General features: G+C 44.2%; 100 protein-coding genes, 4 tRNA genes and 1 pseudogene (1 of these 105 only partly in view). 64 read left to right on the forward strand and 41 right to left on the reverse strand.

The window, feature by feature from the left end:
- The 11 genes from ACVBDY_RS12535 to ACVBDY_RS12585 all read left to right on the forward strand — a co-directional run.
- Positions 1–726, forward strand: partial view of a LamG domain-containing protein gene (locus ACVBDY_RS12535; RefSeq protein WP_447175814.1) — the 3' portion only. 1,572 nt of this gene lie to the left of the window's left edge; 726 of the gene's 2,298 nt are visible here — the last part of the coding sequence; the start codon falls outside the window, past its left edge; it ends in the stop codon at positions 724–726.
- A 296-nt stretch (positions 727–1,022) separates the two neighbouring features.
- The gene (locus tag ACVBDY_RS12540) at positions 1,023–2,384 is read left to right on the forward strand and encodes a Gfo/Idh/MocA family protein (protein WP_447175815.1); all 1,362 of its coding nucleotides are present in this window, start codon (positions 1,023–1,025) and stop codon (positions 2,382–2,384) included.
- A 57-nt stretch (positions 2,385–2,441) separates the two neighbouring features.
- Positions 2,442–3,209: a 3-keto-disaccharide hydrolase gene (locus ACVBDY_RS12545; RefSeq protein ID WP_447175816.1), complete on the forward strand. Its 768-nt coding sequence runs from the start codon at positions 2,442–2,444 to the stop codon at positions 3,207–3,209.
- The gene (locus ACVBDY_RS12550; protein ID WP_447175817.1) at positions 3,206–3,826 is read left to right on the forward strand and encodes a 3-keto-disaccharide hydrolase; all 621 of its coding nucleotides are present in this window, start codon (positions 3,206–3,208) and stop codon (positions 3,824–3,826) included. Before ACVBDY_RS12545 ends, ACVBDY_RS12550 begins: the two co-directional genes overlap by 4 nt.
- A 144-nt stretch (positions 3,827–3,970) precedes the next feature.
- Positions 3,971–4,525, forward strand: a complete 555-nt coding sequence (locus ACVBDY_RS12555) for a glutathione peroxidase (protein ID WP_447175818.1) — start codon at positions 3,971–3,973, stop codon at positions 4,523–4,525.
- Between the two features lie 10 nt (positions 4,526–4,535).
- Positions 4,536–5,411: a carbon-nitrogen hydrolase gene (locus tag ACVBDY_RS12560; RefSeq protein ID WP_447175819.1), complete on the forward strand. Its 876-nt coding sequence runs from the start codon at positions 4,536–4,538 to the stop codon at positions 5,409–5,411.
- A complete protein-coding gene (locus tag ACVBDY_RS12565; protein ID WP_447175820.1) occupies positions 5,401–6,453 on the forward strand; it encodes an agmatine deiminase family protein in 1,053 nt (350 codons plus the stop codon). The genes ACVBDY_RS12560 and ACVBDY_RS12565 overlap by 11 nt, the downstream gene beginning before the upstream one ends.
- 11 nt (positions 6,454–6,464) lie before the next feature.
- Positions 6,465–7,628, forward strand: coding sequence for a trans-sulfuration enzyme family protein (locus tag ACVBDY_RS12570; RefSeq protein WP_447175821.1), 1,164 nt, complete (start codon positions 6,465–6,467; stop codon positions 7,626–7,628).
- 113 nt (positions 7,629–7,741) lie between these two features.
- The gene (bshB1, locus tag ACVBDY_RS12575; RefSeq protein ID WP_447175822.1) at positions 7,742–8,443 is read left to right on the forward strand and encodes a bacillithiol biosynthesis deacetylase BshB1; all 702 of its coding nucleotides are present in this window, start codon (positions 7,742–7,744) and stop codon (positions 8,441–8,443) included.
- A 62-nt stretch (positions 8,444–8,505) separates the two neighbouring features.
- Positions 8,506–8,581, forward strand: a tRNA-His gene (locus ACVBDY_RS12580).
- 244 nt (positions 8,582–8,825) lie between these two features.
- Entirely contained in the window at positions 8,826–9,893 is a 1,068-nt protein-coding gene (locus ACVBDY_RS12585; protein ID WP_447175823.1) for an ArsO family NAD(P)H-dependent flavin-containing monooxygenase, read from the forward strand.
- Positions 9,894–9,960: 67 nt separating this feature from the next.
- Here the strand turns inward: ACVBDY_RS12585 and ACVBDY_RS12590 are convergent, their stop codons facing one another.
- Both ACVBDY_RS12590 and recQ read right to left on the reverse strand, forming a co-directional pair.
- The gene (locus ACVBDY_RS12590; RefSeq protein WP_447175824.1) at positions 9,961–11,529 is read right to left on the reverse strand and encodes a M28 family peptidase; all 1,569 of its coding nucleotides are present in this window, start codon (positions 11,527–11,529) and stop codon (positions 9,961–9,963) included.
- 191 nt (positions 11,530–11,720) lie between these two features.
- Positions 11,721–13,922 carry a DNA helicase RecQ gene (gene recQ / locus ACVBDY_RS12595; protein ID WP_447175825.1) on the reverse strand — a complete coding sequence of 734 codons (2,202 nt, stop codon included), beginning with the start codon at positions 13,920–13,922 and terminating at the stop codon, positions 11,721–11,723.
- Between the two features lie 88 nt (positions 13,923–14,010).
- Here recQ and ACVBDY_RS12600 point away from each other — a divergent pair, with 88 nt between their 5' ends.
- The 4 genes from ACVBDY_RS12600 (at position 14,011) to lptB (ending at position 17,075) form a co-directional block, all read left to right on the forward strand.
- The gene (locus tag ACVBDY_RS12600; RefSeq protein WP_447175826.1) at positions 14,011–14,976 is read left to right on the forward strand and encodes a KpsF/GutQ family sugar-phosphate isomerase; all 966 of its coding nucleotides are present in this window, start codon (positions 14,011–14,013) and stop codon (positions 14,974–14,976) included.
- On the forward strand, positions 14,976–15,806 hold the full coding sequence (gene tatC, locus ACVBDY_RS12605) for a twin-arginine translocase subunit TatC (RefSeq protein ID WP_447175827.1): 831 nt from the start codon (positions 14,976–14,978) through the stop codon (positions 15,804–15,806). The genes ACVBDY_RS12600 and tatC overlap by 1 nt, the downstream gene beginning before the upstream one ends.
- 29 nt (positions 15,807–15,835) lie before the next feature.
- Positions 15,836–16,195 carry a carboxymuconolactone decarboxylase family protein gene (locus ACVBDY_RS12610; protein ID WP_447175828.1) on the forward strand — a complete coding sequence of 120 codons (360 nt, stop codon included), beginning with the start codon at positions 15,836–15,838 and terminating at the stop codon, positions 16,193–16,195.
- 133 nt (positions 16,196–16,328) lie between these two features.
- Positions 16,329–17,075: an LPS export ABC transporter ATP-binding protein gene (gene lptB, locus ACVBDY_RS12615; RefSeq protein ID WP_447175829.1), complete on the forward strand. Its 747-nt coding sequence runs from the start codon at positions 16,329–16,331 to the stop codon at positions 17,073–17,075.
- A gap of 67 nt (positions 17,076–17,142) precedes the next feature.
- Here lptB and ACVBDY_RS12620 read toward each other — a convergent pair whose 3' ends face one another.
- Both ACVBDY_RS12620 and ACVBDY_RS12625 read right to left on the reverse strand, forming a co-directional pair.
- The gene (locus ACVBDY_RS12620; protein WP_447175830.1) at positions 17,143–17,601 is read right to left on the reverse strand and encodes a MarR family winged helix-turn-helix transcriptional regulator; all 459 of its coding nucleotides are present in this window, start codon (positions 17,599–17,601) and stop codon (positions 17,143–17,145) included.
- Between the two features lie 21 nt (positions 17,602–17,622).
- The gene (locus ACVBDY_RS12625; RefSeq protein WP_447175831.1) at positions 17,623–18,192 is read right to left on the reverse strand and encodes an NADPH-dependent FMN reductase; all 570 of its coding nucleotides are present in this window, start codon (positions 18,190–18,192) and stop codon (positions 17,623–17,625) included.
- 396 nt (positions 18,193–18,588) lie between these two features.
- On the opposite strand from ACVBDY_RS12625, the gene dnaN reads away from it, so the two are divergent.
- Both dnaN and ACVBDY_RS12635 read left to right on the forward strand, forming a co-directional pair.
- On the forward strand, positions 18,589–19,707 hold the full coding sequence (dnaN, locus tag ACVBDY_RS12630) for a DNA polymerase III subunit beta (RefSeq protein ID WP_447175832.1): 1,119 nt from the start codon (positions 18,589–18,591) through the stop codon (positions 19,705–19,707).
- A gap of 168 nt (positions 19,708–19,875) precedes the next feature.
- Positions 19,876–20,856, forward strand: a complete 981-nt coding sequence (locus ACVBDY_RS12635) for a TIGR00341 family protein (RefSeq protein WP_447175833.1) — start codon at positions 19,876–19,878, stop codon at positions 20,854–20,856.
- 152 nt (positions 20,857–21,008) lie between these two features.
- On the opposite strand, the gene ACVBDY_RS12640 is transcribed toward ACVBDY_RS12635, so the two are convergent.
- On the reverse strand, positions 21,009–21,740 hold the full coding sequence (locus ACVBDY_RS12640; RefSeq protein WP_447175834.1) for a DUF4369 domain-containing protein: 732 nt from the start codon (positions 21,738–21,740) through the stop codon (positions 21,009–21,011).
- 57 nt (positions 21,741–21,797) lie between these two features.
- Positions 21,798–23,063 (reverse strand): DUF819 family protein, encoded by a 1,266-nt coding sequence (locus ACVBDY_RS12645; RefSeq protein WP_447175835.1) that lies wholly within the window; start codon positions 23,061–23,063, stop codon positions 21,798–21,800.
- A 185-nt stretch (positions 23,064–23,248) separates the two neighbouring features.
- Here ACVBDY_RS12645 and ACVBDY_RS12650 point away from each other — a divergent pair, with 185 nt between their 5' ends.
- Positions 23,249–24,070 (forward strand): siderophore-interacting protein, encoded by an 822-nt coding sequence (locus ACVBDY_RS12650; protein WP_447175836.1) that lies wholly within the window; start codon positions 23,249–23,251, stop codon positions 24,068–24,070.
- A gap of 30 nt (positions 24,071–24,100) precedes the next feature.
- On the opposite strand, the gene ACVBDY_RS12655 is transcribed toward ACVBDY_RS12650, so the two are convergent.
- Both ACVBDY_RS12655 and ACVBDY_RS12660 read right to left on the reverse strand, forming a co-directional pair.
- On the reverse strand, positions 24,101–24,910 hold the full coding sequence (locus ACVBDY_RS12655; RefSeq protein WP_447175837.1) for an HAD family hydrolase: 810 nt from the start codon (positions 24,908–24,910) through the stop codon (positions 24,101–24,103).
- A gap of 105 nt (positions 24,911–25,015) precedes the next feature.
- Positions 25,016–26,365 (reverse strand): serine hydrolase, encoded by a 1,350-nt coding sequence (locus tag ACVBDY_RS12660; protein WP_447175838.1) that lies wholly within the window; start codon positions 26,363–26,365, stop codon positions 25,016–25,018.
- Positions 26,366–26,672: 307 nt separating this feature from the next.
- On the opposite strand from ACVBDY_RS12660, the gene ACVBDY_RS12665 reads away from it, so the two are divergent.
- A complete protein-coding gene (locus tag ACVBDY_RS12665) occupies positions 26,673–27,449 on the forward strand; it encodes a S1/P1 nuclease (protein WP_447175839.1) in 777 nt (258 codons plus the stop codon).
- 203 nt (positions 27,450–27,652) lie between these two features.
- On the opposite strand, the gene ACVBDY_RS12670 is transcribed toward ACVBDY_RS12665, so the two are convergent.
- Complete coding sequence (locus tag ACVBDY_RS12670) at positions 27,653–28,258, reverse strand: alpha-ketoglutarate-dependent dioxygenase AlkB family protein (RefSeq protein WP_447175840.1); 606 nt, start codon at positions 28,256–28,258, stop codon at positions 27,653–27,655.
- A 38-nt stretch (positions 28,259–28,296) separates the two neighbouring features.
- Positions 28,297–29,181 carry an AraC family transcriptional regulator gene (locus ACVBDY_RS12675; RefSeq protein ID WP_447175841.1) on the reverse strand — a complete coding sequence of 295 codons (885 nt, stop codon included), beginning with the start codon at positions 29,179–29,181 and terminating at the stop codon, positions 28,297–28,299.
- A 232-nt stretch (positions 29,182–29,413) separates the two neighbouring features.
- On the opposite strand from ACVBDY_RS12675, the gene ACVBDY_RS12680 reads away from it, so the two are divergent.
- Positions 29,414–30,022: a T9SS type A sorting domain-containing protein gene (locus tag ACVBDY_RS12680; RefSeq protein WP_447175842.1), complete on the forward strand. Its 609-nt coding sequence runs from the start codon at positions 29,414–29,416 to the stop codon at positions 30,020–30,022.
- Positions 30,023–30,198: 176 nt separating this feature from the next.
- On the opposite strand, the gene ACVBDY_RS12685 is transcribed toward ACVBDY_RS12680, so the two are convergent.
- From ACVBDY_RS12685 to htpG, 3 genes are all read right to left on the reverse strand, one after another.
- Positions 30,199–30,666, reverse strand: a complete 468-nt coding sequence (locus tag ACVBDY_RS12685; protein WP_447175843.1) for a hypothetical protein — start codon at positions 30,664–30,666, stop codon at positions 30,199–30,201.
- A 113-nt stretch (positions 30,667–30,779) separates the two neighbouring features.
- Positions 30,780–31,418: an MOSC domain-containing protein gene (locus ACVBDY_RS12690; RefSeq protein WP_447175844.1), complete on the reverse strand. Its 639-nt coding sequence runs from the start codon at positions 31,416–31,418 to the stop codon at positions 30,780–30,782.
- Positions 31,419–31,606: 188 nt separating this feature from the next.
- Complete coding sequence (htpG, locus tag ACVBDY_RS12695; protein ID WP_447175845.1) at positions 31,607–33,487, reverse strand: molecular chaperone HtpG; 1,881 nt, start codon at positions 33,485–33,487, stop codon at positions 31,607–31,609.
- 242 nt (positions 33,488–33,729) lie between these two features.
- Between htpG and ACVBDY_RS12700 the strand changes: the two genes are divergently transcribed.
- Positions 33,730–34,215: a hypothetical protein gene (locus ACVBDY_RS12700; RefSeq protein WP_447175846.1), complete on the forward strand. Its 486-nt coding sequence runs from the start codon at positions 33,730–33,732 to the stop codon at positions 34,213–34,215.
- Positions 34,216–34,320: 105 nt separating this feature from the next.
- Here ACVBDY_RS12700 and ACVBDY_RS12705 read toward each other — a convergent pair whose 3' ends face one another.
- Complete coding sequence (locus ACVBDY_RS12705) at positions 34,321–35,076, reverse strand: DeoR/GlpR family DNA-binding transcription regulator (RefSeq protein WP_447175847.1); 756 nt, start codon at positions 35,074–35,076, stop codon at positions 34,321–34,323.
- A gap of 304 nt (positions 35,077–35,380) precedes the next feature.
- On the opposite strand from ACVBDY_RS12705, the gene ACVBDY_RS12710 reads away from it, so the two are divergent.
- The 3 genes from ACVBDY_RS12710 to ACVBDY_RS12720 all read left to right on the forward strand — a co-directional run bounded on the left by ACVBDY_RS12710 (position 35,381) and on the right by ACVBDY_RS12720 (position 39,683).
- Positions 35,381–36,961 carry a glycerol-3-phosphate dehydrogenase/oxidase gene (locus ACVBDY_RS12710; protein ID WP_447175848.1) on the forward strand — a complete coding sequence of 527 codons (1,581 nt, stop codon included), beginning with the start codon at positions 35,381–35,383 and terminating at the stop codon, positions 36,959–36,961.
- 288 nt (positions 36,962–37,249) lie between these two features.
- Complete coding sequence (gene glpK / locus ACVBDY_RS12715; RefSeq protein WP_447175849.1) at positions 37,250–38,737, forward strand: glycerol kinase GlpK; 1,488 nt, start codon at positions 37,250–37,252, stop codon at positions 38,735–38,737.
- 217 nt (positions 38,738–38,954) lie between these two features.
- Positions 38,955–39,683: an MIP/aquaporin family protein gene (locus ACVBDY_RS12720; RefSeq protein WP_447175850.1), complete on the forward strand. Its 729-nt coding sequence runs from the start codon at positions 38,955–38,957 to the stop codon at positions 39,681–39,683.
- A 78-nt stretch (positions 39,684–39,761) separates the two neighbouring features.
- Here the strand turns inward: ACVBDY_RS12720 and ACVBDY_RS12725 are convergent, their stop codons facing one another.
- Positions 39,762–42,185: an alpha/beta hydrolase family protein gene (locus tag ACVBDY_RS12725; protein ID WP_447175851.1), complete on the reverse strand. Its 2,424-nt coding sequence runs from the start codon at positions 42,183–42,185 to the stop codon at positions 39,762–39,764.
- A gap of 141 nt (positions 42,186–42,326) precedes the next feature.
- On the reverse strand, positions 42,327–43,532 hold the full coding sequence (locus ACVBDY_RS12730; RefSeq protein WP_447175852.1) for a heparan-alpha-glucosaminide N-acetyltransferase domain-containing protein: 1,206 nt from the start codon (positions 43,530–43,532) through the stop codon (positions 42,327–42,329).
- Positions 43,533–43,723: 191 nt separating this feature from the next.
- Between ACVBDY_RS12730 and ACVBDY_RS12735 the strand changes: the two genes are divergently transcribed.
- The gene (locus ACVBDY_RS12735; protein WP_447175853.1) at positions 43,724–44,734 is read left to right on the forward strand and encodes a 3-oxoacyl-ACP synthase III family protein; all 1,011 of its coding nucleotides are present in this window, start codon (positions 43,724–43,726) and stop codon (positions 44,732–44,734) included.
- A gap of 142 nt (positions 44,735–44,876) precedes the next feature.
- Here the strand turns inward: ACVBDY_RS12735 and ACVBDY_RS12740 are convergent, their stop codons facing one another.
- The gene (locus tag ACVBDY_RS12740; protein WP_447175854.1) at positions 44,877–45,836 is read right to left on the reverse strand and encodes a hypothetical protein; all 960 of its coding nucleotides are present in this window, start codon (positions 45,834–45,836) and stop codon (positions 44,877–44,879) included.
- Between the two features lie 172 nt (positions 45,837–46,008).
- On the opposite strand from ACVBDY_RS12740, the gene ACVBDY_RS12745 reads away from it, so the two are divergent.
- The gene (locus ACVBDY_RS12745; protein ID WP_447175855.1) at positions 46,009–47,157 is read left to right on the forward strand and encodes a cysteine desulfurase family protein; all 1,149 of its coding nucleotides are present in this window, start codon (positions 46,009–46,011) and stop codon (positions 47,155–47,157) included.
- A gap of 197 nt (positions 47,158–47,354) precedes the next feature.
- On the opposite strand, the gene ACVBDY_RS12750 is transcribed toward ACVBDY_RS12745, so the two are convergent.
- Both ACVBDY_RS12750 and ACVBDY_RS12755 read right to left on the reverse strand, forming a co-directional pair.
- On the reverse strand, positions 47,355–47,984 hold the full coding sequence (locus ACVBDY_RS12750; RefSeq protein ID WP_447175856.1) for an LSm family protein: 630 nt from the start codon (positions 47,982–47,984) through the stop codon (positions 47,355–47,357).
- A 143-nt stretch (positions 47,985–48,127) separates the two neighbouring features.
- The gene (locus ACVBDY_RS12755) at positions 48,128–49,828 is read right to left on the reverse strand and encodes a M23 family metallopeptidase (protein ID WP_447175857.1); all 1,701 of its coding nucleotides are present in this window, start codon (positions 49,826–49,828) and stop codon (positions 48,128–48,130) included.
- A gap of 255 nt (positions 49,829–50,083) precedes the next feature.
- On the opposite strand from ACVBDY_RS12755, the gene bshC reads away from it, so the two are divergent.
- Positions 50,084–51,685: a bacillithiol biosynthesis cysteine-adding enzyme BshC gene (gene bshC, locus ACVBDY_RS12760; RefSeq protein WP_447175858.1), complete on the forward strand. Its 1,602-nt coding sequence runs from the start codon at positions 50,084–50,086 to the stop codon at positions 51,683–51,685.
- Positions 51,686–51,689: 4 nt separating this feature from the next.
- Here bshC and ACVBDY_RS12765 read toward each other — a convergent pair whose 3' ends face one another.
- Complete coding sequence (locus ACVBDY_RS12765) at positions 51,690–52,229, reverse strand: pyridoxamine 5'-phosphate oxidase family protein (protein ID WP_447175859.1); 540 nt, start codon at positions 52,227–52,229, stop codon at positions 51,690–51,692.
- A gap of 136 nt (positions 52,230–52,365) precedes the next feature.
- On the opposite strand from ACVBDY_RS12765, the gene ACVBDY_RS12770 reads away from it, so the two are divergent.
- The 7 genes from ACVBDY_RS12770 to ACVBDY_RS12800 all read left to right on the forward strand — a co-directional run bounded on the left by ACVBDY_RS12770 (position 52,366) and on the right by ACVBDY_RS12800 (position 61,729).
- Positions 52,366–53,739, forward strand: a complete 1,374-nt coding sequence (locus tag ACVBDY_RS12770; RefSeq protein WP_447175860.1) for a pyridoxal phosphate-dependent decarboxylase family protein — start codon at positions 52,366–52,368, stop codon at positions 53,737–53,739.
- A gap of 95 nt (positions 53,740–53,834) precedes the next feature.
- The gene (gene guaA / locus ACVBDY_RS12775) at positions 53,835–55,364 is read left to right on the forward strand and encodes a glutamine-hydrolyzing GMP synthase (protein ID WP_447175861.1); all 1,530 of its coding nucleotides are present in this window, start codon (positions 53,835–53,837) and stop codon (positions 55,362–55,364) included.
- Positions 55,365–55,498: 134 nt separating this feature from the next.
- Complete coding sequence (locus tag ACVBDY_RS12780) at positions 55,499–57,391, forward strand: PBP1 and LysM peptidoglycan-binding domain-containing protein (protein ID WP_447175862.1); 1,893 nt, start codon at positions 55,499–55,501, stop codon at positions 57,389–57,391.
- Positions 57,388–57,789 carry an OsmC family protein gene (locus ACVBDY_RS12785; RefSeq protein WP_447175863.1) on the forward strand — a complete coding sequence of 134 codons (402 nt, stop codon included), beginning with the start codon at positions 57,388–57,390 and terminating at the stop codon, positions 57,787–57,789. The genes ACVBDY_RS12780 and ACVBDY_RS12785 overlap by 4 nt, the downstream gene beginning before the upstream one ends.
- Before the next feature lie 397 nt (positions 57,790–58,186).
- On the forward strand, positions 58,187–60,451 hold the full coding sequence (locus ACVBDY_RS12790) for an aconitate hydratase (protein WP_447175864.1): 2,265 nt from the start codon (positions 58,187–58,189) through the stop codon (positions 60,449–60,451).
- 124 nt (positions 60,452–60,575) lie between these two features.
- Positions 60,576–61,127 (forward strand): TlpA family protein disulfide reductase, encoded by a 552-nt coding sequence (locus ACVBDY_RS12795; RefSeq protein WP_447175865.1) that lies wholly within the window; start codon positions 60,576–60,578, stop codon positions 61,125–61,127.
- 47 nt (positions 61,128–61,174) lie between these two features.
- Positions 61,175–61,729, forward strand: coding sequence for a TlpA family protein disulfide reductase (locus ACVBDY_RS12800; RefSeq protein WP_447175910.1), 555 nt, complete (start codon positions 61,175–61,177; stop codon positions 61,727–61,729).
- A 133-nt stretch (positions 61,730–61,862) separates the two neighbouring features.
- On the opposite strand, the gene ACVBDY_RS12805 is transcribed toward ACVBDY_RS12800, so the two are convergent.
- The 3 genes from ACVBDY_RS12805 to ACVBDY_RS12815 all read right to left on the reverse strand — a co-directional run bounded on the left by ACVBDY_RS12805 (position 61,863) and on the right by ACVBDY_RS12815 (position 62,283).
- Positions 61,863–61,946 (reverse strand) — tRNA-Leu (locus tag ACVBDY_RS12805).
- A gap of 10 nt (positions 61,947–61,956) precedes the next feature.
- Positions 61,957–62,032 (reverse strand) — tRNA-Lys (locus ACVBDY_RS12810).
- A gap of 178 nt (positions 62,033–62,210) precedes the next feature.
- Positions 62,211–62,283 (reverse strand) — tRNA-Lys (locus tag ACVBDY_RS12815).
- A gap of 178 nt (positions 62,284–62,461) precedes the next feature.
- Between ACVBDY_RS12815 and ACVBDY_RS12820 the strand changes: the two genes are divergently transcribed.
- The gene (locus ACVBDY_RS12820) at positions 62,462–62,977 is read left to right on the forward strand and encodes a shikimate kinase (protein WP_447175866.1); all 516 of its coding nucleotides are present in this window, start codon (positions 62,462–62,464) and stop codon (positions 62,975–62,977) included.
- Between the two features lie 4 nt (positions 62,978–62,981).
- Here ACVBDY_RS12820 and ACVBDY_RS12825 read toward each other — a convergent pair whose 3' ends face one another.
- The 3 genes from ACVBDY_RS12825 to hslR form a co-directional block, all read right to left on the reverse strand.
- The gene (locus ACVBDY_RS12825) at positions 62,982–63,479 is read right to left on the reverse strand and encodes a phosphoribosyltransferase family protein (protein ID WP_447175911.1); all 498 of its coding nucleotides are present in this window, start codon (positions 63,477–63,479) and stop codon (positions 62,982–62,984) included.
- Between the two features lie 81 nt (positions 63,480–63,560).
- Entirely contained in the window at positions 63,561–64,169 is a 609-nt protein-coding gene (locus ACVBDY_RS12830; RefSeq protein WP_447175867.1) for a methyltransferase domain-containing protein, read from the reverse strand.
- 8 nt (positions 64,170–64,177) lie between these two features.
- Complete coding sequence (gene hslR, locus ACVBDY_RS12835; protein WP_447175868.1) at positions 64,178–64,567, reverse strand: Hsp15 family ribosome-associated heat shock protein; 390 nt, start codon at positions 64,565–64,567, stop codon at positions 64,178–64,180.
- A 79-nt stretch (positions 64,568–64,646) separates the two neighbouring features.
- On the opposite strand from hslR, the gene ACVBDY_RS12840 reads away from it, so the two are divergent.
- Entirely contained in the window at positions 64,647–65,366 is a 720-nt protein-coding gene (locus tag ACVBDY_RS12840) for an FKBP-type peptidyl-prolyl cis-trans isomerase (RefSeq protein WP_447175869.1), read from the forward strand.
- A gap of 96 nt (positions 65,367–65,462) precedes the next feature.
- Here the strand turns inward: ACVBDY_RS12840 and ACVBDY_RS12845 are convergent, their stop codons facing one another.
- From ACVBDY_RS12845 to ACVBDY_RS12855, 3 genes are all read right to left on the reverse strand, one after another.
- Positions 65,463–66,059 carry an outer membrane beta-barrel protein gene (locus tag ACVBDY_RS12845; protein ID WP_447175870.1) on the reverse strand — a complete coding sequence of 199 codons (597 nt, stop codon included), beginning with the start codon at positions 66,057–66,059 and terminating at the stop codon, positions 65,463–65,465.
- Between the two features lie 98 nt (positions 66,060–66,157).
- Entirely contained in the window at positions 66,158–67,111 is a 954-nt protein-coding gene (locus ACVBDY_RS12850) for a transketolase family protein (RefSeq protein ID WP_447175871.1), read from the reverse strand.
- 101 nt (positions 67,112–67,212) lie between these two features.
- Complete coding sequence (locus ACVBDY_RS12855) at positions 67,213–68,058, reverse strand: transketolase (RefSeq protein WP_447175872.1); 846 nt, start codon at positions 68,056–68,058, stop codon at positions 67,213–67,215.
- Positions 68,059–68,299: 241 nt separating this feature from the next.
- On the opposite strand from ACVBDY_RS12855, the gene tgt reads away from it, so the two are divergent.
- The 7 genes from tgt to ACVBDY_RS12890 all read left to right on the forward strand — a co-directional run bounded on the left by tgt (position 68,300) and on the right by ACVBDY_RS12890 (position 76,156).
- A complete protein-coding gene (gene tgt, locus ACVBDY_RS12860) occupies positions 68,300–69,430 on the forward strand; it encodes a tRNA guanosine(34) transglycosylase Tgt (RefSeq protein WP_447175873.1) in 1,131 nt (376 codons plus the stop codon).
- A gap of 28 nt (positions 69,431–69,458) precedes the next feature.
- Positions 69,459–70,535 (forward strand): LptF/LptG family permease, encoded by a 1,077-nt coding sequence (locus ACVBDY_RS12865; RefSeq protein ID WP_447175874.1) that lies wholly within the window; start codon positions 69,459–69,461, stop codon positions 70,533–70,535.
- Positions 70,522–71,460 (forward strand): DMT family transporter, encoded by a 939-nt coding sequence (locus ACVBDY_RS12870; protein WP_447175875.1) that lies wholly within the window; start codon positions 70,522–70,524, stop codon positions 71,458–71,460. Before ACVBDY_RS12865 ends, ACVBDY_RS12870 begins: the two co-directional genes overlap by 14 nt.
- Positions 71,461–71,546: 86 nt before the next feature.
- The gene (locus ACVBDY_RS12875) at positions 71,547–72,500 is read left to right on the forward strand and encodes an acetyl-CoA carboxylase carboxyltransferase subunit alpha (RefSeq protein WP_447175876.1); all 954 of its coding nucleotides are present in this window, start codon (positions 71,547–71,549) and stop codon (positions 72,498–72,500) included.
- A gap of 193 nt (positions 72,501–72,693) precedes the next feature.
- The gene (gene dnaB / locus ACVBDY_RS12880; protein ID WP_447175877.1) at positions 72,694–74,265 is read left to right on the forward strand and encodes a replicative DNA helicase; all 1,572 of its coding nucleotides are present in this window, start codon (positions 72,694–72,696) and stop codon (positions 74,263–74,265) included.
- A 237-nt stretch (positions 74,266–74,502) separates the two neighbouring features.
- On the forward strand, positions 74,503–75,687 hold the full coding sequence (locus tag ACVBDY_RS12885; RefSeq protein ID WP_447175912.1) for an asparagine synthetase B: 1,185 nt from the start codon (positions 74,503–74,505) through the stop codon (positions 75,685–75,687).
- Between the two features lie 46 nt (positions 75,688–75,733).
- Complete coding sequence (locus ACVBDY_RS12890) at positions 75,734–76,156, forward strand: secondary thiamine-phosphate synthase enzyme YjbQ (protein WP_447175878.1); 423 nt, start codon at positions 75,734–75,736, stop codon at positions 76,154–76,156.
- A 9-nt stretch (positions 76,157–76,165) separates the two neighbouring features.
- Here ACVBDY_RS12890 and ACVBDY_RS12895 read toward each other — a convergent pair whose 3' ends face one another.
- From ACVBDY_RS12895 to ACVBDY_RS12920, 6 genes are all read right to left on the reverse strand, one after another.
- Positions 76,166–76,990 (reverse strand): HAD family hydrolase, encoded by an 825-nt coding sequence (locus ACVBDY_RS12895; protein ID WP_447175879.1) that lies wholly within the window; start codon positions 76,988–76,990, stop codon positions 76,166–76,168.
- Positions 76,991–77,300: 310 nt separating this feature from the next.
- Positions 77,301–77,645, reverse strand: a complete 345-nt coding sequence (gene rplT / locus ACVBDY_RS12900; protein ID WP_447175880.1) for a 50S ribosomal protein L20 — start codon at positions 77,643–77,645, stop codon at positions 77,301–77,303.
- A 137-nt stretch (positions 77,646–77,782) separates the two neighbouring features.
- Entirely contained in the window at positions 77,783–77,980 is a 198-nt protein-coding gene (gene rpmI / locus ACVBDY_RS12905; protein WP_447175881.1) for a 50S ribosomal protein L35, read from the reverse strand.
- Between the two features lie 28 nt (positions 77,981–78,008).
- Positions 78,009–78,566, reverse strand: coding sequence for a translation initiation factor IF-3 (gene infC, locus ACVBDY_RS12910; protein ID WP_447175913.1), 558 nt, complete (start codon positions 78,564–78,566; stop codon positions 78,009–78,011).
- Between the two features lie 35 nt (positions 78,567–78,601).
- On the reverse strand, positions 78,602–80,542 hold the full coding sequence (gene thrS, locus ACVBDY_RS12915; protein WP_447175882.1) for a threonine--tRNA ligase: 1,941 nt from the start codon (positions 80,540–80,542) through the stop codon (positions 78,602–78,604).
- A gap of 407 nt (positions 80,543–80,949) precedes the next feature.
- The gene (locus ACVBDY_RS12920) at positions 80,950–82,416 is read right to left on the reverse strand and encodes a sodium:solute symporter (protein ID WP_447175883.1); all 1,467 of its coding nucleotides are present in this window, start codon (positions 82,414–82,416) and stop codon (positions 80,950–80,952) included.
- Positions 82,417–82,679: 263 nt separating this feature from the next.
- Between ACVBDY_RS12920 and recR the strand changes: the two genes are divergently transcribed.
- The 13 genes from recR to rimO all read left to right on the forward strand — a co-directional run bounded on the left by recR (position 82,680) and on the right by rimO (position 96,195).
- Complete coding sequence (recR, locus tag ACVBDY_RS12925; RefSeq protein ID WP_447175884.1) at positions 82,680–83,297, forward strand: recombination mediator RecR; 618 nt, start codon at positions 82,680–82,682, stop codon at positions 83,295–83,297.
- Between the two features lie 125 nt (positions 83,298–83,422).
- On the forward strand, positions 83,423–84,751 hold the full coding sequence (locus ACVBDY_RS12930) for a dihydrolipoamide acetyltransferase family protein (RefSeq protein WP_447175885.1): 1,329 nt from the start codon (positions 83,423–83,425) through the stop codon (positions 84,749–84,751).
- A 351-nt stretch (positions 84,752–85,102) separates the two neighbouring features.
- Entirely contained in the window at positions 85,103–85,879 is a 777-nt protein-coding gene (locus tag ACVBDY_RS12935) for an exonuclease domain-containing protein (protein ID WP_447175886.1), read from the forward strand.
- A 7-nt stretch (positions 85,880–85,886) separates the two neighbouring features.
- The gene (locus ACVBDY_RS12940; protein WP_447175887.1) at positions 85,887–86,831 is read left to right on the forward strand and encodes a carboxypeptidase-like regulatory domain-containing protein; all 945 of its coding nucleotides are present in this window, start codon (positions 85,887–85,889) and stop codon (positions 86,829–86,831) included.
- 183 nt (positions 86,832–87,014) lie between these two features.
- Positions 87,015–87,623 carry a fumarylacetoacetate hydrolase family protein gene (locus ACVBDY_RS12945; protein ID WP_447175888.1) on the forward strand — a complete coding sequence of 203 codons (609 nt, stop codon included), beginning with the start codon at positions 87,015–87,017 and terminating at the stop codon, positions 87,621–87,623.
- Positions 87,624–87,670: 47 nt separating this feature from the next.
- Positions 87,671–88,009, forward strand: coding sequence for an Hpt domain-containing protein (locus tag ACVBDY_RS12950; RefSeq protein WP_447175889.1), 339 nt, complete (start codon positions 87,671–87,673; stop codon positions 88,007–88,009).
- Positions 88,009–89,256: a competence/damage-inducible protein A gene (locus ACVBDY_RS12955; protein ID WP_447175890.1), complete on the forward strand. Its 1,248-nt coding sequence runs from the start codon at positions 88,009–88,011 to the stop codon at positions 89,254–89,256. The genes ACVBDY_RS12950 and ACVBDY_RS12955 overlap by 1 nt, the downstream gene beginning before the upstream one ends.
- A gap of 75 nt (positions 89,257–89,331) precedes the next feature.
- On the forward strand, positions 89,332–89,568 hold the full coding sequence (rpmB, locus tag ACVBDY_RS12960) for a 50S ribosomal protein L28 (protein ID WP_447175891.1): 237 nt from the start codon (positions 89,332–89,334) through the stop codon (positions 89,566–89,568).
- A 27-nt stretch (positions 89,569–89,595) separates the two neighbouring features.
- Positions 89,596–89,778 carry a 50S ribosomal protein L33 gene (rpmG, locus tag ACVBDY_RS12965; protein ID WP_447175892.1) on the forward strand — a complete coding sequence of 61 codons (183 nt, stop codon included), beginning with the start codon at positions 89,596–89,598 and terminating at the stop codon, positions 89,776–89,778.
- Positions 89,779–89,818: 40 nt separating this feature from the next.
- Positions 89,819–89,971: a DUF4295 domain-containing protein gene (locus tag ACVBDY_RS12970; RefSeq protein WP_447175893.1), complete on the forward strand. Its 153-nt coding sequence runs from the start codon at positions 89,819–89,821 to the stop codon at positions 89,969–89,971.
- Between the two features lie 218 nt (positions 89,972–90,189).
- Positions 90,190–91,143 carry a signal recognition particle-docking protein FtsY gene (ftsY, locus tag ACVBDY_RS12975; RefSeq protein WP_447175894.1) on the forward strand — a complete coding sequence of 318 codons (954 nt, stop codon included), beginning with the start codon at positions 90,190–90,192 and terminating at the stop codon, positions 91,141–91,143.
- 395 nt (positions 91,144–91,538) lie between these two features.
- Positions 91,539–94,778 carry a S41 family peptidase gene (locus tag ACVBDY_RS12980; RefSeq protein ID WP_447175895.1) on the forward strand — a complete coding sequence of 1,080 codons (3,240 nt, stop codon included), beginning with the start codon at positions 91,539–91,541 and terminating at the stop codon, positions 94,776–94,778.
- A 103-nt stretch (positions 94,779–94,881) separates the two neighbouring features.
- The gene (gene rimO, locus ACVBDY_RS12985; RefSeq protein WP_447175896.1) at positions 94,882–96,195 is read left to right on the forward strand and encodes a 30S ribosomal protein S12 methylthiotransferase RimO; all 1,314 of its coding nucleotides are present in this window, start codon (positions 94,882–94,884) and stop codon (positions 96,193–96,195) included.
- A 300-nt stretch (positions 96,196–96,495) separates the two neighbouring features.
- On the opposite strand, the gene ACVBDY_RS12990 is transcribed toward rimO, so the two are convergent.
- On the reverse strand, positions 96,496–98,415 hold the full coding sequence (locus tag ACVBDY_RS12990; protein ID WP_447175897.1) for a redoxin domain-containing protein: 1,920 nt from the start codon (positions 98,413–98,415) through the stop codon (positions 96,496–96,498).
- A gap of 155 nt (positions 98,416–98,570) precedes the next feature.
- Positions 98,571–99,503 (reverse strand): glycerophosphodiester phosphodiesterase family protein, encoded by a 933-nt coding sequence (locus tag ACVBDY_RS12995; protein WP_447175898.1) that lies wholly within the window; start codon positions 99,501–99,503, stop codon positions 98,571–98,573.
- A 196-nt stretch (positions 99,504–99,699) separates the two neighbouring features.
- Here ACVBDY_RS12995 and ACVBDY_RS13000 point away from each other — a divergent pair, with 196 nt between their 5' ends.
- Together ACVBDY_RS13000 and trxB are read left to right on the forward strand one after the other, a co-directional pair.
- A complete protein-coding gene (locus ACVBDY_RS13000; RefSeq protein WP_447175899.1) occupies positions 99,700–100,758 on the forward strand; it encodes a WD40/YVTN/BNR-like repeat-containing protein in 1,059 nt (352 codons plus the stop codon).
- Positions 100,759–100,900: 142 nt separating this feature from the next.
- Positions 100,901–101,866 (forward strand): thioredoxin-disulfide reductase, encoded by a 966-nt coding sequence (gene trxB / locus ACVBDY_RS13005; RefSeq protein ID WP_447175900.1) that lies wholly within the window; start codon positions 100,901–100,903, stop codon positions 101,864–101,866.
- A gap of 97 nt (positions 101,867–101,963) precedes the next feature.
- Here trxB and ACVBDY_RS13010 read toward each other — a convergent pair whose 3' ends face one another.
- A complete protein-coding gene (locus ACVBDY_RS13010) occupies positions 101,964–102,833 on the reverse strand; it encodes a 3-keto-disaccharide hydrolase (protein ID WP_447175901.1) in 870 nt (289 codons plus the stop codon).
- 259 nt (positions 102,834–103,092) lie between these two features.
- Between ACVBDY_RS13010 and ACVBDY_RS13015 the strand changes: the two genes are divergently transcribed.
- The gene (locus tag ACVBDY_RS13015) at positions 103,093–103,275 is read left to right on the forward strand and encodes a hypothetical protein (RefSeq protein WP_447175902.1); all 183 of its coding nucleotides are present in this window, start codon (positions 103,093–103,095) and stop codon (positions 103,273–103,275) included.
- Positions 103,276–104,279: 1,004 nt separating this feature from the next.
- Here ACVBDY_RS13015 and ACVBDY_RS13020 read toward each other — a convergent pair.
- From ACVBDY_RS13020 to ACVBDY_RS13030, 3 genes are read right to left on the reverse strand one after another with little or no spacing between them, the layout of a single operon-like run.
- On the reverse strand, positions 104,280–105,329 hold the full coding sequence (locus ACVBDY_RS13020) for an aminotransferase class I/II-fold pyridoxal phosphate-dependent enzyme (RefSeq protein WP_447175903.1): 1,050 nt from the start codon (positions 105,327–105,329) through the stop codon (positions 104,280–104,282).
- Positions 105,329–106,342: a dipeptide epimerase gene (locus ACVBDY_RS13025; RefSeq protein WP_447175904.1), complete on the reverse strand. Its 1,014-nt coding sequence runs from the start codon at positions 106,340–106,342 to the stop codon at positions 105,329–105,331. Before ACVBDY_RS13025 ends, ACVBDY_RS13020 begins: the two co-directional genes overlap by 1 nt.
- Positions 106,343–106,363: 21 nt before the next feature.
- Positions 106,364–107,830 carry a TonB-dependent receptor gene (locus ACVBDY_RS13030; RefSeq protein WP_447175905.1) on the reverse strand — a complete coding sequence of 489 codons (1,467 nt, stop codon included), beginning with the start codon at positions 107,828–107,830 and terminating at the stop codon, positions 106,364–106,366.
- A 211-nt stretch (positions 107,831–108,041) separates the two neighbouring features.
- Between ACVBDY_RS13030 and ACVBDY_RS13035 the strand changes: the two genes are divergently transcribed.
- The 5 genes and pseudogenes from ACVBDY_RS13035 to ACVBDY_RS13055 all read left to right on the forward strand — a co-directional run.
- The gene (locus tag ACVBDY_RS13035) at positions 108,042–108,809 is read left to right on the forward strand and encodes an MBL fold metallo-hydrolase (RefSeq protein WP_447175906.1); all 768 of its coding nucleotides are present in this window, start codon (positions 108,042–108,044) and stop codon (positions 108,807–108,809) included.
- An 82-nt stretch (positions 108,810–108,891) separates the two neighbouring features.
- On the forward strand, positions 108,892–109,743 hold the full coding sequence (locus tag ACVBDY_RS13040; RefSeq protein WP_447175907.1) for an alpha/beta hydrolase family protein: 852 nt from the start codon (positions 108,892–108,894) through the stop codon (positions 109,741–109,743).
- A gap of 87 nt (positions 109,744–109,830) precedes the next feature.
- Positions 109,831–110,343: a hydrolase gene (locus tag ACVBDY_RS13045; protein ID WP_447175908.1), complete on the forward strand. Its 513-nt coding sequence runs from the start codon at positions 109,831–109,833 to the stop codon at positions 110,341–110,343.
- 1,656 nt (positions 110,344–111,999) lie between these two features.
- The gene (locus ACVBDY_RS13050; RefSeq protein WP_447175909.1) at positions 112,000–112,356 is read left to right on the forward strand and encodes a transposase; all 357 of its coding nucleotides are present in this window, start codon (positions 112,000–112,002) and stop codon (positions 112,354–112,356) included.
- Positions 112,357–112,385: 29 nt separating this feature from the next.
- Positions 112,386–113,177: pseudogene (locus ACVBDY_RS13055) on the forward strand (IS3 family transposase); the annotation flags it as partial.

The following is a 113,177-nucleotide window of genomic DNA, read 5'->3' on the forward strand; positions in this document are numbered from 1 at the left end:
AGAAAAGGCAGAATACAGCTGCTGGATGAATTTAAGCTCATCGGTAGCAGTGGAGAAGACATTACCTTTCGTTTGTCACCAAAAAGAAAAGAACTCCTTCTCCTGCTAATTCTGTATACGCTCAAAGAAGGAGGGGTGTCGTCCCGAAAAATGGGGAATTTACTCTGGCCGGGTTTTTCTTCGGAGAGTGTGAAAAACAACCGCAGCACGCATATCAAGGAGATCCGCAATATTTTTGAAAATGAATTGGATGTACACATTGTTTATGCCAATAAAATGTGGCGACTGGAAACAGGAAATAATGTAGAGATAGATATTTGGAAAATAGACCGGAGAATCCCGGTATTTTCAGAACATAAAGAAATAATGCCTGGTAAAGAAGATATACTAAAATGGGCCGATATGGTAAGTCGTGGCCCCATACTACCTCAAACCGAACTGGAGTGGATAGACGCTTTTAAGTCCGATTATGCCAACACGGTCCTGGATGTGCTTGTGCCCTGTATGGAGAACCCGGATCGGTTCACGGATGAAGAAGAACTTCGTATTATCCGTGCCATTCTAACTACCGATCCTCTCTATGAACCCGCAGTACGGCAAAAGGTATCTATTCTGGTCAGGGGAGGAAAACACACTCTTGCCAAAAAGGTGATAGATAATTACAGGAAACTATACGAGAATTTTTATGGAGAAATGTATAAACCGGATTTCCCGGTTCAATTGTAATAAAAACGATTTTAGTACATGACAAAATTCCATTCCGAGGGATTTTCCTCTCCCGAAAGCTTTCGGAATTTTGACCCCGCCCCTAAAGGGAGATCCCGATAAATATCGGGACGAGGAAAATCGGATTCCCTTTAGGGCTAGGGTAAAACTGATTTTCCGACAAATAGTGCCAAAATCTAATTTTGTCATGTACTAATTAAAATGATATAATTTTAATCGTTACCCCGAATATTACCCCGGTTAATATCCCGTGTGTCAGTAAGTTTACGACAGTTAAACTTTAAAATCAACCGAGTATGGAGAACAACAGAAGGTCGTTCTTGAAAAACCTTGGATTAGCGGGAGCGGCAACTGCAGTAACCCCGGCAATCCTTGCTAAGGACACCATTGGTAAGCAGGGCCGTGCGGTCACTTATTTGAACAGATCGGCAGCCAATCCCTCCGAAGAAAAGACACTGAAACTTGCCCTTATAGGTGCGGGGGGAATGGGGACAGAAGACATGAATACTGCTCTCAAACATGACAACGTAGAAATGATAGCTGTTTGTGATCTTTATGACGGACGCCTGGACCAGGCAGGTGAGAAATGGGGAAACCATTTATTCAAAACAAAAGATTATAAAGAAATACTAAAGCGGAAGGATATTGATGCCGTTATTATAGGTACCCCCGACCATTGGCATAAACAAATCAGTATCGACGCCCTGAACGCCGGGAAGCATGCGTATTGCGAAAAACCGATGGTCCATTCCGTAGATGAGGGGCATGAGTTGATCAACGCCTGGAAAAAATCCGGAAAAATATATATGGTCGGGAGTCAGGGGCTTTCTTCTCTCGGTAACGAAAAGGCAAAACAACTTTTGGCTGAAGGAGCCATAGGAGACATCAACTACGCAGAAGGTTTCTGGGCAAGGCACTCCCCCCTGGGAGCCTGGCAATACGCAGTGCCGGAAGATGCTTCGGAAAAAACAGTAGATTGGGCCCGGTATATTTCCAACATAAAAAAACATCCTTTCGATCCGCTACGTTTTTTCCGTTGGAGAAATTACCTGGATTACGGTACCGGAATGTCCGGAGACCTTTTTGTACACCTGTTTTCCAGTTTACACTTTGTAACCGGTTCGTACGGACCGGATAAAATATCGGCCATGGGTGGACTACGCTATTGGGAAGACGGCCGTGAAGTGCCGGATGTTTTAATGGGAATGTTCAACTATCCCGAAACCAAACAACATCCCGGTTTTAACCTGTCCCTGCGTTGTAATTTTGTAGACGGTACCAGTGGGTCCACATACCTCAAAATTGTGGGAAGCAAAGGTTCGATGGATATTACCTGGGACGATGTTGTATTGAAACGGAACAACCACGTGGATGCAGATCCTTTTCTCCAGGAAAAAGCAAAAGAAGCAGGCGGATATGCGGGCAGAAAGAAAATTCTTCCGCCTACAGAGATCGTGTATCAGGCGGAAAAAGGATACAAAGGAGCCCATTACGACCATTTTGCCAACTTTTTCCATGCCATTCGTCATGGAGGGACAGTAGCGGAAGATCCCGTATTTGGTTTCCGTGCCGCAGCTCCGGCATTGTTGTGCAATGATAGTTATTTTCAGAATAAATATATCCAGTGGGACCCGGTACAAATGAAAGTAGTGGGATAAAAAGAAAGATAGTCCATCACTGATCCGGAGATATTTCATTTAAAAAAACGTATAAACATGAAGAAAATACTGATTACTCTTGGCGTAGCAACCCTGCTTTTCGGAGCCTGCAAGACCGAGAAAAAAGAACAGCAAAAGGAAGCGGAAACACCGAATGCCATGGAGACGTCCCGTAAAGACAATACCTTGACCGATAAGGAAAAATCCGAAAACTGGATATTGCTTTTCGACGGGAATACCGCAGACGGATGGCGTGGCTATAACCAGGAAACCCTGCCCGATGGCTGGGTGGTTGAAGACGGCACGCTGAAATCCCTTGGCAGGGGAAGCGACATAGGAGGTGATATTGTATACGGAAAAGAACCTTTCGGGAATTTCGAACTTTCCATGGAGTGGAAAATAGCCGAAGGAGGTAACAGCGGGGTTTTCTACCACGTACTGGAAGGAGAACAATACGATGCTCCTTACTACAACGCTCCCGAATACCAGGTTATAGACCAGGTAGGCTTTCCGGAAAAACTGGAAGACTGGCAGTCTATAGGAGCCGACTACGGTATGTATACTCCCGATTATGAAGGGGCGGTAAAACCCGCGGGAGAATGGAACTCGACACTTATCGTATTTACCCCGGAAAAAGTCACCTATTGGCTCAATGGTAAAAAGACGGTAGCGTTTGAGCCGTGGTCCGATGACTGGAAAAAGCGAAAGACCGAAGGTAAGTGGAAAGACTTTCCCGACTATGGCAAGGCCAAATCCGGACTTATCGGTCTGCAGGATCACGGAAGTTTTATATGGTTTAAAAATATTAAAATTAGAAAATTATGAGAATTTACACTATGAAAAACGGATTACTGGCCTGCCTGATGGCTTTGGCCCTGAGCGGATGTAATTCAGGAAAAACAGAACTCTTTAACGGAAAAGACCTTACCGGATGGGAAATATACGGTACGGAAAAATGGTATGTGGAAGATGGTCTCCTTATTGCCGAAAGCGGCCCGGACAAAGAATACGGGTACCTGGCCACGGACAAAAGCTACAGGAATTTTGAACTGGATGTGGAATTTTTGCAGGAAGCCGACGGTAACAGCGGTGTTTTCTTCCGCTCTGAAATAGAAGGTACTAAAATTTCCGGATGGCAGGTAGAAGTTGCCCCACCCGATCTTTATACCGGGGGAGTTTACGAATCCTATGGCCGGGGATGGCTGATAAAACCAGAGCCCGAAAAGGAAAAAATACTCAAATACGGTGAGTGGAACCATATGAAAATAAAAGTACAGGACGATCATGTTACTACCTGGCTCAACGGGGAACAGATGATCGATTTCACAGATGATAAAATAGGAGAGGCCAACGGTAAAATAGCGCTGCAGATCCACGACGGAGGAGGAATAAAAGTGTACTGGAGGAACCTTGTATTAAAAGAGATTCCCGGAGCAGAATAAATTGTAAATTCTCACCAGGAATAAACTCCCGGATAGAGTCAGTATCCTCTAAAGGAACTGTCGGTATCCGGGAGTTTTTATTTCTTATTTTGTCTTTTGTATTACCCTTAAATATAATTACCTTAGATGTAAATATTCGGAGTTATGAAAAAACTGTTAATCCCCGCATTTATACTGTTGTTTGTGACAGGATATGCGCAAAAACAAAATATTATGAATAAAGAAACCATTTACCAGTTTGAAGTGGAAGACCTGTATGGAAATAAATTTGATTTCAGTGATTTAAAAGGGAAGAAGATCATGGTGGTAAATACGGCAAGTGAATGCGGGCTTACCCCACAATACGAAGGCCTGCAGGAACTTTACGACATGTATAAGAACAATGATTTTGTGATCGTCGGTTTTCCTGCTAACAATTTCGGAGGTCAGGAGCCCGGAAGTGATGAACAGATTGCTGCTTTTTGTAAACAGAATTACGGGGTGACTTTTCCTATGATGAGCAAAATTTCCGTGAAAGGTAAAGACATGCATCCGGTGTATGAGTTCCTTACCCAAAAAGCGAAGAATGGCAAGGAAGATTCGGAAGTAGAATGGAATTTCCAGAAATACCTGATCGATGAGTCCGGTCACTTGGTAAAAGTTATTGCCCCGAGAACCTTACCAAACGATCCTGCCATTACCGATTGGATTAAAAGTTGAGAAAATACGAATGACAAAAGTTAAAATAGGACTTGTTCAGACCACGTGTGTTGCCGACAAACAGAAGAACCTGGAAAAAGCTATTGAGAGAATAAAAAAAGCGGCTTCAGAAGGAGCGCAGATCGTATGCCTTCAGGAATTGTTTACCTCTCTTTATTTTTGCGATACGGAAGACTACGATAACTTTACACTGGCCGAAGCTATTCCCGGACCTTCTACCGAGGCACTTGCGATTGTGGCGAAGGAACAAGGAGTTGTTGTAATTGCCTCCCTTTTTGAAAAACGTGCACAGGGGCTGTACCACAATACAACGGCTGTGATCGATGCGGATGGTACCTATCTGGGAAAATACAGGAAAATGCATATCCCGGATGATCCCGCATATTACGAGAAATTTTATTTTACCCCCGGAGACCTGGGATATAAAGTATTCCGCACCCGTTATGCGACTATAGGAGTGCTTATCTGCTGGGATCAATGGTATCCTGAAGCAGCCCGGATAACCTCGCTCATGGGAGCTGAAATACTGTTCTATCCCACAGCCATCGGATGGGCCTCTTCGCAGGATGAAGAGACGAATGCCGAACAATATAATGCATGGCAGACCATACAACGAAGTCATGCCATAGCTAATGGAGTGCATGTAGTGAGTGTAAACCGGGTAGGCCCGGAGCAGGACGGCGCCATGAAGTTCTGGGGAGGGTCGTTTATTTCAAATCCTTTCGGAACCGTTCTTTATCAGGCATCCCATGAAAATGAAGAAATTGCTGTTCGGGAAATAAACACGGAAAAATCCGATACTTACAGGACGCACTGGCCGTTTTTACGGGACAGAAGAATTGATTCTTATCAACCTATTACCAGGCGTTTTATTGATGAAGAATAACTTTTCAACCCCTAAGGAATTTGGATATTACTTCCCTGCGGAATTTTATCCCCATACAGCTACCTGGCTTAGCTGGCCTCATAAAGAAGCGTCCTGGCCGGGAAAAATACATACTATTTACCCTGGTTATGTAAGTTTTATCAAAGAACTGACCAGGGGTGAGCAGGTGTGTATCAATGTCTGTGACGAAGCCATGAAACGTTTTGCCATCGAAGAATTGCGTAAGCAGGAGGTAGACCTGAGTAGAGTGTCGTTCTTTATACATCCGACCAATGATGCCTGGTGCCGGGATCACGGCCCCGCATTCCTGATTAATCCGGATGCGAATATTAAAAAAGTGATCGTGGATTGGGGGTATAATGCCTGGGGTGATAAGTACCCTCCTTACGACCTGGATGATGTCATTCCTACGAAAATCGCTTCCCATTACGGTATTCCGGTATATCATCCCGGGATTGTTATGGAAGGCGGATCAGTGGATTTTAACGGAAAAGGAACTGTGCTTACCTCCGGTTGCTGTTTGCTTAACAAAAATCGGAATCCTCATTTGAATAAAGCGCAGATAGAGGAATACCTGGTAAATTTCTACGGGGTGGACCATATCTTGTGGGTAGATGAAGGTATTGTGGGGGATGATACGGACGGACATATAGACGATACCGTTCGTTTTATCAACGAAAATACAGTGGTTACGGTAGTAGAGGAAGATAAAAATGATGAAAATTACGAGTTGCTCCGTCAAAATTTAAAACAACTGAAGGGAATGCGCCTTCAGGACGGAAAACAATTGAATGTTATAGAATTGCCAATGCCGGATAAACTGGTCTATGAAGACATGCGTTTGCCCTGCTCTTATGCGAATTTTTATATAGCCAACAAATCCGTCATAGTGCCTACCTATAATTGTGAGCAGGATGACAAAGCCCTTTCCATTCTTCAGGACTGTTTTAAAGACAGGGAAGTAGTGGGGATAGATTCGACGGAGATTATCTGGGGATTGGGGAGTTTTCACTGTTTGAGTCAGCAAGAACCTGAAATATAAACGTAACCCTTATGAAAGACAAAAAAACAGAATTTAACACTTTGTGTGTGCATGAAGGAGAACTTCGGGATGAGAAATACCAGGGGGCAATATCTCCTTTGTACATGGCAACTTCCTATGCTTTCGAAAATGTGGAGGCCAAACGCTATCCCCGTTATTTCAATACACCGAACCAGGAGGCCCTTTCCCGTAAGATTGCAGCGCTGGAGCACGCGGAGAAAGCGTTGCTGTTTGGTAGCGGCATGGCCGCGATCAGCACAGCCTTGATGGCGTTCCTGCGCCAGGGCGACCATGTGGTGCTGCAAAAGACCCTGTATGGTGGGACTTTTAACCTGGTAACAGAAGAATTTCAGAAATTCGGGATCGAATATACTTTTACCGAAGGATGCACGCCTGAAGATTTTGAAGCCTGTATCCGGAAAAACACAAAGGTTATTTATATAGAAACCCCCTCCAACCCGTTGCTTACGATTACCAATATAAAAGCCGTAGCCGGAATAGCTTCAAAGCATGGTCTGGTATCTATGCTCGATAATACTTTTGCCAGCCCGGTGAACCAAAACCCCATTGATTTTGGTATAGATCTGGTGATACACAGTGCCACCAAATACCTCGGTGGGCACAGTGATATACTGGCTGGGGCTGTCGCAGGTTCCGAAGAACACATGGAGAAAGTTTTGAAGTTCGGTAAGAATTTCGGGGGAAATCTGGGCGATTATACGGTATGGCTGTTGGAACGAAGTATAAAAACACTCGGGTTACGCGTAAAAGCGCAGAACCGTAATGCGAGGAAACTGGCGAGGTTCCTGCAAAAGCATCCCGATGTATCTGCCGTGTATTATCCCGGCCTAAAAAGTCATCCGGACTATGCCCTGGCAAAACAGCAAATGAAAGGTTTCGGAGGAATGTTATCTTTTGAACTCCGTGACGGATTGGATGCCCGGCAGTTTATGCAGGAACTCCAATTAATAAAACCGTCCATGAGCCTGGCCGGGGTGGAAAGCACCATAAGTTCTCCCATGCTTACTTCCCATGCCCTGTTGAGTGCCGAAGAAAGGCAAAAGCAAGGTATATCCGACGGATTACTTCGTTTTTCCGTAGGAATCGAAGATAAAAAAGATCTTATAAAAGATATAGAAGAGGCCCTGGCCAAAGTGACGGAGCTTGTAGGATAAAAGAAATCATAAAAACCGAAAGAAAAGAGTGAAGGAGTCTTTTCTTTCGGTTTGGAATAATAATTTTGCAGAGAGAATTTTTTAATAATCATTTAAGGGAAAGGAAGTCACAGGTGAAATTGGATATATTAGCTATCGGGGCACATCCCGACGATGTGGAACTGGGATGCGGGGCAACAATAGCCAAGGAAGTAGCACAAGGTAAAAAAGCGGGGATACTCGACCTCACCCGGGGTGAATTAGGGACCAGGGGATCTGCGGAGTTACGCGATAAAGAATCGGTCCGTGCCGCTGAAATACTGGGGGTGACCGTAAGGGAAAACCTGGCGTTTGCTGACGGTTTCTTTGTGAATGACAAAGAACACCAACTGGAGATAATAAAGATTATACGCAAGTATCGCCCGGAAGTAGTGCTTTGCAATGCTGTTGATGACAGGCATATCGATCACGGAAAAGGAAGTAAATTAGCCAGTGACGCTTGTTTTTTAAGCGGGCTGGTAAAGATAGACACCGGTCAGGAGGCGTGGCGGCCGAAACATGTTTATCACTACATTCAGTGGAAAAACCTGGAGCCGGATGTGGTTGTAGATGTGACCGGTTTTATACATTTGAAAGCAGAGGCCGTTTCGGCCTATACATCACAGTTTTTTGACCCGGATAGTAAGGAGCCGGAGACACCGATCAGCAGCAGGAATTTTTTGGATAGTATTACCTACAGGGCCAGGGATTTAGGTCGTATAGTCGGAGTGGATTACGCAGAAGGATTTACGGCGGAACGCTATGTGGCCGTACATTCCCTGAATGATTTGATATAAAAAATTGCATTTTTTCTTTGCGAATGAGGGATAAAAAATTACCTTTGCATCCGCAATTAAATGGTGGTTGTAGCTCAGTTGGTTAGAGCGCTAGATTGTGGTTCTAGAGGTCGCCGGTTCGAGACCGGTCTTCCACCCTGAAAGGGCATTCTTGATAGGATGCTCTTTTTTTATGCTTTAAAGTTAAATCCCATGTAATCGAATTTTATAAATTTTCTATCGTAAAGCTTCCGTAATCAAGTTTTTTTAATCATCACATAATTATAAAAAATAAAATGACCTTTTAGAGATAAATATATTATCGTAATATTACGATATAATAATTAATGTTTTGTTTTTGGATATTTGCATAAAGTTCTAACTTGAAAATAAGGATTAGACTATGAGTACTGTTTATGATGTTATCGTGATCGGCGGAGGGCAAAGCGGTCTCGCATGCGGATATTATCTAAGAAGGGCAAAACTGAATTACCTGATCCTGGACGATCGGGAGGAAAGTGGCGGGGCCTGGCAAAGTACCTGGAATAGTCTTACTTTGTTTTCTCCTGCAGAATACAGCTCATTGCCCGGCTGGCTGATGCCGAAGTCCGAAGGGAGGTTTCCGGCAAGAGAGGAAGTCATAAACTACCTTGGTAAGTATGAAGAACGCTACGGTTTTCCTGTAGAGCGGCCGTTCTGCGTGGATGATGTGGAACAGCATGACGGGGTATTCAGGCTCATAACCACTAAGGGGGATTTTTATGCAAGAACGGTAATCGGTGCAACGGGAACATGTGCTAACCCGATCATTCCCGAAGTGGAAGGAAGGAAAAAGTATAAAGGTATACAGCTGCATTCGGTAGATTATCGTAAACCGGAGCCGTTTGCGGGGCAAAAGGTATTGGTAGTGGGAGAAGGGAATTCCGGAGCGCAGATCACGGCAGAAATATCTTTGTACTGTCGTGAAATAAAATGGGCGACGAAGAAGGAACCGGAATTCCTGACGGATGATGTGGACGGATATTATCTTTTTAATGTAGCTACGGCAAAGTACAAAGCGGAACAGGAGGGAAAACCATTCGATAGGTCGGGTTATAACCTGGGTAATATAGTAATGGTCCCTTCTGTAAAAGACGCCCGTAAACGAGGAGTATTAATATCCGAAGGGGCCTTTACAGGCATGTCTGAGGAAGGCGTAATATGGGAAAACGGGACTGAAGAAGCTTTTGATGCGATTATCTGGTGCACAGGTTTCGGATATGCCACGGCCTTTCTGAAGAACCTGATTACGCCGGGTGAGAATGGGATTATTCGTACAAAAGGGACCGGGTCCATGGAAGTTCCCGGTTTATGGTTGGTTGGATACGGAAGCTGGACCGGGTACGCTACGGCAACTATAATAGGCGTCAACAGATCAGCCAGACAGACGGTAAGAGAGATAGAAGAATATCTGGAAAACGTAAAGTCATGAAAGGGACCAATAAAAAATCCCGGAGAGAATATTCTTCCAGGATTTTTTATCTGAGAGCTGTTGTTTCTTACTCTTCTACTGCCTTATCCACTACCGGCCGGTTTTCGCGGTTGGCAATCTCCCAGGCGGTGTAAAATACCAGCCGGGTACGATTTTCCAACAGGTCATAGTTTATTTTATCCGGTGTATCCCCCGGTCTGTGATAATCTTCGTGCGTACCGTTAAAATAGAAAATAACGGGAATATTGTTTTTTGCAAAGTTATAATGGTCACTGCGATAATAGAACCTGTTAGGGTCGTTATCGTCGTTGTAGGTGTAATCCAGTTCGATATTACAGTATTTTTTGTTTACTTCCTCAGAGAGGTTATGCAGTTCTGTACTTAGTTTATCCGAACCGATGAGGTAGACATAATTTCTGTTTCCTTCTCTTTTCGGATCTATACGGCCAATCATATCAATGTTAAGGTCGGCCACAGTATTTTCCAGGGGAAAAATAGGGTTCCTGGTATAATAATCGGAACCTAAAAGCCCTTTTTCTTCTCCGGTCACATGAAGGAATACTACCGAACGTTTAGGAGTATTTCCGGCATCTGCGGCTTTTTTGAATGCTTTGGCAATTTCCAGCAGTGCTACGGAACCGGAACCGTCATCGTCAGCGCCGTTGTTTATCTGTCCGTCTTCGGTTACACCGATATGGTCCAGGTGAGAGGATATAACCAGGTATTCGTTCGGTTTTTCGGAGCCTTTAATAAAAGCCACTACGTTTTCCGAACTGATCTCTTTGGATTCTCCTGTGAACTCTAGCTGGAAATTAACGGGAATAGCTGCACCCTTATCCAGTTTTTTAAGATCAGCGCTGATTTGCCCGGCTACGTTTTCATTAATAAAAGTAAAGAAGAAATCATCTTCTTCCCCGCTTTTCAGTTGCATTCTGCCGTCTCCGGCCCTTTCTTTCATAAACTGGAATTGCTGGGCGATCATTTCGTAGTTGTTCTGGTCCAGCATCAACATGCCTTTTGCCCCTTTTTTCATAGCAGCGTCCAGCCTGTCGGGCATGGATATTTTAATGTCGGACCATTTGGATGGGGAAGTGGTTCCGGAAATCACGTAGGTGCCATCCGTGTTTTTAGGCTCACTTACTATAGTTACGATTACCTTACCTTCTACATCCAGGTCTTTGTAGTCGGAATAAGCAGCGTCTTCTATACCATAGCCGGCAAAGATGATCTCGTTTGCAGTATATTCGTTGTGGGCGGGAGATTGGAAAGTGACAAAGTCTTCTCCCATTTCAAATTTTTTATCGTTTATGCTCAGGGAACCGTCGGGCATACCACTGATTTCCAGAGGAACTTCCTGGAAATAATCGCCATTACCCTGTGCGGCCGGGATGCCTAGTTCGACATAGTGGTTTTTAAGGTATTCTACAGCCTTTTTTTGTCCGGGTTTTCCGGTTTCCCTTCCTTCGAATTCATCAGAAGCATAGGTGTAGAGATGATCTTTAAGATCCTGTTCGGTAATGATTTTAGCATAAGGCTCCGGATCATACGAAGGAGCCTCTTTAGAAGGTGCCGTTGTTTTTTGGGAGCTATTGCATGCGAAAACCATGGATAGCGCCAAATAAAGTATTTTTCTCATTGTAAACTATATAAATTTGTCAAATATATATAAAAAGGGAAATATAGGAATTAATGTTTTCCTAAAGTTTTGGGAATGAGGTTTGGTATGGTAAGAAGGGGGGCAAAAAACCGGAAAAGTATTGTTATGAACACCGTTTTCCGTTCGGTGAATATTGGGGGTAGAAGAGGTACTCTGCCGGTAATAGGCTGCTAATTGGCCACTTCGCTTATAAATTTAATACGGTACAGGCGGATCTCTTCATCTTCATAGTCACCGTCGAACTCGTCCATAGCAACGGAGATTTTGTCCGATTCGGCGTCCAGAAAATAATCGTATAACTCTTCCTGTTGGTCTTCGTCAAGTATGTCGTCTATCCAGTAATCTATATTCAGTTTGGTGCCGCTATATACGATCTGTTCCATTTCTTTGATAAAATCATTCATGGTCAGACCTTTGGCATTAGCAATATCATCCAGAGGCAGTTTGCGGTCCACATTTTGAATGATGTAGAGTTTTAAGGCGGAATTGGCACCGGTACTTTTTACGACAAGATCATCCGGACGAATAATATCATTGTCTTCAACGTACCTGGTAATGAGGTCCGTAAATGGTTTGCCGTATTTCTTGGCTTTACCTTCGCCTACTCCGTGAACATTGAGCAGCTCTTTGAAGTCTATCGGATATTTGAGGGCCATATCTTCGAGAGAGGGGTCCTGGAAAACAACGAATGGCGGAACACCCATTTTCTGGGCTTCTTTTTTCCGTAGTTCTTTCAGCATTCGCAAAAGAGTTTCGTCGGTTACTGCTGCTCCGCCCTTTTTGGCGGTAACTATAGCATCATCCTCTACCATTTCATAGGTGTGGTCCTCTGTCATCATAAAGGAATGAGGGGATTCGAGGAAGTCTTTACCTTCTTTCGTAAGGAAAAGTACTCCGTAAGTTTCGATCTCCTTTTTCAGCATTCCGGCTACCAATACCTGCCGGATAAGGGCCATCCAGTGTTTTCCTTCTTTTTCCTTACCTGTTCCGAAGAATGGTTTTTCATCCGTTTTATGAGATTTTATAAGGGCGTTGACTTTGCCTACCAGGACGTTTACTACTTCTTTGGCCTTGAATTTCTGATTGGTGCTTTTCACTACGGAAAGCAATTTAACCACATCGTCTTTGGCTTCGTGTTTTTTCTTGGGGTTCCGGATGTTGTCATCCATATCCGCACCCTCGCCGTTTACTTCGTCAAATTCTTCACCGAAGTAGTGCAGAATGAACTTTCGGCGAGACATAGAGGTTTCGGCATAGGCTACCATTTCCTGTAGGAGAGCATGACCTATTTCCTGTTCGGCCACGGGTTTCCCGGCCATGAATTTCTCCAGTTTTTCAATGTCCTTATAGGCGTAGAAAGCGAGACAATGGCCTTCACCGCCGTCCCTTCCGGCTCTCCCGGTTTCCTGGTAATAACTCTCAATACTTTTGGGGATGTCGTGGTGAATGACAAATCGTACATCGGGTTTATCGATCCCCATGCCAAAAGCGATAGTAGCCACCACAACGTCTACATCTTCCATAAGGAACATGTCCTGGTGCTTGGCCCTGGTTTTGGCGTCAAGCCCTGCATGATACGGCACGGCACTAATGCCGTTTACCTGGAGTGTCTGTGCCAGTTCTTCAACACGTTTTCTGCTCAGACAGTAGATTATACCTGACTTTCCGGAATTTTGTTTTACAAAGCGTATGATGTCGGCATCTACATTTTTGGTCTTCGGACGTACCTCGTAAAAGAGGTTAGGGCGGTTGAAGGAGGCTTTAAAAGTATTGGCATCCGTAATTGCGAGATTTTTAAGGATGTCTTCCTGTACTTTCGGCGTAGCTGTGGCGGTTAATGCAATGATGGGAACGTCATCTCCCAGCCGTTTAATAATAGTCCGGAGGTTTCGGTATTCCGGTCGGAAATCGTGCCCCCATTCCGAGATACAGTGTGCTTCGTCAATAGCTACAAAAGAGACCTTTACGGATCTCAGAAAATCGATGTATTCTTCTTTTGTAAGGGATTCGGGCGCTACGTAAAGCAACTTGGTCGTTCCTTCCCGGATGTCCTGCATCACGGTTTTTACCTCATTTTTGGTGAGGGAAGAATTAAGTACGTGGGCAATACCGTTATTGGAAGATATGCCCCGAAGGACATCCACCTGATTTTTCATTAGTGCGATCAAGGGAGAAACCACAATTGCCGTACCTTCTTCGACCAATGCCGGCAACTGATAGCAGAGCGATTTTCCACCGCCCGTAGGCATGATCACAAATGTGTTGTGATTATCAACTATACTTCTTACTACACCTTCCTGTAATCCTTTGAATTGGTTAAAACCGAAATATTGCTTTAACTTTTTATGCAAGTCAATTTCAACTGAACTCATTCTATCGTTTTACTATTTTACATACATTTGCACAACTAAAGATATAACATTCTATAATTATTACAAACAATAAATCTTTAAAAAAATTTTGAGTAATAACGAGGCTATAAAAGCGGTTGCAAAAGAAGTAATTGAAATTGAAAGTAGCGCTATAAGTCACCTGAAATCTTTGATAGATGATGAATTTTCCGGTGCAGTAGAGTATATATTCAATAGTAAAGGGAGAGTAATCATAACAGGGATCGGAAAAAGTGCGATTATAGCTACAAAAATAGTAGCTACCCTGAACTCTACCGGAACGCCTGCCATATTCATGCATGCCGCTGATGCTATTCATGGGGATCTGGGGACCATCCAGGAAGATGATATTGTGATATGTATCTCTAAAAGTGGCAATACTCCCGAAATAAAAGTTTTGGTACCATTGCTCAAGAACGGTACCAATAAACTCATAGCCATCACCTCCAACCGGGACTCGCTGTTGGGCCAACAGGCAGATTTTATTCTCAATGCTTATGTGGAAAAAGAGGCCTGCCCGAACAACCTGGCGCCTACTACCAGCACTACGGCACAATTGGTTATAGGAGATGCCCTGGCCATCTGTCTTTTAAACCTGAGAGGATTTACCAGCAGGGATTTTGCCAAATACCATCCGGGGGGATCGCTGGGTAAAAAATTGTACCTTCGGGTGCGCGATATTTCATCGGTTAACATGAAACCTCAGGTAAGTCCGGATATGGACGTAAGGAAGGTGATTGTGGAAATATCGGAAAAAATGCTCGGGGCTACGGCTGTAATTGAGGGCGGAAAGATCTTAGGAGTCGTTACCGATGGGGACATAAGACGAATGCTCAATAAGTACGATAATATAAATGGTCTTACGGCCAGGGATATTATGAGTGAGAATCCGAAGAGTATCGAGGCCGACGCTATGGCTGTGGATGCCATGGAAATTATGGAAAAAAACAGTATATCACAACTCCTGGTCGAAGAAGATGGCGAGTATGCCGGAGTTATCCATTTGCATAACCTAATTAAAGAAGGAATCATATAATGGCAAAAAAGAAACAGGAGGAGATGTCTTTCCTCGACCATTTGGAAGAGCTCCGCTGGCATCTTATACGGGCAACATTAGCTGTGGTAATTGTAGGGTTTATGGCATTTCTGGCTAAGGACTTTATTTTTGACACGATTATTTTCGGACCCAAAAAGGCCGATTTCGTAACTTACGAATTCTTTTGTAAAATATCACAGAGCCTGGGGATGGACGATAGTTTCTGTACGGAAGAGCTGCCGTTTCAGATTCAGAGCCGAACCATGGCCGGCCAGTTCTCCGCGCATATCTGGACCGCCATCTGGGCAGGGTTTATATTGGCCTTCCCTTATGTATTGTACGAATTCTGGCGTTTTATAAGCCCGGGATTATATGATAATGAGAAAAATAATGCCAGAGGTTTTATCGTCATTGCTTCCCTGTTGTTTTTTATGGGGGTGGCATTCGGTTATTATGTCATATCACCACTGTCCATAAACTTCCTGACTTCATATCAGGTAAGCCCGGAAGTGCATAATGATATAGACCTTAGTTCCTATATAGCTACGGTACGTACTTCGGTGATTTCCTGCGGACTCGTCTTCGAATTGCCGATTCTTATATATTTTCTGACCAAAATAGGACTGGTAACCCCGGAATTCCTGAAGAAGTACCGAAAGGTGGCCCTGGTTATAGTACTGATACTTTCGGCCGTGATTACGCCTCCGGATATTACCAGCCAGATTATTGTATCCATCCCTATTATCATCCTGTATGAAGTGAGTATCGTCATATCCAGATTTGTGCTTCGTAGGCAGGAAAAGGAGGAAAAAGCGCTGAGGAAACCGTAAGAGGACAATAAATTTAAAGAACGGAAAAAATGGCTGATATAGTAGAGGAATTCAACGACTACCGTTCCAGGATGAACGATCGTATTCTGGCGGATAACAATAAGATCATAAAGCGTATATTCAACCTGGATACCAATGCTTATATGCCCGGTACCCTGGATGTACGTACCAAAGAACTTCTCGGTTTGGTGGCTTCTGCAGTACTTCGTTGTGACGACTGTGTGAAGTATCATTTGGAAAGTTGCCATAAAGAAGGGCTTAGCGGGGAAGAGGTTATGGAAGCCCTCGGGATAGCTACCCTCATAGGGGGAACTATAGTGATTCCACACCTGCGAAGGGCCTATGAATTTTGGGATGCGTTGGAAGCCAAAGCAGGAGAATCCAGCTAGCCGTCCGGTACAAGATGTTGATATTTTGCAAAAAAATAAGGTCTTCCGGATAGTTAAAGGAAACCTAAACCGGCAAGAGGTAACCGGGCAGCCGGATGTTTTTTGTATTTTTACTTTCTAAGCGAAGTCGCAAATGAAGCTGAGAGCTGAAAATATAATGAAGTCCTATAAGGGACGGCAAGTAGTGAAAGGGATTTCCCTGGAGGTGAACCGGGGGGAGATCGTAGGTCTTCTCGGTCCTAACGGAGCAGGAAAGACCACCTCTTTTTATATGATCGTAGGCCTTATTAAGCCTAATGGAGGGAATATTTATCTGGATAGTCTGGACATTACTAAATATCCTATGTATAAAAGGGCGCAAAACGGTATCGGTTACCTGGCGCAAGAGGCTTCCGTATTCCGGAAACTCAGTATCGAAGAGAATATCCTGAGTGTTCTACAGCTTACCAAGCTCTCTAAAAAAGAGCAGCATATGAAGGTGGAGGCACTTATTGAAGAGTTTGGTTTGGGACATATCCGTAAGAGCAGGGGCGACCTGCTTTCCGGGGGGGAACGAAGACGGACCGAAATAGCCAGGGCATTGGCCACAGATCCGAACTTTATTTTACTGGATGAGCCTTTCGCCGGGGTTGATCCCGTTGCCGTGGAAGATATACAACGTATTGTAGCCCAGCTTAAGAATAAAAATATCGGTATCCTGATTACCGACCACAATGTTCAGGAAACGTTGGCCATTACGGAGCGGTCTTACCTGATGTTCGAAGGAAGTATTCTGAAAGCGGGAGAGCCGGAAGAACTGGCCGCAGATGAAATGGTCAGAAAAGTATATCTCGGGAAGAATTTTGAGCTTCGGCGGAAAAAACTGGATTTCCACAAATAAAAAACTGTCCGAACAAACCTTTTCAAGCCGTTTCCGGACAGTTCCGGTTGGGGTAGTAATGCTAATGTTACTGGGTGTACGGACGGAGATTTTTTAATATGATCTGCAGGGTTTCTATACAGTTTGTGTAAGCTTCCGGAGATATGTTTTCCAGTGCCCTAACTATAATCTGCTCTTGTATCTGTAATACTTCTTCATACACCTGTTTTCCTTTTTCGGTTATAAAAATATGATGGCGATTGACGCGTATGAGGTTTTGAGCTTCAAAGCGTTTTATCAGTTTTTCCATCCCGGTTTCATCCGTAAAGAAGTCCAGTAATTTCAATACTTCACCCGAAGGAAGATCCCCTTTTTCATTGATCGTGTTCAGGAATTGCCATTCCAGACGGTTAAAGTTTCCGTGTGAAGTAGTCTTTCGTACAACATTCGAAAATGTATCATTGGCCTTTTTTACCCAGTACCCTACAGGCCCCTTTTTACGAAATACCTGCATTACTTCTGCTGTTCGATCTTCTCTTTCTCCCATATACACTGTATTTGTATTTATTTAATCTATGGAAACCACATTGTAGGACTCCCTGACTTTTTTGTGATAAATAGCATCCGTATACCAGAGAAATTCATTGAGAAACTTTTCCGTATTACCGGTGACGGATTCCTGAACAGGAGAATTAGTGTCGTCAAAAGCATGGTGTATTTCCGGAACAAGTAGTTTCAGGGGCAGGGCATAAGCTCCCAGGCTCAGGATAACGTGTTGCAATTGTGAAGAAGCGTTAATACCTCCCATTTTTCCGGAAGATGCCGTTGCCACACCTATGGGTTTTTTCTGAAATTCGGCCCAATAATAATCGAGCATGTTTTTCAGAGCCCCGGAAAAACTGCCATGATATTCCGGTGTAACCAGGATGAGGGCATCACTTTGTTCCAGTTTCCTCCCTATTGGGGCTATATGAACCGCCTCCGGTCCGTTTACACCATAAACGGGAAGGGGCGTTATACTCAGATCTATAATATCGGTTTCGGCTCCTTTTGCGGAAAGTTGTTGTCCTATAAAGTGTGCCAGGCGATGGGAGTGTCTTTCACTTCGTACACTTCCTATAACAATGGTTATTTTCATAATAGCGTTTTTTGTTTGAGATTACTTTTTTTTACAATCTAAAATTAATCGATTATAACAATGACTTTACAGGTGTTTGATAGAATATATCTATTATTTTATTTATCCGGTCAATGATGATTGATATTAAGCCGGAAAACAGTAAGGACGTAAAGCCTTTGTTTTAGGCAGGTAATCAGAAGGATGCTGGTTTTGTATATCCGGATAAGGAGAGTGCAATGAAAAAAATCCCCTTATCCGGATATGGTCCGGAATGCCAAAATAGATCGGGAAAATTTTCATAACCTGTTAATAAATATCTTTCTGTAAAATTTATAATTAAGATATATTTGTAGTTGAACATAAGAAATCTCCTTTTGCGCATTCTTTGGAGGAAGGAGCCTTAAAAACTAACAGATGAAGTTTATTGTATCCAGTTCGTATTTATTGAAACAACTACAGGTTTTGGGTGGGGTTATCAACAACAGTAATACCCTTCCTATCTTAGATAATTTTTTATTTGAATTAAGCGGGGAAAAGCTTACGGTTTCTGCTTCGGACCTGGAAACGACCATGAGTTCGGTGCTGGACGTGGAGTCCGAAGCTGAAGGGAGTATTGCGGTACCGGCCAGATTATTGCTGGATATACTGAAAACGTTCCCGGAACAGCCGCTTACTTTCGTCATGGAAGACAACAATACAATAGAGATCAGTTCTAATCACGGTAAATATGCCTTGGCTTATGCGGATGCCTCTGAGTTCCCGAAAACAGTAGAGCTTACCGATCCCAGCTCTACTTCCATTGTGGGAGATGTACTGGCGACAGCAATAGCAAAAACCATTTTTGCGGCAGGTAACGATGATCTTCGCCCTGTAATGAGCGGGGTGTTTTTCCAGTTTTCTCCGGAAAACCTCACTTTTGTGGCTACAGATGCCCATAAGTTGGTTAAGTACCAGCGTACCGATCTTTCCGCAAGTGAAGTGGCAGAGTTTATCATGCCCAAGAAGCCGCTGAACCTCCTGAAAGGTATCCTCGGAGGAAGTGAAACAGAAGTTACCGTAGAATACAACGAAAGCAACGCTAAGTTTACTTTCGACAATGTAGAACTGGTATGCCGCCTTATCGACGGTAAATACCCGAACTATGAAGCGGTAATTCCGAAAGAAAATCCCAACAAACTGAATATCGACAGAATGCAGTTCCTTAACTCCGCAAGAAGGGTTAGCATTTTCTCGAACAAGACAACTCACCAGATTCGTTTAAAAATTGCAGGGGCAGAACTTAATATATCTGCCGAAGATATTGATTACAGTAACAAAGCGGAAGAAAGGCTTACCTGCGAATACCAGGGCGACGATATGCAAATAGGCTTTAACTCCAGGTTCCTTATCGAAATGCTGAACAACCTGACTTCCGATGATGTGTCTCTGGAAATGTCACTGCCTAACAGGGCCGGAATCCTGACCCCGGCAGACGGGCTGGATGAAGGAGAGTACATCACTATGCTGGTAATGCCTGTAATGCTTAATAATTAGATAGATTAAATCACTCACAGTATATATTATGCCGGCCGTTCCGTTTAGGAACGGCTTTTTTATTGGTTAAGGGCCAGCGTATATGGCATATTTATCCGGGAAAATCAGAATTTTAGTATCTTTAGGCTTAAGAATAACAGTATTCGAACTTAATCCGCAGACCAATCATTGAGACTTTTAGAGATTATTATCGCAAAAGAAGATAAAGAAGCTATAGAAGGACTTCTGGAAATAGAAGAGATTATAGAAAAATGGATTTCCGAAACGCTGGATGGCCATCTTGTAATTAAGGCCCTGCTTCGGGACGAACATACCAAGGAACTACTGAGCAATCTTGAAAACAGGTCGAATTGCAGGGTGATCATACATCCTGTAGAGGGAATTTTGCCAAAACCGGAAACGCCGGATAAGGAAGAAGAAAAAAAGATAGGTTTTGGTAAATTTATAACCATTAGTAAGGAAGAACTTTATAGTGATATAGACGAACCGGTGAGTCTTTCCACAAACTTTATATTAATGGTGATCCTCTCATCTTTTGTTGCGGGGATAGGCATACTGAAAGATAATGTGGCCATCATTATCGGGGCTATGGTTATTGCCCCTTTCCTCGGGCCGAATATGTCCATGGCTTTCGGAACCACACTTGGTGACTGGAATATTATTAAAAAGTCGATGATCACGGGGGTTGTCTCTACGGTTATCGCCTTGCTTATCTCTTTTTTCTGGGGTATGCTGGCAGGCGATGTGGGTAATATTACGATGGACCCGAAATTGAGTGCGGAAGATGTGGTCCTGGCTTTGGTCTGCGGATTTGCAGGGGTGATCTCAGCTCTTAGCGGACAGGGAGGATCATTGGTGGGGGTGATGGTTGCGGCTGCACTCGTGCCTCCGCTTGTCAGGGCAGGACTTTTGCTCGGAGGAGCTTATTACGGTAATGCACTGAATTCATTTCTTATTTTCTCTACGAATATTATCTGCCTGAACATTGCAGGTATCATTACCTTCTACCTGGCGGGGATACAGCCGGGGAAATGGTGGGAAAAAGAAAACGCAAAGAAGAAAATCCGCAATGCCTTTCTGATATGGTCCCTGGCTTTGGCACTTATTATTATCGCCGTTCTGCTAATACGGAAAATAGGGACAGAATGAAATAATTTCGAAGAGATGGAGCAGTGGCAGCCGAAGCTGAACCCATAAATTAATCGTTAGAAGGTGTGTGAGATTTATTTAATGAGCGACGGTTATAAAGATGAGGTGCTCGTTATACCAACGAGCACCATGTTCCGCATGTATTCCAGATGCTATTCGGACGCGATAGTGTCTTTTTTCTCCAGTTTTTTGATTTCCTGCACATATTCGTTCAGTGCCATGCCATATTTGGAAGCAGCAACTTCGGAAGATAAAGAGTTGTTTATGGTATCCAGGTATTTTAACCTGGCATTAGGGGCATCCGCAAGAGCGATATAAGGCGCTACATAGGAATCCCGGTTACCCAGGGCAAAATTGAGAGTGTACAGATAACTCCTGGTAGTATTTTTGCTGGCCAGTCTTGCCAGGGAATCCCTTTGAATAGAATCGTTTCCGGCCCTTAATTGTGCGGCTACCAGTTCCAGGTTTTTCTGACGGAAACGGCGCATCATTTTTTCGTACTCTTCCAGTTTCTCATGTGTTTCAGAACCTTCCACCCTGGCTTCGGCAGAAAAATAATCCCAGCTTGTCTGGATATTGATCTCCCCCTTTTCTCCGAAAAATAACAGGCTGGTATCTTTATTGATACTGTTATGGCGGTTAACAGAGAGGTAAAATACTTCGGGTTCCCCTATTTCCGTAGTGAAATCAAAATTACTGTTACCGTCGATAATAAGAGAGTCGAGGGTAACCAGGGTGGAATCCTGTATTTTCTGCAGGTATATTTTTCCTTTTTTCAATCCTTTTACCTGTCCGGTCAGGTGCATGACATTTTCGTTTCGATCACAGGAAAAAAACAGCAGAAAGCCTGCTGCAACAGCTATGGTCTTGTTTACGGATATCATAATTTTTTTACAAGATTAAATTAGAGGTGCAAATATCTTTATTCTGATCCACATACACTATACTGCGGAGGCAAATTCCATCAGCCATGCGCACAACATAGCCCCATAAGTTCCTACCGCATATCCGAATACGGCCAGAAGCACTCCTACTGTAGTCAGTGAGGGATGAAATGCGGCTGCTACCACAGGGGCAGATGCAGCCCCTCCTACATTGGCCTGGCTACCTACAGCAAGGAAGAAGTACGGAGCTTTGATCCATTTGGCCACAAGAATAAGAAGCCCGGCATGTATGGCCATCCATACCAACCCTATGGCCAGTAAGCCGGGATTATCAAAAACGGTACGCAGGTCCATTTTCATACCTATGGTGGCCACAAGGATGTAAATACATATACTTCCCAGTTTACCTGCGCCTGCGCCTTCATAATTTTTGGCCCTGGTGAAAGACAAACATATACCTATAGCAGTTGCTATGGTGATCATCCAGAAAAACTGGGAGCCGAAAGAAGACAAGGCACTTTGTTTATCCCGGACTGCTTCGAAGGTAGAAGTGAGAAAAGCGGATATTTCCGAAGCACCCCAATGCGCTATACCCACTGCAGTAAAAGCAATGGCAAGTATAATCATCAGGTCGGTAAGTGAAGGAGTTCTGGATATCTTTTCCGCAAAGGCGGAAACCTTATGTTTTAATTCTTCTATGGCAGAATCGTCTGCTTTCAGCCACCGGTCTATTTGTTTGTTTTTTCCGATACCTAAAAGTATCACGGCCATCCAGAGATTGGCAACGACGATATCTACAAGTACCATGGCCCCGTATTTTTCGGAGTTGTAGTGGAAGATTTCCAGCATGGCCGCCTGGTTAGCCCCGCCACCGATCCAGCTTCCCGCAATAGTTGCGAGTCCTCTCCATATGGCATCAAACCCTGCACCGCCTACCGTATCCGGAGACACCAGTGAAATAAGCAGGATAGCCAGGGGGCCGCCTATGACAATTCCCAATGTTCCGGTGAAAAACATGATAAGAGCCTTTGGTCCCAGGTTAAAAACCGCTTTCAGGTCTATACTCAATGTCATTAACACCAAAGCAGCAGGAAGTAAATATCTGCTGGACACGTAGTATAAACCGGAGATCCGGTAATCAATCAGCCCGACGGAATTAAATATGGCAGGAATAAGGTAGCACATTAAAAGGGAAGGGACGATCTTATAGAATTTATTCCAGAATCCTGTAGTTCTGGAAGAAGTATAAAAAACGAAACCAAGAGCCAGCATCAACAAGGCAAATACTATAGTGTCGTCTGTAAAGACAGCAGTCTTTTCCATATAAGGTGTGGTTATTTCGCGGCAAAATACAAAAATACAACAGAACAGGACGGAAGATTTATTTTTTTTCCGGTTCTGTATGTCTGCGGTGCTGGTCTGTCTGAAAAACCATGAACCCTTTTTAACTTTTTTATTTAGAATAATTATAAGTAATATCGTAATTTAGCTTGAAACCTTTTGAAAATATGGCGAGTAATAAAAATGAAGCTTTGAGAGGCGTGTTATCTGTAAAGAGAAAGGAATTTATAACACCACATTATATCCGGGTAGTACTTGAAGGAGAAGATGTCCCTCAATTTGCAGATACGACGATAGGGGTCAATAACAAAATACTGATCCCGCCGGAGGGGGTTGGCGAAATCCACTTTCCGAAATACGATAACGAGGAAAACCGATGGATACACCCGGAGGAGCATTTGCGTCCTGTTGTACGCACCTATACACACCGGGGAATTGACCCGGAGAAACAGGAAATGATCATAGACTTTGCATATCACGGGGATTCCGGTCCTGCATCCCGATGGGCGGGAAATGCAAAAGAAGGGGATAAACTGGGGGTATTGATGAAACCCGGTAAAAAAGAATTATTTCCCATAGCCGACTGGTACCTGCTTGCGGGAGACATAACGGCCATTTCCGTGCTAGGCGCTATCCTGGAGCGTTTACCCGCTACTGCCAGGGTAACGGCACTGCTGGAAGTTCCCGGTAAGGAAGATGAGCAGGAATTATACACCCGGGCCCGGCTGGAAATTCGATGGCTGTACAATTCGTCTCCGGAAAACGGAGGCATGCTGGCCGACGCGGTTAAGCAGGTAGAAGTACCGGAAACCGGTACGAAGTTTGGCTATGTGGCTGCGGAATTTTCGAGTGTAAAGGAGATACGGCGTTTTTTGCGTAAGGACGTGGGATGGAATACGAACGAACTTTACGCGTATTCCTACTGGAAAGCAGGAATGGCGGAGGACCAGTCCGCTACGGACCGGAAACGGGAAAAGAGCAGCGTATAACCGTATTTTAAAGTTCCGGCCTGTATAACCTTAAAACATCTTCCGGATATATTGAGCTACCCCGTCTTCTTTGTGGTGGGCCGTTATTGCTTTTGCAATGGCTTTTACTTCATCCCGCGCGTTGGCTACGGCCACACCATGACCGACTGCGGCAATCATTTCCGTATCGTTGTAATTGTCGCCAAACGCAATGGCTTCTTCCAGGAGAATGTTGTAATGTGTCAGCAGCTTTTGTATTCCGGTTAGTTTGGAGACTTGCTTGCTGGCGATCTCAATATAGGTGTCTTTGGAACGATAGAGGTGCAGGTCTTCCCCAAGGTGCTCTTTAAAATGTTGATAGGCCTTTTCTATCAATGCCGCATCTCCCATACACGTTATTTTGTGTGCGCCTTTTTGCACGGATTCCCATTCCTTTACTACCTGTCTGTTCGGTCTTATTTCCGGGCTTATCTTTGTGTTGTTTTCTTCGCGTTGAGCCCAGTAGTCATATTCTTCCACATACCACGAGTTGGTATTGAAAAGGCTGATGTGAAATTTTCCGTCCGGGTTATTGTCATTAAAGTCCACAATCTGTTTTATGGCATTCAGGGGGATTTCTGTGGAATGAATAGGATTGTCATCAACCAACACCAAGGCGCCGTTATAAGAGATCAATGGTGTATGGCGTATCCCCAGTTTGTCCTGCAGGTGGTACATTTGTTTAGGCATCCTTGCCGAAACGAGGATTACGGGTATTTGTTCGCGAATCCTGCCGATCTCACTAACGGTGAGTTTGGATAAATTCCTTTCGGCATTCAGTAAAGTGCCGTCTATGTCTGAAAAGAGTATTTTGTAGGCCATAAAAGTACTTGCAGTTTTTGCGGCGCAATAAAGCGAATATATCCCGGATATCAAACTTCCGGGATATGATTTTATGATGCTTTTAATCGCGGATCATGGGTGTTTCTAATTTTTGATAAGCAATATTTCCTGTCCGTTTTGTTGCAGGTTGAGTCCAACGACAGTACCGTTTTCATCCGCTTCGAAAAAAAGCCTTGCAAGGACATTTTTATAAAAGAAATGATGATCTCCGTAGTAATATACCGGAAGTTCAGGTTGTCCGGGGATGCGGGCATATAAGGTGTCATTCTTTATGGTGATTTCCATGTGCAGCCCCACGCCGTTATTTTGATAGCTTCCGGCATAGTTCTGCAACATTTTGGGATCTATGTCTTTGGCTTTCGGGGTAGCCGGAAGTTTTTGTTTTTCCGGAGCGGCCAGGTACATACCCATATCGTCTACGGAATTGCTGCCGGTGTTGGTTATCATCACTACAACTTTTTTTCTTTCGGGATTCAGGGCAATAAAGGAGCGAAAGCCCCCGGTACCCCCATTGTGATAAGCAATCCCTCCCGAGTAATGCCAGGTGAGGCCGTATTTTTTGTGATTTCTGTCCGTGTAATGTGTTTGCAGGGTAAGGTTGGCCGCTTTTTTCAGGGGATTTTCCGGGTCCAGATAAGATTTGCCGTAATGTAACAGGTCGGTAACATTGGTTTTTAGTGCTCCCGCACCTGCCATTGTCTTAAAATCCCATTGACTTACCGGACGATTACCCAGATAACCAGTAGCACTGTTAGGAGTCTGCTCCTCAGGGATTTTAATGTACGTGTGTTCCAGTTTTAAAGGAGAGAGTATGCTTTTCCGGAGAAGGGAAGCGTAGTCGGTTTTACCTTGCATAGCCAGGATTTCCCCAAGCAGGGCCATACCCAGGTTGGAATATCCGTACCGCGCTCCTATATGCGTGGCCTGGTATTGTTTTAAAAATGCCAGAAGATCTTCCCTGGTATAATCCCGGTAAGGATTATTCATGGATTCCGGAGCCATATTTCCCGGAAGGCGTGGTAATCCGGATGTATGTGTAGCCAGTTGTTTCAGCAGTATCGGATTACCTTTGCGATCTCTCAGTCGTATGCTGTCCGGAAGAAGTGTGTCGGCTGGAAAATCAAGAGCCAGTTTCCCTTCCGTTACAAATTTTGCGAGGAGCAGCCCCGTATAGGTCTTGGTAATAGAACCTATTTCGTATAAGGTGTTCCGGTCTGCTTTTTCTTTTCGCTCCGCATTTTTAAATCCGTAGGTAAAGTAAGCTTCTTTCCCTTCTTCCCATACGCCGACAACTACGGAAGGGTAGATGCCGTTATCCACCCTTGTTTTTATTTCATTCTTTATAGGTTCCGGTATCTGGGCAAGGCACCATTGCCCGGTGAGAGCCAATAGTGCAAAGGTGGACAGATGCCTCATCTTTTTTGTCCGTATCATGAATCATTATTGTTGGTAGTAATCAGGTTTGCGCGACAAAGTTAAGAATGTTAAAGTTGTGTTGGAAATTCCGGCAACTTTTTTATAAGGACTACAGTGAAATTTTGTTTAATTTACTGTAATTCCTGTGTTCCAATGATAAAGACCTCGATTTTTTCTGTTTTATGAATATTTTCGAGATTACTGGGAGGAGTGTAAATCCGGAAGAACGACACATAATTTTAACTTTCTCCTGTTCCCTCCCTTTGATAAAGATATCTTACTTTTGAAGTCTTTCGAAACAAAATAAACCAAACAGCAAAACATTATGAAGGGAGCCGTTATTTTACTCTTATTGTTTATAGGGCATGTGGCCTGGGCAAATAGTGTAGTCTGGGGACCTACGGGACACCGGGTAGTCGGTGAGATCGCAGAACAATATCTGAGTGGTCGCACCAAAAGGAAGATAAGTAAATTGCTGCATGGGGAGAGCCTGGCTGTTGTGGCCAATCATGCGGACGATATAAAATCGGATAGCCGTTTCCGGAAATACAGCGCCTGGCACTATGTAAACATTACCCCGGGAAAACAATACGGGGAAGAACCTGCAAGTGAATACGGGGACCTGGTTACCGCAATAGAAAAATGTATTACCGTAATTAAAGACGATAATGCCGATGATAAGGACAAAGTCTTTCACCTGAAACTCTTGATCCATTTTATAGGCGATCTGCATCAGCCGCTACACGCGGGCAGGGCGGAAGACAAAGGGGGGAATGATATACAGGTACGCTGGTTTAACAACGGGACTAATCTCCATAGTGTATGGGATTCTAAAATGATAGATCAGTATAAAATGAGTTATACCGAAATTGCAAACAGTTATCCGGATATCTCAAAACAGGAAGTAAGGCACATGCAGCAGGGAACTGTTCTGGATTGGATGGAAGAATCGCGTAACCTTGCCGATGAGGTGTATGCCTCGGCTGAAATAGGGGAAAAACTTGGATACAGATATATGTACGATCATTTTAACACAGTGAAAGAGCAACTGCAAAAAGGGGGACTTCGCCTGGCAAGGGTGCTTAATGATATATTGGGTTAATATTCGGAAAAATCGGTGGTTTTATTTGAAAAACAAGCATTTTCCAATTTTGGCATGATGATTGTGTTCATATAGATGAAGGCTAAAAGCAAGGAAATTAATACCGATATCCCGGTCGTATTAAAGGCAGTGATTAGTTTTCTTTTCAGGGAATAAAACATACAACGTCCGCTCCTGGCGGACGGTTTTTTTTATCTGTATTCTTATTTTCCGGGTATCAGGATGTTTCTGAAAGTGAGGTTTATCCTGGGACCTATTTTCTTCGCGGTTTTGGGTATCTGGTGTAACCAATGATGTTGCGTACTCCCTTTCATAAGCAACAGGCTTCCGTTTTCCAGTAAAATTTTGTGCCGGAGTTCTTTTTCCTTTTTGTGTTTAAAGTGAAAATAGCGTTCTCCTCCCAGGCTTACGGAGGCTATTACGGGGTTGGGGCCAAGCTCGCGCTCATCGTCCGCATGCCATCCGTTGCTGTCCTTCCCGCTGCGATAAAGGTTCAATAGGCAGGAAGTGAAACTTTCCCCGCATACGGATTCTACTTTTTCTTTGATCTCTGCCAGTTCCGGGAAAAAAGGATGTGGGTGCATGGTAATGCCCGAATAAGAATAAGGGGCAAGGTTATCCGCATACAGGGCAGTGAGCCTGGGTTGCGGATGGGTTTTTCCGAAAAGTGTTATTTCGTCCTGCTGCCAAAGGGCTTTTTCCATCAGGGATTGATAGTAGAAAAGAGATCTCTCCATAGAGAAGATTCCCGGATAGTACAACACTTCGGCATCTTTGAGCGGAAGTCGGTATGTGGAATTTTTATACAAGGTAACAGGTATTGGTGTGTATATTTTCTCATAATGTCCTACCAGCTGAAAACAGCCTGGAGCTCATGTCTGTATTCGGACGGGCTCTTACCGGTAAACTCCTTGAAGGACTTATTAAAATGCGAAAAATTGTTAAAACCGCTCTCCAAACATATTTCGGTGATGCTCATGGGTTTTTCCGCCAGGAGTTTTGAGGCGTGCACCAGCCGGTATTCATTGACAAACTTGGTAAATGTCTTATTGTTTATCTTTTTAAAATAACGGCAAAAGGAAGGTACGGTCATGCTTACCAATTCCGCGACTTCGTCCAGGGGTATTTGTCTTTGATAGTTGTCTTTGACAAAGTTGAATACCCGGTTTATCCTTTCATTATCCTGAACTTCGGTTTCCATGGAAAAACTTTCCGCTGCATTAAGGATCTTATATTCCTTGGAATCCTGCAGATCGTGCAGTACGCTAAGGATAGTGAGCAGTCTGTTGAATTGCGATTGCATGGACATCCCCTCTATTTTTTTGCCGATCTCCTTTTTAGTATCTCCGTAAAAGGCTATCCCTCCTTTGGCACGATCAAAAATACTCTGTACATTTTTCATCTCCGGTCTTTCCAGGAAATCATTGCCCAGAAAATTGGGTTTCATCTGTATCACGGTCTCACTTTTGTTACCGGTAAGTTTATCTGTAAAACCGCAATGGGGGAGATTACTTCCTATAAGTATAAGGTCTCCTTCCGTATAATAGGATATATGGCTACCTATCTGTCTTTTTCCGGCACCACCATTTACATATACGAGTTCGATCTCCGGGTGGTAATGCCATATCCTGGCCTTGTTATTTTTTTTCTGGCTGTACCTCGTATAGGAAAAGGAATTACCAAAAGACGGGTGTATAACCTCGAACGATGGCTTTAAATTCTTTAGTTCCATAGTGATGCCTTTTTAGAGTGAAAATATACTAAAAATAAATCAGTGATTTTGTTGATTTATATGCAAAGTTAACAATAATATATGAAATATTAACCTTAACATTCACTTAACATAGGTATGGGGTTAAAATAGCATATATATTGGAAAATTTAAGAGTAGTGAGATTGTGGTACCCGTAGTACTTTTACATCGTCAACAAAACCTAATCTGTTTAATTAAAAAAATTGCTGTTATGAAAAAGTTAACCAAGATCAGTATCGTTGCCGCTTTAATGTTTATGGTGGTGACAGCCGGAGCTAAGACAGGAGAACTGGACTTCTCTTTGGAAGTAAAAGGATATGAGGGGAAAACTGTGAGTTTTGTTGTTAACAACGTGCAGAAATCCGTAGGACTCTCCCTTATCGACAAAAACAACAGGGTGTTGTATGCAGAGAACATCGAAATTGACGGAGAATACAAAAGAACCTATAACTTCGACAGATTGCCCGAAGGACAATATTTTCTCGAAGTGGAAAGCGCTACTAAAGTGAAAAGGTATCCTATAATAGTAGATGCACACTCCGCTAAATTGTACTACAACGAAAACAACGAAATGTACAAGCCTATTGTGTCCGTAAGGAACAAAATGGTTTATGTAAACCTTTTGAGTCTTGACAAATCCCCGCTTCATGTAGAGGTTTATGACGCTAATAGTAACCTCCTTTACCAGGAAACATTAAAAGGTAGCTACGAACTGGGCAAAATGTACGATTTCTCTAATGTAAACAACGGTACATACACCCTGGTAATGACCCACAAAAACAAAACCTTTGTAGAAAAAGTAAAACCTGCAAAGTCCTAAATAAACGGGAAAAGAAAAAGATTAATAATATTGGGTTTTTTAATAGATTGATTGATTTTAAAGCGAAAGGGGCTGCAAGTTATTGCGGCCTCTTTTCGTTTGATATTTCAATATACGATAGTTGATCAGTTAATGTACCCCGGAAAAAGCATCCGGACATTGCACCACACTATTGTTTATGAAGTAGCTGAAGTATCCGGCCGGATATCTTTGCCTTCCATTTTATCGGAATGGTGATTGTTGCGGCCTGAACGAATATATTCCAGTTTTCTGAAGCGCAGCGCTTCCCAGTCTTTATTGATAGTCAGACTGTCCACACTGTCATAAGAATTTCTGGTCAGGGGAGCCCAGTCATAGGCATTGGTGATATCGGTGGTGTAATTTTGTGAAATTGTCCTGGGATGCGCTACCCACAGTACAACATCGTCTTTGAGTTTGGGCCCCAGGGTAAGCATCTGCTGTTCAAATTGTTTGATGGTAGTCACAAAAACCAGGGCAAACTCCACCTTGTTGACCTGTACCAGGGATTCGTATACTTCGATACCCACCAGTTCAGCCAGTTGTTTTGCAAATCCTTTAGGTTCGTTCAGGACCAGGATCTCCTTTTGATTTTCCAGTTTTAATTTTTTAAACAGGTTTTTCATCTCTTTTGAAATTGCAGAAGTTTTCAGGTAAAAGGCCGTGCCTTATAAAGATACAAAAAAATACCATTCATACAAGGCTGTAAGTAATCCCTTTCCGGCCAGGGGAAGATATATTAGGAGATCCTGGAAAATATACGGTCCAGGTCTTTTTTACAGCTTTCTGCCAGTAAAGGATGTGATGTGATCTGTGGGATATGGTCAGGAACAGGTTTGTAGAGCAGGGAAAATACTTCCTGCAGGCTAAATCGCTGTGGGTCCTGTTCTATAATTTTCACAAGGTCTCCCGCTTTAACGGTACCCGGCGTAAGGATACGCAGATAAGCCCCGGGACGTTCGTAAGCGATAAAGTCTTTAAGCACTTTCTGGCTGTCGAATTTTATGCCCAGCTTAAAGCAGGGTTGCCTGGGTTGCGTTACCTGTACGGTAGCATTCCCGATTTTAAGGATGTCGCCGATGTGTAAACGGGATTCGTCCAGTCCTTCGATGGTAAGATTTTCTCCGAACATACCCCAGCTCCATTCCAGGTCGGGGTAGCGCTGTTTCCAGTATGGATAATGATCTGAAGAAAAAGCATAACAGGCTTTGTCCGTGCCGCCGTGATATTTCCGGTCAACTACCGCATCGCCCCGAACATCTTTCTTTTCCAGTAATATGGATGAAGACACCGGGTATTTATAGATACCGGTAAGCACTTCTTTCCCTTTCCATTGAATGGTTGTGGGTTTGGCGATATTAACGGCAATGACTTTCATATCGTAAAATTACGGTGAAAAAACGAAAAAAAACCGGAAATCTTCCGGGAATTTATATACGAAATCTTACCCCGGATAAACAAAAAACCGCCCAGGGGAATCCCGAGGCGGTTTTTCAAATGTATAGCAGAAGGACGAACCGGAAGCTATGAAAAATTAAAGACAGTCCTGTCCTGATTGCTTTGTGTCTATTTTATCATGTCAAAACTTCTCCTGATAAAATTAGTGAGCTCTTCGCCCTTCAGAAGTCCTTGTGACAGCCGTGCCAGGTCCAGGGATTGCCTGATAAGTCTTTCCTGTTTAGGCTTGGTTTTGGTGTTTAATATCTGCGAAACCAGTTCGTTGTTGGTATTCACCACAAGGTTGTACATTTCAGGCATATGGCTCATACCGAACATGCCACCACCGGTTGCGCTCATTTCTTTCATCCTTCGCATAAACTCCGGCTGGGTGATGAGGAAAGGAGCGGCGTTACTGTCCATGGCCTCTATCTGTACCGTATATTTTTCTTTCGGAACAGCCTCGGTGATAATCTCTTTCAGTTTATCTTTTTCCTCATCCGAAAGTTTGGATATCTTTTCTTCGTCCTTCTTAATGATATTGTCAATAGGTTCGGAATCTACCCTTACAAAAGAGATGTTCTCTTTCTCTGTTTCCAGTTTTTGGATGAGGTGGGCTACGATAGGAGAATCCAGGAGCAATACTTCATAACCTTTCGCTTTGGCTTCTTCTACATAACCGTGCTGTTCCTCCTTATTGTTGGTGTACAGTATAACCAGTTTGTCATCTTTGTCCGTCTGGTTGTCCTTGACCTTCTCACGCAGTTCTTCAAAAGTATAGAAGGTGTTATCTACCGTTGGATACAGCGCAAACTTATCGGCTTTCTCAAAGAATTTTTCTTCGGAGAGCATACCGTATTCAATAACGATCTTGATGTCGTTCCATTTTTTCTCAAAGTCTTCCCGGTTGTCCTTGAACAGGGAACTGAGTTTATCCGCAACTTTCCTGGTGATGTAGTTCGATATTTTCTTAACATTACCGTCTGCCTGAAGATAACTCCTTGACACGTTCAGCGGAATGTCCGGAGAATCGATAACCCCTTTGAGCATGGTGAGGAATTCCGGAACAATACCTTCTACGTTATCCGTAACAAAAACCTGGTTCTGGTAAAGTTGTATCTTATCCTTTTGAATGCTGAGGTCGTTTGTCAGTTTCGGGAAAAAGAGGATACCTGTCAGGTTAAACGGGTAATCTACATTCAGGTGGATATGAAAAAGCGGTTCTTCGAACTGCATCGGGTACAACTCGCGGTAGAAATTTTTATAATCTTCATCCTTGAGATCGGCCGGTTGCTTTGTCCACGCCGGTTCCGTATTGTTTATAATATTGTCTACTTCTTCGGTAGGTGCCGGATCTTCTTCTTTGGCGTCTTCCGGTTTCGGCAGGGTTTCCGTCCTGGTGCCGAACTTGATCGGAACAGGCATGAACTTATTGTATTTAACCAATAGTTCACGTATTTTGCTCTCTTCGAGGAATTCGGTGGAATCGTCCGCTATGTGCAGTATAATTTCGGTTCCCCTGTCTTTCTTGTCCGATTCTTCCAGGGTGAATTGCGGGCTGCCGTCACATGTCCAGTGTGCAGCAGGGGCATCAGTAAAAGATTTGGTAATGATCTCTACCTTTTTGGCTACCATAAAAGCAGAGTAAAACCCGAGGCCGAAATGGCCGATGATCCCGGTATCTTTGGAATCCTTGTATTTTTCCAGGAATTCTTCAGCTCCGGAAAAAGCGACTTCGTTGATGTACTTTTGTACTTCATCGGCTGTCATACCGATACCCTGGTCCAGGATATGAAGTTTTTTACCTTCCTTGTCTATTTTAACTTCAATAACGGGATTTCCATATTCTACCTTGGCCTCGCCGATACTTGTAAGGTGTTTTAACTTTAAGGTAGCATCCGTGGCATTGGAAATAAGTTCCCTCAAAAAGATCTCATGGTCGCTGTACAAGAATTTCTTGATCAGCGGAAAAATGTTCTCTACAGATACATTGATATTTCCGGTTGTCATTTTATTAGAATTTTAATAGTGATTTTCTTCTCAAGGGCAGTTTCAAAAAAAGTACCAATGCAGGAGGAGGTGACAAAGTGGCATTTTAATGGAATAGGAGTTAATGATTGTTCATATGATCTTGTTAAGTAATCTTTGTGTTATTTATCAATCTTTTCAGGACCGATGAGAAAAATGAATACTAATTTTCTTTCCCGAGGAAAGAAGATTATTTTTATGTTTGTGTCTAAATCCAACTTTATATGATGAGAACATTACTTAATGGAATTAAAGCTTTTGCCTTACTCGGATTATTGTCCGCGTGTAGTAACGATGATGACGAAGGTTTTAAAATGTCCGAAAGCCCTATTATAGGTAAGTGGCAATTTATTGATGAATTTGCTGTTTTGGAAGATCAACCCCCGCTTTCGCCGATAATAGAAATGTGTGAACTGGAATTAAGAATGAGATTTTCTGAAGAAGGCATATATACATATGAAAGGTTTGATCTGGATTATGAGACGGTTGAATGTCTCAGTGAAGGAGAAAAAGAAGGGACATGGGAAATAGTTTCAGATAGTATATATAGATTCTATGCGGATGAAAAAGATGGGGGAAGAGGACCTTTAAATGGTAGTTTTAAGATCTGGTTTACTGAAAATAATTCTCAATTGATAATCGAAAGCAGAGAGCCGGATTGGGGATTCGAGTATCCGGTTACCGTTAGAAAGGTGTATGAAAAAGAATGATTAATATTCATACGAGACTTGACAGTATATGGTTAAATTGCTTGTTGCTGTTTTTCAGGAGTATTACTCGTATAAGGGATCTGCATTTACCTGAAATCTGCTAGATTAAACAACAGTAACCATAATCCCCTGGTCCCGTAATTTCTTGACTAAAGCGGGCGAGATGCTTTTATCCGTGATGATATGGTCTACCTGGTCCAGTTCGCATATTTTCCCGAAACCTTTCTTTCCGAATTTCGTGGCATCAGCAAGAACAATAACTTCCTGTGCGGAGCGTATCATCTTCTGGTTGAGGTGAGCCTCGGTAATATCGGTAGTTGTAAGCCCGAAGTCCAGGTCTATGCCATCTACACCTATAAAGAGTTTGTTACAGGAAGTTTCTTCCAGTATCATTTCCGCGTAATGCCCGGTTACCGAAGAGGAACTGTGCCGGGTATAGCCGCCGAGCTGTAACACTTCGATATTGGGATGCCTCAGCAACTCCATGGCAACATTGAGAGCAGAGGTAATAACGATAAGTTTTTCTTTAGGCTGAATTGCCCTTGCAAAAGCAAGTACGGTAGTGCCCGATGCAATGATAATGGATTCGGCAGTATCCACCAGTCTGGCCGCTGCTGCGGCTATGGCTTTCTTCTCTTCGGTCTGTACTTTCTCTTTTTCGTGGACATGCCTGTCATTCACATACGGATTTTCGAGTGAAGCCCCGCCGTGGGTACGGAACAATAGTCCTTTTTCTTCCAGCAGGCGCAGATCCTTACGTATGGTAACGGCAGATGTTTGAAGCTCCTTGCTGAGTTCCAGAACTTCCACATGCTTTTCTTTAGCCAGTTTATCCAGTATCTGTTTGTGTCTGTTCATCATAAAAAGCCCGTTTTCAGTGGTAAAAATACATAAAAGTTTGATAAAACCGTAAAATGAATAATAAATCGAAATGCAAAATGAATTTAAATGAAATAAAAAGAAATAATGTCGGGGCATGTTATTTGAGAGGTGTATGATGTGTTTTATTGAAGAATAAAGTTGATAATGGCCGGAAATATTTAGATGAATAAAAAATAAAGGATTTTTTTGGGGAATTAGCAAATATCATTTACTTTTGAAAAGTTTCGTTATTAATGTATTTATTAGTAAATGAAACTTTTTTGTAAAAAATGAAAAGAAAAGGATGAGTAATGAAACTATACTGTTCCGGAGGGAAGAATTGCTCAGGGAACTGGAAAAAAATGAGAAATGGGATGTTATTGTTATCGGTGGTGGAGCAACAGGGCTTGGGGTCGCCCTGGACAGTGTAAGCCGCGGGTACAAAACCCTGATATTGGAGCAGGCCGACTTTGCCAAGGGAACATCCAGCCGTAGTACCAAACTGGTTCACGGAGGTGTCCGCTACCTGGCACAGGGAAATATAGGATTGGTAAGGGAAGCCCTGCGCGAAAGAGGGCTGTTGCTTAAAAATGCGCCGCACCTGGTGAAGAACCAGTCGTTTGTCATTCCCAATTACCGTTGGTGGGGAGGTGCTTTTTATACCGTCGGTTTGAAAGTGTACGACCTTCTTGCTGGAAGCCTTAGTCTTGGCTCTTCGGTATATATCCGAAAAGATGAAGCGTTGCGGAGGGTGCCGACAATCAAACAGAAAGGATTGCGAGGTGGTGTGCTGTATCACGACGGACAGTTCGATGATTCCCGCCTGGCGGTAAACCTTGCCCAAACCTGTGTAGAGCATGGGGCAGTAGTACTTAATTATACGGAAGTTAGCGGATTGCTGAAAAAAAATGATAGTATAGACGGCGTTATAGCTACCGATAAGGAAACAGGGAAGGTATATGATCTCCGGGGAAGTGTGGTGGTGAATGCCACAGGTATATTTGTGGATAACATTCTGCGCATGGAGACACCCGGGAGTAAAGACCTCGTGCGTCCCAGTCAGGGGGTACATCTTGTACTCGATAAATCCTTTCTCCCCGGGGAAGATGCGGTTATGATACCGAAAACAGATGATGGCAGGGTGCTTTTTGCCGTGCCGTGGCACAATAAAGTAGTGGTGGGGACTACGGATACCCCCCTGGATGAACACAGCCTGGAACCTCAAGCCCTGGAAGAAGAAATAGTGTTTATACTGAGGACGGCCGAACGATACCTTACCAAAAAACCGGTCCGGGAGGATGTTCTGTCCGTATTTGCAGGATTGAGGCCGCTTGCTGCTACCGAGGGAGATTCAGGGAAAACGAAGGAAATTTCCAGGAGTCATAAAATATTGGTATCGGAAGCAGGACTCCTTACCATAACCGGGGGAAAATGGACGACTTTTCGGAGGATGGGAGAAGATACCATAGATAAAGCCGTGACATTGGGGAAATTACCGAAACAAGACAGCAAAAGTGCTGCAATGGCCATTCATGGAGCAAAACCATCGCCGGACTTTAACGATCCTTTGTATGTTTACGGAAGCGACCGGGAACACGTTTTGGCACTGACCGAAGAAAATCCCGCATTAGGAGAAAAGCTGGATGATGCTCTTCCTTACAGGAAAGCCGAGGTAGTATGGGCTGCCCGCTACGAAATGGCCAGAACAGTAGAAGATGTACTGGCAAGGCGGACCAGGGCACTCTTCCTGGATGCCAGGGCTGCAGTGCGAATGGCAGGGAAAACAGCAGAATTACTGGCTATAGAGCTGGGTAAGGATGAGCAATGGCAAAAAGAACAGGTACACGCCTTTGAAAAAGTAGCCCGGAATTATATTATTGAGTGAAGGGACATGACAACGCAGACCATTGGATAAACACAAACACCCGAGTATACACGCTAAAGTTCGGACTGGCGAAAGTGCCGTGGTTTACAAAACAAAAAAAGATAAATGCTTAACTAAATGACATTGCCTAAAGGGAGCTGTTTTTTCTCGTCCCGATATTCATCGGGACTTTCGGGAGAGGGGTTATGGAAATTAAATTTTTGTCATGTACTAAACATTTTAGCTTAAAAAAATAAACAGAAAAGTCAAGATGAGTTCAATACAGTCTATCCTAAATAACCCGATACTATGAAACAATATATTTTAGCTTTAGACCAGGGTACTACCAGTTCCAGGGCGATCCTCTTTGATGAAAAGGGACAGATCGTTTCCGTAGCGCAGAAAGAATTTACCCAGATATTCCCCAAACCGGGCTGGGTGGAGCACAACGCGTTGGAAATATGGTCTACCCAGGCAGGAGTAGCGGCAGAGGTGGTAACCAAGATAGGCCTGAACGGTAAGAGCATTGCCGCAATGGGAATTACCAATCAGCGGGAAACGGTTATTGTTTGGGACCGGAACACCGGTACTCCCGTATACAATGCCATTGTCTGGCAGGACCGCCGTACCGCCGGGTATTGTGCGGAACTGAAAAAGCAGGGGAAAGAGGAACTCATACGCCAAAAAACCGGATTGATCATAGACTCGTATTTCTCTGCGACTAAGGTGAAATGGATACTGGATAATGTTCCCGGGGCCAGGGAAAAAGCAGAAGCAGGCGACCTGGTTTGTGGCACGGTGGATAGCTGGATCATCTGGAACTTTACCAAGGGAGAACTGCACATAACCGATGTGACCAATGCATCCCGGACCTTACTTTTCAATATCAACAGTATGGAATGGGACGACGAATTACTGGAACTGTTTACCATTCCGCGAAGCATGTTACCGGAAGTAAAACAATCCAGTGAAGTATACGGGCATTCCAAGACCACGGTATTTGCTACGCCTATTCCCATTGCCGGTATAGGAGGAGATCAACAGGCGGCACTTTTCGGGCAGATGTGTATTACCCCGGGGATGGTAAAGAATACTTACGGTACAGGATGTTTCATGTTGATGAACATCGGGGACAAACCTAAACTTTCTGAAAATAATCTGCTTACTACCGTGGCATGGAAGATCGACGGTAAAACGCAATACGCCCTGGAAGGCAGTATTTTTATAGCCGGTGCCGTTGTACAATGGCTCCGGGACGGCCTGAAGTTTATCCGGTCGTCCGATGAAATAGAACAACTGGCCACACAAGTGAAAGACACCGACGGCGTATATTTTGTTCCCGCCTTTGCCGGGCTGGGAGCCCCCCACTGGGATCCGGATGCCCGGGGCACTATGGTGGGGTTGAGCCGGGGTACGACATCCGCCCATATAGCCCGCGCGGCACTGGAATCCATAGCATACCAGACAGCCGATGTGCTGAATGCCATGCAGGCCGATGCCGGGCTGAAGATCAAAGAACTTCGCGTAGACGGCGGTGCAGCCGTAAACAATTTGTTGATGCAGTTTCAATCCGATCTCCTGCAATGCGATGTCATAAGGCCCAATGTTGTAGAGACAACAGCCCTGGGAGCGGCTTACCTCGCCGGACTGGCAACCGGGTACTGGAAAAATATCGATGAAATACAACAGTTGTGGCAGATGGAGAAAACCTTTACTCCCGATCCGGACAAAGATATGAAAGAAGGAATTGCCGGTTGGAAAAAGGCTATCAAGGCCACACGAAGCTGGAGCGAATAAAATTTTAGGAACTGGGATCGTTCTCGTTCGTGATATTTTAGTACATGACAAAAATCGTTTTTTTGAATAATTTGACCGGAAAACAATTTGCCCCCTTTAGGGTCGGGGTAACAATCCCGAAAGCTTTCGGGAGAGGAGTTATCGAAATTAAATTTTTGTCATTTACTAACCGTGATATGTAAAAAAATGTTTAACCCGAAATATATTCATAATATACATGACACCATTTGTGGCTGAATTTTTAGGGACTATGCTCCTCATTCTTTTGGGGGACGGAGTTGTTGCCAATGTTGTACTGAAGGATACGAAAGGAAATAGCGGGGGGTGGATTGTCATTTCCACCGCCTGGGCCCTGGCCGTTTTTGTGGGCGTAACCGTGGCAGCACCATATAGCGGTGCCCATATAAACCCTGCGGTAACTATTGCATTAGCTGTCACGGGGCAATTTGCCTGGGGGAGTGTGGTATCTTACATTGTAGCCCAGGTGTTGGGAGCTATGGCAGGGGCTTTCCTGGTATGGCTTATGTACCGGGACCATTTTAACCGCACAGAAGATAAAGGAGCAATACTGGCTGTTTTTTGTACGGGGCCGGCAATCAGAAGATATTCTTCTAACTTTATCAGTGAAGTGGTTGGTACCTTTGTTTTGCTTTTTACTATTTTTTATATCACCGGGGCGGAAATAACGTCTTCTGCAGAACCTATAGGGCTTGGGTCTGTAGGCGCGATCCCTGTTGCTTTTCTGGTATGGGCCATTGGTTTGTCACTCGGGGGTACTACCGGGTATGCCATTAACCCGGCCAGGGATCTCGGACCGAGGATTATGCATGCCATATTGCCTATAAAAACAAAAGGAGGAAATGACTGGTCTTATGCCTGGGTCCCCGTGATCGGTCCTGTTGTGGGGTGTGTTCTGGCGGCGGTTCTTTTTATGGCGCTTCAATAAAAGCTGAGCCCGGAAAGATGCCGTTTGTCTTTGGTACTTTCCCGGGCTCAGGCCGGAATTACAGATATGTACTCCTGTCTATTCTTTATTCTTCACATATTTTTCCAGCCATTGATCCTGTTCCCACAAAATGTGTAAAATAGATTCCATGGCGGCATAACCGTGACTTTCTTTAGGTAACATGACCAGTCGGGCAGGGGCGCCGAAACCTTTCAGGGCATTGAAATAACGTTCGCTCTGCATAGGGTAGGTTCCGGAATTGTTGTCTGCATTCCCGTGAATGAGCAGTAAGGGAGTTTTCATTTTATCCGCATGCATAAAAGGCGACATGCCGTTATAGATTTCCGGGGCTTCCCAGTAATTTCGTTCCTCGCTTTGAAAGCCGAAAGGAGTAAGGGTACGGTTATAAGCCCCGCTACGTGCTATTCCCGCTGCGAACAGATCGGAATGTGTAAGCAGGTTGGCGGTCATGAAGGCACCGTAAGAATGTCCGCCTACAGCTACTCTTTCCCGGTCCACATATCCCAGGGCGTCTACCGCATCTATGGCTGCTTTGGCATTGGCCACGAGTTGTTCACGGAAGGTGTCATTCGGTTCCTTGTCCCCTTCTCCTATGATGGGGAAGGCGGCACCATCGAGAACAACATATCCCCGGGTTACCCAGTACACGGGAGAACCGTAAGAAGGGAAAGTAAAGGAGTTGGGATTGGACGTTGTTTGCGCGGCACTGCTTTTGTCTTTGTATTCCCTGGGGTAAGCCCAGAGGATCATCGGCAGCTTTTCTTTTTTATCCGTATCATAACCTTCGGGCAGGTACAGGGTGCCGCTCAGTTCCAGTCCGTCGTCCCTTTTGTAGGTGATGACCTCTTTGTGTACATTTTCAATACTTTGGAAAGGATTTTTAAAATTGGTTACGGCAACCGGCGCTATACGTTTTTTCAGGTTGCGGAGGTAATAGTTAGGGTATTCGTTTTTAGATTCGATACGCACCAGTATTTCTCCTTTTCCGGCATCGATTACGGAGTGGATGTTTTCCAGTTTGTCCGTGAATTGCGATTGATACAGGCGGTTCTTTTTAAGACTGGTCAGGCTAATTTCATCAAGAAACGGAAACTGACCTTTATCCGAATACCCGTCTCCGATAAGAAAGGCGCTGTTACCATCCAGTTTCAGGGCATACTGGCCGTATTCGTTTTTCTCCGTTTCAAAGTTTCCGGGGTCACTGTATTTATCCTGATAATTCCGGTCAAATACTACTTTAGCTTCTTTTCCCGCTTGAGAAGGATTGAATATATAGGTTTTCGTATTCCGGTCGTTCCACCACCTGTCTGTCAGAACCGCAACCCGGTCATTTCCCCAGGTGATTCCGGAGAACCTGTTGATGGTCTTTACCAGGGATTCCGGATTTCCTTTAAACGGGGCTTCCAGGGTAAATACTTCATCCCGGAAAGGAACTTCTTTTTCCGGATCACCACCATCGAGGGCTTCCACCCATACTATGGTAGCAGGTTTGTCCGCACGCCACGAAATACTTCTCTTTCCTTGTTTTGTTGCCATAAAACCTTTGGGGAGGTCTTCTATAAGAGGAGTTTCTTCCACGGTTTTTACCAGGTTCCCGTCCAGGTCATATATATTGGTTGTTGAAGGGAAACGGTAGAATGGAACTATGTAGGAAAACGGGCGGTGCAGGGCTGTTATCATTACATATTTTCCGTCAGGGGAGAAGCGTTCGCCTGAGTACATGGCCTTTTCTTTCCAGAGGGACTGATTGCCTTCCAGGTCTACTCTGTATAGTTCCGAAGTAGTAAGGGTTTCAAAATTGAATTCGTCGGCTTTACTTTTCAGCAGGTCCTGGTAGGTCCGGTTTTGGGCGAGAATGCCACTGCTCACTGTTACAGTTGGCCCGGTAGGTACAGCTTCTTCTATGTCTATAAGAGCCGGTCTGTTTGCCGGGAGCATCCGTACAAGGAGAGATTTTCCGTCCTTAAACCAGCTAAGTGGATTGCCCATATTGGCATTGGCGCGGGCATCGGTCAGTTTTTTTGCTGTTCCGCTTGCCATGTCCAGTACCCAAATTTCTACCCCGGTATCGGTGGTGTTGGTGAAGGCTATTTTCTTTTCGTCCGGGGAAGGGGTAAAGTAGGATAACCTGGGATTTTCCGGAAGCCCGGTAACCTGTTTGGGTTCCGGGTCCTTTAATTTCTTGTATTTTATATTGTTGATAAATACGGCCCTGCTGGAGATATTGGTTTTAGGATTGATACGAAGACCGGCAAGACGAAGTTCATCTTCGGACAGTTCCGCTATGGTTTTGTAACTGTTGCGGTATAGCAATAGCATATTTTCCTTGTTATTGTCTATGAGCACGGAAGGAGGTCGTTGAATGTCCACCAGTTCCAGGATTTCTTTCGGTGGTTTTTGATACGTCAGGTTCTCTTGTGCCGGGGAAAAAAGGGAGAAACCGGCACAGACAAGCGAGGAGAAGAATAGTTTTAGTTTCATTAGTGGAATTTTAGAATTCTGGTAAAGTTGCTAAAAAAAGCTATAAATAAACTTAAATATTTCTTAAAATGAAATAAATGTGCAGGTCAGGGAAAATGAAAAGAGGATTATTGAAACACCGATATATAACTGCTTTACTTCTTATAATTTCAAACGGATTCCACCCCTGGATAACAACCGGGCGAGGCCAATCATGGCCAGGGCCCATGCTACGGAACCAATAACGGCCAGGAGCGGGGAATGTTCCTGTTTGTAAAAGAAGAAAGGGAGGTGGAATCCCCAAAGAATAAAATATAAAATATCCGGAGCCAGATAGGTGGTCAGGGAGTTCTGCCCTACCGGCAAAAATATGCCGCACCACGAAGTGACTTTCCGGAAGTCTATGATGTAAAATAATATACAAAACACGAGAATACTAATGCCGTTACAAACCATTGCCCATGAAGGTGTACCCGAAATTTTGGAAAGGATAAACCAGTTTCTCAATACAAATCCTGTGAAAAGGATTAGAATACCAAAAGGGATCAGGATACGGAGCAGCTTTGTGAAATGGTCCTTATTTCTCTTTAAAATAACTCCGGTCAGGAGGCCGCAAAGTACAATGGAGGGTGTGGTGCCGCTAAGTAATACCCCGAAATAGGGTTGAATGGGGTTTAAAAAGATTAACAAATCGAGTTGGGAGAAGATGTTCAATGCGATAAAACCTATCCAGATCGCAAAAATACTTTTCAGGTTCTCCCCGGTTAGTAAAAATGTAACGGCCGCTGCAAAATATCCCCATCCGATGAGTCCCAGTATACCCCACCACTGCGGGGAAATCCATTCCGGGTCTTCCGCTGTTCCTGCCCGGAAGAGAAAGGCCAACAGTATTAGCCCTGCAATACCCGTTAAACGGAGACTTCGATATAATTTTTGTTTCCCCGTCTTTTCCGGATATTTATTCCAGATAAGGAAGATACATAGGTATACCAGGATAGCCCAGGTGTAAGTGCCTATACCCGTAAGTTGTGGGTTCAGCGTGGAAACATTCACCATAAAAACCCCGATAATAAGCAAACTCATTGTCCTTCCTATAATATGAAGGAATATCTTTCTTTTGTTTTCACCTCTTTTTTTTCTTGATAAAAAGGCGAACGGAATAGAAAGGCCAACCATAAACAGAAAGCCGGGAAATACCCAGTCGGCCAAACCCATTCCGTCTTCTGTTGCCTGTGTATGTACCAGCCATTTGGGGACGCCCGGTACAAACAGGTCATTGACAAACAACATGAGAAAGAGGGTAAGTCCCCTCATTATATCTATGGAAGCTATTCGTGTCTTGGTTGGTACCTGAGGTGTGGTCTGCATAGTTTTTAAAAAAATTAAATATAGCGGTTTTTAACGGATTAATTCATGTTCTTAAAGACCCTGCCATAAAATATACGAGTTTAAGTAAGGATTTTTTATAAGTTGTAAGTCGTACATTTTCACTAAATTTAAGTTAAATTGCATCCCTGATTTCGATTTTAATAAAAAAAGATATCTTAAAACAGAAAAAAATGTATAACTCTAAAATTTCCGGTCTGGGGTATTATGTCCCTGGGAATGTGGTAACAAATGACGATCTCTCCAAAATAATGGATACTAATGACGAGTGGATACAGGAGCGTACCGGAATAAAGGAAAGGCGCCATGTAGTCCGGGGTGACGGTGATACTACGGCTACTATGGGAGTGAAGGCTGCGAAAGTGGCTATAGAAAGGGCCGGAATAGATAAAGAGGATATAGATTTTATTGTATTTGCAACCCTAAGTCCGGATTATTATTTTCCCGGGCCGGGGGTAATGGTACAGAAGGAACTTGGCATAAAAACCATTGGCGCCCTGGATGTAAGAAACCAGTGCTCGGGTTTTGTCTATGCACTTTCCGTGGCCGATCAGTTCATAAAAACCGGAATGTATAGAAATATCCTGGTTATAGGTTCCGAACTACATTCCACCGGATTGGATATGACCAGTCGTGGTAGAGCAGTGTCCGTGATCTTCGGTGACGGGGCAGGGGCTGCTGTAATCACAAGGGAAGAAGATAATACCAGGGGAATTTTGTCCACACATCTCCACTCCGAAGGTGAGCACGCGGAAGAGCTGGCGCTTACCGCTCCGGGAATGGGAGGGCGTTGGGTGAAGGATATCCTCGAAGAAAACGATCCGGAAGATATTTCGTATTATCCGCATATGAACGGCCAGTTTGTCTTTAAGAATGCCGTTGTGAGGTTCAGTGAAGTGATTATGGAAGGATTGAAACAAAATAACCTGAAACCCGGGGATATAAACATGTTGATCCCACACCAGGCCAACCTGCGGATCTCGCAGTTCATTCAGCAGAAATTCGGATTATCTGATGACCAGGTTTATAACAATATCCAGAAATACGGAAATACTACCGCTGCCTCTATTCCGATTGCCCTTACCGAAGCATGGGAAGAGGGAAAAATAAAAGAAGGAGACATTGTGGTACTCGCTGCCTTTGGTAGTGGATTTACCTGGGGAAGCGCCATTATCAGATGGTAGTGTCCGATCAGGCTAAACAAGTATTCTGAAAGTTTAAATTCCCGGAACGGGATAAAACCGGGGAAATTCAATTCCTGCCGATACAGGATTTTGCCATATATTAAGCATTCTCCGCCAACTTTCGGTTCGGAGTATTTACTTGTTAAGGAGTATCCTCTTCTTCGGTAGTCACCGTATATGTTCCGAAAGCGGCATTTTGTGCCACGAGCCTTTCTTCATCGGCATTTAACAAGATCATTTTCTGGAAGTTGATCTGGTGAATAAAACCGGTTCTGTCGCTCGTTTCTGTCGTGGTGATGGTTATTTCACCCTGAATTGCTTCATATCGCGCTAATTGTACAGGGGTTTCCGGTTTTTCCTCCAGGCAGAAATAATTGTCGGGCACTTCACCGTCGTATATATAAAAGAGTACTCGTGAACCTTCTTCACCGATGGTACTGACAATGGGACTGTCCTCTTCCGTTTCTTCGTTGAGAAATAAACCTTCTTCCAGGTCCAGTACCAGGGCTATCCCCCTGTCCGTATTATCCGTACCTGCTTTGTATAGAAGTGTGTCGTTACAGTGTACGATATCGTTATATGTAGCACCGATGGCTGCATTGGGTATAGAGGTTGTATATGTGCCCAGGGCGAACCTGTTTTCTATAACCCGTTCCCCGGCATCGTTCACCAGTACCGCCCCGTGTATTACGATACCGTGATTAAACCCGGTTCCGTCCGATTTAGGGGTGGAGAGGGCACGTATAATACCGCCTGTAGCTACGACCTCCTGCTGTACTGTTGGAGTGGAAGGAGGAACAGTGTTGCAGAAATAATCATTGGTTACGGCATCGTCAAAAAAACGATAATATAGTTGAGAGCTTCCGGGAATGTCACTTTCAATACTATCCGCAGTGATCCTGTTCCTTAGAAAATCTGATTCCAGTTGCAGCAGGAGGGCTTCATTTTCCGCAATTTTAAACAAAAGCCCCGTGTCTTCGAAGTTATCGCAACCTGTAATACTGCTTTCGGAAAAATCCACACGTTCTATTTCCAGGTCGCCATCATTGCAGCCGGCGAGGAATACAATAGCAGGCAGTATTCCAAAGAAAGTACTTTTCATAAAAATATGTTTCATAGTAATAGTATCGCTTTCTGACAGGCCGGTATTTTTTAAATAAATAAGCATCCTGTCTTTTCCGGGCAAAACCCTTAAATTTGCACCGGCATTTCCGAAACAAAAGTAGTGGAAATGTATGTATAACGGATAATATTCCATATAATTTTAACAGCCAATGGATAAGATATACCTGGATAATGCTGCTACGACAAGGACACGGGACGAGGTGCTGGACGTGCTTGGTACATCGCTCAGGGAAAACTACGGTAACCCTTCTTCTACACATAGTTTCGGACGTTCGGCCCGGACATTGATCGAAAAGGCGCGTAAAACCATAGCCGGATATCTCAATGCCTCTCCCTCCGAGATTATTTTTACCTCCGGCGGTACAGAAGCTGATAATATGGTCCTCCGAAGCGCTGTTCGGGATCTTGGAATACAAACTGTCATTACTTCTAAAACAGAACATCATGCCGTGTTGCATACGGTAGAGCAACTGCAAAAGGAATACGCTATTACTGTAAAGTATGTGGTGCCGGACCCGGATGGTACGCCAAACAACGAACACCTGGAATGGTTGCTTCGGAACGACGACAGCAAAAAACTGGTGAGCCTGATGCATGTGAATAACGAGATCGGAAATAAAATAGATATTGATGAGGTTGCACGGATATGTAAGGAAAATGAGGCCTTGTTCCATTCGGATGCCGTGCAGTCCATAGGACATTGGGAATGGGATACTCAAAAGACCCGGGTAGATTTCCTCGCCGCTGCGGCGCATAAATTTCATGGCCCGAAAGGAGTGGGTTTTGCGTATATCCGCAAAAAATCCGGGCTGAATCCCCTTATTTTCGGAGGTGAACAGGAAAGAGGATACCGTGCCGGAACGGAAAGTGTACACAATATCGTGGGAATGGAAGAAGCCCTGAGATTGGCATACCATCACCTGGAAGAGGAAAGAACCTATATAAGAGACCTTAAAAATTATTTTATAGCAAAACTGGGAGAGAAAATCCCCGGTGTGGAATTTAACGGAGGATGTGCTGACGATAACAGGAGTACCTATACCCTAGTGAACGTTCGTTTGCCGTTTAGTAAGGAAAAAGCGCAAATGCTGCTGTTTCATCTCGACCTAAAAGGTATAGCCTGTTCCGAAGGCAGTGCCTGCCAGAGCGGTAGTCTTACCGGATCGCATGTGCTCAGTGCCATACTCACTGAAGAGCAATTACAAAAACCTTCTCTGAGATTTTCATTTTCTACCTTTAATACAAAAGAAGAGTTGGATTACGTGGTGAACACCCTGAAAGAATTCCGGGAAAGTTAATTTTCTTCCGAAGATCTAAAAATGGCATATATATCGAAATCCGGTATTATGCCATTTTATTATTTATGCACTAAGTGAGATTTATGCTCCGGCTTGCATCGGAAATGAGTTAATGGTTTGTTTCCCTTGAATGCCCCTTACCTCGAAGTAGCTGACTTAAACTATTAATCCAATATCTAATATCTCAAATCTAACATCTATTTATCATACGGAAACTTCCTGGAAGCTTTTTTCATAATAGATTCGATGATATCCTGTGTGTTTTTCCCGGATTTCCGCGTTATGGTTTTTTCGAATTTCCAGAGTAATTTTCCGGTTTTCCCGTCACTGAGTTTTATAGCAATTCTGCCATAATCGCTTTTACCACTGATAATGTCAAAAAGGTTCGGGCTTTCCACCCCTTTGGATATTAATTTACGAAGGGTGAGGTTACCGCTGATGACGCCATCAACATCCAGTATTTCGGAGAGTTCTTCCGAAGTGTGAATATCCAGGTTTTCAATGGAGATCTCATTTTTATTGAGAATGGCGTTGGTGTTTTTGATATTCTGTAAGTTAACCCGGAACCCTTTTCGGCTTTTCTTTTTGGAAAAATAGCTTTCCAATGCATTCTGTACCGCATAGCCTTCTTTGGCCTCCAGTTTTTCCAATTCCTCTTTTGAGAGGTTTTCCATATGTTCCAGTTCCAGTGTGGCCAGGAAAGGCAGTATGGCCAGGGTCTTATGATCTTTGGTCAGTTCCTCGAATTTCTGGCTTTCGTAAATTGTTTTTTGTGCAAAAACCGGGGCTGTGCAAATGACAAAGAATAAAAACAATGCTTTTTTCACTAGTAATGTATTTAAGCTATATAACTTATAATTCCATAATTGTATACCGGGAGACTACGGGAACTGAGCAGGTGCCAGGTTTTTTCCGTGTATTTGCTCCGTTATTTCCGGAATGAGGTAATGGTGATGCAAAGGTACTGTTTTTACTTTGTCGCCCTATAAAATGTAGCGTTAAATGTGCTGCTGTTCCCTACGTTATCCGTGACCGAAAGTTCCATTTGATGTTTGCCGTTATCAAAACTGACATCGTTAAAATCATAGGTCAGGGTGTTGTTTTTAGGTTCGTATTCCATTAATATCCATCTGCCGTTTATTGTTGCCTGATAGGAAGCTATACCACTAAGATCGTCTGAGATTTTTATTTTCAGATAATGATAATTGGAAAGCCACTGGCCTTCTTTAAAATTAACCGGAACTATCCGGGGGGCTGTAGTGTCTTTTTCCAGCGTAAAGGTGCCGAGATTTCGGGTGTGAGTGGAAAACGTATCACCCCTTTTATATGTGGTCTCATAGGAAGGCCGTTTCCGGCGATCCAGGTGTGCGATAAAAAGCTGCTTCCGTTCTTTCTGCGGATAGTCGGAAACGTCAAACGACAAGGTGAAATTTCTTTGAAGCGGAACTTCATCATTGTGAATTTCATAAGTCCCGTCCCCGTTATCTCTGAGATCGAAATAAAGGTCGTTATAAAACGTATGTGACGGAAAAAATACGGTAATGTTCCCTGTAGCGTATATATTGTCCCTGTTGGTACGCAGGTAGTTCGGGGTGATCTTTTTTTCTTTTTTATGTACGATCTCCAGCTTTTTGCCTGTTACCGGGATCGTCAGGACGCTTTTATTCCCATTAAAGTCGTTCACTTCTATAATCACATTATAGTCTGACCCGTCCACTACATCAATAACTCCTTCATTTAGTCTTTTACCATAAATCCCCAGGCTGTTCCCGGGAGAAATAAAACATTTTTGTATTCGCTGTCTTTCCCGGACATAATGGCCGTAGTCGATCAGGGTGTTTATATGTCTGCTTTCCGCAAAAGAAAAGGTTTCGAAGTGATAGTATACCTGTGTAGTTCCGTTAACGGACATCTGCACGGCATATGCGCCGTTTTTATTGTATGCCAGGTCTTGCCTGTCATAAGCACGAATCCCAAAACCGATAGGGCCATGGGCATCAACTTTATCAGCCAAAAGTGTGCCGTCGGGCTGCCTGCTGAAATGTATAGGAAGCGGTTCCCCGGAATGGTTTACCTGTGAACTGTCACTTAGCGGATAAGCGTATAGTTCCTGTATCACGGGAGGCTGGGCGTCTTCTACCCGGAGCCCGAAAAATAAGGGATTGATAGGTTTTTCCGTTTTCGTATCCCGTATTTCGAAATGGAGGTGCGGACCACCACTGCCCCCGGTATTTCCGGTATAAGCGACAACATCTCCTTTTTCTACCGGTAGTTCTGCAGATGCCGGGAAAAGTTCTATTTCAAAGGATTCCTTGCGGTACTGCCTTTCCCTGACATAAGCCTCTATTTCCGGGGCAAATTTCTGTAAGTGGGCATATACCGAAGTATAACCGTTGGGGTGTGTAATGTAAAGTGCCTTTCCGTATCCCCAGGGAGAAATTTTTATCCGGGATATATATCCCCCGGCTGCGGCATAAGCTCTTAGTCCTTCCCGTTGCTGTGTTTTTATATCAGTACCGGAATGAAAGTGATTGGAGCGCAGTTCGCCAAAAGTACCGGAAAGCAGGAGCGGAATGTCCAGCGGGGCGCGAAAATAGTCTTTAGGGTAAGTTTCCTGTCCGGAAACGGTGATAAAAGTCAGGAAGGCAAAAAATATATGGTATAGACGCATGAATCATTTCAGTTATGAGGCGCTAAAATAGAAAATAAGTGCTTACTAGACAAAATGCCTGTTGCACGAAGTTTTGGTGTATCGTCGGACGATCTTCATTTCACACAGGTTTCCGTTAAGGGGTGTGGTTGATTTTGTGCTTCATATCCGGTATCTTAGCGGGGCAAGGCGGAAGGGTGACATCTTAACGTAATTTTTAGAATCCGTACCGCAAAGAATTTTATCTTTACCCATTCAAAAATTCGTATTAAAATTATGCCTGCAGAGTGTCTTTCATTCAGGAAAACCGGATATTTTTCGAAGCTGATATGCGATTATACAGAAAAAGAGCAGGCCCTGAAGCCTTTTTATAACCGTTTTCCGGAAATCGAAGCATTCCGGGACCAGATCAAAGAGAAGCACGTTTCCTTTTCCGCCGAAACCCGACGTGTATTGGTCGAAGCATTGGAAAGGCAGTATGAAGGGGTCAATTCGTCCAGGGAAACCCTGTTTAACCTGCAGGCCCTGTCTTCTGACAATACCTTTACCATAACCACCGGGCACCAGTTAAACCTTTTTACCGGCCCGGTCTATTTTTTGTATAAGATAATCACCACTATAAAACTGGCTGACGAATTGAAATCCGTATATCCGGACTATCATTTCGTGCCGGTGTACTGGATGGCGACGGAAGACCATGACTTTGAAGAGATCAATCATTTTAATTTACACGGCAAAAACTTTCGTTGGAACAGGTCTTCCGGAGGAGCTGTAGGTGAGTTTTCCACGGACGGGCTGGAAGAAGTATTCCGGCTGTTTGCTTGCGAATTCGGTCCGGGAGAACATGCGGAATACCTGAAAAACCTGTTTCGGCAAACTTATCTGGAACACACCAGCCTTGCAGAAGCAACCAGGTTTCTCGTAAACGAATTGTTTAGTGAGTACGGGCTTGTAATTATAGATGGCAATGACCCGGGCCTGAAAAAAATGTTTGTTCCGCATGCGGAAAACGACTTACTTCGGAATACAGCCTATAACAGTGTCTCCGAAACTTCCGAAGCTCTCAAAAAGACGGACGGTGAATACGGATTACAGGTGAACCCCCGGGAAATTAATCTTTTTTATCTGGAGGAAGGTCTGAGAGAACGTATTGAGAAAAACGGGGATAGTTATTTTGTTCACGGTACCGATATAAAATGGAAGGAAGATGAATTGTTGAAGCACCTGCACGAAATGCCTCAGAAGTTCTCACCGAATGTTCTGCTCCGACCGTTGTACCAGGAAGTCATATTACCTAACCTTTGCTACATAGGTGGTGGCGGAGAAATAGCTTACTGGTTACAGTTGAAAGGATTTTTCGAAAAGGAAAAAATACCATTTCCCGTATTGCTGGTGCGCAATTCTGTGCTGTTAATAGATAGTATACAACAGGAAAAACTGGTGAAACTTAATATTACCCCTGCCACACTGTTTTTGAAACGGGATGCTTTTATCAATAAAAAAGTGCGGGAGATTAGTGATATCGATATTGATTTTTCTCCGCAAAAAAAACACCTTCAGGAGCAGTTCAAAGGAATGTATGAACTTGCCGAAAAGACCGATAAAACTTTTCTAAATGCCGTTAAAGCCCAGGAAGAAAAGCAACTCAAAGGTTTGGAAAAACTGGAAAAGCGCCTTTTAAAGGCACAAAAACGTAAATTATCGGACCAGGTAGTCCGGATGACCGATATACAGAACGAATTGTTCCCCGGACAGTCCCTGCAGGAAAGGACAACGAATTTTTCACAGTTTTACCTGGAGTACGGCAAGGAACTTATTCCCGGGCTCATCCGGGAGTTAAAGCCCCTGGAAGGAGATTTTTGTCTTCTGACTTTCTAAAGGGTCACGGTACAAGATAGCTGCTGTTCCACGAATCGCCGTTCCGGGAGAACAATACCCGGAGATGGTTTATCTTTTGCAGTTTTACGTATTCTATCTTTTCCGGTACCAGTTTCAATACGGTGAAGTAATGAATGTTGTCCTGGTGTTCCACATCTGAAGGGTCTTGTATCATGGTTCCCGGTGGTAATTCCGTAATATAATCTTTTCGCGATCTCGGTTTTATGCGGTCCCAGAGCCCCTTTACGGTCTGTTCGTCCTTTTCAACCCATACATTGGCGGTCATGGTGATCTGGATGAATTTGGAAGAGTTGAAAAACAGTAGACTTACTTCACTGTTTTCGCGTATATGCGTCATTTTCTTGGAACGGCTGTCCGTATATGCGGTGAGGGTAAAATCGTCTGCTACATCACGAAGGACCAGCATCCGTTGCCGTACATGCCCATGGATGCCGCAGGTGGCCATAGAAAAATAGCGAAAACGGTGCTTCGGCTTGCCGATGGCCTTCCTGAGGTCATTTTTTATGGAATCAAGAATATTCATAAGGTTGGAGTATCTTTAGAGTATTAATTTACGATATCTTTTTCATTTTTCATAATAACATGTGTTTTTCATATGCATATTTTACAATTCAGTACTTAAGGGTCAATATGTATCTTTGTGCAAAAAGAAACCGGATATGCACAATATAGATATGGATGTGGTGGAAATGACACTGGATGTCATGAAGTATGCCATAAACAGGATTACCCAGACTTCCCCGGAACTGGGACATCCGAAAAAAGAGGAAGAACTTCGCAAACTGGTAGGAGAAACCATAACCCTCGAAGGGATAGGAGGAGAGAAGGCCTTCCAGTTGTTCCGGGATGTGTTGGTAAAAGCAACGGTGCCTATTGACCACCCGAGGCATCTCGCTTTTGTGCCTGCATCACCTACACGTGCAGCGGTGATGTTCGACCTGGTTACCTCGGCTTCCAGTATTCACGGTGCTTACTGGATGGAGGGAGCGGGAGGTATTTATTGTGAAAACGAAGCGATGAAATGGCTGGTGTCCCTTGCCGGGCTCCCGGAAGGGGCTTTTGGCGTATTTACCAGTGGCGGGACCGCTGCCAACCTGTCGGCTATGGTCACTGCGCGGGAAGCCTGGCGGTCAGCTTCCGGTGAGCATGCCAGGGACAGGGGAGTTATGATCACCTCCATAGGCGCCCATTCATCCATTAAAACGATGGCCAAAGTGATCGATGCCGATGTTCACCTGGTGGATTCGGAAGACAGGCTTACGGGGCAAGGTCTGCGGGAAACTATAGAGCAATTGTCCCTCGAACAAAGGAACAGGTTGTTTGCAGTGGTAGCTACCGGGGGGACCACCAATGCGGGGATTATCGACGACCTGGAAGGGATAGCCGCGATATGTGAAAAAGAAAAGCTGTGGTTTCATGTAGATGCCGCTTACGGAGGAGGAGCACTGGCTGCTGATTCGGTAAGGCATTTGTTCCTCGGAGTGGAAAAAGCTGACAGTATTACCATTGATCCGCATAAATGGCTTTTTTCGCCATACGATTGTGGAGCGGTGATCTATAAAAAACCGGAGCTTGCCAAACGGGCCCATGCCCAGGAAGGGTCTTACCTCGATATTTTTAAAGATGAAGGAGCACGGGGCTTTAATCCTGCCGATTACCAGATACAGCTTACGAGAAGGGTCAGGGGATTGCCTCTGTGGTTTTCGCTGGCGATGCATGGCACCAAAATGTATAAGGAAGCCGTAGAACGTGGTATAGAACTCGCACGGATTGCAGGAAAGCTTATCGAAGAAGATCCGGACCTGGAACTCGTTCGGGAACCGAGTCTCTCCTGTGTGCTCTACCGCCGGAAAGGGTGGGTGCCGGACGACTATACCAACTGGACATATAAAAATCACAAGGCAGGCCTGGCACTTGTTACTCCCACCAAATGGAAAAACGGGGATACTTATGAGACCGTTTCCCGTTTTTGTTTTATAAATCCCGATACCACAGAAGAAGATATAAAAATGATCCTGGATACGATGAAGTAGCCGGCAAAAGCGGGCTTCGTTCTCTTGTGAATAATTAAAAGGACGGAAATTGGGATTTGAGATTTGATTTTTGATATTTAGTAGTATTTTTGCGCATGCAACACGACGTACTTATTTTAGATTTCGGTTCGCAGTATACACAACTCATCGCTCGAAGGGTTCGCGAGCTCAATATTTACTGCGAAATTCATCCATTCAACCATTTGCCGGACGACATTTCACGCTACAAAGCCGTGATCCTTTCCGGAAGCCCGTTTTCGGTCAGGGCAGAAGATGCGCCGCATCCGGATTTGTCTGCCATTCGCGGAAAAATTCCCCTTTTGGGAGTATGCTACGGGGCACAATATCTCGCCCATTTTGGCGGAGGTAGTGTAGAACCTTCCAATACGCGCGAATATGGTAGGGCAAACCTGTCTTATATCGTAGAAGAAGAAGCTTTCTTTGAAGGAGTGTCTCCGGGAACACAGGTTTGGATGAGTCATAGCGATACTATTAAAGCCTTGCCCGATAATGCCAGGAAACTGGCCAGTACTGCCGATGTTGAAAATGCGGCATACAAGATAGAAGGAGAAACAACTTACGCCATACAATTCCATCCGGAAGTATACCACTCTACCGACGGGAAAAAAATACTGGAGAACTTCCTCGTGAAAATTGCCGGGGTAGCACAGACCTGGACACCGGATAATTTTGTGGATATGACGGTAGGCGCCTTAAAAAAACAGCTTGGCAACGATAAAGTTGTACTTGCGTTGTCCGGGGGGGTAGATTCTTCCGTAGCGGCCGTATTACTTCATAAAGCCATAGGAGAAAACCTGCACTGTATTTTTGTGAATAACGGATTGCTGCGCAAAAACGAATTTGAAAAAGTGCTGGAGCGTTACGAAGGCATGGATTTAAATGTGACCGGTGTAGATGCTTCGGAACGCTTTTTGAGTGCTCTTGCGGGAGTAGAAGACCCGGAACTGAAGCGAAAAGCCATAGGACGTACGTTTATCGAGGTCTTTGACGATGAGGCGCATACAATAAAAGATGTAAAATGGCTCGCACAGGGAACTATTTACCCGGATGTGATCGAATCTGTTTCGGTAAACGGTCCGTCTGCAACCATAAAAAGCCACCACAACGTAGGCGGCCTGCCGGATTTTATGAAACTGAAAGTGGTAGAGCCTCTTCGTATGCTGTTCAAAGACGAAGTGAGAAGAGTAGGGGCGTCTATGGGAATAGATGCCGGTTTGCTGGGAAGACACCCGTTCCCCGGTCCCGGACTGGCAATCCGGATCCTCGGGGATATCACTCCGGAAAAAGTTCGTATTTTACAGGAAGTAGATGATATTTTTATCAGTGGTTTGAAAAGCTGGGGACTTTATGATAAAGTATGGCAGGCAGGAGCCATCCTGCTCCCGGTGAATTCTGTAGGGGTTATGGGAGATGAGCGTACTTATGAAAAATGTGTTGCCCTGCGGGCTGTGGAAAGTACGGACGGTATGACTGCCGATTGGGTAAATCTGCCTTATGATTTTCTGCAAAAGACCTCTAATGATATAATAAATAGAGTAAAAGGCGTTAATAGAGTAGTATATGATATAAGTTCCAAACCACCGGCCACCATAGAATGGGAGTAATGTTTGTCTGCTGACCGGCCTTTGGACTGGATAACAGGGAAGTCTTAAAAAAAACAGTACCGGGCGTTTCTTAGAAATTGCCCGTCTCTTCGTTTCCGGCAGGATTCCCGCCCGAATGATTAAAATTAAAATAGATGAACAAATTTGTTGTTTTCTTACTGGTAACATTTTTTGGTGTTTTCGTGCATGCACAGGACTTTGATACGCATGCCGTAAAAAAGGGAGAAACAGTAGAAAGTATTGCCAGGAAATACCAGGTGAACCCTGCAGATATTATCCGGTTGAACCCGGAAGTTAAAAACGGTCTGACGGTAAATACCATTTTGATAATTCCCATATCCGACAAGGCAAAAACGGACGGAGAGTCCATGACCCAGGAGGTGGTGTCTTTCATTACGCACAAAGTAAGGCGCAAGGAAACGCTTTACAGTATAGCGCAACTTTATAATGTCGGTGTAGACGATATAAAGAAATATAACAAAGAACTATACGGCAGACAGCTTAAAAAAAGGGAAAAGATCCGGATACCGAGATTTGAATACAAAGCGGTAGAGGTCTTTAAAGATCAGGAACCGGACAGTACGAAAACCTATGTAGTGCAAGCAAAGGAAGGTAAATGGCGTGTAGCTTATAAGCACGGTATTACTATTGAAGAACTGGAGGAACTGAACCCCGGTATGGGGGATGTACTGCGTGATGGGCAGGAAGTGCAGGTGCCGGACCACCCGGATAATGAAGAAAAAGCGATAGACGATTCACATAACTATTATGTAGTACTGCCGAAAGAAGGATTTTACAGGCTTAAGGTGAAGCTCGGTGTAAGCCGTGAAGAACTGGAAGAACTGAATCCCGAATTAAAAGAAGGAGGGCTTAAAGAAGGAATGGTGCTCAAACTGCCCAGGTCTATTTCTTCCGACCTGGAAGTGGAAGACGGAGTGGTCACGGAGAAATTTAACCTGGTAGACAGTATTGATCGCAGGGCTGTGGCTAATATAGCTTTAGTGCTTCCTTTTAAACTGAATGAAATAGAGGAAGGAGATGATTTAAAGGGAAAGATAGAAAACAGTAAATTACTGAGCCGTTCCCTGGATTTTTACACCGGTGCCCTGGCTGCACTGGATTCTGCAAAACAACTTGGTATATCTGTGGATGTGAGAGTGCTGGATAGCAGGGCAAGTGTAGTGGGGACGGGAAGGTTGCTGGCTGCAAACGATTTTAAGGATGTAGATGCCGTCATAGGGCCATTCCTTACCACGCCTTTCAATGAAGTGGCCGGTGGTGTAAGAGGTGTTCCTGTATTTCTGCCTTTCTCCGGTAATGTAAAGTCTTTGAGTAATATATTTCAGACGGTTCCGGATGACCATGTGCTTCGGGATAAAATGATAGCCTATATCAGATCACGTGTAGGCGATAAGCAGGTCATTGTTATCGCTGATTCTAAAAATGCGGGTGTCCGTGAAAAACTGCAACAGGAACTACCGGGGATAAAAGTACTGAATCCTACCGAAGATAAGTTTATCAGGCTGGATGATCTTCGGAAAATACTCAGTGAAACAAAAGAGAACTGGGTGATTGTAGAGACCGGTGATATTGTGATGCTGACCAATGTTACCGGGGTTTTGAATTCCGCAAGATCCGATAAACGTAAAATAACCATGTTCACCACGAAAAAGGGAAGTGCCTATGATTCCGAAAGTGTTTCTAATTTTCACCTGGCCAACCTGGATTTTCACTATCCTACCGTAGATAAGGCTTCTTCCGGAGATAATCCCTTTGTAAGGGCCTATGCCGATAAATTCGGTATTTCCCCGAACCGCTATGCAGCGAGGGGCTATGATCTCACCCTGGATGTGATCCTCAGGCTTGCTTATAATAAGGATCTTTACGATACCACTTCAATTATAGGGGAAACCGAATACGTGGAGAACAAGTTTAAGTATCACAAAAAGTCCCTGGGCGGATATTACAACAACGGGGCGTACATAGTTAAATATACAGATAAACTCCAGGTAGAAGAAGCAAAATGACCTCAAAAGTAACTTATAAGGGCGATCTGAGGACCGAATGCGAGCATTTGCAATCAGGGAACACATTTATTACCGATGCACCTATTGATAATAACGGTAAGGGAGAAGCTTTTTCACCTACCGATACGGTTGCTACCGCATTGGCCAGTTGTATGTTGACGATCATGGGGATCAAAGCGAGGGAACTGGAAATCAACCTCAGGGAGACTACGGCCGAAGTCACCAAGACCATGGCTGCCGGTCCCAGGCGTATTTCCGGAATTAAAGTGGTTTTTCATTTACCCGTAAATCCCGATGAGAAAACAAAAAAAATACTCGAAAACGCTGCAAATACATGTCCGGTGCACCATAGTCTGCATCCGGATATAGAAAAGGAGATCGTATTTAACTGGGGTTGAATTTTAGAATGAAAAATCACCGGACCCGGGATGCAGTCCCGGGTTTTGTGTTGTAAAAACTTTTGGTCTTTGTGTCGAGATAACCTTTTTCGGGGCAGGGAAGGAAAGTGTTCCCGCTTACGACCATTTTTGCCTGCGCTTAACAATCTCTTAAAATTTCGTTTGATTATTGCCGTATAAATAAAATCGATAGTTTGATTTTGCGGGATGTCCTATCTGCATATTAGCAAATTTGTATTTTGTATATACGGAAAATATTAAATGCATAAAATTCAAGGTTTTTCGCGAGGTTTTATTGCGAATTACGAGTCAAAGAAAAGGAGATATTAAAAACTTTAAAAAGTGTTGGCGATTTCGTATTTTTGCTGGACTTTCAAAATAAAAAACTTTATAGACAATGGCTTTTGATATTGATATGATTCAAAAGGTCTACGCTGGAATCGCCGAGCGGGTGGACAAAGCTCGTGAAGTGGTAGGTAAGCCGCTGACCTTATCTGAAAAGATTTTATATGCCCACCTTTGGGATGGTAATCCCACAAAGGCATTTAAGAGAGGTGCGGATTATGTGGACTTTGCCCCGGACAGGATAGCCTGCCAGGATGCTACGGCACAAATGGCGTTGTTACAGTTTATGCGTGCCGGAAAGCCTCAGGCGGCCGTTCCAACTACGGTACACTGCGATCACCTGATCCAGGCCAAAGTAGGTGCGGACAAGGATCTTAAGAGAGCCAATGAAACCAGTAATGAGGTGTTTAACTTTCTCGGCTCGGTATCTAACAAATACGGTATAGGCTTCTGGAAGCCCGGTGCCGGTATTATTCACCAGGTAGTGCTCGAAAACTACGCTTTCCCCGGAGGTATGATGATCGGAACGGATTCGCATACGGTAAACGCCGGAGGTTTGGGTATGATCGCTATCGGTGTCGGTGGAGCCGATGCGGTGGACGTAATGGCCGGAATGGCATGGGAATTGAAATTCCCTAAGCTTATCGGAGTGAAACTTACCGGTAAACTTTCCGGGTGGACCGCTCCAAAAGATGTTATTCTCAAAGTTGCGGGAATCCTTACTGTAAAAGGCGGGACCGGAGCTATCGTGGAATATTTCGGAGAAGGCGCTGAGGCGATGTCCTGTACCGGTAAAGGAACCATTTGTAACATGGGTGCGGAAGTGGGTGCAACTACTTCCACTTTCGGTTATGATGAGTCTATGGACAGGTATCTGCGTTCAACAGGACGTGAAGATGTAGCCGATGCAGCCAATAAAGTAAAAGATTACCTAACTGCCGATCCGGAAGTGTATGCAAATCCGGAGCAGTATTTCGACCAGGTTATAGAGATCAACCTTTCCGAGCTCGAACCTCACCTGAACGGTCCTTTTACTCCGGACCTGGCTACGCCGATATCTAAAATGAAAGAAGCGGCAAAAGAAAACGACTGGCCGCTGAAAGTCGAGTACGGACTTATAGGTTCTTGTACCAACTCTTCTTACGAAGATATTTCAAGGGCGGCATCACTTGCCCAACAGGTGTCGGATAAAAAATTAAAGACAAAATCAAACTTTACTATAACTCCCGGATCGGAGCAGGTGCGTTACACTATCGAAAGAGACGGTTTTATTGATACGTTCAATAAGATCGGTGCTACGGTATTTGCCAATGCATGTGGTCCGTGTATAGGTATGTGGGATCGTGCAGGCTCTGAAAAAGAAGAACGTAATACGATCGTACATTCCTTTAACAGGAACTTTGCCAAGAGAGCGGATGGTAACCCCAATACCCTGGCTTTCGTAGGTTCTCCTGAACTGGTAACGGCAATAGCGATCTCCGGAAGACTGGATTTCAACCCGTTAAAAGATAAGCTAATTAACGAAGAAGGAGAAGAGGTAATGCTGGACGAACCCAGAGGATACGAACTTCCGCCGGAAGGCTTTGCCGTGGAAGATGCGGGATACCAGGCCCCGGCAGAAGACGGAAGCAGCGTGGAAGTCGTAGTATCCCCTACGTCAGAGCGTCTGCAACTGTTAACGCCTTTTGAACCTTGGGACGGGAAAAACATTCTTGGTGCCAGGCTACTTATCAAGGCTTACGGTAAATGTACTACGGACCATATTTCTATGGCGGGACCGTGGTTGCGTTATCGCGGTCACCTCGATAATATTTCCAATAACTGTCTTATCGGTGCCGTTAACGCTTATAATATGAAGACTAACTTTGTGAAAAACCAGCTCACGGGAGAATATGGTGGCGTGCCGGATACACAAAGAGAGTATAAAGCTGGGGGAATTCCGACTGTAGTGGTAGGAGACCACAATTACGGAGAAGGTTCTTCCCGTGAGCACGCTGCAATGGAGCCTCGCCACCTCGGTGTTAAAATAGTACTTGTAAAATCGTTTGCACGTATTCACGAGACTAACCTTAAAAAGCAGGGGATGCTTGGTCTTACATTTGTCAATGAAGCAGATTACGATCTGATCCAGGAAGACGACACGTTTAACTTAGTGGATCTCGAAGGATTTGCACCCAATAAGCCTATAACCATAGAAGTGGTTCATGCTGACGGTAGCAAAGATATAATCATGGCAAACCATAGCTATAACGAAGGCCAGATAGCCTGGTTCAAGGCAGGTTCTGCATTGAACCTTATCGCAGCCGGTAAGGCTTAAGTGATAAAGGTAGCTGAAATATAATTTTAATAAAAACTCCCGGGACCGGGAGTTTTTTATTTTTGTATCGGGAGTTGCCCGAAGGGCAGAATACCATTGTGATAATCCAAACAAAAGTTCAACCATGAAAAAACGAACAGTTAAAAATGTCCTGCTTATAGTATTGGTACTGTCTTTCTTTGTTACTCCTCTCGGTTTTGAAAGCAAAGTCCTGCTTAGCAGGATGTTTGCGCCTAAACCGGAAATTATAAAGCCGGAGGATCGCGAAAAAATTTCCGGGTATGACTGGGAACTAAAGGATGAGAATTGGGAAATGTTTAATTTTAAGCAGTCCGAAGGACGTGTGGTTTTTGTGAATTTCTGGGCTTCGTGGCGTATCCCTTCCATAGCGGAAAGGAAAAGTATTCAGAAACTTTATGATACCTATAAAGATAAAATGGACTTTTATGTGATTACCAATGAAAAAAAGGAGCCTGTTCAGGAACTTATGGAGAGAAGGGGGTATGCTTTCCCGGTAACTTATCTTATAATAGGTGAAAAAATGCCTCTGGACGCTAAAAAAGTACCTTCCGGATATATTATAGATAAAAACGGATATATAGCGGCAGAGAGCGACGGAATAGCGGATTGGGACAATGCCGGTATAAGACAGTTGCTCGATACCCTGCTGCAATAATTGCGAGTATGCCCGTCGTCCGTTTATAAAGTATGTGTATTGTGAAAATGTCAAAAAAACAGATCGTTAATCTTTTCCTGCTGGTGTTTGCCGTGCTTATTTTATTTACACCGGTGGGTACGAGTGTGAAAGTATGGGTAAACAGGCTGGTGGCTTTCAGTCCTTCTCCGACCCCGGAAGAGGATCGGGATAATATTGGTAGCTATCGCTGGGATTTGAGAACGTTGGATGGCGGAATTTATGATTTTAATGATGCACGGGGAAAAGTGGTATTGGTGAATTTCTGGGCCACCTGGTGCCCTCCCTGTATCGCTGAAATGCCTGCCTTACACCGGTTGTATGGAGATTACAAAGATAAGGTGGTTTTTCTTTTTGTAACCGGTGAAGAACCGGAAGTAGTCGAGAAGTTCCTTGTGCGAAAAGGATGGGATGTTCCGGCTTATTTTTCGGTGACCAGTGTGCCTGAAAAAATGTACTCTTCGAGTATTCCGGTTACCTGGGTGCTGGATAAAAACGGGGATATTGTAGTAGGTAAAAAAGGAGCTGCTGCCTGGAACAGCGATAAGGTCCGGGATATATTGGACAGGTTGATTGCGGAATAAATATAATTTGTTTTCTTTACTCTGTTGTATTGAGCAGCGCGTGCTGTTTGCAGAAGTTTTCGGAAAATGGAGTATGGATGAAATATCCTTAAAAAAGAAACCCGGATGTGTATGAGGGTTTAAAGTATTATTGTGCTCACGACTGGATTCGAACCAGCACGTCCTTTCGAACACCACCCCCTCAAGATGGCGTGTCTACCAATTTCACCACGTGAGCAAAAAAATCATGGTGACCTGGCTGGGGCTCGAACCCAGGACCCTCTCCTTAAAAGGGAGATGCTCTACCAACTGAGCTACCAGGTCAATTAGATTAAATTATTATTTTATAATAATGTAAAAGAACACTTATTGTTTTTTTTGGTTTCCCGTAGAGAACCAAAACTTGAATTTTACAGTGACCTGGCTGGGGCTCCCTTCGACATCCCGATAACTATCGGGATCAGGGTAAACTTCTCGCCCGGATCATAAAGTAATAATTGTGTGACCTGGCTGGGGCTCGAACCCAGGACCCTCTCCTTAAAAGGGAGATGCTCTACCAGCTGAGCTACCAGGTCATTCAAAGAACTGCCTTTTCTGGCAGATTGCCCGCCGTTGCTGGCGGTAAGCCTCCTTCTCGGTAGGCGGGTGCAAATATAACATCAATAATTTATTTTTCAAGGTGATTTTGATATAAATTTGTGTTTTTTTTAGAAGCGAAGTATAACATATTGTATTTAAATAGATTAAAGTTTTATGGTAATTGTATTGATTGGATATATGGGAAGCGGTAAAAGTGCCGTGGGGAGAAGCCTGGCCGAAAAGTTGTCCCTGAAATTTGTAGATATGGATGATTTTATCGAAGAAAAAGAAGAGAAAAGTATCCCGGAGATCTTTCGTGATAAAGGAGAAATATATTTTCGTAAGGCAGAAAGCCGTTACGTAGAGGAGCTTTTTGCCAATGCGCGGAATACAGTTGTTTCCCTCGGTGGTGGTACACCCTGTTACGGTAGTAATATGGAATATATACAGGGAGCTACGGATAAGGTTGTCTATCTGAGGGCGTCTATTGAAGAACTCACGGCTCGTCTTGAAAAAGAAAAAGAGCACAGGCCGTTAATAAAGCATCTTTCCGAGAGCGAACTGGAAGAGTTTATACGGAAACACCTTTTCGAAAGGAATTTCTTCTACCTGAAGGCTAATTACAGTGTAAAAGTAGACAGCCGTCCCGTGGAAACCATAGTTGATGAAATTGTCTCCAGGGTCGTATAAACTGTTATTGTAAATACGCAACGTTTTCCTCTTCACCGAATTCCACACTGACGTGCTCCTGGAGAGAGGTGGAGAGGGAGATACCTTTGAAATCCGCTTTAATGGGATAACGCTTATGGTTTCTGTCTATGAGTACTGCCGTTTTTAATTTTTTAAGAGGCACGTTTAAAAAGTGTTTGACACCGTATATCAATGTGGCTCCGGAATTAAGGACATCATCGATCAACACGACGGCCTTGTCCCGGTAAGTATTTTCCGAAAGGGAGGTTTTCACCGGGTTTGTCGGGTTTACTTTATCTATCGTAACCTCACAGAGGGTTATTTTAATATCGGAAATTTCACTTAAGGTCGCAGCGATTTTTTCCGCAAAAATCAGGCCGGCAGAAACAATACCCGCTACAACGATCTCATCTTCATCTACAAAGGTTTCGTATATCTGGTAGGCGATCCTTCGTATTTTATGTTCTATTTCTTCGTGGCCGAGGATCTTGTTTTCCGTAATGGTCATAACTTTTTCTGTTTGATAAGAAAACAAATTTACCGATTAAAATGATATGTGCAGTATTCAGTAGGGAAAACTCCTTTAGCTTTCCTTAAAGGTCCCGGGGTTTTTCGGACGGAGTATAAAAAAGAGCTCCCTGCCTTCTCTCGGTTTTATGGAATTGTAACAGCGCTCCATGACGACTATGTTGAAATAGGGAGAAAAATAATTTGAATATTCCTGCCGATCACCGCCGAAAGGAGGGCCTTCTCCGGTTAGCGGGAAATCGAACAGCAGTCCGGTCAGTTTTCCTTCCGGAAGTAGTAATTGATGCATTTTCCGGGCATACTCAGGCCTGGATTGCAACGGAATTGCGCAGAAGAAGGTTTGTTCCAGGATAAGGTCAAAAGACATTTCGAGGTCAAAGAAATTCCGGTAGATCAGCCGGTCTTCCGGGAAGTCGGGGACACGCTTCTTAAACCGCTGTAGTGGCGGTAAGGCAAAATCCAGGACATAGATGTTTTTAAAACCGTTCCGGAAGAGGTATTCCGCTTCATGGCCATTCCCCGCGCCCGGGATAAGTATTTTCCGGTTTTTGTCGTCCAGTTGGTCCGCATAAGCCTTAATCGGTGTGGATATATGGCCTATATCCCAGCCATCCGAACCGGAATTGTACCGGTTTTCCCAGTATTTATCGGTTGCAATATCCATAGTATACGCTATTCCAGTTCAGAATCATCCGGATCGTTCTCTGTGTAGTCGTCAATATCTCTCCGGTCTTTCTTGGTAGGCCTTCCCGTTCCCTTTTTACGATAATGCTCCTTGGCATATTTCAGGAGTTCCGCATTTTCAAAAGCTTCGGGCGGGGTAGTGTCTCTCCGGTATATATCCGTGAGTTTTGCCCCGACCCGGCTTGCGGGGATATCCAGGACGGTAAGTTCGTAGTGGATCTGGTTCTTCCGGAGTTTTATCTTGTCGGCCGGAAAGACCTCCCTGGAAGGTTTTACGGTCTGGCCGTTGACTGCTATATGTCCTTTTTTACAGGCTTCGGTGGCAATATTTCTCGTCTTGTAATAGCGGACACACCACAAATACTTATCAATACGCATACGCTAACGGAAAATCTACGTTAATTAATAAAAACAAATTTACAGAAAATTGTATCTTGCGCATTCAATTTTTTTAACAATGATGAAGATAAACAGACTTGGTTTGGTTGTAATGGGGGCGATAGTTCTCCTGGGGGCATGCAGGAACGATGATAACGGCGGCGGTGTCGAAGTCAGGGACCCTGCCGAAGTGGCAACGGAAAACGATGCGGATATCCGGGAATACCTAAGCACCCATTTTTATAATTACGAGGAATTTAAGGTAGCTGCAGAGCAGGATAGTACCGATTTTGATTTCCGGATTGTTATTGATACCATTGCCGGAGAAAACAGTGATAAAACCCCGATGATAGACCAGGTGGAGGTCAAGACTATCGCCGTGGAGATCACGGAAGAAGAAACGCTGGATCACAAATTGTATAGCCTTGTGGCAAGACAAGGGAACAGTGATAGTCTTGCTCCGAAAACTACGGATTCCACATTGGTACGGTATAAAGGTTTTTTGCTGAACGATTTTATTTTTGACAATAGCAATGCGCCTGTGTGGTTTAACCTGTCCAATAACATTCGGGGGTTCAGCGAATTTATGCCTGTGTTGAACTCGGGTGGAAAGATAGATATTAATGAAGAGGACGGTACTTATATTGTTAGCGGGAATTATGGGATAGGCATGGTGTTTATGCCTGCCGCATTAGGATATTATTCCGGTTCCGGTAGCATTCCGGCCTACACCCCTATCGCTTTTTCCGTTGACCTTTTAAAAGTAAGAGTGATAAAAGAAGAAGAGGAAGAAGATTAGTGAACAAAAAAGTCTTTTATAAAATAAAAAAACGGTCTGAGTTGATTTTTTCAGACCGTTTTTTTTTATTCCTGTCAGTGGTAGGAACCACCTTCACTAAAACTTATAAGACAAACCAAAAATAACCTGGTTAGGCCTGCTGTCTATCGTTAAATTGTCACTGTTGTTATCCACGATTTTGGCTTCGGAGTCAGAGAGTCCTCTTTCCCATCGGACATCAAGGCCCAGACTGCCGAATTCTACACCGAGCCCCATTTGCATGCCCAGGGTAAAGCTGTCCGTATCGATATCCTCGATATCCTCTGCGTCAAAGTCGGAATCTACCACGAATTGAAAAGAAGGCCCGATAAAAGCATGTGCGAAACCGAGGAATTTTTTACCGATCAGTATCGGCACATCGAGTTTTTGCAGGTCAAAACTCCCTTTGTTACCCTGATATTCGTATTCGCTGCTGATCTGGGTATACATAAATTCCGGGCGCAGGTAGAGGCCTATAATAGGCACATTTCCTCGGAGCCATACCCCGGCGTGAAATCCGGCTTTACCTTTTCCGCCGTCCAGAATATCTTCTGCCTGGTCTTTAAGGTCTCCTGTTTTGTTGTAGTTAAAACCGGCCTTTACACCAAAGTCTATTTGGGAAAACCCGGCAGCGCTTACAAAAAGCATGGCAATAATTAAAAGCGTTTTTTTCATAGGTACGGTTTAAGTCCCGGAGTATATGGTTTTCGTCCGGGATGGTTAATAAATAATTACCTTTTTCAGCAGATATGTTCCTTTAAGTAAAGAAAAGTCTACTTTCTTTTCAGTACCTTTTCAACGGCTTTTTCTATCGCTTTATTGTTCAGTCCGTATTTTTCCATAAGTTGGGCAGGAGTTCCGCTTTCTCCGAACGTATCGTTTGTAGCTATGAATTCCTGGGGAGCAGGCTGGTTTTTAACCAGTACCCTGGCTACGCTTTCGCCAAGTCCGCCATAGTAGTTATGCTCTTCTGCCGTAACCACACAACCGGTTTTGGCAACAGATGCCAGTATAGCTTCTTCGTCCAGCGGTTTTATGGTGTGTATATTGATGACTTCGGCAGAAATACCTTTGGCTTCCAGTGCTTCGGCAGCAAGAAGGGATTCCCACACCAGGTGACCTGTAGCAATGATGGTAACGTCCGTCCCTTCATTGAGAAGAACGGCTTTTCCTATTTCGAACTTTTGATCTTCCGGCGTAAAGTTGGCTACACTGGGCCTTCCGAAGCGGAGGTAAACGGGTCCTTCATATTCGGCTATAGCTATAGTGGCCGCCTTGGTCTGGTTGTAATCACAAGGATTGATTACGGTCATGCCGGGAAGCATTTTCATCAGTCCTATATCTTCCAGGATCTGGTGTGTCGCCCCGTCTTCTCCCAGGGTAAGTCCCGCGTGGGAAGCGCATATTTTTACATTTTTACCCGAATAGGCAATAGACTGGCGGATCTGGTCGTAAACCCTTCCGGTAGAGAAGTTGGCGAAAGTACCGGTAAACGGTATTTTACCACCTATAGTAAGCCCGGCTGCCATTCCCATCATATTGGCCTCGGCAATACCGACCTGGAAAAAACGTTCCGGGTTTTCGTCTATGAACTCCTGGATTTTCAAAGACCCTATAAGGTCGGCACAAAGAGCTACCACATTGGGGTTCGTACGGCCCAGGACAGTCATCCCGGCTCCGAATCCGCTTCTGGTGTCTTTTTTTCCTGTATCTGTATATTTTTTCATCTTGGTTTTTCTGTTTAATGGATTTTTCAGGGAACGGTTAGAGGCCCATGGCCTCCTCTGATTGAGATGCACGACCGTGCGTCTGTACACAGATCCACGGATCAATAATCCCCTAAGGTTTCCGGGTTTTGGGCCAGGGCTTTTTCTAATTGCTCATCGTTGGGCGCTTTACCGTGCCATGCATGTGTATACATCATAAAATCTACTCCGTTGCCCATTACCGTATGAAGAAGTACACATACCGGCTTTCCTTTTCCGGTCCTGGTTTTCGCTTCTTTCATGCCGTTTATTACGGCCTTTATATTGTTGCCTTCTTTAATTTCCATGACATCCCATCCGAAAGCCTCGAATTTTGCTTTGAGGTCGCCCATGGGGAGCACATCATCCGTAGCGCCGTCTATCTGCTGGCCATTGTAATCTACAGTTGCGATATAGTTGTCCACTTTGTAAGCCGCGGCGTACATGATGGCTTCCCAGTTTTGTCCTTCCTGTAATTCGCCATCACCGTGCAGGCTGTATACCAGATGATTGTCTTTGTTTAGTTTTTTTGCAAGCGCGGCCCCAATGGCTACGGACATCCCCTGTCCGAGAGAACCTGAAGCTACACGTATGCCCGGCAGGCCTTCATGTGTTGTAGGATGCCCCTGAAGACGGGAATCGATCACCCGGAAAGTGTCGAGCTCTTCTACCGGAAAGTACCCTTTTCGTGCAAGTACGCTATAGAATACTGGAGAAATATGCCCGTTGGAAAGAAAGAAGAGATCTTCTCCTGTGCCATCCATATCAAATTCGTCTTTCAGTTCCATGATCTCGTTGTACAGGGTCACGAAAAATTCTGTACATCCCAGGGATCCTCCCGGGTGGCCGGAATTAACCTTGTGAACCATCCGCAAAATATCCCTGCGAACCTGTGTTGCTAAGTCGTTTAGTTGTTGAATATTAGACATTTTTAATAGTTGAAATTATTCGCTGGCAAAAATAAACTTAAAATAAGCTTCCCCCAAAAGTTTTCCGTGTTAGTTTTCAGGGTTTCACAAATAATTTGTTGGATTTGGATGGAAGTGCGAAGCCTGAAGTACGAAGCTGGAAGCATGAAGTCAGGAGTTTGTATGCCAAGACTTCGTGCTTCCAGCTTCGTGCTTCCAACTTTAAAATATTCCTATCTTTGCCGACTGATTGATATTTTTTATGAAGTTCGAGTTACAAGCAAACGATCCTGCCAGTAAGGCCAGGGCAGGGAAGATCCATGCAGGGCACGGGGTTATCGAAACTCCCATTTTTATGCCTGTGGGTACTGTGGCATCCGTAAAAGGAGTACACCAGAGAGAATTGCGGGAAGATATTAACCCGGATATCATCCTGGGAAATACCTATCACCTTTATCTCCGTCCGCAGACAGTTATTCTGGAAAAAGCCGGGGGCCTGCACAAATTTATGGGGTGGGAGAGGAACATACTCACCGATAGTGGCGGATACCAGGTATATTCCCTGTCGGCTAACAGGAAAATAAAGGAAGAAGGTGTTAAGTTCAAGTCGCACATAGACGGGTCGTATCACTTTTTCTCCCCGGAAAGAGTTATGGAAATACAGCGGAGTATCGGGGCCGATATTATTATGGCTTTTGACGAATGTACCCCGTATCCGTGTGATTACCGTTATGCACAGCGTTCCATGCATATGACTCACCGGTGGCTCGATCGCTGTGTGGGACACCTGGAGAAAGTACCCGAAAAATACGGTTATGGTCAGTCTTTATTCCCGATTGTTCAGGGATCGGTTTACAAAGATCTCCGGGAGCAGTCGGCGGAGTATATCGCCGGGGTCGGAGCAGAAGGGAATGCCATAGGGGGATTGTCCGTAGGAGAACCGGCTGAAGAAATGTACGCCATGACCGAAGTGGTTTGCAACATCCTGCCCGAAGACAAACCCCGCTACCTGATGGGGGTAGGGACACCGGTGAATATTCTCGAAAATATTGCATTGGGTGTGGATATGTTCGATTGTGTAATGCCAACCCGGAATGCGCGTAACGGAATGCTGTTTACGGCTAATGGCATCATCAATATAAAGAACAAAAAGTGGGAAGACGATTTTTCCCCGGTGGATGAAATGGGGATTACTTTTGCAGATACCCAGTATTCCAAAGCGTATTTGCGGCATCTTTTTGCGGCAAATGAGTATCTTGGCAAACAAATTGCTACCATACATAACCTCGGATTTTATCTCTGGTTGGTGCGTGAAGCGCGGAAGCATATTATCGCTGGGGATTTTTATGCCTGGAAAAACGTCATGGTGCCAAAGTTGGGACATAGGCTTTAGTGTAATGGAAAAATAATATATAGGTATAGTGAAAATATTAGATTGGTATATTATTAAAAGGTATCTCGGAACCTTTACGGTAATGCTCCTGCTTTTTATTCCCATAGGGATTATGATAGACCTCTCGGAAAAAGTAGGGAAAATGATCGAACAGGAAGCGCCTACTTCGGAGATTGTGATATATTACATAAACTTCACTTTTTATTTTGCCAACCTGTTGTTTCCCATATTTCTCTTTCTCTCTATCATATGGTTTACCTCCAAGCTGGCCAATAATACCGAGATAACCGCCATATTGAGTTCAGGAGTGCCTTACACCCGTTTTCTCCGTCCGTATATTGTGGGGGCGGCTCTTGTGGCCGTAATGGCCTTTGTTATGGGGATGTTTATTGTGCCTTCAGCCAGCAAAGGTTATAAGGAATTCTATTACAAATACCTGAAAAAAGGAAAACAGGACCGGGAAACCACAAACCTCTATAACCAGATCAACGATAACGATTATATCTACGTGAGTAGCTTTGACCCGCGAAATAAGATAGGATATAACTTCACATTAGAGCATTTTGAAGGCGAACAGCTTATATATAAGATATCTGCCCGGAACATCCGGTGGATTGAAAAAGACAGTACCTACAGGTTGTCTTCCTATCTAAAGCGGAAAATAGGAGAAACCGATGATGTTTTACAAAAGGAAAGCCGGCTGGATACTGTTTTTTCCTTTAAACTCGATGACCTGACCCCGGTATCGTATATTGCGGAGACCAAGAATCTTTTCGAACTGAATAAATTTATCGATAAAGAGCGAAGGAAAGGGTCGTCCAACATTAATACCTATCTCCTGGTTAAGTACAAAAGATGGGGACTTCCGGTGTCGGCATTTATACTTACCATTATTGCGGTAGCCGTATCTTCCAAGAAAAAGCGGGGAGGAATGGGGATCAATCTCGCCCTTGGGATCGCGCTGGCCTTTATTTTTATATTTTTTGACAGGATATTCGGTGCCATGGCAGAGCAATCGGGCTTTTCTCCGATGCTTGCGGCAGCCTTACCCAATATTTTATTCGGAATACTGGCCATCTATCTGCTGAACAATGCTAAACAATAATCAGAAAAACTACCTCCACCTGCATTTTATAGTATTTATCTGGGGGTTTACGGCAGTACTGGGGGCCCTGATCTCTATTGATGCCATTCCGCTGGTATGGCACAGGATGTTTATGGCAACCTTTTTTGTCGGCGGGTATATAACGTATAGTGGTTTTTCCCTGCGGGTGCCGGGAAAAACAATGCTTGCCTTTATACTTGCGGGTATTGTACTGGCCCTGCACTGGGTGGCCTTTTTTAAGGCGGTTAAAGTCTCTAATGTATCCGTAACTCTGGCGATGATATCTACGGGCGCACTTTTCACCTCCATCCTGGAGCCCATATGGTACAAACGAAAGGTCATATGGTACGAAATTGTCCTGGGACTGGTGGTTATACTCGGACTATACCTCATTTTTAAGGTAGAATCATCCTATATGGAAGGAATTATACTTGCCCTCATTGCCGCTTTATTGTCTTCCGTATTTTCGCTCCTGAACGGAAAGTTTGTAAAACAGTACCGCCCGTCTGTGATTTCTTTTTATGAATTGCTCAGTGGGGTCGGTTTTCTTTCCCTCTTTATGGCAGGAGAGGTCTTTACCGGGGATTTTTTCAAACTTGCTTCCCGCGACTGGCTATATCTCTTTGTACTGGCTTCGGTTTGTACGGCTTATGCCCTGATCTCTTCGGTCAAGGTTATGAAATATATAAGCCCCTATACGGTGATGCTGACTATTAATATGGAACCGGTCTACGGTATATTGTTGGCCTTTATGATCCTGGGAGACAGTGAGAAAATGAGCTCCGAATTTTATCTCGGAGCCATAGTTATTCTGGCTACCGTGCTGGCCAACGGGGTGTTAAAACACAGGGAAGGTACAAAGAAGCGGAGACCGGGCGGCCCGGGTAACGACATAGATAGTTCCCGCGATGTGGGAATATGTTAAGAGATAGAAATAATGATTCGCCCGTAAATTGTACACGAAAAAATCCGTAAGTTTGTAGGCTGAATCGAATAAAAATTTAGTTGATAATGGAATATTTGGATTTTGAATTACCTATTAAAGAACTAGAGGAACAACTATCCAAGTGCAGGGTTATCGGGGAAGAGAGCGATGTGGATGTAACCGAGACCTGCAAACAAATAGACAAGAAGCTTGCACAAACCAAAAAAGAGATATACAAGAACCTTACGGCCTGGCAACGCGTTCAGTTGTCACGTCACCCTTCAAGGCCTTATACGCTCGATTATGTAAGGGCCATATGCGGGGACACTTTTCTGGAACTGCATGGCGACCGTACCGTGAAGGACGATAAGGCTATGATAGGAGGTCTTGGCAAAATTGACGGTCAGAGTTTTATGATCGTAGGTCAGCAAAAAGGATACAATACCAAAACAAGGCAGTACAGGAACTTTGGTATGGCCAATCCGGAAGGATATCGCAAAGCCCTCCGGCTAATGAAAATGGCGGAAAAATTCAGGGTTCCGGTCGTTTGCCTGGTCGATACCCCCGGTGCTTATCCCGGAATTGAGGCAGAAGAAAGAGGACAGGGAGAGGCTATCGCCAGGAATATTATGGAAATGACCCGCCTTAAAGTCCCCGTGATTGTTGTTATCATCGGAGAAGGTGCTTCCGGTGGAGCCCTCGGGATCGGTGTCGGGGACAGGGTGCTTATGCTGGAGAATACATGGTATTCCGTGATATCTCCCGAATCGTGCTCTTCCATCTTATGGCGTAGCTGGGAATATAAAGAACAGGCGGCTGAAGCATTGAAGCTTACTGCCAAAGACATGAAAAAACTACACCTGGTAGACGATATTATAAAAGAGCCGCTCGGGGGAGCGCATTCTGACAGGGAAACCACTTTTAAAACCGTTGCCCAGGTCATTATTGAGAACTACGAAGAGCTGAAAAAACTTTCCCCGGAAGAACTCGTGGAAGAACGTATGGAGAAATACGCCAACATGGGGGTATTTAAAAATTAACTCGTCTAAACTATCAACCGTTATAATCCCTTTTCCAGGGGATAAGGATATGAACCGAAGTAGTGAACTTCGGTTTTTTTTACATTATGAACATAAAGTCGTAACTTGTTAACAGCTTAAATGTTAACGAAGAGTTAATATTAAGTAGCCTTATTATTTAATAGTTAAAACAGCATTTTCTACATTCGCGTTTATGGAAAAAACAGGCCCTGTGTCAGGAATTAAAATTGAAAAAGCGCCCGTAAGTTCGGGCAGATCCGGAATAATATCCCTGGAAAAGGGAAAGATACCTCCCCAGGCCCTGGAATTGGAAGAAGTGGTGCTCGGCGCTATGATGATCGATAAGAAAGGAGTGGATGCCGTGATAGATATTTTACATCCCGACGCCTTTTACAAGGAAGCACACAGGTCAATATATGAAGCCGTCGTAAAACTGTTTGAGAATACGGAACCCATAGATTTGCTGACCGTATCTTCACAGTTAAAAAAAGACGGTAAACTCGAACAGATAGGAGGAGATTACTATCTTATACAACTCACACAGAAAGTATCTTCTTCTGCGCATATTGAATTTCACGCACGTATTATCCTGCAAAAATTTATTCAGAGGAGCCTTATTAAAATATCTTCGGAGATCATAGAGGAAGCATACGATGAGACTACCGATGTTTTCGACCTCCTTGACAGTGCGGAAGCCAAGTTGTACGAAGTAACACAAGGTAACATTAAAAAATCTTCGGAAACAGCACAAAGTCTTGTCATGCAGGCCAAGAAGAAGATTGAGGAAATATCCAATAAAGAAGGACTTAGCGGTATTCCTTCCGGATTTGACAGGCTCGATAAGCTTACCTCCGGATGGCAGCCCAGTGACCTTATTATCGTTGCGGCACGTCCGGGTATGGGAAAAACCGCATTAACCCTGTCCATGGCCCGGAACATTGCAGTAAATTCAGATATTCCCGTGGCTTTCTTTTCCCTGGAGATGTCTTCCGTACAGCTCATTACGCGTCTTATTTCTTCCGAGACCGGTCTGTCCTCGGAGAAACTGCGTACCGGAAAACTGGAAAAACATGAATGGGAGCAGCTTAACGTAAAGGTGAAATCCCTGGAAAAAGCACCTTTGTTTATTGATGACACCCCGTCGTTATCAATATTCGACCTCAGGGCGAAAGCCAGACGGCTTGCGTCGCAGCACGGTATCCGGATGATCATTATCGATTACCTTCAGCTCATGACTGCCGGGGGAACACAGAAAGGAGGAAACCGCGAACAGGAAATATCTACCATATCCAGGAACCTCAAGGCGCTGGCAAAAGAACTGGATGTACCCGTTATTGCCCTGTCACAGCTTTCCCGTGCGGTGGAAACCCGTGGAGGCAGTAAGCGCCCCCTGCTTTCCGACCTCAGGGAATCCGGGGCGATTGAACAGGATGCGGATATCGTGGCCTTTATCTACCGTCCGGAATATTATAAAATAGAGGAATGGGACGATGAAGAGCGTACACCTACCCAGGGACAGGGAGAATTTATCGTGGCCAAACACCGTAACGGTGGATTGGAGAATATCCGCCTGAAATTTATCGGGCACCTCGGTAAGTTCGATAACCTGGACGATTTTGACTCTCCGTTTGAATTCCAGTCTAAAATGAACGCTTCCGAAGATGACGGCTTTAATCCAGGGGCCCTTCCGAGTGCGGAAGACGCTTTCGGAAGTTCGATGAACGAAGGTCCGGCACCTGATGATGACAGCGACGTACCGTTCTAAAAAGGGAGATAAATATAAAATAAAAGACAGTGTGTTCCGGGTGTTGTTACAGTTAACATCCGGAACACGTTGTTTTTAACGCCCGGTGTCTTCCCGGTAAAATTTCCAAACGTTTTCCGTAACTTTGAAGCTAAACCTTTTATTATGCGTTTTGGCTTATCCGTTTACAGGTTGTTGTTTACCCTTGCCCTTTTGATATGCAGCATGTCTGCTCGCGCTTCACATGTGCTGATACCCATGGATGCGGAATATCAGAAAAACCACCTCAAGGCATACGGAATAGCCTATTGGACGCTGTCGGAGAGTTTTAAAGTACAGTGGCTGCTCAATTATCGCGGAGGTTCCTTTCTTTTACCCGACACGGAAGAGATACGGAAGGAATGCACCATACGGGGAGTGTCCTATGAGGTCCTGTCCGATGCCAAAGCAGAAAGCATTCTTCAGGAGATAAGCAGTCCAGCCAAAAACCAGGAGGCGGTAGTATTGGAAAAAGCGCCGAAAGTGGTGGTCTACTCCCCGAAAGACAATCCGCCGTGGGATGATGCCGTGACTATGGTCCTTACCTATGCCGAAATCCCGTACGATGTGGTTTATGACGAAGAAGTACTCGCAGATAAATTACTGATGTACGATTGGCTGCACCTGCACCACGAGGATTTTACCGGCCAGTACGGAAAATTCTACAGGGCATATAAAATGGCGCCCTGGTACATACAGCAAAAGAAGGAAGCAGAAGAACGCGCAGCCAGACTGGGCTTTGATAAGGTGTCCGATTCCAAACTGGCCGTAGCCATGAAAATACGCGATTTTGTTGTGGGAGGCGGATTTATGTTTGCCATGTGCTCTGCTACCGATAGTTTTGACATAGCACTATCCGCGGAAGGAGTTGATATATGTGAGCCCATGTTTGACGGAGATCCTTCCGATCCTGATTACCAGTCTAAGATAAATTACGATAAGACGCTTGCTTTTACGGGCTTTACCCTGGAGCGCGATCCTAATGTCTATGAGTTTTCTTCTATAGATATGACGGAACGGCGGAGAATAGCCAAGGAAGTAGATTATTTCACGCTCATGGAATTTTCGGCTAAGTGGGATCCGGTGCCTACGATGCTTTGCCAGAACCATACGGCACTCATCAAGGGTTTTATGGGGCAGACCACCAGTTTTAACGGAAACGAGATCAAATCGCCCGTATTGATCCTGGGAGAGAACAAGGCCAACGGGGAAGCTCGTTATATCCATGGGGTAAAAGGGAAAGGTTTTTTTACCTTTTACGGAGGGCATGATCCGGAAGATTATCAGCACAGGGTAGGGGATCCTAAAACAGAACTGGAGCTACACCCGAATTCTCCCGGGTACCGGCTTATACTTAATAATATTCTGTTTCCCGCGGCAAAGAAAAAGAAACAAAAAACCTGATCTCGTTTTGCAGGCGAATCATTCATTCTAAAATTACAATATACTTATGCTCTTTTTACAGGAAGAAATACAGCTTAAGCCGAGGAAAAGAGGATTCCACCTGGTTACACAGGAGATACTGAATGCTGTTCCCCAAATACGGGATATACAGATAGGACAATTGCAGGTTTTTATAAAACATACTTCTGCGGGCCTGACCATTAACGAAAATGCAGACCCTTCTGTACGGAAAGATTTTGAGCGTTTTATGAACGCTGCAGTGCCGGAAAACGAGCCTTATTATGTACACACCCAGGAAGGGCCGGACGATATGCCTGCCCACATCAAAGCATCGCTCATGGGAAGCTCAGTCCAGGTACCTATCAGTGCCGGGAGGCCGAACCTCGGTACATGGCAGGGGATTTACCTTTGTGAACACCGTAACTACGGGGGGAGTCGGAGTATTGTAATAACCGCTTTCGGGGTGTGACGAAGGCTATTATCGCCCGGATACTGCCATTTTTTTTGCTTCCAGGAGTTTTTCCAGGATGTGTTCCACGCCGTTGTTGTCATTGCTGAGCGTTTTGTACCGGGCGGCGTTCAGTACATTCGGATGTGCGTTTTCCATGGCATAGCTGAAATATGCCTGTTCCATCATTTCCAGGTCGTTGTTGTAGTCGCCGAAAACCAGTGTTTCCTCTTTGGTTACGTTGAGTTTTTCCTGAAGAAGTTTCAGTGCGTGACCTTTATTGGCATCCGGACTGGAAATGTCGAGCCAGTATTCGCCGGATACTTTTACCTGCAGGGTTTCCTCAAGGTGACGGACGTGGGGATATATATTTTTTTCAGAACCTCCGAAGCTGTAGATGGCTATTTTAAGGAATTCGTCGCCCTTAATGTCGTTGAGGTCCGGTACTTTGGTGTATTCGTGATAATATTCGCGGAACATATCGTGAAAAGCGATGTTGTTCGTTTCAATGTAGGCCTGGTCCCTTCCGCAGATGACAATGTAGGCATCTTCCAGGGGCCGGACGAGTGAAACGGTATTTTTTACTACCGATACGGGAAGCGGGGTTACCAGGAGTTCTTCGTCCCTTTGTTTTGCTATGGCGCCGTTTTCCGCGATAATGGTGATATCATCCTTTATAGGAAGAAGTTTGTCTGCGATACTGTGATATTGGCGCCCGCTGGCAGCGACAAAATGTATATGGTGTTGTTTGAGTTCTTCGAAGAGTTCGAAAAACCTGTCACTTACACGGCTTTCCGAGTTCAGTAGTGTGCCATCCATATCGGTGGCTATTAGTTTTACTTCTGATAAATTCATTATAGCATTTTTAAGCCCCAAAGGTAAGGATAATAGGTGTTATGATTGTTAAATGCCTGTTATTTCCGGTAATGAGAAATATAGGCAGAACACTGGATCAGAAATTAAAGGTATGGGGGAAGGTCAATGTTTGGTTTGCCGCAGATACACTAATGTTTTAGCTTTTATACCCATCCACTACGATTCCAGAACTCCCGATTCCGGAATCCATAAAAACTGTCTTTAAAACGGAGGAGGAGAGGAATAACCGACAATAAAAAAATCCGGCCATTTGGCCGGATTTCAATAAGCGAAATATGTTAATAAACGTTTATTTTACTTTGTCTACAACTGCCTTGAAAGCTTCCGGGTGGTTCATGGCCAGGTCGGCTAAAACCTTACGGTTTAGTTCGATGTCATTGGCTTTAACTTTACCCATAAACTGAGAGTAAGACAATCCGTGTAATCTGGCACCTGCATTGATACGGGTGATCCACAAAGCACGGAAACTCCTCTTTTTGTTTCTGCGGTCTCTGTACGAGTACAGCATTGCTTTTTCAACTGCATTTTTGGCAACGGTCCAAACGTTTTTACGTCTTCCGTAGTAGCCTCTTGCCTGCTTCATTATTTTTTTTCTGCGGGCTCTTGATGCTACTGAATTTACTGATCTTGGCATAATTTTTTGTTTTTTGTAGCAGGCGTCCGTCAACCGGCACTTTTAAAATAGCTGTCCTATTAAATCTGAAATCTAATATCTCCAATCTATTTTGCCTTACTCCAGGGTTATACAATAATACGAACCGTAAAGAACAATTATTTTAATCGCAATTGTTCTTTAATGCTGTTAACATCATTTTCGTGTACCAGGGTACTGTGTGTTAACGCGAGCTTACGCTTTTTGCTTTTCTTTGTCAGAATGTGGCTTTTAAAAGCGTGCTTTCTTTTAATTTTTCCGGAGCCTGTAAGCTTAAAACGCTTTTTGGCACTGGATTTGGTTTTCATCTTAGGCATAATTCCTAAATTATTTTGATTATTTCGCTTATTTCTTACTTTTCTTCGGAGCGATAAACATGGTCATTCGTTTACCTTCCAGTTTAGGCATTTGTTCTACCTTTCCGTACTCTTCCAGGTCCTGCGCCAGGCGGAGAAGCAAAATCTCTCCCTGGTCCTTATACACGATAGAACGTCCTTTAAAGAAAACGTATGCCTTTAGTTTGGCGCCGTCTTTCAGGAATTTTTCTCCGTGTTTCTTTTTGAACTCGTAGTCGTGTTCGTCGGTTTGGGGGCCAAAACGAATTTCCTTAACTATTATCTTGGTAGCTTTTGCCTTTAAAGCCTTTTCGCGTTTTTTCTGTTCGTAAAGGAATTTTTTATAATCCGTGATCTTACAAACAGGGGGGGCAGCTTTAGGTGAAATTTCAACCAGATCCAGTCCAAGCTCTTCGGCTTTGGCCAGGGCCTCTTTGGTTGGGTATATGCCTACTTCCACATTATCTCCTACCAGGCGAACTTCCGGTACACGGATATCCCTGTTGGTACGGTGCGGATTTTTGTCCTCTCTTTGGTTCGGACGGTTTCTGTTGAATCTTCTTTTAATTGCTATGGCCTACAGATTTTTAATTAAACTTCGTTTTAAAATTGTTTTAAAGTTCGGTTTATTTCGTTTTCTACTATTTTGGCGAATGCATCCACCGTGATGGTCCCTATGTCACCTTCACCGTGCTTTCTAACCGAGATGGTGCCTTCTTTTTCTTCGTTTTCACCAACAATGAGCATATAAGGGATTTTTTTCATTTCAGCTTCCCTTATCTTCTTGCCGATGGTCTCATTTCGGTGATCTACCAGGGCGCGAATTTCGTAATTTTCTAATACATTTAAAACTTTTTCGGCATATTTTTCATATTTCTCACTGATAGAGAGTATGATAGCCTGTTCGGGCATCAGCCATAGCGGGAAATTCCCCGCGGTATGCTCTAAAAGTATGGCCACAAAGCGTTCTATACTGCCGAAAGGGGCCCTGTGGATCATTACCGGGCGGTGCAATTCGTTATCGCTGCCTTTATAGGAAAGATCAAAGCGTTCCGGCAGGTTGTAATCTACCTGTATAGTGCCTAATTGCCAGCTTCTTCCAAGGGCGTCTTTTACCATAAAATCCAGCTTGGGGCCATAAAAAGCGGCTTCTCCTGTTTCTATAACAAAATTAAGCCCTTTTTCTTTTGCTGCGTTTAGAATGGCATTTTCCGCCTTCTCCCAGTTTTCGTTAGTACCTATGTATTTTTCCGGAGCTTCCGGATCGCGAAGCGACACCTGGGCAGTGAAATTCTCAAAACCTAGAGAACCGAAAACATAAAGTACCAGGTCAATGACACTCTTGAATTCGTCATCGAGCTGATCGGGTGTACAGAAAATATGCGCATCGTCCTGGGTAAAACCTCTTACCCTGGTGAGCCCGTGTAATTCGCCGCTTTGTTCGTACCGATATACCGTTCCGAACTCCGCATATCTTTTCGGGAGTTCTTTATAACTCCATGGCCTTGCATTATATATTTCGCAGTGATGCGGACAGTTCATAGGTTTCAGCAAAAATTCTTCACCTTCATGAGGAGTGTGAATAGGCTGAAAACTGTCTTCCCCGTATTTGGCATAGTGCCCGGAAGTTATATACAGTTCTTTTTGTCCGATATGCGGAGATACCACCTGCTCATATCCGGCTTTTTTCTGTGCCTTTTTGAGGAAATTTTCCAGGCGTTCACGTAAAGCGGCACCTTTGGGTAACCATAATGGCAATCCCTGTCCGACCTTCTGCGAAAAGGTGAACAGTTCCAGTTCTTTTCCGAGTTTTCTGTGATCTCTTTTTTTGGCTTCTTCCAGAAGGTGAAGATATTCCGTCAGGTCTTTTTGCTTCGGGAAAGAGATACCGTAGATCCTGGTGAGCTGTTTGTTATTTTCGTTCCCTCTCCAGTATGCACCGGCGATGTTGAGCAGTTTTACAGCCTTGATAATTCCGGTATTCGGAATATGCCCGCCACGGCAGAGATCGGAAAATGTGGAGTGGTCACAAAAAGTAATGGTGCCGTCCTCCAGATTTTCGATGAGCTCTACTTTATACTCATTATCTTGTTTTTTATAATAGTCCAGCGCTTCGGTTTTGGTGATCGAACGCATTTTATAATCGTATTTTCCCCTTGCGATTTCCAGCATTTTCTTTTCGATGTCAGAGAAATCCTTGTCAGAGATGGTTTTGTCCCCGAGGTCTACATCATAGTAAAAGCCATTATCTATTGCAGGACCTATGGTGAGTTTTACTCCGGGATAAAGCTCTTCCAGGGCCTGTGCCAGTACGTGTGCGGTGGAGTGCCAGAAAGCTTTTTTACCTGCATCATCATTCCAGGTATACAATACGAGATTACCATTTGTGGTCAGGGGGGTTGCCGTTTCCACTGTTGTACCGTTAAAACTTGCAGAAATAACGTTGCGCGCCAAACCTTCGCTGATGCTTCTGGCAACGTCCATAGGAGTGGAGTTTTCAGGAAACTCCTTTACAGATCCGTCGGGTAAGGTAATCTCAATCATTAATTTTTAGTTTTAAGGTGCAAAGATAAGGGGAAGTAAGCACGCGTGCAATATAAGCATGTGTTTAAAATAATCGCCCGAAAGTGAAGGTGAAAGCATGGAGAAGTATCTTTAATTGCTATGTTATCAGTAGCTTATAAAAGTGCCATTGGCTCTGGTAGTTTCTAGCTCTCATCTCTCAGGTGTATTATTTTTCCTTCCCGCAAGGTAAAAACGGATTTCCCGTTCAATTTTACGATGTCACCTTTCTTCAATCCGTTAGGCAAATCACGGGCCGGGATTCCTGTGTAGGAGATGCTTACGGTGGGGTGATTACCTTCGGTGTGAAAACTGTTAATGACCTGTTCCCTTTTATTGAAAATCCGGGCGGCTTTCCTTGCCTGTTCTTCGAATTCGGAGTTTGACGGTTACGAAACGGGAAAATGTTTCCCGGGGTCCTTTTTGATGAGGAATACAAGGCCGCAAAAAGTGAGGAACCCGTTCAGTATGAGTATAATGAACCCGAATTCAAATCCGAACCACACCTGCATGCGATCTGCAATTACATAAGATAGAATAGGGGAGAGGATGGCCACGACAGGGACCAGTTCATCCCGTACTCGCCACCTGGTAAAAAGTCCGAAACTGTACAGGCCGAGTAGCGGGCCGTATGTATATCCTGCAAATACAAAGAGTTTGGCAATAACGCTTTCGTTCTTTATAATGTATTTGAATGTTATGATCACCAGTATCAGTACCAGGGAGGTAAGAATATGCACCCTTTTACGGATACGGACCTGTTTTTTCTCATCATATCTTTTCTCTATATCCAGGATATCCACACTAAAAGAAGTGGTCAGCGATGTCAGGGCGCTGTCCGCACTGCTGTAAGCGGCGGCAATGAGGCCTATGAGGAAGAAAACAAACACTCCCGTACCCAGATAGTTTTTGGCAAGCACCGGAAACAGATCGTCTTTGTGGGCATCGATACCGTTTTGTTGTGCATAGACAGTAAGGAGAAGACCAAGAGAGAGAAAGAAAAAGTTTACTACGGTGAGAACTATGGTAAACCAGAACATGTTTTTCTGGGCGTCTTTCAGGCTTTTACAGGTAAGGTTTTTCTGCATCATATCCTGGTCGAGCCCGGTCATTACCACGGCAATGAAAGCCCCGGAGAAAAACTGTTTCCAGAAATAATCGGCGCTTTTGAAGTCGTCAAAAAAGAACATTCTGGAAAACTCACTCTGCGATAAATACCTGATGACCCCTATGTCGCCTATGGCGAGGTCCTGGTAAACGGAATACGTGGCCACCCCTACGGCAATAAGCATAAACAGGGTTTGCAGCGTATCTGTCCAGACAATGGTTTTTATGCCCGATTTAAAGGTGTACAGCCATATGAGAGCAATGGTCAGGGTAACCGTTACCCAGAAAGGGATGCCCATTTCGTTAAAAAGGATTACCTGCAGTACATTGGCGATCAGGAATAAGCGGAAACTGGCGCCTACGACCCGCGATATAAGAAAAAAAGAAGCTCCCGTTTTATAACTGTTATTACCAAAACGCTCGCCGAGGTAGGCGTATATGGAGGTGAGGTTTAACCGGTAATAGAGAGGAAGGAGGACTGTTCCTATGATCAGGTACCCGAGGATATACCCGAAAACCACCTGCATATAACTGAATTGAGATGCCTCTACCCATCCCGGTACGGAAATAAAAGTAACCCCGCTCAATGAAGCCCCTATCATTCCGAACGCTACCACATACCAGGGCGATTGTCGTTTTGCCTTGAAAAAAGTTTCATTGTTGTCACCACCTTTCCCGGTAAGATAAGATATGAGAATAAGTAGTCCGAAGTAGGCTGCAATGATGAGGAGTATATATGTCGGTTGCATAAAAGAAATCGAATTTTTTCCGGTGACGAAAGTACGAAAAAGAATGGTTTCGGAAGTCCGGAGGTTTTGGAGTTGATGAGTTCGGAGTTGCTCCGGGTGGAGAGCAGGTAATTGTAATTGACAGGATATTTTTTAAAAGGGATCAGGGGGCAGGTCCTTGTGGTATCCGGATAGAAACTAACAACCGGAAATATCCGTGACATCAAAAAACAATCGGCATCCAATCCTGTTAATTCTACCCTGAATTTCGTATTTTTGCGGGTATGGAATTCTCCTCTAAACTATTGGAAAATGCGGTACGGGAAATGTCGCAGCTTCCCGGTATAGGTAAGCGTACGGCCTTGCGGCTTGTATTGCATTTGTTACGGCAACCTGCAGAACAGACAGAAAGGCTGGCCTTAGCCCTTCACAGCCTGAGAAACGAGGTGAAGTATTGCAGGAACTGTCATAATATTTCGGATACGGACCTTTGTGAGCTATGTGCTAGCCCTAAACGGGACGAATCCCTGGTTTGTGTGGTTGAAGATATCCGCGATGTCATGGCTATAGAGAATACCAGCCAGTACAAGGGGCTGTATCATGTTTTGGGAGGAAAAATATCTCCTTTGGACGGAGTGGGACCGAATAATCTAAACATTTCCACGTTAATAAATAAGGTGAAAGAAGGAAAGGTCAGGGAGGTGATATTTGCCTTGAGTTCTACAATGGAAGGAGATACCACTAATTTTTATATCTATAAGCAGATAGAACCCTATGACGTAATGACTTCTACGATCGCCAGGGGTATAGCCGTCGGCGATGAATTGGAATACGCGGATGAGATTACCCTGGGACGCAGTATATTGCACCGCATTCCGTTTGAGAATTCCTTGAAGGGATAAACCGGGAAAGAATGTGAGGGGAATCAGGGATTGAAAGAAAATAAAACAGTTTATTTTCAGTAAAAAACGGTTTTTTTGATTAATTTCGCAACCGAAAAACGATAAGGCATCTTTAAAATATAAATATGGCAAAATTTGAACTTAAATTGCCCAAAATGGGAGAAAGTGTTGCGGAAGCAACGATAACATCATGGCTCAAAGAAGTCGGGGATACCATTGAAATGGATGAGGCAGTTTTAGAGATCGCTACGGATAAAGTGGATTCCGAAGTGCCCAGTGAAGTAGAAGGGGTGCTTTTGGAAAAACGTTTTGACGTGGATGATGTGGTTCAGGTGGGAGAGGTCATTGCCATAATAGAAACAGAAGGAGAAGGCGGTATTACTGAAAAAGAAGAAGTTAAGGAAGAGTTTGCGGAAGTTGCCGTAGCAGAAGTGGAAAAGACTTTCGAAGCCGCTAAAGAAACGGCAGCGCCTGCAATAGCCGAACCGGCGGATTTTTCCGCTTCCGAAAGATTTTATTCTCCCCTGGTTAAAAACATAGCAAAAGAAGAGGGTATATCCCTGGAGGAACTGGAGAGGGTTTCCGGCACCGGGAAAGATGGCAGGGTGACCAAAAATGATATTCTGGGCTACCTGGAAAACCGCAGTACGCAGGAACAAACTGCAGAGAAGGTTGTTCCGGTAACCGGAAATTCGGGGAAAACCAAACCCGTACAGGCAGCGCCACAGGTTGCCATAAGCAGCGGGGAAGATGAGATCATAGAAATGGACCGTATGCGCAAACTGATCTCACACCATATGATGCAAAGCGTACAGACATCCGCTCATGTACAGAGTTTTGTAGAGGTAGATGTTACCAATATTGTAAGCTGGCGTAATAAGAAGAAAAATGAGTTTGAAAAACGGGAAGGAGAAAAACTGACCTTCACGCCTATTTTTATGGAAGCGGTTGCCAGGGCCCTTCGCGATTTCCCGATGATGAATATTTCTGTGGAGGGAGATAAAATCATTAAAAAGAAAAATATAAACCTGGGAATGGCGGCAGCCCTGCCCAGTGGTAATCTCATAGTGCCTGTTATCCGCAATGCCGATCAGCTGAATCTCGTAGGGCTGGCCAGAAAGGTAAATGACCTGGCGGGGAGAGCAAGGCAAAACAAACTGAAACCGGACGAAGTACAGGACGGCACCTATACCGTAACCAATGTGGGGACTTTCGGAAGTATTATGGGAACTCCCATAATCAACCAACCCCAGGTAGGTATACTGGCCCTCGGCGCCATCCGGAAAGTACCCGCGGTAATAGAAACTCCCGAAGGTGATTTTATAGGGATACGGCACAGGATGTTCCTGTCGCACAGCTATGATCACAGGGTGGTGGACGGTGCCCTGGGAGGGATGTTTGTAAAGCGGGTGGCCGACTATCTGGAAACCTGGGATTTAGAAAGGACAATATAAATTACAGAGACATACATCCGTACGTTCCTGTTGTAATTAATTACAGAGATGAATTTTAGTATATGACAAAAATTGAATTTGGATAATTTCTCTCCCGAAAGCTTTCGGGATTGTTGCCCCAACTCTAAAGCCTGCCTGCCGGCAAAGGCGGGGGAGCATCCCGATACATATCGGGACGAGGAAAATCAGGCTCCCTTTAGGGTCGGGGTTAAACTGATTTTCCGATCAAATTGTGTAAAACCGATTTTTGTCATGTACTAAGGAGATGATATTAAAAAACCCCGGCATTGTTCGGGGTTTTCTTTTGCAATCAGTATATTTACCGTAATTTAAAGACTCGAAATTTTTATAATGGAACTTAAACTTACCAGACCTATTTGTTTTTTTGACCTGGAGACTACCGGGACCGAAGTGGCCAAAGACCGGATTGTGGAAATATCTGTACTAAAGGTATATCCTAACGGCAATAAGGAGAGCAGAACCTGGTTGGTGAACCCGGAGATGCCCATACCGGAACACTCAACGGCAATTCACGGTATTACTGACGAAAAAGTAGCAGACGAACCCACATTCAAACAATTGTCCCGGGAGATATATAATATGATCAAAGACAGTGATCTGGCCGGGTATAATTCCAATCGTTTCGATATCCCCCTTCTGGCGGAAGAAATGTTGCGTGCCGAAGTGGATTTTGATATGAAAAACCGCCTGGCAGTGGATGTACAGACGATCTTCCATACAATGGAAAAACGCACCCTGGAAGCAGCATATAAATTTTACTGCGATAAAAACCTGGATAATGCGCACTCTGCCGAAGCGGACACCACGGCTACTTACGAGGTATTGAAATCACAGCTCGACCGGTATGAAGAATTGCAGAACGACATAAAATTCCTTTCTGAATTCACTACCCGGAAACAGACTGCCGATTTTGCCGGTTATATTACTTATAACGAAGAAGGTGTGGAAGTCTTTTCTTTCGGCAAACATAAAGGAAGGCTTGTAGAAGAAATTCTGGAAAAAGAACCGGGATATTTTGGCTGGCTTTTGAATGCCGATTTTCCACTCTATACCAAAAAGGTGCTTACCGGCATAAAATTGCGAAAACTAAATAATAAACTTCTGTAAATACGCAGTGAAACACTTTCTGTATACCTTATTGCTCTTTTCATGCGGGATACTGGCCCAGGAAAAGGCCGTTACGGGAAGTGTGCTGAATGAAGATACCGGCGAACCGGTTCCCTTTGCGCATCTTATCCTGGTAGGAAAAACATCCGGAACATCCACGGATGAAAACGGTAATTTTCACTGGATTCCGGAAGAAAGTGACGGAGATATCACGGTACGCTTTAGCTGTGTGGGGTATAAATCCAGAATGTTGCCTTTGTCCGTATTATCCGGGGCAAGGGTTTATCTGGAACCGGATGTCGAAGCATTGAAGGAAGTGGAAGTTTATCTCGTAAAAGGGACCAATCACAAAAACATAAACGGTTTTTCCGGTAAAAGATCCATTGGCCTGGGAAATTTCAGTGGAGGGGCATATCCTTCTGCCGTAGCCAAATATTACGGGAAACCACGTAATTTTGCGGAGAATTGCTTTCTGGAGAGTGTAGAAATACGGTTTTATCCTGCCCGGGAGCAGAACAATATTGCAGCGGTGTTCCGTCTCCGGATACTGGAGGCCACTCCCGAAGGTAAACCGGGTAAGGACCTGTTGCTGGATAATCTTATTGTAAGAAGAAAACCGCTGAATTCAAAAGTGGAGGTCGGATTGTTGCCCTATTACATCCGTATTCCGGACAATGGCTTTTTTGTAGCGGTGGAACATCTCTTTATAAAGGAAAATGCCTATAAAGAGACCAGGACGTTAAGGGTTAATGATACCCTGATATACGATAACGTATCCGTGGTGAAGTACGCGCCGGTCTTTAAAGGGGTGTTGGAACGTGATAATGAAAATTTTCAATCGTATTACCGCAGTACCGAAGGATGGAAAAAAATGAACCGGCTGGATACCTCCAACCCTGTTTTTGGCAACAGGATACCGGTTCCCGCATTTAAGCTGAAGATAACAAATTAAAGATACGGGGTGTGTAACCCGGAAAACGGTAAAAACAAATGAAACCGACATGATTAAAATAAGCTTTAAGGCACAAATACGCATAATTGTTTTAATCTTCGAATCTTCCCGACGGTCAGATGGAGGTTCCGCCCCTCAATGCTTCGGGACAGGTAGTGACCATTGAAAAAACAATAAAAACACATGAAAATAATCTGTATAGGTAGGAATTATACCGATCACATTGAGGAGCTGGCCAACGAACGCCCGGCCGACCCCGTAATATTTATGAAGCCCGATACCGCCCTGTTGCGGGAAAAGAACTTTTATATTCCCGATTTCAGTGAAGATGTACACTATGAGACAGAGTTGCTTGTAAAAATAAACAAAGTAGGAAAACATATCGATGTCAGGTTTGCCCATAAGTATTACGACGAAATAGGACTGGGGATCGATTTTACGGCGAGAGATGTGCAGAGCAGGCTTAAAGAAAAAGGATTGCCCTGGGAAAAGGCAAAGGCTTTTGACGGGTCGGCAGTGGTTGGGGACTGGATATCCAAAAAAGAGTATCCGGATATCAACAATATCCGTTTTCGACTGGAAAAGAACGGGGAAGTTGTACAGGACGGGAATACAAAGCTTATGCTTTGGAAAGTAGACGAGCTTATAGCCTGTATCTCGGAATATTTTACGCTGAAAAAAGGGGATATTATTTTTACCGGTACCCCGGCAGGAGTTGGTAAAATAAACCCTGGCGATACCCTTGAAGGTTTCCTGGAAAACAGGAGTTCGTTTGCCCTGAACGTAAAATAAAATTGCTCCGTTTTAGAAAAAGTGCTATTATATTAAAAAGGAAGAATATGCCATACAGTTTGAAAAAATTGGAAGAACTATCCGATGGGGACAGGGATTTTATAGCTTCGGTTGTATCTGTATTTATAGAAGAAACACCTTCGGACATGGAGGAATTGGAACGAGCCGTACAAGAAGAAGATTTTGATGCCATCTACCGGCATGCGCATAAGATAAAACCCAATGCGGATCTGCTTGGTATGGAAGAGACCACCTCATTAATCCGCACCCTGGAAACACAAGCCAAAGAACATGCGGATATTTCCGGCATAAAAGAGATGTACACGGAGGTGAAAGAGCAGGTTGAGGAAGTTATAAGGGAATTAAAAACGGATTTTGCACTTTAATGCAGGCAGAGATTATTACTATCGGTGATGAGATCCTCATCGGGCAGATCGTGGATACCAATGCTGCTTATATCGCAGCGGAACTCAATAAAACAGGGATTTCGGTTTACCAGGTTACGTCCACCCAGGACAACAGGGAACATATATTGAAAACACTGGAAGAAGCCCGCCACCGTACCAATATCATCATTATTACCGGTGGATTGGGCCCTACCAAAGACGATGTGACCAAGCATACGCTTTGTGAGTTCTTCGGAGACATTCTTGTTCAGGACAAAAAAGTGCTTGCCCATATTGAAGAGCTGTTTGCTAAGTATATAAACACGCCGATATCGGACCTGAACCGGAGCCAGGCCATGGTGCCCTCCGGGGCCGAAGTGCTTATGAATAGGTACGGTACGGCTCCCGGAATGTGGTTTGAAAAGGAAGGAGTGGTGTATATCTCGCTTCCCGGCGTACCTTATGAAATGGAGGCGCTGATGCAGGGAGAGGTGCTTCCGAGGCTAAGGAAAAACTACGATCGCCCTTATATTTTGCACCGTACCATTATTACTTACGGTATGGGAGAAAGTGATATAGCTAATATTATAGCCGATTGGGAAAATCTCCTGCCTCCCTTTATAAGGCTCGCTTATTTGCCGCAAATAGGAAAAGTACGTCTCAGGCTTACTGCCAAGGGAGCCAATAAAGAGTTCATAGAATCGGCAGTTAATGAGAAGGTACGTGAACTCTACGCGCTTATCGGTGATATTATATACGATGTGGAAAGTGACGAGCCTTTGGAAATACTGCTTGGAAAACTGCTTGCGGATAAAAAAAAGACACTGGCTACTGCAGAGAGCTTTACCGGGGGAATGATATCGGGACAGATGACCTCGGTTCCGGGGGCGTCGGTTTATTTTCGTGGAGGAGTAGTGAGTTATGCAACGGAAACAAAAGTGGATGTACTCGGTGTGTCACAGGAACTTATAGATAAACACAGCGTGGTGAGTGCTGAGGTTGCCGAAGCTATGGCTGCGGGAGCGCAAAAATTGCTCAAAGCGGACTTCGCCGTGTCTACTACGGGAAATGCCGGGCCGACAAAGGGAGATTCCGATGCGGAAATAGGTATCGTATACATAGGAATAGCTACTCCTAAAGGTGTTTATTCCCACAAATTCGATTTTGGAAATCACCGGGAAAAGGTGGTGAATAAGGCAGTGAACAAGACGTTGGAAATACTTTGGAAAGAAATTTTAAAAAATTAACTCAGGCATTTGTCTGTCAGCGAAAAAATTCGTTAATTTGCACCCTGTTTTTAGATAACACAAAAGTATAGAAAGATGTCAAGAGTTTGTGAGCTTACCGGAAAAAGGGCAATGGTGGGGAACAATGTTTCTCACGCCATGAACAAGACAAAGCGTAAATTTAACGTTAACCTTACTAAAAAGCGCTTTTATATTCCAGAAGAAGACCGTTGGGTCACTTTGAAGGTTTCTACTTCCGCATTGAAGACCATCAATAAAAAAGGTATATCCGCGGTGTTGAAAGAAGCAAAGGCTAAAGGATATTACAAATAATCGTTTTTTTAAGAAAAGCATAGAGAGATGGCAAAGAAAGGAAACAGAATACAGGTGATATTAGAGTGCACCGAGCACAAGGAGTCCGGTATGCCTGGAACATCAAGATACATTAGTACGAAGAACAAAAAAAATACTCCGGACAGATTGGAAATTAAAAAATTCAATCCTATCCTGAAGAGAATGACCGTTCACAAAGAAATTAAATAATTGGATATTTTCGCAGAAAATATCAAATAATGTTAGAGTCATGGCAAAGAAAACCGTAGCAACCTTACAGACTAAGTCCAAGAGATTGAGCAAGGCCATTAAGATGGTGAGATCTCCGAAAACAGGCGCATATACTTTTGTAGAATCAGTGATGGATCCTTCATTGGTTAATGACTGGTTGAGCAAACACTAAAAAAGTTCACAATATTTTTATATAACAGCTACTTTCATATCGAAAGTAGCTTTTTGTTTTTATATCTTTGAGGGGTGTAAAAGGTCATTAAGGTTATTTCGTTATCCGGATTGTGGGAATACCGGAATGCTATGTCCCGGAATTATCTTCAATAATCCGTCAATCTACCGATCCGTAACTGTGATGACCCGTAACTCAACAACCCAATAACCCGATTCATGAATTTATTTAAGAAAATATTCTCTTCAGAAAAAAAAGAGACCCTGGATAAAGGGCTGGAGAAGACCAAAACAAGCTTTTTCGGCAAGTTGAGTAAAGCAGTAGCCGGGAAGTCAAAAGTAGATGACGAGGTACTGGATAATCTCGAAGAAGTACTGGTAAGCAGCGATGTTGGTGTAAATACTACCCTGAAGATCATAGAACGTATAGAAGACCGTGTTTCCAGGGATAAATACCTGGGTACGGAGGAGCTTAACCAAATACTACGGGAGGAAATAGCCGGATTACTGTCTGAAACCAATACCGGGGAAGCTACCGAATTTACTGTTCCCCGGGATAAAAAGCCTTATGTAATAATGGTGGTAGGAGTAAATGGTGTGGGGAAAACCACCACTATCGGTAAGCTGGCTTATCAGTTTAAAAAGCAGGGAAAAAAAGTGGTATTGGGAGCTGCCGATACATTCCGGGCAGCAGCTATAGACCAGTTACAGGTATGGGCGGACCGGGTTGATGTGCCGATCGTAAGGCAGAACATGGGAAGTGACCCCGCTTCGGTAGCCTTTGACAGCTTGAAATCTGCCGTGACCCAGGATGCCGATGTGGTAATCATAGATACCGCCGGGCGGCTGCACAATAAAGTTAACCTGATGAACGAATTATCTAAAGTGAAAAGGGTGATGCAAAAGGTTATAGGCGACGCCCCCCATGACGTTCTGCTGGTACTTGACGGATCTACCGGGCAGAATGCCTTTGAACAGGCCAAAGAATTTACCAAAGCAACCGAAGTTACCTCGCTTGCCGTGACCAAACTGGACGGAACCGCCAAAGGAGGTGTGGTGATCGGGATCTCCGATCAGTTCCGCATACCCGTAAAATACATTGGCGTAGGTGAAAGAATTGAAGACCTCCAGGTGTTCAACAAATATGAATTTGTGGATTCCTTCTTTAAGTAAACCCGTTTCCGGGTAAAAAATATACTTCGTCTTTTTGGTCTTTGTACACGACAAAATTCAATTCCGCGGGATTTTCCTCTCCCGAAAGCTTTCGGGATTTTACCCCAACCCTAAAGGGAGATCCCGATGAATATCGGGAAGGGTAACTGATTTTCCGGGAAAGCCGGTTAGAACAATTTTTATCCGTCTACTTTCTGATAACATTTTTTCCTTCTCAGGGAAAGAACATATATTCCTTAAACTAGAACAGGTATACTTCACATAGTCAGGTTACAATACTTTATTCGTTTGTTAAAAAATGTTAACGAGGTATTATATGTGTAACAAAATGTAGTAAACTGCGTCTTTATTAGATGCATTAACACTTTTTTAAACTAATTTAATCTCCGATTTTCATGAAAAAATTCAGTTTGGCAATAATGATCTGTCTCCTGACAGGCTCGTTGTTCGCCCAGGAAAATGCCCGTTGGTTACGCTATCCTTCCATTTCACCGGATGGAAAGACCATAGTTTTCGGTTATATGGGCAATCTTTACCGTATAGAGGCCGAAGGAGGTATTGCGGTCCCCATTACTGTTGGCGAGGCTTATGATATGAGGCCTGTATGGAGCCATGACGGAAAAACCATAGCTTTTGCAAGCAACCGTTACGGGAATTTTGATGTTTATTCCATGCCCGCGACAGGAGGTACTCCTGTAAGGCTTACCTATAACAGTGCAGATGATGTGCCGTACGACTTTACCCCCGATGGCAGTTCCGTGCTTTTCGGTAGTGGCAGAAATGCTCCTTCCCAAAGTGTGCGCTTCCCTATGCCCCGCCTTTTTAATAACCTTTATACCGTTCCTGTAAAAGGGGGAAGACCTGTACTGGTCACTGCAGCAGGTATGAGTGAAGCCCGGTATAACAGCGATGGCACCAAAATCGTCTTTGAAGACAGAAAAGGATATGAAGATCCCTTGAGGAAGCATCACACGTCATCCGTGACCAGGGACATATGGCTGTTTGATCCGGCTGCCGATACCTATAAAAAACTCAGTACCTTTAAAGGAGAGGACCGGAACCCTGTTTTCGGTGCGGATAATAATGTGGTGTATTACCTTAACGAAAAAGACGGTACCCAAAACCTCTACCAAATATCGCTGTCGGACAATACCGAAAAGCAACTCACTACCTTTGCCGGTTTTCCGGTGCGCCATCTGAGTATTGCGGACGACAATACCATGTCTTTCACCTGGAAAGGAGATATTTATGTGGTTAAACCGGGAGAAGCGCCTGCAAAAATCGATATAAAGGTGATGGATGACGCGGCTTTTCAGGTTGTTGAAAATATGGACATCAGCAGTGTGACGGAATTTGCCGTGAGCCCCAACGGAAAAGAAATAGCTTTTGTAAACCGTGGTGAAGTATTTGTCACCGGAACGGATGATTCCAGGACTAAAAGGGTAACGAATACCCCCGAACAGGAACGGATGATCAACTGGTCTCCCGACGGAAAGACATTGCTTTTCTCCGGAGAGCGGGACGGTAGCTGGAATATATATAAAATAACGCTCCGCAGACCGGATGAAAAATATTTTTATGCTTCCACCGTATTGAAAACAGAAGCCGTGGTAGCTACGGATACCGAAGAGTTCCAGCCGCAATATGCTCCCGACGGAAAGAAGATAGCATTTGTAGAAGAGCGGAATATCCTGAAAGTGCTCGATGTGGACACGGGGAAAAAAGTGACCGTACTGCCCGAAGGACGAAATTTTTCCTATAGCGACGGGGACTGGTCTTTTCAATGGAGTCCCGATAGCAAGTGGCTGCTGGTAGATGATAGTAAGGGGCATTTTGTACGTCGCAATACGGCATTGATAAAAGCAGATGGTACCGGCGATATATTCCATCCGGTAAACGGAGGTTTCGGGGAAGAATCACCCAAATGGGCCCTCGAAGGAAAAATGATGACCTACATGAGTAGCCGTGAAGGTAGAAAATCACTCGCTTACCAGGGAAGCAGGGAGTCGGATATTTATACTGTTTTCTTCGACCAGGAAGCCTATGATCGTTATGCCCTGAGTAAAGAAGAATTCGAACTCTTAAAAGAAAAAGAAGAGGAAGAGAAGAAGGAAAAAGAGGAGAAAGAAGATAAAAAATCAAAGAAAAAGGACAAGGATAAAAAAGAAGAAGAAGAGAAAACCCTGGTCTTCGATCTTAATAATCTGGATAACCGAAAGGTGAAGCTTACCATAAACAGCTCCAGTATCAGTGATTACGTGTTGAACAAGGAAGCTGATAAGGTTTACTACCTGGCCGCTTTTGAAAAAGGATATGACCTTTGGGTGACCGAACCGCGAACCCGCGAAACCAAGGTGCTGGCCAAAATGGGAGGAAGTCCCAGCGGTATTGAGATCAGCGAAGACGGAAAAACACTGTACCTGAGTAATAAGGGCAAACTGGTCAAGGTAGATGCCGAAAGCGGAAAAGTGGAAAACATAAGTATAGACGCCGATATGGCTGTAAATGCCGCTGCCGAACGCAGCTATATGTTCGACCATATGTGGCGACAGGTAAAGAAAAAGTTTTACGATCCGGATATTCACGGTATCGACTGGCAGATGTACCACGCCGAATATGCGAAATTACTGCCGCACATTAATAACAATTATGACTTTCAGGAATTACTGAGTGAGTTTTTAGGAGAACTGAACGCGTCCCACACCGGGGGAAGGTTTTATGCCAATACCTCTAAAGGAGACCATACCGCTTCCCTGGGACTTCTGTTTGACGAGAGTTATACCGGTGAAGGCATCCGGATATCCGAAGTGATTTCCGGTGGACCACTGAATACCGCCCGCAGTGAGATAAAGGCCGGAGATATCCTGGTTAAGATCAACAATAAGGAGATCGGTTCCGGGGAAAACTGGAATAAGTACTTGCTGAACATTCAGGATAAAAATGTACTGCTCACCGTTAAGAGAGGCGGTAAGACTTTTGAAGAATCGATAAAACCTGTTTCCCTTGGTAAAGAAAACGGACTTATGTACCGCAGATGGGTAAAGACCATGGAAAAAATGGTGGATTCCCTGAGTGGCGGAAAACTCGGTTATGTACATATACAGGGAATGAACGATGGCAGTTTCCGTGATGTATATGAAAATGTGCTCGGAAAAAACCTGGATAAGAAAGCCCTGGTCGTGGATACCCGTTTTAACGGTGGAGGTTGGTTACACGACGACCTTAATACTTTTCTCAGTGGTGAAGAATACCTGAAATTCGCTCCGCAGGGACACGTTGTAAAAGGCGGCGAACCAATGTCGCGATGGACCAAGCCGAGTGTAGTGGTAATGAGCGAAGGAAATTACAGTGATGCATTTATCTTTCCTTATATATATAAACAGAATGGTATTGGCAAGCTGGTAGGTATGCCGGTAGCGGGAACGGGAACTGCCGTATGGTGGGAACGCCAGATTGATCCCTCTATAATATTTGGTATACCTATGGTGGCTACAATAGGCAAAGAAGCCAGACCTACGGAAAACCTGGAACTGGAACCGGATATCCTGGTACCGTTACCCTATAATGATTTTCTCAGTGGTAAGGACCCGCAATTGGAAGCGGCGGTCAAAGAATTGCTGAAAGAAATAAAATAGACAAGGAAAGCCCGGCATTACCCACCGGGCTTTTTAATTTTCCCCGATACCGTAAATATGTCGCGCATCTTCCTTACTTTTGCACTCCTAATACGGCAATGCGATGAGGACCAAGTCTCTGAAAAAGAATAAAATAAATGTAATTACCCTGGGATGTTCCAAAAACGTTTACGACAGTGAAGTTTTGATGGGGCAGTTAAAGGCCAGCGGTAAGGATGTTGTTCACGAAGAAGAAGGTAATATAGTGGTGATCAATACCTGTGGCTTTATAAATAATGCCAAGGAAGAAAGTGTTAACACCATACTCGAATACGTTCAGAAGAAAGAAGAGGGGGCCGTAGATAAGGTTTTTGTTACGGGATGCCTCAGCGAACGTTATAAACCGGACCTGGAAAAAGAAATCCCCGATGTGGACCAATACTTCGGAACATCCGATCTGCCGGTGCTTTTAAAAGCTCTTGGAGCTGATTACAGGCATGAACTTGTAGGGGAACGGCTTACCACAACACCTAAAAATTATGCCTACCTCAAAATAGCCGAAGGTTGTGACCGCCCCTGTTCGTTCTGTGCTATTCCATTAATGCGGGGAAAACACCGCAGTACACCTATAGAAGATCTGGTTAAGGAAGCCGGAAAACTTGCCGAGAAAGGAGTAAAAGAACTTATACTTATCGCCCAGGACCTTACCTATTATGGTCTGGACCTTTATAAAAAGAGAAATCTGGCCGAACTGCTTCGCGAATTGGTGAAGGTAGAAGGCATAGAGTGGATACGTTTGCATTACGCGTTCCCGACGGGTTTCCCGATGGATGTCCTGGAAGTGATGAAGGAAGAACCTAAAGTATGTAATTACATAGATATTCCGCTTCAGCACATCGCCGATCCTATATTGAAATCGATGCGAAGGGGCACTACAAAAGAAAAGACTACCGGACTGCTCCGGGATTTCCGGAAAGCAGTACCGGAAATGGCTATCCGTACTACATTAATAGTAGGCTATCCGGGAGAAACTGAAGAAGACTTCCGGGTACTGAAAGACTGGGTAAAAGAAATGCAGTTTGAAAGGTTGGGATGTTTTACCTATTCTCATGAAGAAAATACGCATGCCTACACCCTGGAAGATGATGTTCCGGAAGAGGTAAAACAGCAACGGGCTGCCGAGATCATGGAAATCCAGTCGCAAATATCCTGGGAGCTCAATCAGAAAAAAGTCGGACGAACATATCGTTGTATCATAGACCGGAAAGAAGGTAATTATTTTGTTGGCCGTACCGAGTCCGATTCTCCCGATGTGGATAACGAAGTACTGATCGACGCTACACAACACTATGTAAGGATCGGGGAATTTACAGAAATCAATATCATAGATGCTTCCGATTTTGACCTGTATGGCGAACCGGTATCAAAATTAAACTAACCCACTCCGGACTGCAAGTCCGGAGGTTAGAAAGTGGCAATCCTGCCCGTCCGGCGGGAAAATTGTATTTTAGTTATTAGGTATTAAGCTATTGAGTTATTTAGGCAATGCCCATAAACTCAATAACTAAGTAACCTATTAACTTAATAACCTCACTAGGTAAAAGCTCATAGAAGCTAAAGCAGCTGCAATAGATATCCACAGGAGTAGGGTCTTACCCTGAACCGGATAATAAATGTCAAATCCCAAATTCCGGAAACATATCGCAGAATTTGGGATTTTTGCCTTTTTGGTATGGTATTATGATTGCAACAATTCTATCATAATGTCCAGTTCTTCCACTAATTTTTCGTTGTTGCCGCTATAACCTACCGACCTGAAATTGATCCGGCCTTCCGGTCCTATAATGATCTTGGTGGGGATGCCTTCCACACCGTATTTATCTACAATGTCAAATTCCCTGCTGCCTTCAGACACAGGAGTATCCAGTAATACATGGAAAGTATACTGGTTTTGATCTATAAAATCCTTCACTTTTTTTAAGCGGACTTCAGGTTTATCTCCTTCCCAGGTATCGATAAACAGAAATTCTACGTCCGGGTTGTCTTTGTATTTGGTAACCGCTTTTTGCATTCCGGGGAAAGAGCTTTTGCAGGGACCGCACCAGGTAGCCCAGAAATCCAGGATAACGACCTTTCCTTTCATAGAACTCAGGGCAACATCTTCGCCATCCAGGTTTTTCAGGGAAAAAGCGGGAGCTTCCTCATCGAGCATGTTTTCCTTTGTTTCTTCCAGTATTTTAGCACGGGCGACTTTTTCGAGACCGGAGAGGTAGGTGTCAAATCCTTCATCCGAACCTTTGTTCTCCGAATAGGCCGATTTCAGGTATTCCTTCATTTTTTCCGTGGAAACGCCTTCACGGATAAATTCCCCGGCTTTTTCCTGTACTGCACTATAATTGTTATCGGCCAGGAGAAACTGGATGTACCGCTCGTTGACTTCAGGGGATTTTCCTTCTCCTATAGCCTCTTCCTGGTATTTCACCGCTTCTTTTACCTGCCCTTGTTTAAAAAGGATAAGCGCATAAGTGTCTGCGAACATATTATAACTGCCATCCAGGTTTTCTTTGTACTGGCTTTCGGACTGGTAATCAGGTTTGTCTTTCGGGTCCTGCCGGAGCGATTCAATGATGTCCAGGGATCTTTTGGATACCCCGGCAGCAAAATCGAGGTCTTTTCCCTCTTCGGCGAGTTCCCAGGCTATGCTATTGTACAATGCTGTTTTATCCCTGCTTTGGTCGGATATTTGGTCGGCATATGTGGTAAAGGTTTCATAATCGCCCCGATCCCCATATTCCTTGGCCAGCATATAAAGCATGAAATTTTTTCCATTCGTATCATTAAAGGAATCTGTATACTCCTCGAATAACGCTTCTTTTTTTGCGATATCCTTCTCTTTGTAAAATGCCCTGGAGAGTTTGTTTTTGGCCAGTATTCCTTTGGGATAATCGGCTATGGCTTTTTCTGTCAGGGCTTCCGCTACGGAATCATTGCCCATGACATTATGCAGGGCTACCAGGGTATTATAGTCCTTATCGGTAAGCTTTTCATTGGCTTCGTAAGCTGCTATACGTTCCTCGATCCATTTTTTTCCCTCTGTTTTGTCTGCCTTATACAATATCCCGGGATAGGTATTGTCCCAGGTATCCACTACATCCGGATTTTTGGCAAATTCCTGTTTGAACAGGGCGATCGACGAATCTTTTTCCATTTCAACACCGTGCGATTTTGCGTAATAACTTTCGTAATAGGAAGCCATACTGGCCTGGGTGCCTTTGAGCAATTCTCCTTCCTCCGTATAAAGAGGAAACACAAAACCCTGGTGGTTGTTATCGTCAAATTCGCCGTCTGTTTTAAAGGCAAAGGTGATGGCCGTAGCGGAGTCGGGGATAGCCATAGTCCCTTCCCATGTTCCGGAAACATTCTTTATGGGGATATCCACAGGATAGAAATTGTCGTGAACGGCATAATAGTAATAGGCTTTGGGACTCTTTTTTTCGGTGGTATATGTGATGTTCAGGGAATCCCCCGGACTTGGCTTTTCACTGGAAACATGAAGCGGTCCCAGGGTTTTTCCCGGATTCTCCTCCGCCTTATCGTTTTTACAGGAAATAATGAACAAGGCCATCATTGCAGTGAAAAAGCATGGTATTGTTTTCATAAGTAAAGTGTTTTCTGGTTAACGGATATTAATATACGACGATAAGTTAAAAAAACTGTCTTATCCGGACACAAAACATCTTTTTTTTAACAAAATCCGGCTCCGGGCAGAAATGCCAATTGTACTTAATTCCGGTGATTATAGCCGTGTAATGATTATTCCTGCGATTTTATAGCAAAATATTTTTTCTTGGAACTGCTTTCCGGAGACATTTTTTTGAGCAATCTTCCCACTTCGACAGCCCTGTCCGCTTCGATGATATCCGTCCCGTTTTCTATAATAGACCTGTATGCACCGGTCCTTTTTTCTCTGTCCATTTTATCGTAAACCGGTGCGGTAGATATCATGCACATGGCTCCGCGTTCATGTAGCCGTTCGCATATTTCCTTTGCTTCCGCGGTTTCTTCGAGGCCAACGTAAGCCATGATGTGTTCCCACGGAATGCCGGCTTCCTCGTATTCTTTCAAGGCCTTTTTTGTTTTCACAAAGGCTTCCATGACTATTTCCGGATTGTCCCGGTAATAGAAAAGGGCCTGTGCTGCATTGTGTACCGTAACCATGACGTGCGATTCTGCTTTCAGTTCTTTGATCAGTGAAGCGGTCATTTCGGGAGGGACGTCTTTTTTATCCAGGATAAGTACGGTTTTTCCCTTACTCCACAAAATCGCTTCCTTCAGGGTAGGGATACCATATTCGGTGAGGTTTCCTTCGGGGTCTTTTAATCTTAGTTTTTTAACTTCTTCCCAGGTATGGTCCGAAAGCTTACCCGTGCCGTCGGTGGTGCGTTCCAGGGTAGCATCGTGGTGTAATACGATAATGCTGTCTTTGGTGAGCCTGGGATCTATCTCAAAAGTAGCCGGAGTGTTTCGGAGTGTATGTTCAAAAGTAGCGATACAGTTTTCCGGGTAACCCGCAGAAGCCCCTCCGCGATGCGCACTAACAAGAGGGAGGTCATTACCGGTGTGGTGAAAATAGTCTTTTAGGGCATCCGTACTTTCTATCTTCAGCACGTTTAGGGAATCTTGTGCTATGGAAATCTGTGTTAATAACAGGAAGGGCAGCGCCATCCCGATAGTCCGGTAAAGCATGTTATTCGGGGAGATTTTACGGTTAATATTCAATAATTGTGCAAAATAAGGAAGCAGGGGACTTATTTGTGTTAACTTAGGGTAAATTTTGTAATAAGCAAATCACATCCGGGTAAGAGCTTAGTGCCACCAACCTTTGTGAAAGATATCTATCTTTGTAACAGAATCCGATGAGATTTTCATAATAACTATCCTGATGAACAAACTGTTATTTATATTACCCTTTGTGATATCCGTTTCCTGTACGTCTTCCAAAAGATTTGAAGACCGGGATATAACCGGGGTTTCCGTAACGCCGATGCTGGAAGATTCCATGAGTGTGCGTGCCATTGAGATCGTATCCGGGAAAACCCTTTGGTTTGCAGACGATCGCGGGAGATTCGGGTATTTTGATTATAAGGGACACCCTGTTATAGATTCCGTATCCTATGATACCCTGGCGCCGCATTTTCGTGCCATAGCTTCCAATGATAATGATGTGTTTGTACTGAGCATTGGCAGTCCGGCATTGCTCTATAAAGTAGAGGAAAAGGGAAAAACCGAACTGGTGTACCGCGAAACCCATGAAAAGGCGTTTTATGATGCCATGAAGTTCTGGAACGAAAAAGAAGGCATTGCTATCGGTGACCCTACGGAAAGTGGCTGTCTTTCTGTTTTGGTAACGCGGAACGGGGGAAATTCCTGGTCAAAGATACCCTGTGACAGATTGCCTTTGGTTGCCGAAGGTGAGGCTGCATTTGCTGCAAGCAATACCAATATAGATATCGTAGGGAACAGGACCTGGATCGTCTCAGGAGGATTACGGAGCAGGGTATTTTATTCGCCCGATAAAGGGAATAGCTGGGAAGTGTACAATGTTCCCGTGGTACAGGGAGAACCTACCCTGGGTATGTATTCCGTAGATTTCCGGGACAAAAATACGGGGATTGCCATGGGTGGCGATTACACCAGGCCCGACTATAATACGGCCAATAAAGCGATAACCACGGATGGAGGGAAAAGCTGGAAGCTCGTGGCCAGTAAAAAAACTCCCGGATACCGTTCCTGCGTGCAGTACATACCGGGGAGGAACGGCAAGGAAGTAGTGGCAGCAGGTTTCGAAGGCATCTCCTTTTCCCGTGATGGCGGGAATACCTGGAAATCCATATCGACGGAAGGGTTCTATACCATACGCTTTTTGAACGATTCCGTGGCCTATGCCGCAGGGAAAGGAAGAATAGCCAAACTTGTTTTAATACAGCGAAAGATCGATTGACCGAATGAAAACCATTCTTCGATACAAAGTTTTGCCGCATAGCTGCGGACAATGGTCCCATAATAACTTTTGATAACTTTTTATATCCAGTTCCTATTAATTATTCTAATTTTGTTAAGCAATAAAAACAAAGGAGTTAACCATGTCAGATACAGTAGAAAGAATTAAATGCCTTATCATAGGATCCGGTCCTGCCGGCTATACTGCGGCTATTTATGCGGCCCGTGCCGATCTTAAACCCGTATTGTATACCGGATTAGAGCCCGGAGGACAACTCACAACCACTACAGAAGTTGATAATTTCCCGGGATACCCGGAAGGTGTAGACGGACCTACCATGATGCTGCAACTGCAAAAGCAGGCGGAGCGTTTCGGTACCGAAGTAAGGATAGGAATGGCGACCGCTGTGGAATTCAGCAGTGAAAGAGGAGGAATTCATAAAGTGACTATCGATAATTCCAAACAACTGGAAGCCGAGTCCGTAATTATATCTACGGGAGCATCGGCCCGATACCTCGGATTGCCCAGTGAGCAGCGTTTACGCGGAGGCGGGGTTTCCGCATGTGCGGTTTGTGACGGATTTTTTTACAAAGGACAGGATGTAGCCATTGTAGGTGGCGGAGATACCGCGGCGGAAGAAGCTACGTACCTGGCCAATATCTGTAGCAAAGTAACCATGTTGGTGCGAAAAGGAGAGATGAGAGCTTCGAAAGCTATGCAGCACAGGGTAGAGAATACCCCTAATCTCGAAGTAAGATACTTTACCGAAATAGAGGAAGTACTCGGGGACCAGGTAGTGGAAGGAATTCGTATGGTAAATAACCAGACCGGTGAAAAAGAAGATATTAAAGTTACAGGCTTGTTTATAGCCATCGGTCATAAACCGAATACGGATATCTTTAAAGGACAGCTGGAAATGGACGAAACAGGTTATATCATTACCTATGGTAAATCTACAAAAACAAGCAAACCCGGTGTTTTTGCCAGCGGGGATGTTCAGGATAAAGAATACAGACAAGCTGTAACTGCTGCCGGTACCGGATGTATGGCGGCCCTGGATGCCGAAAGGTATCTCGCAGCCGTAAAATCTCCGGAAGAAGTAGTGTAAAGCTCGAAGCCGGAAGCCCGGAGCACGAAGTTCAAAATAACTTAATTTTTTCGACTTCGTGCTCCGGGCTTCATACTTCTAACCAACTTCAACACTTCTAATTTCCTACTTCTTCTAATACTTCCTTTAGTTTTTTAAGGTCGTCCATATAAGGTTCAAGGTCCAGCAGGTCTACTTTGCGGAACTCTATGGGGTGGCTTTCGCTTTGCAGGGAAATATAACCTTCTTTAATCAGTTCCCCGTCCTTTTTTATGGCAGGATCAAAATTAGAAACAGAACCGGCTCCGAACTGCGGTTTGTAGTAGGTAAGGACCGTATCCTTTTCCACAATATGGTGTATAACGGAATCTCTAAGCACAAGCATATCCATCCGTACCCACTGGTCACCGTGATATGTTTTTGAACTGGAATTCAGGCAGTGATCGGTGTAAAGCGTATCTGCAATAACCACATTGGTGCCGGGAGTACAAAGGTTACCCGTGGGCCTGGGATCAGAACCGTCTCCCCCGAGTATCTGGGCTTCTATGGAGATCGGGAAATCCTGGTCTTTTAGCATGCTTTCCGGTGATTGCCCGTGCAGCATGGCTCCACTGTTACGCCATGCCCAACCTTCGCCTTCCGGGGCCTGCTCTCCCGTAAAACGATACTCTACCCGGAGCAGGTAGGCAGAAAACGGGTCTTTGTAAAAGATATGCCCGTACTGCCGGTCGAACTCCTCGTATCCGTCGTAACTGACTTTCATCAACCCATCCTCCACACGAAAGGTATTGGCATAATTATCTCCCAACTCGTGTTTGGATATTTTTATTTTCCAGTCATCCAGGTCCTTACCGTTAAAAAGGGATGTCCATTCCGGTTTTTGGACAGCAGTCTCAACGGCGGGTTCCGCAGAGGACTTTTCTTTATTTTTCGTCTGGCAGGAAATAGTAAGGGCTGCTAAGCACAAAGTGCATAAGAATTGCTTCATGGTTTGTTTTTTTAGGTCCGAAGCCCGGATTCCGAGGGCCGAAGTTTTGTTTGCAGCATTCCACTTCGGACTTCCGATTTCGGACTTCCAGCTTTTTTAAATAAGTGATAAACTTACACAAAAAAATCATTTCTTTCAATGTGTTAGGTTTTATATCTGTTAATAGTTAAAATAGGAAATGAATATATTATAATTAAGTTAATTTAACGTTATATTGTTATATTTGGGGTTGTACCTGAATAATAAACTGAACTAACACATGAAAAAACTACTTCCGATCACGCTTATGGCGTGTACATTGTACGGAACTCTGACCACACTCTTTGAATGTCTCTGCCTTCGCAGCCTGTTGTACGTCAGGGATAAGCCAATATATAAAGCTCCTTTCCGAAAAGCCTCTAAAGTTGATGAGTTCCCTTCAAAACTCCCCGACTGGCACTAGTTAATCGCTATAGCGATGATGGTCTTTATGGTCCTTGCCCGGGTGATCCGGAAGCATTTCCGATGGTGTAAACTGCTGAGATTTTTATTCCCCGGCAAGCCCGGATAGCCCCATTTAAGGGATTGCGTTAACACCGGACCGGGTTGGGTTAGCCGCTAAAGCAACCCGGTTAGCGGCGGACTTGATTAAGCTCGCCGCTTTTGTATTTGCGTACGCATTCACAAGCAACCGGGTTAACCGCTAACCCAATTGCTTACGCATTCATTCCCTTTCCCTTTTACCGTTAAAGGGGTTCATGGCACCGTAAACCCATTCCCTTGAGCGGTTAACGTAACCCGGTTTACCGTCAAAGCAGTTGGGTATGACATCAGAAACAACCCGGTTAGCGGTTGACGTAACCCGGTTTACCGTCAAAGTAGTTGGGTATGACATCGGAAGCAACCCGGTTAGCGGTTGACGTAACCCGGTTTGCCGTCAAAGTAGTTGGGTATGACATCAGAAGTAACCCGGTTAGCGGTTAACGTAGTCCGTTTTACCGTCAAAGCAGTTGGGTATAACATCAAAAGCAACCTGTTTAGCGGCTAAAGGGAATGGGTTAGCCGCTAAACCAACTACTTCCGGCGTCAAAGGGATTGCTTTAATGGCCGTTTTCCGGGCATTAAAACGGAAGCAACGGGTTGAATGCTGTTTTAATCCTGTCACGGATATGGATACTAAGAGGCTAAGCTTATTATAGGGCCCCTTGTTTTAGCTGATCGTTCCCTTTTCGGTGATCGGGGTTGGGGAAGTATGGAGCGGTAATTGGTAAGCGGTAAGAGTGTTACAGTTCGGGTTTGATGAGTTTTAGGGTTTGAGAGATTATTTTTTGTTGCAGGTTACAGGTTTGAGCACAAAGCGAGGTGGCTGAGTGTCCCGAACATAGTTCGGGATGTATCGAAGCCACCGGAGTTCCAGGCTGCAATTATTTTTTTAATGCGTTTGCCCCGGGTTAGCAATCCGGTAGTTTAGTTTCCGTAAAACTTTAGAATATGTTTTCCTAGCATGGATATATCCTCTTCCGTATGTGCAGCCGAAAGTACTATACGCTGTACCAGGGGAGAGGAGGTATCCGGATAATGAAAAGAAGTGATCAGAATTCCCCTATCCAGCAAATGCCGGGTGAGGGATTCCAGTGTATGGACATATGCGGGATGTCCCTGGATGCGATTAAAACTAATACCTGACCCGGAAACAGAGCGATCGAAGATCTCCATATGGTTTTGCAACTTCTTCCGTTGTATATCGTATAAAAGCAGCGCTTCCGTAAATGTCGCCATTGCCGCGGGCGAAGCAGGGCTGGCGCCTGCAAAAAACGGGTGGTCCCATAATTTACGGATTACATCCCCGGAAGAGCAGACCACTCCGGCCTGTATACCAAACCCTTTACTGACCGACCCGCACACCACGAGTTCCCGAAACGGTATTTTCCGAAGTTTTTTATAAATGCCTTCTCCGTGGTTTCCCATAACTCCGAGGCCGTGGGAATCATCAGCGATAAATACGGTTTGCGAGACCGGTAGTTGTTCGTACCAGTTATTTTCGTAAAGATTATTTTCGGGCGTGACAGCATCACATAAAACTACGGCAATTTTATCGGGATTGGATGTGATAAAAGCATTGACTTCCTCAATGAGTTTTTCTACGGAACCGGATGTTATGACGCGTGGGTGGGAGAGCGCCGGATGCGTATCTGAGGTACTGAAAAAAGTAAACACATCTCCTTCAAAGGCCTGTAGCGCCAGTTGCCCGGCCAGAAAGCCCGAAGATACGGATAGAACGGCCTCACTACCAATTAAGTCTGCCATCACAGCTTCTGCCATTTCATAGATGGAGATACGGATATTGGCTTTACGGGATGCCGCATAACCCGTACCGTATTTGTGAATATTACGGATAAAAATTTCCTGGAAATCCGGCAAGGCAGCCAGGCCGAGATATGCGGTCCCCCCGAAATAGCGATATCTTTTCCCTTCGGAAAATACCAGTCGGCCCGGAAAGGAGTCCGTAGTAAACATTACGCTATGAGGGCTATTCCCGATCCGGGTTCTTTCGGGAAGATTACTTTTCCGTTGTTTTCGATAATAACCCCGGTCGCTATATCACTTTTCAAGAGCATGGCCCCGTCCATATCTACATAGTCCAGTTGCGGGAGTAATTGTGCAATGGCCGATATACCTACCGTAGATTCGGTCATACATCCCACCATGACTTTCAGTCCCAATGACTTTGCCTTTTGTATCATCCTTCGGGCAGGTGTAAGCCCGCCACATTTGGTAAGTTTTATATTAATACCGTGAAAATGGTCCTTACATTTTTCCACATCGTTTTCCACGATACAGCTTTCATCGGCAATGACCGGCAGGGCGGATTCCACCATCACTTTCCTCATACCTTCCCAATTATCCGCTTTTAAGGGTTGCTCAATGAACTCTACCCCCAATTCTTTAAGCTTATAAGAATTTTCAATAGTTTCTTCCGGGGTCCATGCGCAGTTGGCGTCTACCCGGAAGGTAGCGTCCGTATACTCGCGAAGTGCTTTTACAATCGCTACATCGTGGTTGGTCCCCAGCTTTATCTTGTATAAAGGCCATGGCTTTTCTTCCATCTTTTCCACCATTTTTTCAATAGTGGCAATACCGATGGTGTAATTGGTAATAGGGTATTTATCCGTGCCATATCCCCATATCTCGTGCAGGGGCTTGCCTTGCAACTTGCCGTAGAGGTCATTAGCTGCCAGGTCCAGGGCACATATGGAAAAATTGCTCAGCCCTTCCCTGACGAGAAAATCGTGAAAGATTTCGGGGGAAGTGAGATCAAATCCGGCAATACGGTCTTCTATGGTGCGGATCTCATTGGTCATGGAATCCATGGTAATATTGTAGTACGGATTTGATGTAGCTTCACCATAACCCGTTTTTCCATTCAGGGATAAACAGACAATAAGCGAATCCTGAAAATCACGTGACTCCCTGGAGATACTGAAGGTGTGTTTTAGCTCCAGTTGGTATTTTTTCAGTTCCGTTTGCATGATGTCATGTTAAACAGTTTCTTAGTTGTTTATCTCGTATTCCTCCGTATTTTTCTCTGATTCATAACCGAATAAATGCTTTTCCTTAATGAGGTCGGCTACACCTTCGGGAAGCATATCTTCCCAGCCTTCCTTGCCTTGGGCTATCATTTTCAGTACTTCTCTCGAATAAATGTCGAGCGTATTGGGGTCAAAGTCCGTAATATCCACCACTTTGCCATTGAATTTAAAGAACTTGTACAGTTCTTTCATTCGGGGATGTACCTTCAGGTTATCGCTGGTTATGATCTCACCGGTTTTCGGTTCTTTCATCGGGTACAGGTATACTCTCAGGTCTTTGAAGAACAATTTACCGAAAGCTTCCAGGATACCTCCGCTCAGGTGACGGTAGTATTTCTCATCAAATACATCTACCAGATTACTCACACCCATGGAAAGTCCCATACGGTATTTGGTGTATCGGGAGAAGTATTCCACCAGTTTGTAATATTCCTGGAAGTTGGAGATCATTACGGTTTGTCCGAGGGAGCAGAGAAGCTCGGCCCGGTCCATAAAGTCCTGTTCGTCAATTTCTCCTTCGGCACGCAGGTTGGACAAGGTTATTTCAAAAATGACTTCTGTTTTTTTAGGGTCCACCTTGTTTTCCTTGATAAACATTTCGTATGCCCTTTTGTACATGGTCATGTTCACTTTGGTCACCGGGCGGTAACTACCGCGAAGTCCCAGTATATTTTTTTTGTAAAGCAGGGCGGCGGGGAGTATATTGTTACCGTCAGGTCCGAACATTACGGCCTCGGTCATTTCGTTTTTCAACAATTGAAGGCTCATCAGCCTGTTGTCTACTTTTGCAAATCTCGGCCCCGAAAAATTGATCATATCCATTTCCAGGGTGTCTTTTTCGATATTGTCGTAGAGATATTTAAGCAGTTTTTTGGGCTTATCGTGCTTGTAGTAAGCACCGTAAATGAGGTTAACTCCGAGAACACCGAGGGTTTCTTGTTGCAGGCGCGGATCTGTCTGGTGAAATCGTATGTGAAGGATGATCTCATTGTAATTTTCCTTCGGGTCTGCCTGGAACCGGATACCTACCCAGCCATGGCCTTTGTATTTTTTGGTAAAATCTATGGTAGCTACGGTATTGGCGTAGGTGAAGAAAATTTTATTCGGATGTTTTTTTCTGGAAATACGCTCTTCCACCAGTCGTGTTTCGTGATCCAGCATTTTCTTCAAACGCGATTGGGTGACATACCTGCCGTCTTCTTCCAGGCCATATATCGAATCGCTGAAATCCTTGTCATAGGCACTCATGGCCTTGGCAATGGTCCCGGAAGCCCCGCCGGCCCTGAAAAAATTCCGGACAGTTTCCTGGCCCGCACCTATTTCCGCAAAAGTCCCGTAAATATCCTCATTCAGATTTATCCTCAGTGTTTTCGCCTTGGTAGAAGGAATATTTTCAATTTGCTTGTCGCCCTTTAAAACAATTGTCATCTGGTGTGCGTTTTATTTGGAACAAAGTTAAAAATATTCGTTAAGTTTCAAGGTAAATAAATTATAAAATTCCGGATCAAAAATTGCATGATAGTCAGATAAAATCAGGCTTTCGGATTTTGCAATCGATTTTTTGGCGAAGTTTTTTACGTAACTTAGCAATTCATAGAGTACAAGTAGAAAATTTAAAAATCAACCTAAAATTTCCGGTTTGAAAATTACGTTTTTAGGCACAGGTACCTCACAGGGAGTCCCTATTATTGGAAGCGATCATCCGGTTTGTCTCAGCAGTGATCCCAGGGACAAGCGCCTGCGGGTCTCCGTATTGGTAGAATGGGATGATTACCGTTATGTAGTGGACTGTGGTCCCGATTTCCGGCAACAGATGCTCCGGGCCGGGGTTTCGAGGATAGACGGTATTCTTTTTACGCACGAACATGCCGATCATACGATGGGGCTCGATGATATCCGCCCTTTTTTCTTCCGTCAGGGAGATATACCCATTTACGCGCACACAAGGGTTCTCGGGGAACTGAGACAACGGTTTCCGTATATTTTTGTCAATGGTAAAGATAAATATCCCGGCGCCCCGGGGGTGAGGGAATTAGAAGTGACAAACAACCACCCCGTATCCCTGGGAAACATGAAGGTGGTCCCGGTTAATGTGATGCACAACCGGTTACAGGTTTTCGGCTATCGCTTTGGCGACTTTGCTTACCTGACCGATGTAAAAACCATAGCTGAAGAAGAGATACGCAAGGTAGAAGGGGTAAAGATTTTGGTGATTAATGCTTTGCGGATAAAACCACATCCGTCACACCTGAACTTGGAAGAAGCTTTAAAAATGGTCGAAAAAATACAACCCGGGAAGGCTTATTTTACACATATCAGCCATTTGCTGGGATTCCACGAAGAGGTCGAAAGGTCATTGCCGGAGAACGTGTTTCTGGCTTACGATAATTTAGAGGTGGAAATTTAATACCCCGGATATCTCCCGGTAAACGGGATAAGAGGAATTCACAACTTTGAAAAAACAGGACAATAAAATACAGGAGCCTGAAATGGATTCACGGGAACTTCCCACCCCGGCGGGATATACCATTGTCGCAAAAGAATTTGCATGTGCAGCTCATCCGAAAGGAGTTGTAGTCATTGTTCCGGCTACCGGGGTAAAACAATCGTACTATTATAAATTTGCTGGTTTCCTTCGTAATAAGGGATACACCACTTTTACTTTTGATTATGGCGGAATAGGGGCATCCCGGAAAGGACCTTTGCAAAACTTTCGCACTTCGGCCACGGCCTGGGCAAAGAATGACATTGAAGAGGTTATCCGTTTTGCCGGAAAAAAATACCCGGAAGTAAAACTGACATTGATAGGGCACAGTATAGGCGGACAGTTGATAGGATTAGCCCCTTCCTCGGTCCTGGCCGATCGGATACTGCTCGTAGCCGCCCAGAATGGCTACTGGAAATTCTGGAAAGGTGCCGGAAGGTTGCGGATGCTCCTGAACTGGTATTTTTTGTTTCCCGTAATTACAAAGATTTTCGGATATTTCCCGGGTAAAAAACTCGGGGTTATGGAAGACCTCCCGGAAGGTATGGTCAGGGAATGGAGAAAATGGTGTGTCACCCCCGATTACCTTTTCGGATATTACGAAGAAGAAGCGCTGTTTTTTCATAAGTTCCGGGGTAAACTGTTTGTGTATAGTATAGAAGATGACCGTTTTGCTCCTGAAGAAGCCGTACATTGGCTGTCCCGGAAATATGCAAATACCGGGATGGAAAAACGACACCTTATTCCGGCCGATTTCGGGTTGGAAAAGATAGGTCACTTCGGAGTATTCAAAAGCAAAAACAAAAGTCATTTCTGGAACCTGTTGCTCAGGGACATAGAAAATGGAGAAAAATAAAAATCAGGAATAGTTAAAACAACCTCGGTGGGGTGGAGGAAAGCAAATTCAGGCTTTGTCCCTAGCTGCCGGATAAATTTAAAGTTGATGAAAAGCAGGATATTTATGTACCTTTTCGTGTTTGCCATACTCATGGCTTTGTTTCTCTATGTGAATTCCGGTAAAATGCTGGAATCTAAAGAAAACAGGATTGAAGAGCTGGAAACAGAGATAGAAAAACTGAAGGAAGACGGAAAAATGATCCGGGATTCTTCACAGACGCTTCTTCTGGACAAACTGGACCTTCAGTATTTTTCGCTGGAAAACAATGAGGAGGCGTTATCTGCCCTGGACGAATTTTCACTGGAAAACCCGTCGCAGTACATTGCCGATAAGCTTTTGGAAACCAACGAATCGGAAGGAGATAATCCGTTGGTTCCCTATGCCGGTATGAACGGCCCCATGAAGATCAATAAGATAAAAGTGCTCAATCACCGGTGGATCATAGCTGATTTTTCGGATGGCAAATACTGGGGAGAGCTCTTTATCCGGTATGAATTCAAAAAAGACCTCGGGATTAATTTTACCCTGACAGATCACCTGCTTTACAAGACAGAGTAGTGGCGTTCCCGGGCAAACGCATTATGCGCAGAGAGTGTGAGAAGGGGAGAATGGGAGAATGGGATTGGGATCGGGAGACGAGGTGCCCGGTGGCTTCGATACATTCCGGCGGAGCCGGAACACTCAGCCACCTACGCTCTATGCCCAAACCTGCAACCTGCAACCTGCAACCTGCAACCTGCAATTTAAAACTTATAACCTTGAACTATTTATAATTTTATGATGCGTTTGCCCTGAGCGGCATTCCGGGACCCTGGGAATTCGGAATTATCAGACTACAGGGTTCCGGTGGTTATCCGTCTTCTGTTTCCGTCTAAAAATTCCCGGTTCCAAACCCCGCGGAGTTTTGATTTAGATCCGTAAGGAAATCTTATTCGAAATATCGGTAAGTATGAAAGAAATAAAACCATTAACGGGTATAACTTATTATTTCCGGGTGTTGCATCTTCGGCTTGTATAAAAAAGAAGCCGTGAGGCCGAAGATCGTTATCTCTGTGCTATGGTAATCTCCGGCAAGTAGTAGAGGCAGGCAGGCTCACGGCTTCTAACACGGGCAAGGGAGAGAAAAGATTTTTACGGTTTCCGTTCCGGGAATTTTGGCTGTCGCTGCTTTATGCTATCCGGTTTAACGGGAACAAAAATATTTTTCTTGTATTGCTTCGCATTTGGGGCATATTTTTATTATCAAGTTGAAGGTTAAAACCTTGCTCCCCATAATTATCGGGACTATTGCAGTTATTTTAGTTTCTATATACTTTTACTTTGTTCAGTTATTAGGTTACTCGGTTATTTAGGCAACACTCAATTACCCAATAACTTAATAATCGAGTAACCTAATAACTATGGCAATTTCATTTCAATAATTCTTCGATTTGTTACCCCAGCCATTTCGACTGTCCCGATATTTATCGGGATCAATGCAGTACGTAAAAGGAGCATCCTGATAAGTATCGGGACGAGGAAAATCAGGCTCCCTTTAGGGTTGGGGGTAAACTGATTTTCCGAGAAACCCGGTTAGAACAATTTTTGTCATGTACTAAAGTTTCATTAGGTAAATATACATATGCACTTCCCGGAAAGCTTATCTAAGGAGGATTATTACTTATCTGAGAGGGATTTTCCATGTTTTAACATGCAGATTTTTCTTTAAATGAGATGGTTTACCATGTTTTTAGCCGAGGACTTAAAATTGGGGAGTAAATCGATCAGGGTAAAGGCATCTTAAAATTCAAACGATTTGTTACCGGTTGTTTTTTCGAAACCATTTAAGTTTTGAGTTGATGAGTTCGGAGTTTTGGAAATATTCTTTTTATGACCAGGTAAAGGTTAAGGCCGGCAGGGAGTTAATTCGGTTTCTGTAAATTTTAGCCACGAATACACGGATATATAGTGAACTCATCAGGGCAAACGCATTATGCGCAGAGAGTGTGAGAATGGGAGAATGGGAGAATGGGAGAAAGGGAGAATTCGATAATGTGACATGAGGTAAAGGAGCCCGGGTAATGAGAGGATAGAGATTGTTGGGGTGATCGGGAGACTAGGTGCCCGGTGGCTTCGATACATTCAGGCGGAGCCGGAACACTCAGCCATCTACGCTCTATGCCCAATCTGACTAAGCCTAACATAGGTTGCCTTTTTTCTTAAACTTAATGTATAATGAAAAAAGGACAAGAACACAGGGTGTTTGATTTAGGCCTCAAATTACAATTAGTCAAGCAGATTGAAAAGGGAGAACTCCGGGTTCGTGATGTTAGCCAGCTTTATGATGTAAGTACCACGGCGGTATATAAATGGTTACGTAAATATTCCGATCTTTACGTGAGTAATACACGAATGATAGTGGAAAGTAAAAGTTTATCAAAGAAGCACAAAGAGCAGGCAGAGCGCATTAAGGAGCTGGAACGGGCTTTGGGTCAAAAGCAAATGCGCATTGATTATTTAGAGAAGTTGATGGCGTTGGCCTCAGATCGGATGGGGGAGGATATTGAAAAAAAGAACAAAGGGCTGTCTTAGAATGGTTTCGTTGTCATCGGTCGGCTCATCGGTATAAGATGCAATCTTTATATGAGATGGTAGGTATAAGCAAACAGGGGCATTATAAGCAAGTGCGTGACCACCAGGAACAACTCCGGGTTAGGAATAGTGTTCTGGAAGCCGCAAGGGAGCTTCGTAAGGGCCATCCTCGGCTGGGTTGTAGGAAGCTCTATGCGGAGCTCAAGCCTACCGGGATGGGTCGGGACAAGACCGAGGCCTTATTGCTGAGTCATGGCTTTAGGTTAAAGCGCAAGCGCAACCGTTACCGTACCACTTATGGGGGGAAGCATTGGTATCCTAATCGGATCACTGATTTACAACTAACCGGGATCAACCAGCTTTGGGTGAGTGATATTACCTATATCGCTGTATCAGCTAAGAAGCCTTATTACCTGACCTTGATCCTGGATGTGTACAGTAGGAAAATCAAAGGCTGGAGTTTGTCAGCCACCCTGACCGCGGAGGATACTATAGTTGTAGCTTATAGGCAAGCTCTGGCCACGACTGCTAAAGCCGAACGGAAACAACTCATCTTTCATTCGGATAAAGGCAGCCAATACGTTTATAAGCGATTAGCTGAGTTACATACAGAAAATCAGGTACAGCCCAGCATGGGCGGTAAAGCCTGGGAGAATGCTCATGCAGAATCTTTAAACGGCATATTAAAAAATGAATATATCGATTTTGACCACTCCCATATCAGTTTAAAACAAGGGAGAATATTGATAAAAAAAATCGTAGAAAAGTACAATTATCAACGTCCACATGGTTCACTAAAAAATATGAAACCTGTAGAATTT

This window comes from Sinomicrobium halophytocola, from assembly GCF_052983395.1.

Excerpts from the sequence above, each read along its gene's own strand:
- ACVBDY_RS12540 (WP_447175815.1), top strand. The coding sequence starts at position 1,023 with ATGGAGAACAACAGAAGGTCGTTCTTGAAAAACCTTGGATTAGCGGGA.
- ACVBDY_RS12545 (WP_447175816.1), top strand. The coding sequence starts at position 2,442 with ATGAAGAAAATACTGATTACTCTTGGCGTAGCAACCCTGCTTTTCGGA.
- ACVBDY_RS12550 (WP_447175817.1), top strand. The coding sequence starts at position 3,206 with ATGAGAATTTACACTATGAAAAACGGATTACTGGCCTGCCTGATGGCT.
- ACVBDY_RS12555 (WP_447175818.1), top strand. The coding sequence starts at position 3,971 with ATGAAAAAACTGTTAATCCCCGCATTTATACTGTTGTTTGTGACAGGA.
- ACVBDY_RS12560 (WP_447175819.1), top strand. The coding sequence starts at position 4,536 with ATGACAAAAGTTAAAATAGGACTTGTTCAGACCACGTGTGTTGCCGAC.
- ACVBDY_RS12565 (WP_447175820.1), top strand. The coding sequence starts at position 5,401 with ATGAAGAATAACTTTTCAACCCCTAAGGAATTTGGATATTACTTCCCT.
- ACVBDY_RS12570 (WP_447175821.1), top strand. The coding sequence starts at position 6,465 with ATGAAAGACAAAAAAACAGAATTTAACACTTTGTGTGTGCATGAAGGA.
- ACVBDY_RS12585 (WP_447175823.1), top strand. The coding sequence starts at position 8,826 with ATGAGTACTGTTTATGATGTTATCGTGATCGGCGGAGGGCAAAGCGGT.
- ACVBDY_RS12590 (WP_447175824.1), bottom strand. The coding sequence starts at position 11,529 with ATGAGAAAAATACTTTATTTGGCGCTATCCATGGTTTTCGCATGCAAT.
- recQ (WP_447175825.1), bottom strand. The coding sequence starts at position 13,922 with ATGAGTTCAGTTGAAATTGACTTGCATAAAAAGTTAAAGCAATATTTC.
- tatC (WP_447175827.1), top strand. The coding sequence starts at position 14,976 with ATGGCAAAAAAGAAACAGGAGGAGATGTCTTTCCTCGACCATTTGGAA.
- ACVBDY_RS12610 (WP_447175828.1), top strand. The coding sequence starts at position 15,836 with ATGGCTGATATAGTAGAGGAATTCAACGACTACCGTTCCAGGATGAAC.
- lptB (WP_447175829.1), top strand. The coding sequence starts at position 16,329 with ATGAAGCTGAGAGCTGAAAATATAATGAAGTCCTATAAGGGACGGCAA.
- ACVBDY_RS12620 (WP_447175830.1), bottom strand. The coding sequence starts at position 17,601 with ATGGGAGAAAGAGAAGATCGAACAGCAGAAGTAATGCAGGTATTTCGT.
- ACVBDY_RS12625 (WP_447175831.1), bottom strand. The coding sequence starts at position 18,192 with ATGAAAATAACCATTGTTATAGGAAGTGTACGAAGTGAAAGACACTCC.
- dnaN (WP_447175832.1), top strand. The coding sequence starts at position 18,589 with ATGAAGTTTATTGTATCCAGTTCGTATTTATTGAAACAACTACAGGTT.
- ACVBDY_RS12640 (WP_447175834.1), bottom strand. The coding sequence starts at position 21,740 with ATGATATCCGTAAACAAGACCATAGCTGTTGCAGCAGGCTTTCTGCTG.
- ACVBDY_RS12645 (WP_447175835.1), bottom strand. The coding sequence starts at position 23,063 with ATGGAAAAGACTGCTGTCTTTACAGACGACACTATAGTATTTGCCTTG.
- ACVBDY_RS12650 (WP_447175836.1), top strand. The coding sequence starts at position 23,249 with ATGGCGAGTAATAAAAATGAAGCTTTGAGAGGCGTGTTATCTGTAAAG.
- ACVBDY_RS12655 (WP_447175837.1), bottom strand. The coding sequence starts at position 24,910 with ATGGCCTACAAAATACTCTTTTCAGACATAGACGGCACTTTACTGAAT.
- ACVBDY_RS12660 (WP_447175838.1), bottom strand. The coding sequence starts at position 26,365 with ATGATACGGACAAAAAAGATGAGGCATCTGTCCACCTTTGCACTATTG.
- ACVBDY_RS12665 (WP_447175839.1), top strand. The coding sequence starts at position 26,673 with ATGAAGGGAGCCGTTATTTTACTCTTATTGTTTATAGGGCATGTGGCC.
- ACVBDY_RS12675 (WP_447175841.1), bottom strand. The coding sequence starts at position 29,181 with ATGGAACTAAAGAATTTAAAGCCATCGTTCGAGGTTATACACCCGTCT.
- ACVBDY_RS12680 (WP_447175842.1), top strand. The coding sequence starts at position 29,414 with ATGAAAAAGTTAACCAAGATCAGTATCGTTGCCGCTTTAATGTTTATG.
- ACVBDY_RS12685 (WP_447175843.1), bottom strand. The coding sequence starts at position 30,666 with ATGAAAAACCTGTTTAAAAAATTAAAACTGGAAAATCAAAAGGAGATC.
- ACVBDY_RS12690 (WP_447175844.1), bottom strand. The coding sequence starts at position 31,418 with ATGAAAGTCATTGCCGTTAATATCGCCAAACCCACAACCATTCAATGG.
- htpG (WP_447175845.1), bottom strand. The coding sequence starts at position 33,487 with ATGACAACCGGAAATATCAATGTATCTGTAGAGAACATTTTTCCGCTG.
- ACVBDY_RS12700 (WP_447175846.1), top strand. The coding sequence starts at position 33,730 with ATGATGAGAACATTACTTAATGGAATTAAAGCTTTTGCCTTACTCGGA.
- ACVBDY_RS12705 (WP_447175847.1), bottom strand. The coding sequence starts at position 35,076 with ATGATGAACAGACACAAACAGATACTGGATAAACTGGCTAAAGAAAAG.
- ACVBDY_RS12710 (WP_447175848.1), top strand. The coding sequence starts at position 35,381 with ATGAGTAATGAAACTATACTGTTCCGGAGGGAAGAATTGCTCAGGGAA.
- glpK (WP_447175849.1), top strand. The coding sequence starts at position 37,250 with ATGAAACAATATATTTTAGCTTTAGACCAGGGTACTACCAGTTCCAGG.
- ACVBDY_RS12720 (WP_447175850.1), top strand. The coding sequence starts at position 38,955 with ATGACACCATTTGTGGCTGAATTTTTAGGGACTATGCTCCTCATTCTT.
- ACVBDY_RS12725 (WP_447175851.1), bottom strand. The coding sequence starts at position 42,185 with ATGAAACTAAAACTATTCTTCTCCTCGCTTGTCTGTGCCGGTTTCTCC.
- ACVBDY_RS12730 (WP_447175852.1), bottom strand. The coding sequence starts at position 43,532 with ATGCAGACCACACCTCAGGTACCAACCAAGACACGAATAGCTTCCATA.
- ACVBDY_RS12735 (WP_447175853.1), top strand. The coding sequence starts at position 43,724 with ATGTATAACTCTAAAATTTCCGGTCTGGGGTATTATGTCCCTGGGAAT.
- ACVBDY_RS12740 (WP_447175854.1), bottom strand. The coding sequence starts at position 45,836 with ATGAAAAGTACTTTCTTTGGAATACTGCCTGCTATTGTATTCCTCGCC.
- ACVBDY_RS12745 (WP_447175855.1), top strand. The coding sequence starts at position 46,009 with ATGGATAAGATATACCTGGATAATGCTGCTACGACAAGGACACGGGAC.
- ACVBDY_RS12755 (WP_447175857.1), bottom strand. The coding sequence starts at position 49,828 with ATGCGTCTATACCATATATTTTTTGCCTTCCTGACTTTTATCACCGTT.
- bshC (WP_447175858.1), top strand. The coding sequence starts at position 50,084 with ATGCCTGCAGAGTGTCTTTCATTCAGGAAAACCGGATATTTTTCGAAG.
- ACVBDY_RS12765 (WP_447175859.1), bottom strand. The coding sequence starts at position 52,229 with ATGAATATTCTTGATTCCATAAAAAATGACCTCAGGAAGGCCATCGGC.
- ACVBDY_RS12770 (WP_447175860.1), top strand. The coding sequence starts at position 52,366 with ATGCACAATATAGATATGGATGTGGTGGAAATGACACTGGATGTCATG.
- guaA (WP_447175861.1), top strand. The coding sequence starts at position 53,835 with ATGCAACACGACGTACTTATTTTAGATTTCGGTTCGCAGTATACACAA.
- ACVBDY_RS12780 (WP_447175862.1), top strand. The coding sequence starts at position 55,499 with ATGAACAAATTTGTTGTTTTCTTACTGGTAACATTTTTTGGTGTTTTC.
- ACVBDY_RS12785 (WP_447175863.1), top strand. The coding sequence starts at position 57,388 with ATGACCTCAAAAGTAACTTATAAGGGCGATCTGAGGACCGAATGCGAG.
- ACVBDY_RS12790 (WP_447175864.1), top strand. The coding sequence starts at position 58,187 with ATGGCTTTTGATATTGATATGATTCAAAAGGTCTACGCTGGAATCGCC.
- ACVBDY_RS12795 (WP_447175865.1), top strand. The coding sequence starts at position 60,576 with ATGAAAAAACGAACAGTTAAAAATGTCCTGCTTATAGTATTGGTACTG.
- ACVBDY_RS12800 (WP_447175910.1), top strand. The coding sequence starts at position 61,175 with ATGTCAAAAAAACAGATCGTTAATCTTTTCCTGCTGGTGTTTGCCGTG.
- ACVBDY_RS12820 (WP_447175866.1), top strand. The coding sequence starts at position 62,462 with ATGGTAATTGTATTGATTGGATATATGGGAAGCGGTAAAAGTGCCGTG.
- ACVBDY_RS12830 (WP_447175867.1), bottom strand. The coding sequence starts at position 64,169 with ATGGATATTGCAACCGATAAATACTGGGAAAACCGGTACAATTCCGGT.
- hslR (WP_447175868.1), bottom strand. The coding sequence starts at position 64,567 with ATGCGTATTGATAAGTATTTGTGGTGTGTCCGCTATTACAAGACGAGA.
- ACVBDY_RS12840 (WP_447175869.1), top strand. The coding sequence starts at position 64,647 with ATGATGAAGATAAACAGACTTGGTTTGGTTGTAATGGGGGCGATAGTT.
- ACVBDY_RS12845 (WP_447175870.1), bottom strand. The coding sequence starts at position 66,059 with ATGAAAAAAACGCTTTTAATTATTGCCATGCTTTTTGTAAGCGCTGCC.
- ACVBDY_RS12850 (WP_447175871.1), bottom strand. The coding sequence starts at position 67,111 with ATGAAAAAATATACAGATACAGGAAAAAAAGACACCAGAAGCGGATTC.
- ACVBDY_RS12855 (WP_447175872.1), bottom strand. The coding sequence starts at position 68,058 with ATGTCTAATATTCAACAACTAAACGACTTAGCAACACAGGTTCGCAGG.
- tgt (WP_447175873.1), top strand. The coding sequence starts at position 68,300 with ATGAAGTTCGAGTTACAAGCAAACGATCCTGCCAGTAAGGCCAGGGCA.
- ACVBDY_RS12870 (WP_447175875.1), top strand. The coding sequence starts at position 70,522 with ATGCTAAACAATAATCAGAAAAACTACCTCCACCTGCATTTTATAGTA.
- ACVBDY_RS12875 (WP_447175876.1), top strand. The coding sequence starts at position 71,547 with ATGGAATATTTGGATTTTGAATTACCTATTAAAGAACTAGAGGAACAA.
- dnaB (WP_447175877.1), top strand. The coding sequence starts at position 72,694 with ATGGAAAAAACAGGCCCTGTGTCAGGAATTAAAATTGAAAAAGCGCCC.
- ACVBDY_RS12885 (WP_447175912.1), top strand. The coding sequence starts at position 74,503 with ATGGATGCGGAATATCAGAAAAACCACCTCAAGGCATACGGAATAGCC.
- ACVBDY_RS12890 (WP_447175878.1), top strand. The coding sequence starts at position 75,734 with ATGCTCTTTTTACAGGAAGAAATACAGCTTAAGCCGAGGAAAAGAGGA.
- ACVBDY_RS12895 (WP_447175879.1), bottom strand. The coding sequence starts at position 76,990 with ATGAATTTATCAGAAGTAAAACTAATAGCCACCGATATGGATGGCACA.
- rplT (WP_447175880.1), bottom strand. The coding sequence starts at position 77,645 with ATGCCAAGATCAGTAAATTCAGTAGCATCAAGAGCCCGCAGAAAAAAA.
- rpmI (WP_447175881.1), bottom strand. The coding sequence starts at position 77,980 with ATGCCTAAGATGAAAACCAAATCCAGTGCCAAAAAGCGTTTTAAGCTT.
- thrS (WP_447175882.1), bottom strand. The coding sequence starts at position 80,542 with ATGATTGAGATTACCTTACCCGACGGATCTGTAAAGGAGTTTCCTGAA.
- ACVBDY_RS12920 (WP_447175883.1), bottom strand. The coding sequence starts at position 82,416 with ATGCAACCGACATATATACTCCTCATCATTGCAGCCTACTTCGGACTA.
- recR (WP_447175884.1), top strand. The coding sequence starts at position 82,680 with ATGGAATTCTCCTCTAAACTATTGGAAAATGCGGTACGGGAAATGTCG.
- ACVBDY_RS12930 (WP_447175885.1), top strand. The coding sequence starts at position 83,423 with ATGGCAAAATTTGAACTTAAATTGCCCAAAATGGGAGAAAGTGTTGCG.
- ACVBDY_RS12935 (WP_447175886.1), top strand. The coding sequence starts at position 85,103 with ATGGAACTTAAACTTACCAGACCTATTTGTTTTTTTGACCTGGAGACT.
- ACVBDY_RS12945 (WP_447175888.1), top strand. The coding sequence starts at position 87,015 with ATGAAAATAATCTGTATAGGTAGGAATTATACCGATCACATTGAGGAG.
- ACVBDY_RS12950 (WP_447175889.1), top strand. The coding sequence starts at position 87,671 with ATGCCATACAGTTTGAAAAAATTGGAAGAACTATCCGATGGGGACAGG.
- ACVBDY_RS12955 (WP_447175890.1), top strand. The coding sequence starts at position 88,009 with ATGCAGGCAGAGATTATTACTATCGGTGATGAGATCCTCATCGGGCAG.
- rpmB (WP_447175891.1), top strand. The coding sequence starts at position 89,332 with ATGTCAAGAGTTTGTGAGCTTACCGGAAAAAGGGCAATGGTGGGGAAC.
- rpmG (WP_447175892.1), top strand. The coding sequence starts at position 89,596 with ATGGCAAAGAAAGGAAACAGAATACAGGTGATATTAGAGTGCACCGAG.
- ACVBDY_RS12970 (WP_447175893.1), top strand. The coding sequence starts at position 89,819 with ATGGCAAAGAAAACCGTAGCAACCTTACAGACTAAGTCCAAGAGATTG.
- ftsY (WP_447175894.1), top strand. The coding sequence starts at position 90,190 with ATGAATTTATTTAAGAAAATATTCTCTTCAGAAAAAAAAGAGACCCTG.
- ACVBDY_RS12980 (WP_447175895.1), top strand. The coding sequence starts at position 91,539 with ATGAAAAAATTCAGTTTGGCAATAATGATCTGTCTCCTGACAGGCTCG.
- rimO (WP_447175896.1), top strand. The coding sequence starts at position 94,882 with ATGAGGACCAAGTCTCTGAAAAAGAATAAAATAAATGTAATTACCCTG.
- ACVBDY_RS12990 (WP_447175897.1), bottom strand. The coding sequence starts at position 98,415 with ATGAAAACAATACCATGCTTTTTCACTGCAATGATGGCCTTGTTCATT.
- ACVBDY_RS12995 (WP_447175898.1), bottom strand. The coding sequence starts at position 99,503 with ATGCTTTACCGGACTATCGGGATGGCGCTGCCCTTCCTGTTATTAACA.
- ACVBDY_RS13000 (WP_447175899.1), top strand. The coding sequence starts at position 99,700 with ATGAACAAACTGTTATTTATATTACCCTTTGTGATATCCGTTTCCTGT.
- trxB (WP_447175900.1), top strand. The coding sequence starts at position 100,901 with ATGTCAGATACAGTAGAAAGAATTAAATGCCTTATCATAGGATCCGGT.
- ACVBDY_RS13010 (WP_447175901.1), bottom strand. The coding sequence starts at position 102,833 with ATGAAGCAATTCTTATGCACTTTGTGCTTAGCAGCCCTTACTATTTCC.
- ACVBDY_RS13015 (WP_447175902.1), top strand. The coding sequence starts at position 103,093 with ATGAAAAAACTACTTCCGATCACGCTTATGGCGTGTACATTGTACGGA.
- ACVBDY_RS13020 (WP_447175903.1), bottom strand. The coding sequence starts at position 105,329 with ATGTTTACTACGGACTCCTTTCCGGGCCGACTGGTATTTTCCGAAGGG.
- ACVBDY_RS13025 (WP_447175904.1), bottom strand. The coding sequence starts at position 106,342 with ATGCAAACGGAACTGAAAAAATACCAACTGGAGCTAAAACACACCTTC.
- ACVBDY_RS13030 (WP_447175905.1), bottom strand. The coding sequence starts at position 107,830 with ATGACAATTGTTTTAAAGGGCGACAAGCAAATTGAAAATATTCCTTCT.
- ACVBDY_RS13040 (WP_447175907.1), top strand. The coding sequence starts at position 108,892 with ATGGATTCACGGGAACTTCCCACCCCGGCGGGATATACCATTGTCGCA.
- ACVBDY_RS13045 (WP_447175908.1), top strand. The coding sequence starts at position 109,831 with ATGAAAAGCAGGATATTTATGTACCTTTTCGTGTTTGCCATACTCATG.
- ACVBDY_RS13050 (WP_447175909.1), top strand. The coding sequence starts at position 112,000 with ATGAAAAAAGGACAAGAACACAGGGTGTTTGATTTAGGCCTCAAATTA.